The 114,789-nt window shown below is 72.4% G+C and carries 102 protein-coding genes, 3 rRNA genes and 1 pseudogene (2 of these 106 only partly in view); 50 read left to right on the forward strand and 56 right to left on the reverse strand.

Annotation, left to right across the window (positions count from 1 at the left end):
* The 3 genes from ACRAKJ_RS07910 to ACRAKJ_RS07920 all read left to right on the forward strand — a co-directional run.
* Positions 1–1,603, forward strand: partial view of a Xaa-Pro dipeptidyl-peptidase gene (locus ACRAKJ_RS07910; protein ID WP_438923451.1) — the 3' portion only. It extends 245 nt beyond the left edge of the window; the window shows 1,603 of its 1,848 coding nt (coding positions 246–1,848); its start codon lies beyond the left edge, outside the window; it ends in the stop codon at positions 1,601–1,603.
* Between the two features lie 91 nt (positions 1,604–1,694).
* Positions 1,695–2,465 (forward strand): peptidoglycan DD-metalloendopeptidase family protein, encoded by a 771-nt coding sequence (locus tag ACRAKJ_RS07915; protein WP_438923452.1) that lies wholly within the window; start codon positions 1,695–1,697, stop codon positions 2,463–2,465.
* Positions 2,466–2,579: 114 nt separating this feature from the next.
* Positions 2,580–3,641, forward strand: a complete 1,062-nt coding sequence (locus ACRAKJ_RS07920; RefSeq protein WP_438923453.1) for a DUF4192 domain-containing protein — start codon at positions 2,580–2,582, stop codon at positions 3,639–3,641.
* A gap of 103 nt (positions 3,642–3,744) precedes the next feature.
* On the opposite strand, the gene ACRAKJ_RS07925 is transcribed toward ACRAKJ_RS07920, so the two are convergent.
* From ACRAKJ_RS07925 to ACRAKJ_RS07940, 4 genes are all read right to left on the reverse strand, one after another.
* Positions 3,745–5,793 (reverse strand): prolyl oligopeptidase family serine peptidase, encoded by a 2,049-nt coding sequence (locus ACRAKJ_RS07925; RefSeq protein ID WP_438923454.1) that lies wholly within the window; start codon positions 5,791–5,793, stop codon positions 3,745–3,747.
* Positions 5,793–6,770, reverse strand: coding sequence for a UDP-glucose 4-epimerase GalE (gene galE, locus ACRAKJ_RS07930; RefSeq protein WP_438923455.1), 978 nt, complete (start codon positions 6,768–6,770; stop codon positions 5,793–5,795). Before galE ends, ACRAKJ_RS07925 begins: the two co-directional genes overlap by 1 nt.
* A gap of 197 nt (positions 6,771–6,967) precedes the next feature.
* On the reverse strand, positions 6,968–8,158 hold the full coding sequence (gene galK, locus ACRAKJ_RS07935) for a galactokinase (protein ID WP_438923456.1): 1,191 nt from the start codon (positions 8,156–8,158) through the stop codon (positions 6,968–6,970).
* Positions 8,155–8,847 carry an iron dependent repressor, metal binding and dimerization domain protein gene (locus ACRAKJ_RS07940; protein WP_438923457.1) on the reverse strand — a complete coding sequence of 231 codons (693 nt, stop codon included), beginning with the start codon at positions 8,845–8,847 and terminating at the stop codon, positions 8,155–8,157. Before ACRAKJ_RS07940 ends, galK begins: the two co-directional genes overlap by 4 nt.
* Positions 8,848–8,908: 61 nt before the next feature.
* Here ACRAKJ_RS07940 and ACRAKJ_RS07945 point away from each other — a divergent pair, with 61 nt between their 5' ends.
* Positions 8,909–9,754: a rhodanese-like domain-containing protein gene (locus tag ACRAKJ_RS07945; RefSeq protein WP_438923458.1), complete on the forward strand. Its 846-nt coding sequence runs from the start codon at positions 8,909–8,911 to the stop codon at positions 9,752–9,754.
* A gap of 91 nt (positions 9,755–9,845) precedes the next feature.
* Here ACRAKJ_RS07945 and ACRAKJ_RS07950 read toward each other — a convergent pair whose 3' ends face one another.
* On the reverse strand, positions 9,846–10,463 hold the full coding sequence (locus ACRAKJ_RS07950) for a hypothetical protein (RefSeq protein WP_438923459.1): 618 nt from the start codon (positions 10,461–10,463) through the stop codon (positions 9,846–9,848).
* A gap of 163 nt (positions 10,464–10,626) precedes the next feature.
* On the opposite strand from ACRAKJ_RS07950, the gene ACRAKJ_RS07955 reads away from it, so the two are divergent.
* The 5 genes from ACRAKJ_RS07955 to ACRAKJ_RS07975 all read left to right on the forward strand — a co-directional run bounded on the left by ACRAKJ_RS07955 (position 10,627) and on the right by ACRAKJ_RS07975 (position 16,906).
* Positions 10,627–11,829, forward strand: coding sequence for an acetoin utilization protein AcuC (locus ACRAKJ_RS07955; protein WP_438923460.1), 1,203 nt, complete (start codon positions 10,627–10,629; stop codon positions 11,827–11,829).
* Positions 11,830–11,832: 3 nt separating this feature from the next.
* Entirely contained in the window at positions 11,833–14,550 is a 2,718-nt protein-coding gene (locus ACRAKJ_RS07960; protein ID WP_438923461.1) for a GNAT family N-acetyltransferase, read from the forward strand.
* Between the two features lie 143 nt (positions 14,551–14,693).
* Positions 14,694–15,521: a glutamate ABC transporter substrate-binding protein gene (locus ACRAKJ_RS07965; RefSeq protein WP_438923462.1), complete on the forward strand. Its 828-nt coding sequence runs from the start codon at positions 14,694–14,696 to the stop codon at positions 15,519–15,521.
* 58 nt (positions 15,522–15,579) lie between these two features.
* On the forward strand, positions 15,580–16,353 hold the full coding sequence (locus ACRAKJ_RS07970; RefSeq protein WP_438923463.1) for a UTRA domain-containing protein: 774 nt from the start codon (positions 15,580–15,582) through the stop codon (positions 16,351–16,353).
* A gap of 214 nt (positions 16,354–16,567) precedes the next feature.
* Positions 16,568–16,906, forward strand: a complete 339-nt coding sequence (locus tag ACRAKJ_RS07975) for a hypothetical protein (protein ID WP_438923464.1) — start codon at positions 16,568–16,570, stop codon at positions 16,904–16,906.
* An 87-nt stretch (positions 16,907–16,993) separates the two neighbouring features.
* Here ACRAKJ_RS07975 and ACRAKJ_RS07980 read toward each other — a convergent pair whose 3' ends face one another.
* The 4 genes from ACRAKJ_RS07980 to ACRAKJ_RS07995 form a co-directional block, all read right to left on the reverse strand.
* The gene (locus tag ACRAKJ_RS07980; RefSeq protein ID WP_438923465.1) at positions 16,994–17,749 is read right to left on the reverse strand and encodes a hypothetical protein; all 756 of its coding nucleotides are present in this window, start codon (positions 17,747–17,749) and stop codon (positions 16,994–16,996) included.
* Positions 17,749–18,312 (reverse strand): hypothetical protein, encoded by a 564-nt coding sequence (locus tag ACRAKJ_RS07985; RefSeq protein ID WP_438923466.1) that lies wholly within the window; start codon positions 18,310–18,312, stop codon positions 17,749–17,751. Before ACRAKJ_RS07985 ends, ACRAKJ_RS07980 begins: the two co-directional genes overlap by 1 nt.
* 66 nt (positions 18,313–18,378) lie before the next feature.
* Positions 18,379–19,182 (reverse strand): ABC transporter permease, encoded by an 804-nt coding sequence (locus tag ACRAKJ_RS07990; protein WP_438923467.1) that lies wholly within the window; start codon positions 19,180–19,182, stop codon positions 18,379–18,381.
* Positions 19,179–20,162 (reverse strand): ATP-binding cassette domain-containing protein, encoded by a 984-nt coding sequence (locus ACRAKJ_RS07995; protein WP_438923468.1) that lies wholly within the window; start codon positions 20,160–20,162, stop codon positions 19,179–19,181. Before ACRAKJ_RS07995 ends, ACRAKJ_RS07990 begins: the two co-directional genes overlap by 4 nt.
* Positions 20,163–20,236: 74 nt before the next feature.
* Here ACRAKJ_RS07995 and ACRAKJ_RS08000 point away from each other — a divergent pair, with 74 nt between their 5' ends.
* Entirely contained in the window at positions 20,237–20,662 is a 426-nt protein-coding gene (locus tag ACRAKJ_RS08000; protein WP_438923469.1) for a GNAT family N-acetyltransferase, read from the forward strand.
* A gap of 89 nt (positions 20,663–20,751) precedes the next feature.
* Here the strand turns inward: ACRAKJ_RS08000 and ACRAKJ_RS08005 are convergent, their stop codons facing one another.
* Positions 20,752–21,153, reverse strand: a complete 402-nt coding sequence (locus ACRAKJ_RS08005) for a MerR family transcriptional regulator (protein WP_438923470.1) — start codon at positions 21,151–21,153, stop codon at positions 20,752–20,754.
* Positions 21,154–21,647: 494 nt separating this feature from the next.
* Between ACRAKJ_RS08005 and ACRAKJ_RS08010 the strand changes: the two genes are divergently transcribed.
* Together ACRAKJ_RS08010 and ACRAKJ_RS08015 are read left to right on the forward strand one after the other, a co-directional pair.
* Positions 21,648–22,502 carry a Scr1 family TA system antitoxin-like transcriptional regulator gene (locus ACRAKJ_RS08010; protein WP_438923471.1) on the forward strand — a complete coding sequence of 285 codons (855 nt, stop codon included), beginning with the start codon at positions 21,648–21,650 and terminating at the stop codon, positions 22,500–22,502.
* Positions 22,499–22,675 carry a DUF397 domain-containing protein gene (locus tag ACRAKJ_RS08015; RefSeq protein ID WP_438923472.1) on the forward strand — a complete coding sequence of 59 codons (177 nt, stop codon included), beginning with the start codon at positions 22,499–22,501 and terminating at the stop codon, positions 22,673–22,675. The genes ACRAKJ_RS08010 and ACRAKJ_RS08015 overlap by 4 nt, the downstream gene beginning before the upstream one ends.
* A 1,401-nt stretch (positions 22,676–24,076) precedes the next feature.
* On the opposite strand, the gene ACRAKJ_RS08020 is transcribed toward ACRAKJ_RS08015, so the two are convergent.
* Genes ACRAKJ_RS08020 through ACRAKJ_RS08030 form a run of 3 tightly spaced genes read right to left on the reverse strand, consistent with a single transcriptional unit; the run spans position 24,077 to position 27,354 of the window.
* Entirely contained in the window at positions 24,077–25,663 is a 1,587-nt protein-coding gene (locus tag ACRAKJ_RS08020; RefSeq protein WP_438927025.1) for an aldehyde dehydrogenase (NADP(+)), read from the reverse strand.
* A complete protein-coding gene (locus ACRAKJ_RS08025; protein WP_438927026.1) occupies positions 25,660–26,487 on the reverse strand; it encodes an NAD-dependent epimerase/dehydratase family protein in 828 nt (275 codons plus the stop codon). The genes ACRAKJ_RS08020 and ACRAKJ_RS08025 overlap by 4 nt, the downstream gene beginning before the upstream one ends.
* A 48-nt stretch (positions 26,488–26,535) precedes the next feature.
* A complete protein-coding gene (locus ACRAKJ_RS08030) occupies positions 26,536–27,354 on the reverse strand; it encodes an IclR family transcriptional regulator domain-containing protein (protein ID WP_438927027.1) in 819 nt (272 codons plus the stop codon).
* A 696-nt stretch (positions 27,355–28,050) separates the two neighbouring features.
* Here ACRAKJ_RS08030 and ACRAKJ_RS08035 point away from each other — a divergent pair.
* The 5 genes from ACRAKJ_RS08035 (at position 28,051) to ACRAKJ_RS08055 (ending at position 32,508) form a co-directional block, all read left to right on the forward strand.
* Entirely contained in the window at positions 28,051–28,953 is a 903-nt protein-coding gene (locus tag ACRAKJ_RS08035; protein WP_438923229.1) for a 5-dehydro-4-deoxyglucarate dehydratase, read from the forward strand.
* A complete protein-coding gene (locus ACRAKJ_RS08040) occupies positions 28,950–30,206 on the forward strand; it encodes a glucarate dehydratase family protein (protein ID WP_438923230.1) in 1,257 nt (418 codons plus the stop codon). The genes ACRAKJ_RS08035 and ACRAKJ_RS08040 overlap by 4 nt, the downstream gene beginning before the upstream one ends.
* Positions 30,200–31,348, forward strand: coding sequence for a hypothetical protein (locus ACRAKJ_RS08045; protein ID WP_438923231.1), 1,149 nt, complete (start codon positions 30,200–30,202; stop codon positions 31,346–31,348). Before ACRAKJ_RS08040 ends, ACRAKJ_RS08045 begins: the two co-directional genes overlap by 7 nt.
* Before the next feature lie 51 nt (positions 31,349–31,399).
* On the forward strand, positions 31,400–31,882 hold the full coding sequence (locus ACRAKJ_RS08050; protein WP_438923232.1) for a hypothetical protein: 483 nt from the start codon (positions 31,400–31,402) through the stop codon (positions 31,880–31,882).
* 92 nt (positions 31,883–31,974) lie between these two features.
* On the forward strand, positions 31,975–32,508 hold the full coding sequence (locus ACRAKJ_RS08055; RefSeq protein ID WP_438923233.1) for a hypothetical protein: 534 nt from the start codon (positions 31,975–31,977) through the stop codon (positions 32,506–32,508).
* A gap of 22 nt (positions 32,509–32,530) precedes the next feature.
* Here the strand turns inward: ACRAKJ_RS08055 and ACRAKJ_RS08060 are convergent, their stop codons facing one another.
* Complete coding sequence (locus ACRAKJ_RS08060) at positions 32,531–32,818, reverse strand: hypothetical protein (protein WP_438923234.1); 288 nt, start codon at positions 32,816–32,818, stop codon at positions 32,531–32,533.
* Between the two features lie 103 nt (positions 32,819–32,921).
* Here ACRAKJ_RS08060 and ACRAKJ_RS08065 point away from each other — a divergent pair, with 103 nt between their 5' ends.
* Entirely contained in the window at positions 32,922–33,767 is an 846-nt protein-coding gene (locus ACRAKJ_RS08065) for a Scr1 family TA system antitoxin-like transcriptional regulator (protein ID WP_438923235.1), read from the forward strand.
* Positions 33,767–33,955: a DUF397 domain-containing protein gene (locus ACRAKJ_RS08070; protein ID WP_438923236.1), complete on the forward strand. Its 189-nt coding sequence runs from the start codon at positions 33,767–33,769 to the stop codon at positions 33,953–33,955. Before ACRAKJ_RS08065 ends, ACRAKJ_RS08070 begins: the two co-directional genes overlap by 1 nt.
* A 6-nt stretch (positions 33,956–33,961) precedes the next feature.
* Here ACRAKJ_RS08070 and ACRAKJ_RS08075 read toward each other — a convergent pair whose 3' ends face one another.
* Entirely contained in the window at positions 33,962–35,629 is a 1,668-nt protein-coding gene (locus ACRAKJ_RS08075) for a FumA C-terminus/TtdB family hydratase beta subunit (protein ID WP_438923237.1), read from the reverse strand.
* Between the two features lie 88 nt (positions 35,630–35,717).
* Between ACRAKJ_RS08075 and ACRAKJ_RS08080 the strand changes: the two genes are divergently transcribed.
* Positions 35,718–36,632, forward strand: coding sequence for a phosphotransferase (locus tag ACRAKJ_RS08080; protein ID WP_438923238.1), 915 nt, complete (start codon positions 35,718–35,720; stop codon positions 36,630–36,632).
* Between the two features lie 264 nt (positions 36,633–36,896).
* Here ACRAKJ_RS08080 and ACRAKJ_RS08085 read toward each other — a convergent pair whose 3' ends face one another.
* The 4 genes from ACRAKJ_RS08085 to ACRAKJ_RS08100 form a co-directional block, all read right to left on the reverse strand.
* A complete protein-coding gene (locus tag ACRAKJ_RS08085; RefSeq protein ID WP_438923239.1) occupies positions 36,897–37,889 on the reverse strand; it encodes a sigma-70 family RNA polymerase sigma factor in 993 nt (330 codons plus the stop codon).
* A gap of 202 nt (positions 37,890–38,091) precedes the next feature.
* Positions 38,092–38,517: a D-aminoacyl-tRNA deacylase gene (gene dtd, locus ACRAKJ_RS08090; protein ID WP_438923240.1), complete on the reverse strand. Its 426-nt coding sequence runs from the start codon at positions 38,515–38,517 to the stop codon at positions 38,092–38,094.
* Complete coding sequence (locus ACRAKJ_RS08095) at positions 38,514–40,001, reverse strand: DUF7782 domain-containing protein (protein ID WP_438923241.1); 1,488 nt, start codon at positions 39,999–40,001, stop codon at positions 38,514–38,516. The genes dtd and ACRAKJ_RS08095 overlap by 4 nt, the downstream gene beginning before the upstream one ends.
* A 232-nt stretch (positions 40,002–40,233) precedes the next feature.
* On the reverse strand, positions 40,234–41,733 hold the full coding sequence (locus ACRAKJ_RS08100; protein WP_438923242.1) for a helix-turn-helix domain-containing protein: 1,500 nt from the start codon (positions 41,731–41,733) through the stop codon (positions 40,234–40,236).
* A gap of 114 nt (positions 41,734–41,847) precedes the next feature.
* Here ACRAKJ_RS08100 and ACRAKJ_RS08105 point away from each other — a divergent pair, with 114 nt between their 5' ends.
* Positions 41,848–42,162: a DUF3099 domain-containing protein gene (locus ACRAKJ_RS08105; RefSeq protein ID WP_438923243.1), complete on the forward strand. Its 315-nt coding sequence runs from the start codon at positions 41,848–41,850 to the stop codon at positions 42,160–42,162.
* Here the strand turns inward: ACRAKJ_RS08105 and ACRAKJ_RS08110 are convergent.
* The gene (locus ACRAKJ_RS08110; protein WP_438923244.1) at positions 42,144–43,052 is read right to left on the reverse strand and encodes a PfkB family carbohydrate kinase; all 909 of its coding nucleotides are present in this window, start codon (positions 43,050–43,052) and stop codon (positions 42,144–42,146) included. The two genes, ACRAKJ_RS08105 and ACRAKJ_RS08110, sit on opposite strands and share 19 nt — an antisense overlap.
* Positions 43,049–43,972: a pseudouridine-5'-phosphate glycosidase gene (locus ACRAKJ_RS08115; RefSeq protein ID WP_438923245.1), complete on the reverse strand. Its 924-nt coding sequence runs from the start codon at positions 43,970–43,972 to the stop codon at positions 43,049–43,051. Before ACRAKJ_RS08115 ends, ACRAKJ_RS08110 begins: the two co-directional genes overlap by 4 nt.
* A 31-nt stretch (positions 43,973–44,003) precedes the next feature.
* On the opposite strand from ACRAKJ_RS08115, the gene ACRAKJ_RS08120 reads away from it, so the two are divergent.
* Positions 44,004–44,252: a DUF3039 domain-containing protein gene (locus ACRAKJ_RS08120; protein WP_141978007.1), complete on the forward strand. Its 249-nt coding sequence runs from the start codon at positions 44,004–44,006 to the stop codon at positions 44,250–44,252.
* A gap of 127 nt (positions 44,253–44,379) precedes the next feature.
* Entirely contained in the window at positions 44,380–45,477 is a 1,098-nt protein-coding gene (locus ACRAKJ_RS08125) for a hypothetical protein (protein ID WP_438923246.1), read from the forward strand.
* Between the two features lie 18 nt (positions 45,478–45,495).
* Here ACRAKJ_RS08125 and ACRAKJ_RS08130 read toward each other — a convergent pair whose 3' ends face one another.
* Entirely contained in the window at positions 45,496–46,626 is a 1,131-nt protein-coding gene (locus ACRAKJ_RS08130; RefSeq protein ID WP_438923247.1) for a YhjD/YihY/BrkB family envelope integrity protein, read from the reverse strand.
* Between the two features lie 156 nt (positions 46,627–46,782).
* Between ACRAKJ_RS08130 and ACRAKJ_RS08135 the strand changes: the two genes are divergently transcribed.
* The 5 genes from ACRAKJ_RS08135 (at position 46,783) to ACRAKJ_RS08155 (ending at position 53,458) form a co-directional block, all read left to right on the forward strand.
* Positions 46,783–48,501 carry a DEAD/DEAH box helicase family protein gene (locus tag ACRAKJ_RS08135; RefSeq protein WP_438923248.1) on the forward strand — a complete coding sequence of 573 codons (1,719 nt, stop codon included), beginning with the start codon at positions 46,783–46,785 and terminating at the stop codon, positions 48,499–48,501.
* 315 nt (positions 48,502–48,816) lie between these two features.
* The gene (locus tag ACRAKJ_RS08140) at positions 48,817–49,956 is read left to right on the forward strand and encodes a substrate-binding domain-containing protein (protein WP_438923249.1); all 1,140 of its coding nucleotides are present in this window, start codon (positions 48,817–48,819) and stop codon (positions 49,954–49,956) included.
* Positions 49,957–50,042: 86 nt separating this feature from the next.
* On the forward strand, positions 50,043–50,816 hold the full coding sequence (locus ACRAKJ_RS08145; protein ID WP_438923250.1) for an ATP-binding cassette domain-containing protein: 774 nt from the start codon (positions 50,043–50,045) through the stop codon (positions 50,814–50,816).
* A gap of 43 nt (positions 50,817–50,859) precedes the next feature.
* Positions 50,860–52,284 (forward strand): ABC transporter permease subunit, encoded by a 1,425-nt coding sequence (locus ACRAKJ_RS08150; RefSeq protein WP_438923251.1) that lies wholly within the window; start codon positions 50,860–50,862, stop codon positions 52,282–52,284.
* 1 nt (position 52,285) lies between these two features.
* Positions 52,286–53,458 (forward strand): ROK family protein, encoded by a 1,173-nt coding sequence (locus ACRAKJ_RS08155; protein WP_438923252.1) that lies wholly within the window; start codon positions 52,286–52,288, stop codon positions 53,456–53,458.
* Positions 53,459–53,591: 133 nt separating this feature from the next.
* Here ACRAKJ_RS08155 and ACRAKJ_RS08160 read toward each other — a convergent pair whose 3' ends face one another.
* The 3 genes from ACRAKJ_RS08160 to ppgK all read right to left on the reverse strand — a co-directional run bounded on the left by ACRAKJ_RS08160 (position 53,592) and on the right by ppgK (position 56,534).
* Complete coding sequence (locus tag ACRAKJ_RS08160; protein ID WP_015800348.1) at positions 53,592–53,771, reverse strand: DUF7455 domain-containing protein; 180 nt, start codon at positions 53,769–53,771, stop codon at positions 53,592–53,594.
* 500 nt (positions 53,772–54,271) lie between these two features.
* Positions 54,272–55,576, reverse strand: coding sequence for an RNA polymerase sigma factor (locus ACRAKJ_RS08165; RefSeq protein WP_438923253.1), 1,305 nt, complete (start codon positions 55,574–55,576; stop codon positions 54,272–54,274).
* 196 nt (positions 55,577–55,772) lie between these two features.
* Entirely contained in the window at positions 55,773–56,534 is a 762-nt protein-coding gene (gene ppgK, locus ACRAKJ_RS08170; RefSeq protein ID WP_438923254.1) for a polyphosphate--glucose phosphotransferase, read from the reverse strand.
* A gap of 96 nt (positions 56,535–56,630) precedes the next feature.
* Here ppgK and ACRAKJ_RS08175 point away from each other — a divergent pair, with 96 nt between their 5' ends.
* On the forward strand, positions 56,631–57,431 hold the full coding sequence (locus ACRAKJ_RS08175; RefSeq protein ID WP_438923255.1) for an inositol monophosphatase family protein: 801 nt from the start codon (positions 56,631–56,633) through the stop codon (positions 57,429–57,431).
* Between the two features lie 417 nt (positions 57,432–57,848).
* Here ACRAKJ_RS08175 and cei read toward each other — a convergent pair whose 3' ends face one another.
* Positions 57,849–58,589: an envelope integrity protein Cei gene (cei, locus tag ACRAKJ_RS08180; protein ID WP_438923256.1), complete on the reverse strand. Its 741-nt coding sequence runs from the start codon at positions 58,587–58,589 to the stop codon at positions 57,849–57,851.
* Between the two features lie 413 nt (positions 58,590–59,002).
* Here cei and ACRAKJ_RS08185 point away from each other — a divergent pair, with 413 nt between their 5' ends.
* Positions 59,003–59,302 carry a DUF4193 domain-containing protein gene (locus ACRAKJ_RS08185; protein ID WP_053717171.1) on the forward strand — a complete coding sequence of 100 codons (300 nt, stop codon included), beginning with the start codon at positions 59,003–59,005 and terminating at the stop codon, positions 59,300–59,302.
* A gap of 142 nt (positions 59,303–59,444) precedes the next feature.
* On the opposite strand, the gene ACRAKJ_RS08190 is transcribed toward ACRAKJ_RS08185, so the two are convergent.
* Positions 59,445–59,909 (reverse strand): DUF3093 domain-containing protein, encoded by a 465-nt coding sequence (locus ACRAKJ_RS08190; RefSeq protein WP_438923257.1) that lies wholly within the window; start codon positions 59,907–59,909, stop codon positions 59,445–59,447.
* 24 nt (positions 59,910–59,933) lie between these two features.
* On the opposite strand from ACRAKJ_RS08190, the gene dut reads away from it, so the two are divergent.
* Together dut and ACRAKJ_RS08200 are read left to right on the forward strand one after the other, a co-directional pair.
* Positions 59,934–60,401: a dUTP diphosphatase gene (dut, locus tag ACRAKJ_RS08195; protein ID WP_438923258.1), complete on the forward strand. Its 468-nt coding sequence runs from the start codon at positions 59,934–59,936 to the stop codon at positions 60,399–60,401.
* Between the two features lie 5 nt (positions 60,402–60,406).
* Positions 60,407–61,036 (forward strand): DUF3710 domain-containing protein, encoded by a 630-nt coding sequence (locus ACRAKJ_RS08200; RefSeq protein WP_438923259.1) that lies wholly within the window; start codon positions 60,407–60,409, stop codon positions 61,034–61,036.
* A 66-nt stretch (positions 61,037–61,102) separates the two neighbouring features.
* Here the strand turns inward: ACRAKJ_RS08200 and ACRAKJ_RS08205 are convergent, their stop codons facing one another.
* Positions 61,103–61,777, reverse strand: a complete 675-nt coding sequence (locus ACRAKJ_RS08205) for an alpha/beta fold hydrolase (RefSeq protein WP_438923260.1) — start codon at positions 61,775–61,777, stop codon at positions 61,103–61,105.
* A 106-nt stretch (positions 61,778–61,883) separates the two neighbouring features.
* On the opposite strand from ACRAKJ_RS08205, the gene ACRAKJ_RS08210 reads away from it, so the two are divergent.
* Both ACRAKJ_RS08210 and ACRAKJ_RS08215 read left to right on the forward strand, forming a co-directional pair.
* Positions 61,884–62,261: an OB-fold nucleic acid binding domain-containing protein gene (locus ACRAKJ_RS08210; RefSeq protein WP_438923261.1), complete on the forward strand. Its 378-nt coding sequence runs from the start codon at positions 61,884–61,886 to the stop codon at positions 62,259–62,261.
* Positions 62,258–62,929, forward strand: a pseudogene (locus ACRAKJ_RS08215) (DUF3159 domain-containing protein); the annotation flags it as partial. The gene ACRAKJ_RS08210 and the pseudogene ACRAKJ_RS08215, both read left to right, overlap by 4 nt.
* Positions 62,930–63,290: 361 nt before the next feature.
* Here the strand turns inward: ACRAKJ_RS08215 and ACRAKJ_RS08220 are convergent.
* Positions 63,291–63,947 carry an NAD-binding protein gene (locus ACRAKJ_RS08220; protein WP_438923262.1) on the reverse strand — a complete coding sequence of 219 codons (657 nt, stop codon included), beginning with the start codon at positions 63,945–63,947 and terminating at the stop codon, positions 63,291–63,293.
* Complete coding sequence (locus tag ACRAKJ_RS08225) at positions 63,948–64,784, reverse strand: NAD-binding protein (protein WP_438923263.1); 837 nt, start codon at positions 64,782–64,784, stop codon at positions 63,948–63,950.
* Between ACRAKJ_RS08225 and ACRAKJ_RS08230 the strand changes: the two genes are divergently transcribed.
* From ACRAKJ_RS08230 to rrf, 9 genes are all read left to right on the forward strand, one after another.
* The gene (locus tag ACRAKJ_RS08230; RefSeq protein ID WP_438923264.1) at positions 64,693–66,705 is read left to right on the forward strand and encodes an amino acid permease; all 2,013 of its coding nucleotides are present in this window, start codon (positions 64,693–64,695) and stop codon (positions 66,703–66,705) included. The two genes, ACRAKJ_RS08225 and ACRAKJ_RS08230, sit on opposite strands and share 92 nt — an antisense overlap.
* Positions 66,702–67,931, forward strand: coding sequence for a TRAM domain-containing protein (locus tag ACRAKJ_RS08235; protein ID WP_438923265.1), 1,230 nt, complete (start codon positions 66,702–66,704; stop codon positions 67,929–67,931). Before ACRAKJ_RS08230 ends, ACRAKJ_RS08235 begins: the two co-directional genes overlap by 4 nt.
* A 72-nt stretch (positions 67,932–68,003) precedes the next feature.
* Positions 68,004–69,902: a 1-deoxy-D-xylulose-5-phosphate synthase gene (gene dxs / locus ACRAKJ_RS08240; RefSeq protein ID WP_438923266.1), complete on the forward strand. Its 1,899-nt coding sequence runs from the start codon at positions 68,004–68,006 to the stop codon at positions 69,900–69,902.
* A 430-nt stretch (positions 69,903–70,332) separates the two neighbouring features.
* Entirely contained in the window at positions 70,333–70,776 is a 444-nt protein-coding gene (locus tag ACRAKJ_RS08245) for a helix-turn-helix domain-containing protein (RefSeq protein ID WP_438923267.1), read from the forward strand.
* A gap of 245 nt (positions 70,777–71,021) precedes the next feature.
* Positions 71,022–71,708, forward strand: coding sequence for a response regulator (locus ACRAKJ_RS08250; RefSeq protein ID WP_438923268.1), 687 nt, complete (start codon positions 71,022–71,024; stop codon positions 71,706–71,708).
* Entirely contained in the window at positions 71,705–72,859 is a 1,155-nt protein-coding gene (locus ACRAKJ_RS08255) for an ATP-binding protein (protein WP_438923269.1), read from the forward strand. Before ACRAKJ_RS08250 ends, ACRAKJ_RS08255 begins: the two co-directional genes overlap by 4 nt.
* A gap of 518 nt (positions 72,860–73,377) precedes the next feature.
* A 16S ribosomal RNA gene (locus tag ACRAKJ_RS08260) occupies positions 73,378–74,894 on the forward strand.
* Positions 74,895–75,239: 345 nt separating this feature from the next.
* Positions 75,240–78,323, forward strand: a 23S ribosomal RNA gene (locus ACRAKJ_RS08265).
* 99 nt (positions 78,324–78,422) lie between these two features.
* A 5S ribosomal RNA gene (gene rrf, locus ACRAKJ_RS08270) occupies positions 78,423–78,539 on the forward strand.
* The 16S, 23S and 5S rRNA genes sit together here, the layout of an rRNA operon.
* Positions 78,540–78,608: 69 nt before the next feature.
* Here the strand turns inward: rrf and ACRAKJ_RS08275 are convergent.
* Positions 78,609–79,553 carry an FAD-dependent oxidoreductase gene (locus ACRAKJ_RS08275; protein WP_438921260.1) on the reverse strand — a complete coding sequence of 315 codons (945 nt, stop codon included), beginning with the start codon at positions 79,551–79,553 and terminating at the stop codon, positions 78,609–78,611.
* Between the two features lie 154 nt (positions 79,554–79,707).
* Here ACRAKJ_RS08275 and ACRAKJ_RS08280 point away from each other — a divergent pair, with 154 nt between their 5' ends.
* Complete coding sequence (locus ACRAKJ_RS08280) at positions 79,708–79,848, forward strand: hypothetical protein (protein ID WP_438921261.1); 141 nt, start codon at positions 79,708–79,710, stop codon at positions 79,846–79,848.
* A 1-nt stretch (position 79,849) separates the two neighbouring features.
* Here ACRAKJ_RS08280 and ACRAKJ_RS08285 read toward each other — a convergent pair whose 3' ends face one another.
* The 11 genes from ACRAKJ_RS08285 to ACRAKJ_RS08335 all read right to left on the reverse strand — a co-directional run bounded on the left by ACRAKJ_RS08285 (position 79,850) and on the right by ACRAKJ_RS08335 (position 88,353).
* Positions 79,850–80,194, reverse strand: a complete 345-nt coding sequence (locus ACRAKJ_RS08285) for a MazG-like family protein (RefSeq protein ID WP_438921262.1) — start codon at positions 80,192–80,194, stop codon at positions 79,850–79,852.
* A gap of 109 nt (positions 80,195–80,303) precedes the next feature.
* Entirely contained in the window at positions 80,304–81,275 is a 972-nt protein-coding gene (locus ACRAKJ_RS08290) for a helix-turn-helix domain-containing protein (RefSeq protein WP_438921263.1), read from the reverse strand.
* A 7-nt stretch (positions 81,276–81,282) separates the two neighbouring features.
* On the reverse strand, positions 81,283–81,918 hold the full coding sequence (locus tag ACRAKJ_RS08295) for a hypothetical protein (RefSeq protein WP_438921264.1): 636 nt from the start codon (positions 81,916–81,918) through the stop codon (positions 81,283–81,285).
* Between the two features lie 52 nt (positions 81,919–81,970).
* Complete coding sequence (locus ACRAKJ_RS08300) at positions 81,971–83,857, reverse strand: DNA/RNA helicase domain-containing protein (RefSeq protein ID WP_438921265.1); 1,887 nt, start codon at positions 83,855–83,857, stop codon at positions 81,971–81,973.
* A 165-nt stretch (positions 83,858–84,022) separates the two neighbouring features.
* Entirely contained in the window at positions 84,023–84,847 is an 825-nt protein-coding gene (locus ACRAKJ_RS08305) for a hypothetical protein (protein ID WP_438921266.1), read from the reverse strand.
* Between the two features lie 238 nt (positions 84,848–85,085).
* Positions 85,086–85,481, reverse strand: coding sequence for a hypothetical protein (locus ACRAKJ_RS08310; protein WP_447008907.1), 396 nt, complete (start codon positions 85,479–85,481; stop codon positions 85,086–85,088).
* 98 nt (positions 85,482–85,579) lie between these two features.
* The gene (locus ACRAKJ_RS08315) at positions 85,580–85,795 is read right to left on the reverse strand and encodes a hypothetical protein (RefSeq protein WP_438921268.1); all 216 of its coding nucleotides are present in this window, start codon (positions 85,793–85,795) and stop codon (positions 85,580–85,582) included.
* 375 nt (positions 85,796–86,170) lie between these two features.
* Positions 86,171–86,674 carry a hypothetical protein gene (locus tag ACRAKJ_RS08320; protein WP_438921269.1) on the reverse strand — a complete coding sequence of 168 codons (504 nt, stop codon included), beginning with the start codon at positions 86,672–86,674 and terminating at the stop codon, positions 86,171–86,173.
* Between the two features lie 88 nt (positions 86,675–86,762).
* Positions 86,763–87,113 carry a peptidase inhibitor family I36 protein gene (locus ACRAKJ_RS08325; protein WP_438921270.1) on the reverse strand — a complete coding sequence of 117 codons (351 nt, stop codon included), beginning with the start codon at positions 87,111–87,113 and terminating at the stop codon, positions 86,763–86,765.
* Positions 87,114–87,155: 42 nt separating this feature from the next.
* Positions 87,156–87,536 (reverse strand): HNH endonuclease, encoded by a 381-nt coding sequence (locus tag ACRAKJ_RS08330; protein WP_438921271.1) that lies wholly within the window; start codon positions 87,534–87,536, stop codon positions 87,156–87,158.
* Positions 87,529–88,353 (reverse strand): DUF72 domain-containing protein, encoded by an 825-nt coding sequence (locus ACRAKJ_RS08335; protein WP_438921272.1) that lies wholly within the window; start codon positions 88,351–88,353, stop codon positions 87,529–87,531. Before ACRAKJ_RS08335 ends, ACRAKJ_RS08330 begins: the two co-directional genes overlap by 8 nt.
* 57 nt (positions 88,354–88,410) lie before the next feature.
* Between ACRAKJ_RS08335 and ACRAKJ_RS08340 the strand changes: the two genes are divergently transcribed.
* Positions 88,411–89,157, forward strand: coding sequence for an arylamine N-acetyltransferase (locus tag ACRAKJ_RS08340; protein ID WP_438921273.1), 747 nt, complete (start codon positions 88,411–88,413; stop codon positions 89,155–89,157).
* Here ACRAKJ_RS08340 and ACRAKJ_RS08345 read toward each other — a convergent pair.
* From ACRAKJ_RS08345 to ACRAKJ_RS08370, 6 genes are all read right to left on the reverse strand, one after another.
* A complete protein-coding gene (locus tag ACRAKJ_RS08345) occupies positions 89,136–89,864 on the reverse strand; it encodes a DUF72 domain-containing protein (protein ID WP_438921274.1) in 729 nt (242 codons plus the stop codon). The two genes, ACRAKJ_RS08340 and ACRAKJ_RS08345, sit on opposite strands and share 22 nt — an antisense overlap.
* Before the next feature lie 35 nt (positions 89,865–89,899).
* Positions 89,900–90,352 carry a hypothetical protein gene (locus ACRAKJ_RS08350; RefSeq protein WP_438921275.1) on the reverse strand — a complete coding sequence of 151 codons (453 nt, stop codon included), beginning with the start codon at positions 90,350–90,352 and terminating at the stop codon, positions 89,900–89,902.
* A 237-nt stretch (positions 90,353–90,589) separates the two neighbouring features.
* Positions 90,590–92,701 (reverse strand): 3-hydroxyacyl-CoA dehydrogenase NAD-binding domain-containing protein, encoded by a 2,112-nt coding sequence (locus tag ACRAKJ_RS08355; RefSeq protein WP_438921276.1) that lies wholly within the window; start codon positions 92,699–92,701, stop codon positions 90,590–90,592.
* A complete protein-coding gene (locus ACRAKJ_RS08360) occupies positions 92,698–93,918 on the reverse strand; it encodes an acetyl-CoA C-acyltransferase (RefSeq protein ID WP_438921277.1) in 1,221 nt (406 codons plus the stop codon). Before ACRAKJ_RS08360 ends, ACRAKJ_RS08355 begins: the two co-directional genes overlap by 4 nt.
* A gap of 44 nt (positions 93,919–93,962) precedes the next feature.
* The gene (locus ACRAKJ_RS08365; RefSeq protein WP_438921278.1) at positions 93,963–94,412 is read right to left on the reverse strand and encodes an ABA4-like family protein; all 450 of its coding nucleotides are present in this window, start codon (positions 94,410–94,412) and stop codon (positions 93,963–93,965) included.
* Positions 94,409–95,326: a hypothetical protein gene (locus ACRAKJ_RS08370; protein ID WP_438921279.1), complete on the reverse strand. Its 918-nt coding sequence runs from the start codon at positions 95,324–95,326 to the stop codon at positions 94,409–94,411. The genes ACRAKJ_RS08365 and ACRAKJ_RS08370 overlap by 4 nt, the downstream gene beginning before the upstream one ends.
* A gap of 91 nt (positions 95,327–95,417) precedes the next feature.
* Here ACRAKJ_RS08370 and ACRAKJ_RS08375 point away from each other — a divergent pair, with 91 nt between their 5' ends.
* Positions 95,418–96,053 carry a MerR family transcriptional regulator gene (locus tag ACRAKJ_RS08375; RefSeq protein ID WP_438921280.1) on the forward strand — a complete coding sequence of 212 codons (636 nt, stop codon included), beginning with the start codon at positions 95,418–95,420 and terminating at the stop codon, positions 96,051–96,053.
* Between the two features lie 208 nt (positions 96,054–96,261).
* Here ACRAKJ_RS08375 and ACRAKJ_RS08380 read toward each other — a convergent pair whose 3' ends face one another.
* Both ACRAKJ_RS08380 and ACRAKJ_RS08385 read right to left on the reverse strand, forming a co-directional pair.
* Positions 96,262–97,512 (reverse strand): HRDC domain-containing protein, encoded by a 1,251-nt coding sequence (locus ACRAKJ_RS08380; protein WP_438921281.1) that lies wholly within the window; start codon positions 97,510–97,512, stop codon positions 96,262–96,264.
* Between the two features lie 68 nt (positions 97,513–97,580).
* Entirely contained in the window at positions 97,581–98,297 is a 717-nt protein-coding gene (locus tag ACRAKJ_RS08385; RefSeq protein WP_015099292.1) for a response regulator, read from the reverse strand.
* 254 nt (positions 98,298–98,551) lie between these two features.
* On the opposite strand from ACRAKJ_RS08385, the gene ACRAKJ_RS08390 reads away from it, so the two are divergent.
* Complete coding sequence (locus tag ACRAKJ_RS08390; RefSeq protein ID WP_438921282.1) at positions 98,552–99,709, forward strand: membrane dipeptidase; 1,158 nt, start codon at positions 98,552–98,554, stop codon at positions 99,707–99,709.
* A 170-nt stretch (positions 99,710–99,879) separates the two neighbouring features.
* Here the strand turns inward: ACRAKJ_RS08390 and ACRAKJ_RS08395 are convergent, their stop codons facing one another.
* Positions 99,880–100,416 (reverse strand): DUF3000 domain-containing protein, encoded by a 537-nt coding sequence (locus ACRAKJ_RS08395; RefSeq protein WP_438921283.1) that lies wholly within the window; start codon positions 100,414–100,416, stop codon positions 99,880–99,882.
* Between the two features lie 98 nt (positions 100,417–100,514).
* On the opposite strand from ACRAKJ_RS08395, the gene hemE reads away from it, so the two are divergent.
* The 3 genes from hemE to hemQ are packed head-to-tail and all read left to right on the forward strand — an operon-like array spanning position 100,515 to position 103,715.
* The gene (hemE, locus tag ACRAKJ_RS08400) at positions 100,515–101,567 is read left to right on the forward strand and encodes a uroporphyrinogen decarboxylase (protein ID WP_438921284.1); all 1,053 of its coding nucleotides are present in this window, start codon (positions 100,515–100,517) and stop codon (positions 101,565–101,567) included.
* A gap of 10 nt (positions 101,568–101,577) precedes the next feature.
* Positions 101,578–102,996 (forward strand): protoporphyrinogen oxidase, encoded by a 1,419-nt coding sequence (gene hemG, locus ACRAKJ_RS08405; protein ID WP_438921285.1) that lies wholly within the window; start codon positions 101,578–101,580, stop codon positions 102,994–102,996.
* A 26-nt stretch (positions 102,997–103,022) separates the two neighbouring features.
* On the forward strand, positions 103,023–103,715 hold the full coding sequence (gene hemQ / locus ACRAKJ_RS08410) for a hydrogen peroxide-dependent heme synthase (protein WP_438921286.1): 693 nt from the start codon (positions 103,023–103,025) through the stop codon (positions 103,713–103,715).
* 43 nt (positions 103,716–103,758) lie between these two features.
* On the opposite strand, the gene ACRAKJ_RS08415 is transcribed toward hemQ, so the two are convergent.
* From ACRAKJ_RS08415 to ACRAKJ_RS08435, 5 genes are all read right to left on the reverse strand, one after another.
* Entirely contained in the window at positions 103,759–107,058 is a 3,300-nt protein-coding gene (locus ACRAKJ_RS08415) for a S8 family serine peptidase (RefSeq protein WP_438921287.1), read from the reverse strand.
* Between the two features lie 256 nt (positions 107,059–107,314).
* On the reverse strand, positions 107,315–110,494 hold the full coding sequence (locus ACRAKJ_RS08420; protein WP_438921288.1) for a S8 family serine peptidase: 3,180 nt from the start codon (positions 110,492–110,494) through the stop codon (positions 107,315–107,317).
* A 166-nt stretch (positions 110,495–110,660) separates the two neighbouring features.
* Positions 110,661–113,936, reverse strand: coding sequence for a S8 family serine peptidase (locus ACRAKJ_RS08425; protein ID WP_438921289.1), 3,276 nt, complete (start codon positions 113,934–113,936; stop codon positions 110,661–110,663).
* A 437-nt stretch (positions 113,937–114,373) separates the two neighbouring features.
* Entirely contained in the window at positions 114,374–114,718 is a 345-nt protein-coding gene (locus ACRAKJ_RS08430; protein ID WP_438921290.1) for a hypothetical protein, read from the reverse strand.
* A protein-coding gene (locus ACRAKJ_RS08435; RefSeq protein ID WP_438921291.1) for a DUF692 domain-containing protein crosses the window boundary here: on the reverse strand, positions 114,715–114,789 show its final stretch. Its footprint extends 729 nt past the window's final position; only the last 75 of its 804 coding nucleotides appear in the window; its start codon lies off the right edge, out of view — the gene reads right to left on this strand; it ends in the stop codon at positions 114,715–114,717. The genes ACRAKJ_RS08430 and ACRAKJ_RS08435 overlap by 4 nt, the downstream gene beginning before the upstream one ends.

A 114,789-nucleotide genomic window follows, 5' to 3' on the forward strand; every position in this document is an offset into this window, starting at 1 on the left:
GGGGCTCGACGTCCCGGTCGTGTTCTTCAACAGCCCGTACTTCTCCGGCGGCAACGACGTGGCCAACCACGACGTGGACGTCGAGCTGCACGTGCCCGACCGGAAGGGCGGCCACGACAAGCGCGACGGGTCCCTGCTCAAGGCGCAGGCCGACGAGCGGATCGCGGCGGCAGTCGGCCCCAACGCCGGGCCCATCACGTCCGGTCGCTACGAGGCGTACTTCATCGCCCGCGGCTTCGCGGTGGTCTACGCCGAGTCGCTCGGCACCGGCAAGTCGACCGGCTGCCCCACCTCCGGCGGGCACAACGAGACCGTCGGCTCCAAGTCCGTGATCGACTGGCTGAACGGCCGCACCACCGCCCGCGACGCGGCGGGCGCGGACGTGAAGGCCACGTGGACCACCGGCAAGGTCGGCATGATGGGCGTGTCGTACAACGGCACCCTGCCCAACGCCGTCGCCGCCACCGGCGTGGAGGGGCTGGAGGCGATCGTGCCGATCGCGGCCATCTCCAGCTGGTACGACTACTACCGCGCGGACGGCGCGGTCGTCGCGCCCGGCACGTTCCAGGGCGAGGACCTCGACGTGCTCGCCGAGTACGTCTACACCCGCGCCGACCGGGAGGTCTGCAAGCCGGTCATCGCCGAGGTCGCCGCCCGGCAGGACCGCGTGACCGGCGACTACAGCGAGTTCTGGGACGAGCGGAACTACGTCAAGGACGCCGACGAGGTGCGTGCCGCGGTGCTCGCCGTGCACGGCCTGAGCGACTGGAACGTCAAGGTCAAGCACGTCTCGCAGTGGTACGAGGCGCTCAAGCGCAACGGCGTGGAGCACAAGATCTGGCTGCACCAGTCCGGGCACACCGACCCCGACACGCTGCGGTCCGCCGAGTGGCGGCGCACGATCAACCGCTGGTTCTCGCACTACCTCCACGGCGTCGACAACGGCATCGAGAAGGAGCCGAGGGCGACGATCCAGCGCGAGGACAAGGTGACGTGGACCGACGAGGCCGAGTGGCCCGCGCCGGGCACGTCCAAGGCCCGCCTCCACCCGTGGGCCGGCGGTGCGGCGAAGGGCGCGCTGCGGGCGCAGCAGGTCCCCGGCCGTCCCGTGGTCGAGTCCCTGCGCGACGACGCCTCCGTGCTCGCGGAGGACCTGGTCGACGCGCCCGCCTCGGTCAACCGCCTGTCGTACGCTACCCGGCCCGCCTCGGAGGCCCTGCGGTTCTCCGGCACGGCCCGCGTCGACCTGGCGATCTCGTTCGACCGGCCGGCGGCCAACGTGACCGCGCTGCTGGTCGACCGCGCGCCGGACGGCACGTCGCACGTCATCACGCGGGGCTGGACCGACCCGCAGAACCGCACGTCGCCGTCGAGGACCAAGGCGATCGAGCCCGGCAGGCAGTACCGGGTCGAGGTCGAGCTGGAGCCGAACGACTACGTCGTGCCGGCCGGGCACAGCGTCGAGTTCGTGCTGATCTCCTCGGACTACGACTACACGCTGCGCCCGGCGCCGGGCGCGGGCCTGTCGATCGACCTGACCTCGACGACCGTGGAACTCCCCGTGGTCGGCGGGACGCAGGCGTTGCGCCGTTCGGTTGGTTAGGAAGTAATTCACGAAGCGAACACTTGGTAAGTCTTCCACTTCGGCGGCCGGTCTGATCGGATCACCGCACCAGTCGTCAAGGAGGTGGCAGATGAGCCGAGCCAGGCGTGCGTTCGTCACGGCCCTGGTGGCGCCGCTGGTCGGCCTCGCCCTCGTGCAGGGCGAGGCCGCAGCGGCCCCGAACTTCCAGTTGCCGTTCCCGTGCAACCAGGTGTGGGAGGGGCAGACCCGCACCAACCACAGCCCCGCCAACTCGGTGGACTTCAACCGGGCCAACGACGACGGCGACCCCGTGGTCGCCTCGGCGGGCGGCACCGTGACGCGGGTGGCGAACGAGGGCAGCACCAGCTACGGCCGCTGGGTCGAGATCGACCACGGCGCCGGCTGGCGCACCCGCTACGCGCACCTGTCCGTGCAGCGGGTCAGCGTCGGGCAGGCCGTGCGGATCGGCCAGCGCATCGGCGACGTCGGCACGACGGGCGGTTCCAGCGGTCCCCACCTGCACTACGAACAGCGGCTCAACGGCGTCGACCAGAAGATCCGGTTCAACGGGACGCAGATCCTGTACTGGGGCACGCGCAGCTACACGAGCCGGAACTCGTGCGGCACCAGCGGCGTGACCGGCACCATCGGCACCGACAGCGGCGCCTCGGTGACCGTCCGCTCCGGTCCCGGCACGTCGTACGCGGCGGTCGGGTCGGTCGCCGACGGCGCGACCGTGACCATCAGCTGCCAGACCACCGGCACCACGGTCACCGGCAAGTACGGCACCACCAACCTGTGGGACAGGATCGGCTCGGGTTACGTCTCCGACGCCTACGTGTACACAGGTTCGGACGGTCGGGTCGCCCCCGACTGCTGAGTTCCCGCAGGTCGCCGGCCGCTCCCGCCCCGCGCGGGAGCGGCCTTTTCCGAGTTGTCCACAGGTCGGCCCTCCCGCCCGCCGCCGACCGGCCGCTTGCCCCACAGTCGTGGCATGACCAACGACCTGCTCCCCACGCCCCGCGTCCAGGACCCGGGCGACCTGATCGCCGCCCTCCCGCACCTGCTGGGCTTCCACCCGGTCGACTCGCTGGTGCTGCTGGCCCTGGAGGGCCCCTCCGTGGCCGTGACGCTGCGCACCGACCTGCCCCCGCCGGACCGCGTGCGCGCCGTGGTCGGCCAACTGATGACCCCGCTCGCGCGCTGCCACCGCGCCACCGCGGTGGCCGTCGTGGTCGGCGGCGGCTCGGGCGACCCGCCGGGGGACCTGCCGCACGACCGCCTCGTCGACGAGCTGGACGACGGCCTGCACGCGGTGGGCGTGCCGCTGGTGCTCGCGGTGTGGACCGCCGCGACCGCGGCCGGCGAGCCGTGGTTCGACTACCACGACGCGGGCACCCGCGGCACCGTCCCGGACCCGACCGCCACCACCCTGGCCGCCACCTCGGCCGCCCAGGGCTTCGTGACGTTCGCCAGCCGTGCCGCGATGGCCGAACTGCTGACCCCCGACCCGCCGGAGGTCCTGGCCCGCCGGGCGCGGCTGCTCGACCGCCGCGCCACCGACACCGCCCCGCCCACCGACGAGGCCCTCCAGTCCCGCCACCGCGAGCTGGTGCGGGCCGAGGTCGTGCGGGCGGCGACCAGGAAGCGCCCCCTGACCGACGAGGAGGTGGCCGACCTGGCCCACGCCCTGTCCAACCCGTGGGTGCGCGACGCGAGCCTGGCCCACTGCACGGGCGAGCACGCCCGCGGCGCCGAGGACCTCTGGCTGGAGCTGACCCGCGCCTGCCCGGCCCCGGAACGCGCGGAACCCGCGACCCTCCTCGCCTTCTCCGCCTACCTGAGGGGGTTGGGCACCCTGGCGGCGCTGGCCCTGGACCGGGCCGAACAGGCCCACCCGGGCCACCGCCTCGCCGAGCTCCTGAGAGCGGCCCTGGACACCGCCCTGCCCCCGGACACCCTCCGCGGGCTGGCCGACCAGGCCGCCGCCGACCACCCGCCCCCGCCGGCCCCGCTCACCTCGGCCACCCCGCCGTCCCCGCCGGAGGTGACCTGACCCCTCACCGCCCGGTGCGTGACCGACCAGGCCGCGACGGCCTCCGGTGCGGACCGGTCGATCACCGACCCGCACCGGGGAGCCCCGTCGGGGGGCGTACGACCTAGACCAGGTCCGGGCGCACCCACTCCTCGCCGAGCACGTGCTCGGCGAGGAACGCGAAGATCGTCTCGTACCAGACCTTCGAGTTGCCCGGCGTCAGGATCCAGTGGTTCTCGCTCGGGAAGTACAGGAACTTCGCGGGCACGCCGTGCCGCACCAGGTCGAAGTACAGCCGCTGCCCCTCGCCGATCGGGACGCGGTAGTCCTTGTCGCCGTGGATCACCAGCATGGGCGTCCTGATGTCCGCGACGCGCAGGTGCGGCGAGTTGGCGCGCACCCGCTCGTCCTGCACGAGCGGGTCGCCCATCTCGCGGATCCAGTAGTACGAGTCGTCCGTGGTGCCGGTGAACGCGTCCAGGTGCCACAGCGACGCGTGCGTCACGATCGCCTTGAACCGGTCGGTCTGGGTGGCGATCCAGTTCGCCATGTACCCGCCGAACGACCCGCCCATGGCGGCCGTGCGCGTCTCGTCGACGTCGTCGCGCCGCACGACGACATCGGTGATCTCCATCAGGTCCGTGTACGGCTTCGCGCCCCACGACGCCCAGCCGGCGCGCACGAAGTCGTGCCCGTAGCCGGTGGACAGCGCCGGGTCCGGCAGCAGCACGGCGTACCCGCGCGCCGCCATCAGCCACGGGTTCCAGCGCCAGCTCCACCCGCTCCAGCTCATCACCGGGCCGCCGTGCACCCACAGCAGCAGCGGCGCGGGCCGCTCGGCGGAGGCGCCGGTCGGCAGCACCAGCCACGCCCGCACGGTCCGCCCGTCGGCCGCGGTGGTCTCGACCTCGGTCAGCGTGCCGGGCAGCGACTCGACCTCGCCGGGCGCGGGCAGCGGCACCGGCTCCTGGTCCGCGCCCGACGCCGACAACCGCACCGGCCGCGGCGGGTGGTCCCACGCGCTGCGCAGCGCGTAGACGGAGCCGCCGTCGGGGCTGACCCGCACGTCGGTGTACGCGCCGGACGCGGTCAGCTTCACGACCTCGCCGGACGCCAGGTCCAGCCGCCAGATCGGCTGGTGCCCCCGGTGGCTGCTGGTGAAGTACACCGCCGACCCGTTCGGGCTCACCACCGGGTGCTCGGGCTCCTCCGGGAAGTCCGCCGCGAGGTCGACCGCGTCGCCGTCGAGCGGGATGCGGACCAGGGTGTTGGTCCACGGCTCGTCCGGCGTCGAGTCGAACGCGCGCACCGCGACCACGCCCGACGAGTCGGGCAGGAAGACCGGCTGGAGGAACGAGTGGCCCTCGCGCTCGGCCAGCACGCGGGTCGACGAGCCGTCCGCCGCCGACAGCCGCAGCCGCACGCGCCTGCCGTAGGCCGGGCTCACCTCGACGCTCTCGGTGTGCACGACCCACCGGCCGTCCGGGCTGATCGCCGGCGAGTCGTCCAGCCGCGCCGACGCGTTCGGCGTCAGGTCGACCAGGCCGGCCGCCGGGTCGAGGCGCGGGCTGTCCACGCCGACCGGGGCCGAGGTGGTCAGCAGCCGGGGGAAGCAGGGGCCGAGGTCGGCGTCCCAGTGCCTGACCGGGTAGGACTCGTGCAGGATCGCCGTCACGCCGGCGTCCTCGCGGGCCTTGCGCAGCTCCTCGTCCTGCTCGCCGAACCCGACGCCGGGGTGCGCGCCCGACGCCAGCAGCACGGTGCCCGCCTGCCGCGCCACCGCGAACTCGGCCACGCCGCCGGCGGGCCGGAACAGCTCACGGGCCTCGCCGGTCGGCGGCAGCAGCCACAGCGCCGCCTTGTCCTTGGCCTTGCCCTCGTTCGGCTTCGCCTCCTGGTCGGGCCGCGACGACACGAACAGCAGCCCGCCGTCGGGCGTGAACGCGGGCGCGCCCTCGCCCTTCGCGCCGCGGGTCAGCCGCCGCGCCGGCCGTTCGCCGGTCGGGTCGACCTCCCACAGCGCGCCCTGCCACGCCTTGCCGTCCGGTGACGGCGAGGACACCACCGCGACGAGCCGCGCGCCGTCCGGCGACAGCGCCAGCGACGACACCCGCGGCATCCCGTTGTACGAGGTCAGGTCCCCGAACCCGGCCTCGGTGATCTTGCCTGTCATCACGCCCCCTGTAGTGACCGGGTGAACTCCCACGCGTCGTTCACGATGCCGGCCAGGTCAACGCGCTCGGGCTTCCACCCCAGTTCGGTGCGCGCCCGCTCGCTGGAGGCCACCAGCACGGCGGGGTCGCCCGCGCGCCGGGGCGCCACGGCCGCCGGGATCGGGTGGCCGGTCACCTCCCGGCACGCCTCGACGACCTGCTTGACCGAGAAGCCCAACCCGTTGCCCAGGTTGTAGATGCGGTGCTCGCCCGCCGCCGCGTGCTCCAGCGCCAGCAGGTGCGCGTCGGCGAGGTCCACGACGTGGATGTAGTCGCGCACGCAGGTGCCGTCCTCGGTGGGCCAGTCCTCGCCGTACACCTGGATCCGCTCGCGCTGCCCGAGGGCGACCTGGAGCACCAGCGGGATCAGGTGGGTCTCCACGCCGTGCCGCTCGCCGAAGCGGCCGTAGGCGCCCGCGACGTTGAAGTAGCGCAGGCTGACCGCGGCCAGGCCGTGCGCGGCGGCGTAGGAGGTGATGGCGTGGTCGATGGCCAGCTTGGTCGCGCCGTAGGTGTTGGTGGGGCGGGTCGGCGCGGTCTCGGCGATCGGCACCTGCTCCGGCTCGCCGTAGGTGGCGGCGGTGGAGGAGAACACCAGGCGGGGCGTGCCGTGCTCGCGCATGGCGTCCAGCAGCCGCAGCGAGGTGACCACGTTGCCGTGCCAGTACTTCGCGGGGTCCTGCATGGACTCGCCGACCAGCGACTTGGCGGCGAAGTGCAGCACGCCGTCGAAGCCCGCGCCGCCCACGCCTGCGGCGAGCACCTCGCCGATCGCCTCGTCGATGCCCGCCTCGACCAGCCGGGCCCCGTCCGGCACCGCGTCCGCGTGCCCGGTGGACAGGTCGTCCAGCACGACCACCTCGTGCCCGGCCTCCACCAGCCTGGCCGCGCAGACGCTGCCCACGTACCCGGCGCCGCCCGTGACGAGCAACTTCACCCTTCCAACCCCACCTTCGCCTCGATGATCAGTACGTCCGCGCGCGGGTCGCGTTCGACGCCCCCGCGCGCGGTAGCGGTCCGTGCCCCGGTACCGGCGGTCCCGCTTCGTCCGGCCCGCGTCAGCGGTCCTGTCCCGCGTCAGTGGTCTCGCCCCACGTCAGCGGTCCTGTCCCGCGTCAGCGGTCCTGTCCCGCGTCAGCGGTCCCGGCCCGCGCCCGCCGAGGGCACGGCGGTGAACGTCCTCGGCGCGGTCCAGCCGTGCTCGGCGAACGCCGACCGCACCCGGGCCACGACCTCGTCGTGCCGGTCGACGGGCACCAGCGCGATGGCCGACCCGCCGAACCCGCCGCCCACCATGCGCGCGCCCAGCGCGCCCGCCGCCTTCGCCGCGTCCACGGCCGCGTCCAGCTCCGGCACGGACACCTTGTAGTCGTCGCGCAGCGACGCGTGCGACGCGTCCAGCAGCGGACCCAGCTCGGCGAGCCGGCCGGTGCGCAGCAGCTCCACCGCCGCCAGCACCCGCTCGTTCTCGGTCACGACGTGCCGCACGAGCGGTCGCAGCCGGTCGGGCAGCCGGTCCAGCGCGCCGTCCAGCTCGGCGACGTGCACGTCGCGCAGCGCGGGCACGCCCAGCAGCCCGGCCGCCTCCTCGCAGCCCGCCCGGCGCGCGCCGTAGCCGCCGTCGGTGTGCGAGTGGTTGGCCCGGGTGTCCACGACCAGGACCTCCAGGCCGTGCGCGGCGGCGTCGAACGGCACCTGCTCGGCCTTGAAGGAGCGCACGTCGAGGAACAGCACGTGCGCCTCGGTGCAGCACAGCGACGCGGTCTGGTCGAGCAGGCCGGTGGGCGCGCCGACGAAGTCGTTCTCGGCGCGCTGCACCCAGCGCGCCACCCGCGGCAGGTCGTCGGCCGGGCGGCCGGCCAGGTCCAGCAGCGCGAGCGCCACCGCGCACTCCAGCGCGTGCGACGAGGACAGGCCCGCGCCGGCGGGCACGTCGCCCGCGATCACCAGGTCGGCGCCGCCCGTCACGCCCTGCTCGCGCAGCGCCCACGCCACCCCGGCCGGGTAGGCGGCCCAGCCGGGCACCCCGCCGGGCTCCAGGTCGGCGACCGCGACGGGCTCGGCCCGCTGCACGCCGCCGTCGTCACCGAGCGTGGCCACGTGCAGCATCCCGTCGTCGCGCGGGGACGCGGCGACCGCGGTCCGGTGGGGCAGCGCGAACGGCAGCACGAAACCGTCGTTGTAGTCCGTGTGCTCCCCGATCAAGTTCACCCGACCGGGCGCGGACCACACGCCGGCCGGGGCGTCGCCGCGCAGCCGCTCGAACGCGCCGGACGCGCGGTCCGCGGGCTCCTGCCGGCCGCGCGACGTCGCGTCGGGCGTCACCGGGCCTGCACCAGCACGGCGTGCGCCACCGCGGGGTCCAGCTCGGCGACCGTGCCGTTGCCGCGCACCTGCACGACCCGGGCACCGCCCATCGAGTCGACCTCGACCGTGCCGCCCGGCACCACGCCCGCGGCCTTCAGCTCGGCCATCAGGTCGGGGTCGAGCTGCACGTGCTCGGCGATGCGGCGCACCTCGACGTGGCCGCCGCCGCGGCGGGCCACCTCGTCGATGCGCACCAGGTCGGCCTCGGCGGGGGGCGCGGGCTCGCCGTCGCCCAACTTGTCCAGACCGGGGATGGGGTTGCCGTAGGGCGAGGTGGTGGGGTTGCCGAGCAGCTTCACCAGCTTGCGCTCGACCGCCTCGCTCATGACGTGCTCCCAGCGGCACGCCTCGCTGTGCACGTGCTCCCACTCCAGGCCGATCACGTCGACCAGGAGGCGTTCGGCGAGCCGGTGCTTGCGCATGACCGCGACGGCGAGGTTGCGACCCTGTTCGGTGAGCTCCAGGTGGCGGTCGTCGGCGACGACCACGAGGCCGTCGCGCTCCATGCGCCCGACGGTCTGGCTCACCGTCGGGCCGCTCTGGCCCAACCGCTCGGCGATGCGGGCGCGCAGGGGCACCACACCTTCTTCTTCGAGCTCGTAGATAGTGCGGAGGTACATCTCCGTCGTGTCGATGAGGTCGTTCACACCCGCTCCCCTTCGTATGGCGTCAATGCTAGTCGGCCGGTCACGGGTGCAGGATGGTGCCGTGCATCCACTGATCAGCACCGAAGCCCTGGCCTCCGCGCTGGACGGCGCGCGAGTCCCGGTCGTGCTCGACGTCCGCTGGCGGTTGGGCGGACCCCCGGGACGTCAAGACTACGAGGTCGGGCACGTTCCCGGCGCCGTCTACCTGGACCTGGACACCGAGCTGGCCGCGCCCCCCGGCGCCGGGGGGCGCCACCCGCTGCCCGAACCGGCCGTCCTCCAGGCCGCGCTGCGGTCGGCCGGCGTCCGCGAAGGTCACCCGGTCGTGGTGTACGACGCCGCCGACGGGTCGGTCGCCGCGCGCGCCTGGTGGCTGCTGCGCTGGTCAGGTCACCCGGAAGTGGCGGTCCTGGACGGCGGGTTCGCGGCGTGGACCGCGGCCGGCCTGCCGGTCGCGACGGACACCCCGTCACCCGAACCGGGCGACATCACCGTGCGCCCCGGCGCGATGCCGACCCTGACCGCGGACGAGGCCGCCGACTTCGCGCGGAGCGGGGCGCTGCTCGACGCCCGCGCGCCCGAGCGCTACCGCGGCGAGACCGAGCCGGTGGACCCGCGCGCCGGGCACATCCCGGGTGCGCTGAACGCGCCCACCTCGGGGCACACGTCCGGGGGTCGCTGGCTCGCGCCGGACGCGCTGGCGGAGCGCTTCGCGGGGCTCGGGGTGACCGGGGGCACGCCGGTCGCGGCCTACTGCGGCTCGGGCGTGACGGCCAGTTCGGTGGTGCTGGCCCTGGAGGTGGCGGGCGTGACCACCGCGGACGCCCCCGCGCCGCTGTACCCGGGCTCGTGGTCGGAGTGGTCGAACGACCCCGCCCGCCCCGCCGCGACGGGCGACACCCCGTAACCGGCCCCGAGAGTCCAACGTCCAGCCCCCGAGAGTCCAACGCCCGGGTCCCCTGAGTTCTGCGCTCAGGACCCGGGCGCCGGACCGACCGTCAGGCGTTGGGGATCTTCTCGAAGCCCTTCGTGGCCAGCTTGAGGGCGATGGCGCACGGGTCGATCTCGTCGATCGGCGTCACGCTCGCCAGGAACGCCGGGGTGATCTCGTCCGGGTCGTCGGTCAGCATCACGATCACCGAGCAGTCGCCGCCGCTCTCCTTCACCTCGTACGCGGTGTTGCCGCCGACCTCGATGGTCCGCGCCTCGCCCTCGTACTCGGCGAACGTCACCATGAACAGCACCACCGCGAACGGGTCCTCGGTGCTCTGCACGCAGCCCTTCTCGCCACCCTTGGCGGCGCCGACGGCCGCGGCGACGTCCTCGGGCGTGAGGATGTCGCAGTCCTCGTAGCCCTCGGTCTTCTTCTTGGTGGCGATCTTCACGTCACCGCTCGGCTTCTGCCCGCCCGTCCCCGGCGCGCTCGGCTCGACCTTGCTCGGCTTGGTCGCGGACGGCTTGCCGGGGACGCTCTTGTCCGTGCTCTTCTCCGCGGCCGAGCCGCCGCCGGCCGCGGCCAACGGCTTGCCCGCGACCGTGGTGGCGCACGCGGACAGGCCGAGCGTGAGCGCCAGGGCCAACGCGGCCGTCAGGGCGGGAACTCGTCGCAGGTGCATGTCGTCTATGACCTCGTTCCGACGTGCGGGGTTCCATCCTCGATGGTCGCAATCCTGCCCGCGTCGTCACGCGAGACTCTAAGTGCACCGGGCACACCCCCACGGCCAGGGCGACCAACCTGTGATCACACGCCGCCGCGCCCCCTGGGCTAGGTTTCGTCGCATGGGCGCGGACAAGGGCAGGGTGGGCGGGACGGGGACGGCCGCGGTCGTCTGGGACGAGTCCTTCCTGGCGTACGACCTGGGCGGCGACCACCCGCTCAACCCCGTGCGGCTGGACCTGACCATCCGGCTCGCCGCGTCGCTCGGCGTGCTGGACGGCGTGGACCTCATCTCGCCGGCCCCGGCCACCGAGGCCGACATCGAACGCGTCCACGAGCCGTCCTACCTCAACGCCGTGCGGGCCGCGCCGATGGCGGGCTGGGACGTCGGGCACGGCCTGGGCACCGCCGACAACCCGGTGTTCGCCCGCATGCACGAGGCATCGGCGCTGGTCGTGGGCGGTTCGCTGGCCGCCGCGCGGAAGATCGCCTCCGGCGAGGTGGACCGGGCGGTGAACATCGCGGGCGGCCTGCACCACGCCATGCGCGACCACGCGGCCGGGTTCTGCGTCTACAACGACTGCGCGGTGGCCATCTCGTGGCTGCTCGACCAGGGCTTCGAGCGGATCGCCTACGTCGACACCGACGTGCACCACGGCGACGGCGTGCAGGCCGCGTTCTACGACGACCCGCGCGTGCTCACCGTCTCGCTGCACCAGAACCCGCTGAGCCTGTGGCCCGGCACCGGCCGGCCCTCCGAACTGGGCGGCGCCGGCGCGGAGGGCACGAGCGTCAACCTGGCCCTGCCGCCCGGCACCGGCGACGCGGCGTGGCTGCGGGCGTTCGAGGCGACCGTGCCCGCCCTGCTGCGGGCGTTCCGGCCGCAGCTGCTGGTCACCCAGTGCGGCGTGGACACCCACCGCGAGGACCCGCTGGCCGACCTGGCGCTCACCGTGGACGGCCACCGCGCCGCGTACCGGCGGCTGCGCGAGCTGGCCGAGGAGGTCGCGGGCGGCAAGTGGCTCGCGCTGGGCGGCGGCGGGTACGAGCTGCTGCGCGTCGTGCCCCGCAGCTGGACGCACCTGCTGGCCACCGTGCTGGACCGGGACGTCGACCCGAACGCGCCGCTGCCCGCCGACTGGGTCGCGCACGCCGCCGGGCTCGCCCCGGACCGGCCCCTGCCGACGTCGATGACGGACGGCTCCGAGACCGGCTTCACGCCGTGGGGCGGCGAGGTGGACACCCCCGTGGACGTCGCGGTCCGCGACACCCGGCGGGCGTTGTTCCCGCTGCACGGCCTGGACCCCGAAGACCCCAGGGACTGACCCGTGGACGAGACCGACGCGAACGCACCGGACCCGTACGACTACCCCCGGCACTGGGAGGCCGACGTCGTGCTCAGCGACGGCGGCACCGTCCACCTGCGCCCGATCACCCCCGACGACGCCGAGAAGCTCCTCGCGTTCCACGGCAGGCTGTCCGAGCGGACCCGCTACTTCCGCTACTTCGGCCCCTACCCGCGGATGCCGAAGCGGGACCTCGACCGGTTCAGCACCGTGGACCACGTCGACCGCGTCGCGTTCACCGCGCTGCTGGGCGACGACATCGTCGCCGTCGGCCGCTACGACCGGCTCGGCGGCGGCGGTTCGGCCGAGGTGGCGTTCGTCGTGGAGGACGTCCACCAGGGCCGCGGGCTCGGCTCGATCCTGCTGGAGCACCTGGCCGCCGCCGCGCGCGAACGCGGGCTGAGCCGGTTCACCGCCGAGGTGCTGGCCGAGAACGGCCAGATGGTGCGGGTCTTCCGGGACGCGGGCTACAAGGTCAGCCGCGCCTTCGAGGAGGGCGCGCTGCACCTGGAGTTCGACATCGACCCCACCGAGGCGTCGGTGGAGGTGGCCCGCGCCCGCGAGCAGGCCGCCGAGGCGCGCAGCGTGCACAACCTGCTGCACCCGCGGTCGGTGGCGGTGATCGGCGCGTCGACCGACCAGACCAAGATCGGCCACGCCGTGCTGGCGAACCTGCTGACCGGCGACTTCAGCGGCCCGGTGTACCCGGTGAACGCCGAGCACCGGTCCGTGCGGGGCGTGCGCGCCTACCCGTCGGTGCTGGAGATCCCCGACGACGTGGACCTGGCCGTGGTCGCCGTGCCCGCCGCGCGCGTGGACGACGTCATGGACGCCTGCCTCGCCAAGGGGGTGAAGGCGCTGGTCGTGGTCACGTCGGGGTTCGGCGAGACGGGAGGCTCGGGGCTGAGCGCCGAGCGCAGGCTCACCGCCGAGGCCCGCGCCCACGGGATGCGGGTCGTCGGCCCGAACGCCCTGGGCGTGCTCAACACCGACCCGGCCGTGCGGCTGAACGCCACGCTGGCGCCGAGGCTGCCCGTCCCCGGCCGCACCGGGTTCTTCTGCCAGTCCGGTGCGCTGGGCACCGCGATCCTGGCGACCGCCGCCGAGCGCGGCCTCGGCCTGTCCACGTTCGTCTCCGCGGGCAACCGCGCCGACGTGTCCGGCAACGACCTGCTCCAGTACTGGGAGACCGACCCGGCGACCGACGTGGTGCTGCTGTACCTGGAGTCGTTCGGCAACCCGCGCAAGTTCGCCAGGCTGGCCCGCCGGCTGGGCCGCACCAAGCCGATCGTGGCGGTGAAGTCCGGCCGGCACGCCGTCACGCCCGCGCTCGCCGCCACCTCCGTGCCGGTGGACGAGGCGAGCGTGCAGGCGCTGTTCGAGCAGGCGGGCGTGATCCGGGTGGAGTCGCTGGCCCAGCTGTTCGACACCGCCCTGCTGCTCGCGCACCAGCCGCTGCCCGCCGGGCCCCGGGTGGCCGTGGTCGGCAACTCGACCGCGATCGGCCTGCTGGCCGCCGACACCGCCCTCGCGCAGGGCCTGGAGCTGGCGGGCGACCCGGTGGACGTGGGCTCGCAGGCCGGGCCCGAGGCGTTCGCCGCCGCCGTGAAGACCGCCCTGGACGACCCCGGCGCGGACGCCCTCGTCGTGGTGTTCGTGCCGCCGCTGGCGGTGCCCGGCGCCGCGTTCGCCCGCGCGCTGCGCGACGTGGTGCGGGGCAACACCGCCAAGCCGATCGCGTCCACGTTCCTCGCCGTGGAGGGCGTGCCCGCCGAACTGGCCGTGCCCGGTCCCGGCGGCGCGCCCGGCCGCGGCTCCGTGCCGTCCTACCCGAGCCCGGAACGGGCGGTGCTCGCGCTGGCCAGGGTCACCCGGTACGCGCGCTGGCGGTCCGCGCCCCAGGGCCGCTTCACCCGCCCCGACGGCATCGACCCCGAGGCGGCCCACGCCCTGGTCGACGCGCTGGTCGACACCCTGGGACCGGACGGGACCGGACCGGACGGGGCGGGCGAGGTCCGGCTCGACGACGACACCGCCGTGCGCCTGCTGGCCTGCTACGGCGTCGAGGTCGTGCCGTTCCGGGTGGTCGGCTCCGCCGACGACGCGGTGCGCGCCGCCGGGGAGCTGGGCTACCCGGTGGCCCTCAAGTCGACCGACGACCGGCTGCGGCACCGCACCGACCTGGTGGGCGTGCGGCTGGACCTGTCCGCCGAGGAGGCCGTGCGCAGCGCGTACGCGATGCTCGCCGAGGTGTCCGATCGGCGGGACGTCTACGTGCAGCGGATGGCGCCCAAGGGCATCTCCTGCGTGCTGGGCCTCCAGGACGACCCGTCGTTCGGCACGCTCGTCTCGTTCGGGTTGTCCGGGCTGGTCAGCGACCTGCTGGGGGACCGCGCGTACCGCGCCGTGCCGCTGACCGACGCCGACGCGGCGGCGCTCGTGCGCGCACCCAAGGCCGCGCCGCTGCTCGCGGGCTACCGCGGTGACGAGGCGGCGGACCTGCCCGCGCTGGAGGACCTCGTGCTCCGGCTCGCCGCGCTCGCCGAGGACCTCCCCGAGGTGCGCGAGCTGGCCCTGGAACCGGTGCTCGCCAGCGCCGCCGGCGCCTACGTCAGCAGCGCCCGCGTCACGCTCGGCCCGCCGCCGTCGAGGCACGACACCGGTCCGCGCCGGCTGCGCCCACCCGGTGGCGCGCGCTGACCGCGTTACCGGGAACGCGATCTTGTTGCGCAACCGTCACGCTTGACCGATCCAATGCCGCCCGCCGTCCTGCGCCTATGGACGGAACCCCTTTCCGCGCCTAGGTTCCGTCCATCCCGAGGAACCGCATGACAAGGGGAAGAATGGCACTGGCACCGTTGCGCGCCCTCGTGGCGACGTGTTCCGCCGCGCTCGTTTTCGCCTCGTGCTCCTCCGGTGACGGCACCACCGTCGCCGGCCGGGCGAGCGGCTCCGAGAAGTTGACCATCGCCGTGGCCTACGACCAGCCAAGACTCGGCATCCGCCGGCTCGACGGCACGTTCCGGGGCTTCGACGTCGACGTGGCCCGTTACGTGGCCAAGGAACTCGGTGTGGAGGAATCGGGAATAACGTTCACCGAAGCACTTCCGTCGGAGCGCGAGAAACTCCTCACGGAGGGCAAGGTCGACCTCGTCGTCTCCAGCTACTCCATCACCGAGAAGCGCGAGGAGGTCATCGACTTCGTGGGTCCGTACTTCATCGCGGGGCAGGACCTCCTGGTGCGGTCGACCGATGTCCGGATCACCGGACCGGAGTCGCTCGACGGGCTCAGGCTGTGCTCGGTCGCCAACACCACCTCGGCCCAGTTCGTGCGCGACCGGTTCGCGCAGTCCGTGGAACTGGTCGAGTACCCCAACTTCAGCGACTGCGTGACCGCCCTGCTCGCCGAGCAGGTCGACACCATGACGACCGACGACGTGATCCTCGCCGGGTACGCCGCGCAGAACCCCGAGCTGCTGAGGGTGGTCGGCAAGCCGTTCAGCGAGGAGCGCTACGGAATCGGGATGCGGCGCGGCGACCCCACCAGCAAGGCGAAGGTCGCGGCGGCCGTCCGGAAGATGATGGACAGCGGCGAGTGGCGCAAGTCCCTGGAGGCCAACGTGGGCGACTCGGGCTACGCCATCCCGGACCCGCCGGAGCCGGTCGGGTGATCTGGGACCCACTCCGATAGCGGTCTGACCGGCGCGGACACCTGCGTAGGCTCGCTGCGTGCCCGCATCGCATTTCGCGCCCCACTACCGCGCGGACGGTCCCGTCCGCGCCGGTATCCCCGAGCACGGTCGGATACCGCGGTACTACGCGGTCAAGACCGAGCTGCTCTGGCTCGTCGACGCGCTGGGGGAGGGGGCGGCGCTGCCGTCGGAGCGGGAGCTGGCCGAGCGCTTCTCCGTGTCGCGCGTGACGCTGCGCCAGGCGGTCGGCGAACTCGTGCTGGAGGGCAAGTTGCAACGCCGCCAGGGCAGCGGCACGTTCGTCGCGCCGCCCAAGCTGGTGCAGCCGTTGTCGCTGGTCAGCTACACCGACGGGATGCGGCGGCAGGGCGTGGCCCCGGCGCGCAGCGTGATCACCGTGGAGCACCTGCCCGCCGACGAGGTGCTGGCCCGCGACCTGCGGGTGGAGCGCGGCGACGCGGTGGTGCACCTGGAGCGGGTGCTGCTGGCCGACGACGAGCGGGTGGGCCTGGAGTCGACCTACCTGTCGGCGGCGCGGTTCCCGACGCTGCTCGACGTGTTCGACCCGACCACGTCGCTGTACGCGTGCCTGCGCGACCGCCTCGGCGTGGTGTTCGCCGAGGCGGAGGAGCGGGTGGAGACGGTGCTGGCGACGCCGCGCGAGGCGTTGCTGATCGGCACCAACCCGGCGCTGCCGATGCTGCTGCTGCACCGCGTGTCCCATGACGACGACGGCAACCCGATCGAGCGGGTCCGCTCGCTCTACCGGGGCGACCGGTTCAGCTTCATGGCGAGCCTGCGCGCCGAGTGACCCGTCGATCGTCCACTGTGGATGATCCACGGCGGTTCGGCGGTCCGGTATTCCCCCTCGCGGGGGTCGACGGGGCGGGTGGCGCCGAACACCGCCCGCGAACCGCCCGTTGGCAGGAATTTGCTTCCGCCCCCGCGGAGGTACCGTTGACTGCCACAGGGACGTGAGTCCTCCTCAGCCCCGCAGCGGCGCGGGACGGACCGGGGGTGGCACCGTGACGTTCAAGGAAGAGTTCCTGTCGGAGCTCGAGGACTGCCTGCGCGGGTACGGTGCCGTGCCGGTGCTGAACCCCAACGCGCTCGCCCGCTTCATCGACTACGTGCGGCGGCTGTCGGACGACGACCCGAGGCTGCGCTGCCTGGGCGGCGTCGACCAGGGGTCGGGCTCGTTCTGGAACAACCCCGCCGTGTGGTGGGAGCTGGTGCCCCGGTTCGGGGTGGCCTCGGCGGACTGCCGCGAGCTGCTCGACCGGATGCTCGACGAGGCGGTCAGCGACGAGGTCGAGGTGCTGGAGATGGAGATCCGGGAGCTGCCCAGGGGCGGGGAGCTGTAGGCGGACCCGGAACACCCGGAACACCCGGTGGAAATGAAACACCCGTTGTGCACCTGGGTCGCCAGATGCACAACGGGGAGACCGTCGTCAGACCGACAGCAGCCGGTCGAAGAACGAGCGGTAGCGCTTCAGGGCCTGGCGCAGTTCCTCGGTCTCGACCTGCTCACCCTGCTGCCACTGCCCCTCCAGGGAGCGCTTGTGCTCGGCGAACGTGGTGGCCAGCGACTGGATGACCTGCGCGACGAGTTCGTCGGCGCGCTGCACCGCCTCGCGCGGGTCGTCGACGAAGTCCGCCTGCAACGCCCGCCACTCGTCCCGGTAGTTCGTGGCGTCGTCGGTGGTGAACAGCGGCGCGTCGGAGGCGGTCACGGCCACCGGCGAGTGCTCCACCGGGGCCGCGCCGACCTCGCCGGCCGCGGTCTCGTCGATGAACTCGTCGTCGGTCGTCCTGTCATCGGTCGTGCCGTCGTCGGTCGTCCTGTCGGCGGTGGTCCCGTCGGCGGCGACCGGCTCGGCGTCGTACCGCTCCTGGTCGGTCAGGTGCGGCTCGGCCACGTCGCGGTCGGACGGCGTCTGCTCGACCGGCTCGCGCCCGTCGTACCCGCCCGTGGCGTCCTGCTCGCGCCACTCGCGGCTCGTGTCCGCGTCGTGGCCGGCGGTGCCGTACCCGGCCGTGTCGTGGCCTGCCGTGTCGTGCCCGGCCCTGTCGTGCCCCGGGAGGTCGTGGCCGGCGGCGTCGTCCCGCGTGCCGCCGTGCCCCTCCGCCGTGCTGTCGGTGTGGGTGCTGTCGGTGTGCTTGTGCGGGGACGCGAAGTCCTCCGTGGTGAGGCGCTGCTCGGCCATCACCGCGCTCCTTCCCGGCGTTCGCCGTCCTTGCGGTTGCCCAGCAGGTCCTCGAACAGGGTCCGGTAGTGGACCATCGCGGTGCGGAGGTCCTCGGTCGACGCCTCACCGCGGTCCTGGCGCCGGCGGATCTCGTGCGCGTCGCGGTAGTGGCCCAACGTGTTCGCGTGCTCGACCGACAGCAGCGACACCCGCTTCTCGTACTCCTCGGTGGGGTAGCCGCGCTCGGCCATCAGGTCGGTGACCAAGCGGTCCGCCTGGCCCACCGCCGCCGACGGCTCGTCCACGAACTGCTCCTGGATGGTGGTCCAGTTGCGCGCGTAGGCCTCGCGCGTCCCCGGGTCGAGGGGGCGCAGTTCGAGCTTGGCGTGCTCGCGCTCCCGCTCGGCCAGTTCGCGTTCGGCGGCCGTCCGGTCGCCCTTGCCCTCCAGCGCCCGGTCGTACTCGGGCCCGAACTTCGAGCGCAACCTCTTGCGCTGCAAGGCGGACCGGACCAGGAAGGCGCCCACGCCCACTACGACCAACACTATGAGGATCACGCCGATGACGACGCCGGTGGACATCTCTGCCTCCTCGGGGCTTGATGTCCCCGGACTACCCATCGCGCCTCTCGCTCGAAACCTGAACGGCTATCGGGAAACCGCCTTGCGGTACTGGCGGATCGCCAGCGGCACGAAGACGGCGAGGAACACCACGACCCAGATCAGCGTCGCCGCCACCGGGTGCCGCAACGGCCACGCCTGCGCCACCGGCATCAACTCGTTGGTGTTGCCGAACAGCTCGCGCGCCGCGGCGGTCACCGCCGACACCGGGTTCCACTCGGCGAACACCCGCAGCGGACCGGGCAGGTTGCTCTCCTGCACGAAGGTGTTCGCGATGAACGTCAGCGGGAAGATCACGATGAACGAGGCGTTGTTGAACACCTCCGGGCTGCGCACCATCAACCCGACGATCGCCATGCCCCACGACAGCGCGTAGGCGAACAGCAGCAGCACCGCGAACCCGGCCAGCGCCTCCAGCGGCGACGAGTGGATGCGCCACCCGACGGCCAGGCCGGTCAACGACATCACCACGATGACGAGCACGTTGTTCAGCAGGTCCGACGTGGTCCGCCCGATCAGCACCGCCGACCGCGCCATGGGCAGCGACCGGAACCGGTCGATCACGCCCTTCTGGATGTCCTCCGCCAGGCCCGAGCCGGTGATCGTCGCGCCGAACACCACGGTCTGCGCGAAGATCCCCGCCATCAGGAACTCGCGGTAGTCCATGCCCGGCACGTCGATCGACCCGCCGAACACGTAGGCGAACAGCAGCACGAACATGATCGGCTGCAACGTCGAGAACACCAGCAGGTCCGGGACCCGCTTGATCTTGATGAGGTTGCGCTTGGCGACGACCGCGCCGTCGCCCAGGGCCTCCGTGAACGCGCTCATGCCCCTTGCTCCCCCTGCTCCTTCTCGGTGTTCGCGACGTTCTCGGTGGCGTGCCCGGTCAGCGAGAGGAACACGTCGTCCAGCGTCGGCCTGCGCAGACCGACGTCGAGCACCTTCACCGCCTCCGCGTCCAGCCGCCGGATGCCGTCCACCAGCACGTCCGCCCCGCCCGACACCGGCACCGTCAGCCGGTGCCCGCGCTCGTCCACCACGATCTCGCCCACCGCCAGCGGGGCCAGCGCGGACTTCGCCGTCAACGCGTCCTGCGCGCCGGCCACGGTCAGCTCCAGCCGTTCACCGCCCACCTGGGCCTTCAGCTCGTCGGCCGTGCCCAGCGCGATGACCCGGCCGTGGTCGATGACCGCGATCCGGTCCGCCAGCCGGTCGGCCTCCTCCAGGTACTGCGTGGTCAGCAGCAGCGTGGTGCCGCCCGCCACCAGCGCGGAGATCACGTCCCACATGCCGAGCCGGCTGCGCGGGTCCAGGCCCGTGGTCGGCTCGTCGAGGAACAGCACCGCCGGTTCCGCCACCAGCGCGCCCGCCAGGTCGAGCCTGCGCCGCATGCCGCCCGAGTAGCCCTTCACCGGCCGGTCGCCCGCCTCCACGAGGTCGAACACCTCCAGCAGCTCGCGCGCCCGCTCCCGGCTGCGCCGCTTGCCCAGGTGGTACAGCCTGCCCACCATGTCGAGGTTCTCGAACCCCGTCAGGTTCTCGTCGACCGCCGCGTACTGGCCGGACAGCCCGATCCGGCGGCGCAGCTCCTTCGCGTCCGCGACGACGTCCAACCCGGTCACCGTCGCCCGGCCCTCGTCCTGCTCCAGCAACGTCGTCAACACCCGCACCGTCGTGGTCTTGCCCGCGCCGTTCGGCCCGAGCAGGCCCATGACGGTGCCCTCCGGCACCACGAGGTCGAGACCGTCGAGGGCCACCACCGACCCGTAGCGCTTGACCAGTCCCTCGGCCACTATCGCGTCTGCCATCGGGCCATCATGGACCGGGGGTCCGACGATTTCAGGTGGATTGCCGGATGTTCCCGGCGGGCTAACCTCATCGGGTGCCCGATCTGATCCGCCGTGCCGACCCGACCGACCTGCCCGCGCTGCTGCCCCTGGTGCGGGAGTTCTACGAGGTGGACGAGCACGCGTACGACGAAGGCGTCGTCACCGCCGCCCTGGGACCGCTGCTGCGCGACGACGCGCACGGGCAGGTGTGGCTGTTCGACACCGGCTACGCGGTGCTCACCTGGGGCTACTCGCTGGAGTCCGGCGGGCGGGACGCGCTGCTCGACGAGTTCTACGTGCGCAACCGCGGCGACGGCGTGGGCGGCGCGGTGATCGCCGAGCTGGTCGAGCGGGCACGCGGAGCCGGTGCCCGCAAGGTGTTCCTGGAGACCGAGGACCGCAACGAGGCCGCGCGCCGGTTCTACCGGCGGCACGGGTTCGCGGACGAGGCGTCGACCTGGCTCAGCCGCGAGCTGTAGCGGGTCGGCGGGCGCCTCGCCGACCGCGTGGGGCCGCTCAGGTCAGCAGCAGCCCGTACCGCAGCACTCGCACTCGCAGTCCACCCCGTTCACCCCCTCTCCTCGGCCGGCGGGCACCACGTGCCCGGCCGGATGTCCGGGCAGCGCCCGGCGGGCAGGTCCCGCACCATCCCCGCCAGCTCGGCGCGCAGCGCGGTGAGCCGCGCCAGTTCCGCGTCCAGCTCGGCGATGTGGCGGTGCAGGAGTTCCTCGGCGGGCTCGCACGGGCACACGCCCGTGTCGCGCACCGCCAGCAGGCCGGCGATCTCGCGCAGGGTCAGCCCGAGGTGCTGGCACCCCCGCACGAACCGGATGCGCTCGACCGCGTCGCGCGGGTAGGCCCGGTACCCCGAGGCCGTCCGCGGCGGCGGGTTCAGCAGCCCCGCCCGTTCGTAGTACCGGACGGTGTCCGGTCGGACCCCCACCGCCTCGGCCAGTTCCGCAACGCGCATGGCCCGACGGTAGACCTTGGAGCGCACTCCAAGGTCAAGCCGCGGGCGGGCGGCCGTCCACCTCGCGCGGCGGGGCCGCGCACATGTGGCCGAACCGTAGTCCGAGCCGATCACGCCCCTCGACGCCCGGAACGCGCGCCCCCGGCCGCCGGCTACGTCCCCCGCCACCGCCGGTCGCCCCCTCTTGCTCCCGGGCCCGATCACCCCCGTGCAGCCGTCGTCACGGACGCCCCGCTGCCGGCGGTAACCGACCGTCAGGGCTGTTCACCGCAGGTCCGGGAGTTGCGGTGGTGCGCCGCCACCGGGAGCGGGCCGGTGGGGTCGCGCGGCGTGGCGCACGTCGCGAGCGCCCATCCCGCGATCGCGCGCACCCCGCCGGCAGGAGGCATTTTATGGGGATGAATATGCACCATATAGCGCTTGATCACGCGAACCGGCGGCGACGGGCGGGGCACTAGGGTGTTCGCAGTTCTTTTCAGCGAGGAGTGTCCCGCATGGCAGCCGTCCAAACCCGACGCAAGCGCAAGCTCGGCCAGTTCCTGAACGCCCTGCGCAAACGTGCCGGCAAGACCGAGGTCGACTACCACGCGCTCACGCGCAAGACGCAGTCCACGCTGTCCCGGATGGAGAACGGCTACATCAGTCCGAGTTGGACCGAACTGGGCGCGCTCCTGGGCCTGTACGGCGCCACCGACGCCGAGCGCCGCGAGGCCGAGGCCCTCTGGGAGGACGCCAAGCAGGACGGGACCCGGCTGGTGTACGCGGCGGCGTACACACCGGAGGCGCGCACCTACGCGCGGCAGGAGGCCGACGCCACGGAGGTGCGCACGATCGAGATGATCGTCATCCCCGGGCTGCTCCAGACGCCCGCGTACGCCGCCGCCATCCGGCTCGCCGGGCAGCGGTTCATGGACGCCGCCGTGTCGGCGGAGCAGGTCGCCGCGGCGCTCGCGAACAGGCAGCGCCGACTGCCCGGCCTGCGCCTGCACGCCGTGATCGACGAGGCCGCCCTGCACCGCGTCGTGGGCAGCCGCGACGTCATGCGCGAGCAGTTGTCGCATTTGCTCGAGATGGGGAAGCAGGACAACATCACCATCCAAGTGGTCCCGTTCGGCGCCGGTGCCCACGGGACCATGTCCGGAGGCGGCGCGACTGCCCTCCGCTTCGAGGACAGCGACCCTTCAGCCGTGTACCTGGAGTACGCGGGCGGTGGTAAGTGGGTGGACAATCGCGCCGATGTGCAAAAGTACCTGCTGCACTTCGAGGAAATGGTGAACGAGGTCGCCCTGTCGCCCAAGGACTCGGCCTCGTTGATCAGAAAAATGGCAACGGCACTGAAGGACACATGATCAACGACAAGACGTGGCGCAAGAGCACCCACTCCGGCGCGGGCAACAACTGCGTGGAGCTGTCCGTGGCCCGGACGTCCACGAGCGTCCGGGACAGCAAGCGGCCCGAACCGCAGCTGACCTTTGCGGACCGTCCTTTCCGGGCGTTCCTCACACTCCTCCGACAAACCTGACCGTCACCGCCGAGCCGCCGTCCGCTCCCGGTGTTCGCGGTCACCGCGGCGCCGTGAGCGGCGGCGATGGCGCGACCCGGCCCGCGGAACGGTCCCTCCACCCCGGGTGGTCCGCCCCCGACCCCCGTCGCCCCGACCGCCTCGGTGGCCGCACCCGCCCGCCGCCACCCGCCGCCATCCGCCGCCGCCCGCCGGAGCACGTGCCCAGTCGTGCCGGACGGCGGAGCAGGGGTCCGGTCAACCACCTCGTTCTCGCCACCGGCCAATGCGAGCAGTCCGCGATGAGCCATTCGTGTGGCGCGTTCACAGAAGTTCCACTCCCAGTTGTTTCGCATCCCCCGGTGCGTCCGGTCGGGTGACGAAAACTTCGATGAGTGCTCGTTTCACTGCTAAGGGTGTCCGCATTTCACGCGAAGCGCCCGCGACGAACCCCGCTGCCCGCCGAAAGCGCGGTCGAACCGGTGGAGCGCCGCGTTGAAAGTGTCGGTGGGTCCCACCCACCGAGAACCACCCGAATGCCGGCCCGACCACACCCGCGAGGAGCAACCCCACAACCCCGGGAGTGAGCGACAGTTCCCCATCTCCGCCCAGCGGGCCCCGTGGTCCGCCGGTGGGTTTCCCCGTCCACACAGGACCGGCCCCGTCCCGACGACCTCGTGCACCCGGTCGGCACCGCCTCGTCGGGTGCTGACGGACCCGACGAGGCGGCGGGACGGCGACGACGGCGAGCGCCAGTGTGCCCCACCCGAACTCCGAACCACACCGTCGTGGACGCACGACCCGTCGGGAGCACCGGCGACTCGTACGTCCGCACCGCGAGAGTCGTACGTTCAGGACCCCTGAGTTCCGCGTTCAGGTCAGAGGCGGGTGGCGCGGGTGGCGCGGAGGGGGCGGGCGGTCGCGGTTCGCTCCTCGGCGTCGTCGCTCCGTAACCAGTTCGGGTGTACTGCCGGCTGACCGCCGGCAGTACACCCGAACCAGGACTAACCTTGATCTCCCAAGACGATCTTGCCTAGCTGGATCGGGTGAACATGGAGGGGAACATGTACGAAAACGGGGTTTCGCCACTCGGTTGAAACATGAGGAAACCCCGAGCGACCACAGCCGTCCACCCACCGCCCCCCACCCGCGCACCCGCCCCCGTTCATCCTCACCTGCCCCACACGCCCCACCAGCCACGCCCTCCCGGCCGACCACGCCCACCAGCCGGCCGCCGAGCCCCCGGCCGACCGCATCCGTCCGGCTGGCCGCCGAGCGCCCGCCCGGCCGCACCCAGCCGGCCGCATCAAGCCGGCCGACCGCATCCAACCGGCCGACCGCATCCAACCGGCCGACCGCACCCAGCCGGCCGACCGCATCCAACTGGCCGCACCCAGCTGCCCGCCCGGCCGCCGGTCGTCCTCAGTGGACCCCGAGCACCCCGTCGACCCGCCGCGGAATCCCCATCGGGTTCCCGTCCCGCAGCTCCGGCGGCAGCAGCTCGTCCGGCCAGGACTGGTAGGTGACCGGCCCGACCCACCGCCGGATCGCGGTCGCACCGACCGACGTGTGCAGCGCGTTCGTGGTGGACGGCCAAGGCCCGCCGTGGTGCATGCCCCACGCCACGGCCACCCCGGTCGGCCAGCCGTTGAAGATCAACCTTCCCACGACCGGCCGCAGCGCCTCGGCGACCCGCCCGGCGTCGGCCAGCTCCGCGTCGGCCGCGTGCACCGTGCCGGTGAGCGTGCCGGGCAGCTTCGGCAGCACGTCGAGCAGCTCGTCGAGCGAGGAGTAGGTCACCACGACCGCCGCCGGGCCGAAGTGCTCCTCGGTGAGCGTCGCCAGGTTGTCCGCGAACCCGGACAGCGGCACCTCGTACAGCCGCGGCTCGACGCTCCAGCCCTCGGCGGGGGCCGTGCCGTGGGCGACCAGCTTGGCCAGGCCCGACGCGGCCAGGCCCTCGGTGCCCGAGCGGTAGGCGTCGCACATGCGCTCGTTGAGCATCGGCCCGCCCGCCGCGCCCGACACCGCCGCGGCGAGCGCGGGCACCAGGGACCCCGGCGCGAACAGCAGGCCCGGGTTGGTGCAGAACTGGCCGACGCCCAGCGTGAGCGAGCCGACGAACTCGGCCGCGAACCCCTCGGGGCGCGCGTCGGCGGCGGCGGGGAGGACGACGGCCGGGTTGATGCTGCCCAGCTCGCCGTAGAACGGGATCGGCTCGGGCCTGGACGACGCCAGGTCGAACAGGGCCCGGCCGCCGGCGGTGGAGCCGGTGAAGCCGACCGCCTTGACGGCCGGGTGCCGGACCAGCGCGACGCCCGCCCCCTGGCCGTGCACGACGCCGAACACGCCGGCCGGCAGGGCGGCTTCGACGACGCGCGCCGTCGCCGCGGAGGTGCCGGGGTGCGACGGGTGCGCCTTCACGACCACCGGGCAGCCCGCGGCCAGGGCGGACGCGGTGTCGCCGCCGGCGATCGAGAACGCGAACGGGAAGTTCGACGCCGCGAACACGCCGACCGTCCCGAGTGGACGGAGCATGCGCCGCAGCACGGGGCGCGGCGGGATGATGCCGGGGTCCGCCGTGTCGAGCGTGGCCTCGACCCAGCTGCCCTCGCGCAGCACCTCGGCGAACAGTCGCAGCTGGTTCGTCGTGCGCTTCAGCTCGGTGGTCAGCCGGGGGCGGCCGAGGGCGGTCTCGCCGTCGGCCAGGGTGACCAGCTCCTCGGACGCGGCGTCGAGCGCGTCGGCCACCGACTCCAGGGCCGTCGCGCGCTCCGCGGCGGGGAGCGACGACCACGCGGGGAAGGCCGCCGCGGCGGCCGTGACCACGCGGTCCACGTCGGTGTCGCTCGACTCGGGGACCGGAGGGCCGAAAGGTTCACCGGTTCGCGGGTCGTAGCCCTGGACGCCGGCCCCGGTCACGTCGTCGGTCCCCGAGGTGCCCGAGGTGCCCGAGGTGCCCGAGGTGCCAGAGGTCCCCGAGGTCCCGGTGCCCACCGTGCCCGTCATCGGCCGGCCTCCTTCACGGCGGTGTCGAACTCCGGACCGCACCACATGCCGCCCAGGTGGGTGTAGGCGGGCGAGTCCGGGTCGAGTTCGCCCTTCTCCGCCAGCACCTCCTCCGCGAACACCTCGGAGTCGTCCTCCGACTTGTAGCCCAGCGCCTCGGCCTCGGCCAGCGAGAACCACCGCCGCGTGTTGTCCGACACGCCCCACACCACCCGGAACCCGGGCGACGGCGCCGACAGGCACGCCTCGAACAGCCGCGCGCCGTCGTCCGGCGACAGCCACGTGGACAGCATCCGGGCGTCGCGCGGCTTCTCGAAGCACGACCCGATGCGCACCGCGATCACGTCCATCCCGTACCGCGACGCGTACAGGCTGCCCAGCGCCTCCAGCGCCACCTTGCTCACGCCGTAGTACGTGTCCGGCTGCGGGAACAGGTAGTCGCCCGCCTCGCCGGAGGACCGCTGGTAGTAGCCGACGGCGTGGTTGGAGCTGGCCAGCACGACCCGGCGCACCCCGGCCCGCCGCGCCGCCTCCAGCACCACGTGCGTGCCGTTGATGTTCACGTCGAGGATGTCCGCCCACGGCCGCTCCAGGCTGTGGCCGCCGAGGTGGATCACGGCGTCGACGTCCGCGCAGGCCGCCTCCATCGCCGCCTCGTCGGTGACCGAGGCCGTCACCAACTCCACCCGTTCGCCGGCGTCCGCCGGGGGGAGGGGGGCGATGTCGAGCAGGCGGAGGGTCCGGTCCGGAGCGGCCAGCCGGCTGCGCATCAGCGTGCCGACGATGCCGGCCGCCCCGGTGATCAGGATTCGTTCGGTCACCATTCGACCTTTCGGAGGAGCGGGAAGTGGGGAAATCGGGGGGGCGCCGCGTCAGCGGCCGAACTGGCGGAGCAGTTCGGTGATGGTGCGGGCGCCGTGCAGGAGCGCTTCGATGACCTGGCGCTCGTGGTCCTGGTCGAGCCGGCCCAGCGGGACGGAGCAGCTCATCGCGTCGAGCACGGGGTTGCGGTAGGGCAGGGCGACGGCGAAGCAGCCCAGGCCGGGGGTGTTCTCCTCGCGCTCGTGGGCGTAGCCGACGGCGCGGAAACCGGCGAGCTGCGCGTGCAGCGCGGGCCGTTCCACGATCGTGTTCTGGGTGAGGGGGACCAGCCGCGCGGGCAGGATCGAGTCGACCTCGGCGGGCGTGCGGGCGGCCAGCAGGGCCTTGCCCAGCGAGGTGGAGTGCGCGGGCAGGCGGCGGCCGACGCGGGACACGACGCGCAGGTGGTGCTCGGACTCGCGGCTGGCCAGGTAGACCACGTCGGCGCCGTCGAGGCGGGCGAGGTGCACCGTCTCGTTGATCTCGCGCCGCACCTGCTCCATCACCCGGATGGCGACCTGCACCACCGGGTCGTGGTCGAGGTAGGAGGTGCCGACGAGCAGGGCGCGCACGCCGATGCCGTAGGTGCCGCGGGTCTGGTCGAGCTCGACCCAGCCGCGCGCGACGAGCGTCTGGAGCAGCATGTACAGGCTCGACTTCGGGTAGCTCAGCTCGCGGTGCAGTTCGGTCAACGTCAGGGGCCGGTCCGACGACGAGAGGACTTCGAGCAGTTCCACAGTCCGATCGGCGGACTTGACCGCGTTCGGCCGAGCGGGTGACGCGGGTCCAGTCACGAAGTCCTCCACGGGAAACGTTCCGGCAACACGCACTTGACACGTCGATGCGCCGATTCTTACAGTCCGGCCAATACGTTCACAAGTACGATCCCGCTTCACATATATGAAAAGTATGGCCGTGAACAGGAGTCAGGGTCAATGAGAACTTCCGACCGGTGCGTCGAGGCTGCCGCTGCGCCGACCGCGTTGGGGTTCGGCGTGCCCGGTGCGCTCACACCGGACGCGCACGACCCGTGCTCCCGGGGGACGGCCCGGTGACGGCGGACGACACCGCCCGAGACGTGGGGGCGGCGGCCAGTGGCGGCGGTGCCGCCGCCACCCACCCCGTGAGGCGGCCCCACCGGGGTCGCCTCACGGGAACCACCCACCGCCGCCGACCTGATCGCCTTTCGCCACAACGGGACCGGCCCCGCTCCGGCCGACCCGACCACCTCCGGCCCGCACGCCCGCGCCCCGTCCACCGCCGCCCCCACCACCGCCCACCGGCGGTACGGTCGGGCGGGGGGAACGGTGCGGCCGTCGTGGGGAGGTCCGCCAGCGCGTTCGCCGCCTGCGCACTGGCTCGCGAGGAGTTCCGCGGTCGTCACCGCCGACCGCAGCACCGCCGGGGCCGGTGCCCGACCCGCCCGCGCGGAACCCTCCGCGCGCGACCGGTCCGGGCAGCCGCCGCCGCAAAGTCCTTCCTGCGTGGGATCACCACCGGAGCGATCAAGGGATGAAGGTCTGGGTATGCAACTGGATGGGGTGCTGTTCTTCCCGGTGACGCCGTTCGACGCGGACGGCGGGCTCGCGGAGGACGTGCTGGCGGAGCACGTCAAGCGCGGGGTTGCGGCGGGCGCCGGCGGCGTGTTCGTCGCGTGCGGCACCGGCGAGTTCCACGCGCTGGAGCCGTCGGAGGTCGAACGGGCGGTCGCCGTCGCGGTCGAGGCGACGGCCGGTCGCGCGCCGGTGTTCGCGGGCACGGGCGGCCCGCTGCCGGTCGCGCGCGAACTCGCCCGGGCCGCGAAGCGGTCGGGCGCGGACGGCTTGCTGCTGCTGCCGCCGTACCTGGTGACCAACCCGGCCAAGGGCCTGGTCCGCTACGTCACGGAGGTGGCAAGCGCGACGGACCTGTCGCTGATCGTCTACCAGCGCAACAACGCGGTGTTCACGCCGGCGACGGCGGTCGAGGTCGCGTGCCTGCCCACCGTCGTGGGCTTCAAGGACGGCCTGGGCGACCTCGACCTGCTCCAGCGGATCGTGCTGGAGGTCAGGGCGAACGTGGGCAAGCCGTTCCAGTTCTTCAACGGCCTGCCCACCGCCGAGATGACCGTGCCCGCCTACCGCGGCATCGGCGTCGACCTGTACTCGTCGGCGGTGTTCTGCTTCGCGCCGGAGGTCTCGCTCGGCTTCTACAAGGCGGTGCAGGCGGGGGACACCGCGCTGGTGAACCGCTACCTCGCCGAGTTCTACAAGCCCCTGGTCGAGCTGCGCGACAAGGTGCCCGGCTACGCGGTGGCGCTGGTCAAGGCCGCGGTGCGGGCCACCGGACTGGACGTCGGCGGCGTGCGACCGCCGCTGCTCGACCCGGCGCCGGAGCACCTGGCGGAGCTGGAGCGGGTCGTCGCGGCGGGGCGGAGCCTGGCCTCGTGAAGATCACCGACATCACGGTCACCCCGGTCGCCTTCCGGGACCCGCCGCTGCTGAACTCGGTGGGCGTGCACGAGCCGTGGGCGCTGCGCACGATCGTCGAGGTCCACACCGACGAGGGGATCTCCGGCCTCGGCGAGACCTACGGCGACATCGGCCACCTCGACCGGGTGCGCTCCAGCGCGCCCACCCTGGTGGGCCTGGACGTGCACGACCTCAACGGCCTGCACGCCCGGGTCGCCACCGCCCTGGGCGGCGAGGCGGGCTCCGACCGGCACGGCCTGACCGGGCCGCTCACCGCCGAGTCCACCGTCGACCGGGTGTTCGCCTCCTTCGAGGTGGCCACCTGGGACATCCGCGGCAAGGCCCTGGGCCGCCCGGTGAGCGACCTGCTCGGCGGGGCGGTGCGCGACACCGTGCCGTACAGCGCCTACCTGTTCTACAAGTGGGCCGGGCACCCCGGCGCCGAGCCCGACGGGTTCGGCGAGGCGCTCGACCCCGCCGGGATCGTCGAGCAGGCCCGGGCGCTGATCGACGCGCACGGGTTCGGCTCGATCAAGCTCAAGGGCGGCGTGTTCGCGCCGCGGCAGGAGGTGGAGGCGGTCCTCGCGCTGCGCGAGGCGTTCCCCGACCACCCGCTGCGGCTCGACCCGAACGCGGCGTGGACGCCGGAGACGTCGCTGGAGGTCGCCGCCGCGCTCGACGGCGTCGTCGAGTACCTGGAGGACCCGGCCCCGGGCATCGAGGGCATGGCGCGGGTCGCCGCCGAGGCGCCCATGCCGCTGGCGACGAACATGTGCGTCATCGCCTTCGAGCACCTCGCCCCCGCCGTCGAGCGGGGCGCGGTGCAGGTCGTCCTGTCCGACCACCACTACTGGGGCGGCCTGTCGCGCTCCAAGGAGCTGGCCGCGATCTGCCGGACCTTCGGCATCGGCCTGTCCATGCACTCCAACTCCCACCTCGGGATCAGCCTCGCGGCCATGACCCACCTGGCCGCGGCCACGCCGAACCTGGGCTACGCCTGCGACACCCACTACCCGTGGAACGCCGCGGACGACGTGGTCACCACGCCGTTCACCTTCGTCGACGGCGCGGTGCGGGTGCCCACCGCTCCCGGCCTGGGCGTCGAGCTCGACCGCGACGCCCTCGCCCGCGCCGCCGAGGCGTACCGCTCCTGCGGCATCGTCCAGCGCGACGACACGGGGTACATGCAGCAGCACGACCCGTCCTACGAGAGGAAGCGCCCCCGGTGGTGAGGACCGTCGCCCACGTCTACCCGTGGGACGTCATCGGCGACCCGGACGCGGTGTCGCGCGTGGCGTCGCTCGGCGTGGACGCCGTGGCCCTGGCCGCGTCGTACCACACCGTGCGCGCCGCGACGCCGTTCCACCCGCTGCGGCGGCTGGTGGACGCGCGGCACGCCGCGTTCTACCTGCCCGTGCGGGAGGAAGCCTGGCGGGGCAAGCGCTTGCGCCCCGCCGAACCGTCCTGGGTGGACGGTGACGACTCCTACGGCGAGGCTTCCGCGCTGCTGCGCGGGGCCGGCCTGCCCGTGTACGCCTGGACGGTGCTGACCCACAGCAGCCGGCTGGGCGAGGCCAACCCCGACCTGGTGGTGCGCAACGCGTTCGGGGACGCCTACCCGTACGCGCTGTGCCCCTCCCACGACGACGTCGCCGAGTACGCCTCGACGCTGGTGTCCGAGGTGCTGGCGCTCGGCCGGCCGGACGGGGTCGTGCTGGAGGCGTGCGGCCCGCTCGGGTTCTTCCACGGCGGCCACCACGAGAAGACCGACGGCGCCGACTGGACGCCGGTGCAGCAGAAACTGCTGTCCCTGTGCTTCTGCGCGGCCTGCGCCACCCGCTACAACGACCCGGAGGGCCTGCGGAAAGCGGTCCGCGCGGGGATCGACGGCGGGGCGGACGGCGTCGAGGAGGCGTTGGGCGAACGGGCGGCGCACGTGCGCGAGGTGCGCACGGACGTCTCCCGCGCCCTGCGCCGCCGCCTGGTCGGGGAGATCCGCGCCGCCGCGCCGGACGTGCGCATCGCCGCGCACGCCACCGCCGACCCGTGGGGCACCGGGCCGTTCGCCACGGTCGCCGGCGGCGTCGACGCCGACGTCGACGTGCTCACCGCGACCTGCTGGCCGGGCGTCGACGCGTCCGTGCCCGCCCTCCGCGCCCTGCGCGCGGAGGCACCGGACGTGCGCACCGCCGCGTACGTGCTGGCCCTGCCGCCCAAACCGGTCGACGGGGACGCGCTGCTCCGGGAGTGGGTCGCCTACGCCGACGCGGGCGTCGAGGAGTTCCACCTCTACCACGCGGGGCTGGCCTCCGAGCAGCGCCTGGACGCGCTGCGGCACGCCGTCGCGGGGATCAAGGATCACCTGAACGGGTAACTGTGAAAAGGGCGGGGCAACCCGGGGGACCGGGGGCTCCGTCCTTTCCACATGAGGAGCACAGGAACGCTGGGAACCGCGCTCGGTGCGGGCGCGCTGCTGATCGCACTCGTCGGCTGCTCGTCGACCGCGCCCGTCGGCGCGCAGAGCGGTCCGACGCTGACCACGGCGCCGTCGTCGAGCGCGCCCGCCTCGCCGGAGGCCGGGTTCGACAGCCCCGTGCCGCCGGAGGGCCGGGAGGTGCCCGAGGAGCGGATCACCGCCTCCGTCCCCGAGGGCAGCCCCTCGACCGTGTGGACCGAGGAGGACGGCACCGTCCTCGGCGCCATCGGCCAGGAGGGCGGGTGCAGCAAGGCCGGCCTGGAGATCGCCGAGCAGACCGCGCAGGTCGTGAAGGTCGTCCTCGTCGAGACCACCCCCGCCGACCAGCAGGTCTGCACCATGGACATCCGGTACCCGCCGCTGACCGCGAAGCTCGACGCGCCGCTGGGGGACCGCCGGGTGGAGCTGACCACGCGGCAGGACACCGAGTAGACCGCTCCACCCCGGTGCCCGGTCGACCAGCCCTCGGTCGGCCGGGCACCGCCCTGTGCAACCCGTTCGGGCGCGACTACCGTCTCCTGACCATGAGGAACGCCAAGGTTGCCGTCCCCGCGCTCGTCCTGCTCGCCCTCGCGGGCTGCACCGGCACGGGGTCCTCCGGTCCGTCGGGCTCGCTGTCCTCCTCCGCCACGAGCGCCCCCACGGCCACGTCACAGCCCTCGACAACGTTGTCACCGTCCGGTCCGGCCCAGTCGCGGCCCACCGAGGTGCCGCCGCCGGCCAGCGCCGAGCCGCTGCCGGGCGGCTCCACCGAGGTCCCGGACCAGCAGGTGGACGGCACGACGCTGCCCGACACCTACAAGCGCGACGCGTGGGCGTCCGCCGACGGCCGCACCGTGCGGGTCGTCGGCCTGGCCGGCGGCTGCAAGACCGCGTCGGCCGAGGTCGCCGCCCAGTCCGCCGACCAGGTGCAGATCACCCTGGTCACCACCTACACCCCGCCCGCCGGCGGCGGGGTGTGCGCGCAGGAGCTGCGCGACGTGCCGCTGAACGTGGTGCTCGACGCGCCCCTGGGCGACCGGCGGATCGTGCTGGAGGCGCGCGAGCAGACCGGCTGAGCCCGGCCCGCCGCCGCTGCGCTCACTCCTCCACGGGGAACGGGAACGCGCCGTCCCACGCCACCCAGACGTTGGTCTCCACGTCCTCCTCGCCGGTGCCCGCCTCGCCCACGTAGAGCCCGAGCGGGCACCGGTGCGCGGACAGCCGGCGCAGCGTCCACGCCTTCAGGTCGCCCTCCCCGCCACCGCCCTCCCCGCCACCGCCCCCGCCGGGCATGTCGTGCCCGTCGTCGTGCCGGTCGATCCTCCTGAACCGCGCCCTCCCGCCGCTCGACTCGATCACGCTCAACTGCCGGAACCGCGACCCCATGCGATCACTCCCCGTCAACATCCAGTACGCTCCGAATGCGGTGAAAGCTATGCTGTTTGCACAACTTGTGTAAATGTCTCGATCGGGTGATTCGGGGAAGACGATGAGCAGTCCGCACCGCAGTGCCGCGCGCATCCAGATCGGCACCACCCTGCGCCGGATGCGGGAGGAACTGGACCTGCCCCGCGAGCACGCCGCCGAGGTGCTGGACTGCACCGTCACCAAGATCGGCAACATCGAGACCGCCGCCAGCGGCATCCGGTACGCGGAGCTGGAGAAGCTGCTCGACCTCTACCGCGCCGACGAGGCGACCCGCGACGACCTGCTCGGCCTCAACGTCGACGCCAACCGCCGCCGTCGCCGGAGCAAGCGCGGCGGGGTCATCGCGCCGTGGCTGCGCCGCATCCTCGACGTCGAGGCGAGCGCCACCGAGGTCCTGTACTCGTCGTTCGAGCTGGTCCCGGCCGTGCTCCAGACCGAGGCGTACGCCCGCGCGCTGATGACCGCGGTCGGCCTCGCCGAGGAGGTGCTGGAGAAGAACCTCGAACTGCGCCTGGGACGGCGGCTGCTGCTGACCGACCGGCGACCGCCGCTGAACCTGTGGGCGGTGATCGCCGAACCCGCGCTGCGGTCCAACACCGGCGGCCCGGACGTCATGCGCGAGCAGCTCCGGCACCTGCTGGACATGACCGAGCGGGAGAACGTGGTGGTGCAGGTGATGCCCCTGGGCTCTGGGGCGCACGCCCTCACCGGCACTACGCTGACCCTGTTCCGGCTGCCCGAGGGCCTGCCGTCGTTGGTCAGCGTCGACATGCCGTACGGGGACAGCTTCGTCGACAACCAGGCCCAGGTGGAGAAGACCGCACGCTGGTTCGACTTCACCAGGGCCAAGGCGCTGGGCCCGGAGGAGAGCCGCGAACTCCTGACCCGAATCGCGGAGGAGACCTGATGAGCCTTCAGCCCGGCGTGTGGACGAAGTTCAGCGGTGGCGGCTCGAACTGCGTCGAAGTGATGCGCACGACCGACGAGGTGCTGGTCCGCAACTCGAACCGCCCGGAAGAAGCCCCACAGCGGTTCACCCTCACCGAGTGGGACTTCTTCACGCGCGGCGCGAAGCTGGGTGTGTTCGACCTCTGACCGGCACTACTTCCGGAAGCTGATCTGGAGGGTCGGGGCGGAGGTCTCGGCGAAGAAGTCGTTGCCCTTGTCGTCGACCACGACGAACGCGGGGAAGTCCTCCACCTCGATCTTCCAGACCGCCTCCATGCCCAGCTCGGGGTACTCCAGCACCTCGACCTTGCGGATGCAGTCCTGCGCCAGCCGGGCCGCCGGGCCGCCGATCGACCCCAGGTAGAAGCCGCCGTGGGTCTGGCAGGCGTTCGTGACCTGCTTGGACCGGTTGCCCTTGGCCAGCATGACCATGGACCCGCCCGCCGCCTGGAACTGCTCGACGTAGGAGTCCATGCGCCCGGCCGTCGTCGGGCCGAACGAGCCGGACGCGTAGCCCTCGGGCGTCTTGGCCGGGCCGGCGTAGTACACCGGGTGGTCCTTCAGGTACTGCGGCATCGGCTCGCCCGCGTCCAGCCGCTCCTTGATCTTGGCGTGCGCGATGTCGCGCGCCACGACCAGCGGACCGGTCAGCGACACCCGCGTCTTCACCGGCAGCTTCGACAGGGTCTCGCGGATCTCGGCCATCGGGCGGGTCAGGTCGATCTTCACGACCTCGTCCGACAGCTCCTCGCCGTGCACCTCGGGCAGGAAGTGCGCCGGGTCGCGCTCCAGCTGCTCCAGGAAGATGCCCTCGGGGGTGATCTTCGCCTTGGCCTGCCGGTCCGCCGAGCACGACACGGCGATGCCGACCGGGCAGGACGCGCCGTGCCGGGGCAGCCGGATGACGCGCACGTCGTGGCAGAAGTACTTGCCGCCGAACTGGGCCCCGATGCCGAAGTTGCGGGTCAGCTCCAGCACCTGCTGCTCCAGGTCCACGTCCCGGAACGCGTGCCCGAGCGCCGAGCCCTCGGTGGGCAGGCCGTCGAGGTAGCGGGCGGACGCGAGCTTGGCGACCTTCAGGTTCTGCTCCGCCGACAGGCCGCCGACGACCACCGCGAGGTGGTACGGCGGGCACGCGGCCGTGCCCAGCGAGCGCAGCTTCTCGTCCAGGAACCTCGCCAGCCGCGTCGGGTTCAGCAGCGCCTTGGTCTCCTGGTACAGGAACGTCTTGTTCGCCGAGCCGCCGCCCTTGGCCATGAACAGGAACTCGTACTTCGGCTCCACGCCCGGCGCGGTGAACAGGTCGATCTGCGCGGGCAGGTTCGTGCCGGTGTTCCGCTCGTCCCAGAACGTCGTCGGCGCCATCTGCGAGTAGCGCAGGTTCAGGGTCTGGTACGCCTCGAAGATGCCCCTCGACAGGGCCTCCTCGTCGGTGCCGCCGGTCAGCACGGACTCGGTGCGCTTGCCCATCACGATCGCGGTGCCGGTGTCCTGGCACATGGGCAGCACGCCGCCCGCGGAGATGCAGGCGTTGCGCAGCAGGTCCATGGCGACGAACCGGTCGTTGCCGCTGGCCTCCGGGTCGTCCACGATCGCGCGCAGCTGCGCGAGGTGCGAGGGGCGCAGCAGGTGCTGGATGTCGCGGATCGCCTCCCGGGCGAGCAGCGTCAACGCCTCCGGCTCGACCTGGAGGAACGTGCGGCCGGCCGCCTCGACGACCGACACGCCGTCCGGGGTCACCAGCCGGTAGTCGGTGTGGTTGTCCTTCGCCAGCGGCAGGACGTCGGTGTACTGGAACGTGGTGGTGGGCACAGCGGGCACGTCGCGGGCTCCCTTGCGCGCTTCGGGTTCCGCCGAACCTATACCGCCCGCGCCGCCGCGTCCGCGTCCCCGTGGTGTGATTCGCGTCGTGGTCCACAGCCTCACCAAGCGGCAGCTGTCCGCGGACGAGCTCGACACCCTGCTCCGCCGCGCCGCGGGCGTCCCGCTGGCCTCGCACGACGAGCTGACCGAGGGCATGTTCAACACCGCCTACCGGCTCACCGCCGCCGACGGCCGCGGCTTCGTGGTGAAGGTCGCGCCGCCGCCGGGCGTGCCGCTGCTCACCTACGAGCGGGACCTGATGCGCACCGAGGCGCTGGTGTTCGGCCTGATGGCCGAGCGCGGCCTGCCCGTGCCGGACGTGCTGCTGCACGAGGACGGCGTGCTGCTCATGACCGCGCTGACCGGCGTGCCGTGGAACGCGGCGGAGCTGCCCGACGCCGACCGGGCCGCGCTGCGCCACGAGCTGGGGACGATCGTCCGGCGGCTGCACGGCATCACGGGGGAGCGGTTCGGCTACCTCCAGGGGCCGGGCGGGGAGACGTGGCGCGAGGCGTTCGGGGCGATGGTCGAGGCGGTGCTCGACGACGCCGACCGGTTCGGCGTGGAGCTGCCCGACGTGCGGCCCGCGTTCGCGGCGCGGGCGCACCTGCTGGACGAGGTGACCTCGCCGGTGCTGGTGCACGGCGACCTGTGGGAGGGCAACGTCTTCGTCACCGGCGGGCGCGTGGAGGGCCTGATCGACCCGGAACGGGCGTTCTTCGGCGACCCGCTGGCCGAGCTGGCGTCGGTGTCGCTGTTCCGCGAGCCCGACGCCGACTACCTCGCCGGGTACGGCGTCACCGGGTTCACCGCGGCCGAGGGGACGCGCGTCGCGCTCTACCGGGCCTACCTGTGCCTGGTGATGATCGTGGAGGGCGTGCCGCGCGGCTACGCCGGCGAGGAGCGCGAGCGGCACGTGGCGTTCTTCCGCGCGAAGCTCACCGAGTACCTGGACATGTAGGGCCGGGCACCCCGACGTGCGGGCACACCCGCGGCAGCTCCTCGCGGGAACCCCTGTGGCAACTCGTGCGGAAATTCCTGCGGAAACGCGGAAGGCCGGGCCGGCCCCCGACCGCCCCGACCTTCCTCAGCGTGCGACAGCCCCCGCGTGATGGGGCGGGGGTGTCGCATGGCTCGTGTAACGCACGACCGTGCCGTGACCCGCGTCACAAGTCAATCTGCCGAACGGGTGTCGATCCCGTCCGCCCGCCGCGACCCGGTTGGGTCAGCTGGCGTAAGCGCGCAGCTTGGCGGCCCGATCGCCCTGCCGCAGCTTCGACATGACCTCCCGCTCGATCTGCCGCACCCGCTCGCGCGACAGGCCGAACTGCTTGCCGATCTGGTCCAGCGTGCGCGGCTGGCCGTCCTCCAGGCCGTACCGCAGCCTGATCACGGCCTGCTCGCGCGGCTCCAGCGTGGCCAGCACCCGGCGCAGGTCGTCCTGGAGCAGGCCGGAGATGACCGCGCTCTCCGCGTCCGTGGCGTCGGAGTCCTCGATGAAGTCGCCCAGCGGGGCGTCCTCCTCGGTGCCGACGGGCATGTCCAGGCTCACCGGGTCCCGCGCGTGGTCGAGCAGGTCCGAGACCTTCTCCGGGGTCAGGCCCGACTCCTTGGCCAGCTCCTCGCGAGTCGCCTCGCGCCCCAGTTGCTGGTGCAGGTCGCGCTTGATCCGGGCGAGCTTGTTGACCTGCTCGACGAGGTGGACGGGCAGCCGGATCGTGCGACCCTGGTCCGCCATTCCCCGCGTGATCGCCTGCCTGATCCACCAGGTGGCGTAGGTCGAGAACTTGAATCCCTTGGTGTAGTCGAACTTCTCCACCGCGCGGATCAAACCCAGGTTGCCTTCCTGGATGAGATCGAGCAGCGGCATTCCGCGACCGGTGTAACGCTTCGCGAGCGACACGACGAGTCGCAGATTCGCTTCGAGCAGGTGGTTCTTCGCCACGTGACCGTCCCGGATCAACGCGCGCAGTTCCCGCTGACGCAGATCGGGCAGATCGGGCGCGGTCTCCAGCTTGTGCTGGGCGAAGACGCCGGCCTCGATCCGCTTGGCGAGTTCCACTTCGTCGGCCGCGGTCAGCAGCGCTGTCTTGCCGATGCCGTTCAGGTACACCCGAACCAGGTCGGCGGCCGGTCCCTGGGCGTCGAGGTCCAACTCGGCGCTCGTGGTGGTCGTGTCGTTCCCGACCTGTCGGTCGAGGACCTTCGGGACGGTCATGGAGCTCCCTCCCCCTTGTCGCGGGCTGGCAGTGCGGTCGTGTCGCGCACTCCGCGCTGCGCTGCGCGGCTCACCTTTCGGTGCCTGACACTGAGGAGAACGCAAACCGGCCCGAAATGGTTCCCGCTCCCCATGCCCTTCAAGACGTCACTGCCGTCACAGCGGTTGCGCCGCGAATCCTGAGGATTGCCTGAGAGCGGACCTAGAGTTCGACCAACACGGTGAACGGACCGTCGTTCACACTCCGCACCGACATCATCGCCCCGAACCGTCCTGTTTGTACGCGAGCACCCTTCCGGCGCAGTTCCGACACCACCGCCTCGACCAACGGCGCGGCGTGCTCCGGCCGGGCGGCGGCCGTCCAGGACGGCCGCCGACCCTTGCGCGTATCCCCGTAAAGGGTGAACTGGCTGACGACGAGGAGCGGCGCGCCGGTGGTGGCGCACGACTCCTCGTCCCGCAGCACCCGCAGCTCGTGCAGCTTGCGGGCCATCACCGCGGCCTTGTCCGCCGTGTCGTCCACGTGGATGCCCAGCAGCACCAACAGGCCCGGCTCGTCGATCGCGCCGACGACCTCGTCGCCGACCACGACGGACGCCTCTGTGACACGTGCCACAACCGCTCTCACGCGGGCACGACCATCCCGTGCCGCACCAGCTCCCGGACCACCGGCACCGCGGCCTCGGCCAGCGCGCCCTCGTCCAGGTCCTGCGCGTAGGCGAGCAGCGTGACCAGGTCCGCCAGCGGCAGCGCGCCCCGGAACCCGGCGACCAGCCGCGCGGCGACCTCGTCCAGCTCGTGCTGCCAGCCCGGGCCGTCCGTGCGGTGCAGCCGGCGCACCACCGACGACCAGCCGTCCTCGACCGGCGCGGAGACCTCCTCCAGCAGCACCGTCCCGGGCACGGTGAACCGGGTGGCCAGCAGGTCGGCGTCCGACCGGCCGCGCAGCCACGCGACGCGGTCCAGCCAGGCCGCCGACTCGGGGCCCAGCGGGTCGTCGTAGGCGTGGCGCAGGTCCTCGCACACGACCTCGGCGTGCGCCTCCTCGGTGCGGCGCAGCGTGACGAAGCCGAAGCCGATGCCCTCCACGTCGTTCTCGGCGAACCAGTCCAGCCACCGCGCGGCCTTGGCGCGCCCCTCGTCACTGCGCGGGTCGACGCCCGCGTCGCGCAGCCACGTGCCGACGTACAGCGCCGGGTCGGCCACGTCGCGCTGCACGAACCACGCGTCCACGCCGCCGCGCGGCAGCCAGCCGCTCACCCGGTCGGCCCAGTCCTCGCCCCGGCGGTGCACCCAGGAGGCCAGCAGCTGACCGACCCCGCCCTCGGCGAGGAACGCGGGCAGCTGGCGCACGACGAGCGCGCTCGCGTCGTCGCCGGCCAGGCCGGAGTCGCGGTAGACGTAGTCGACGCGCGGCGGCCCCACCACGAACGGCGGGTTGCACACGACCTGGTCGAACCGGCGACCGCGCAGCGGGCCGAACCACTCGCCCTGCCGCAGCTCCACGTCCACCTCGTTGAGCCGGAACGTGCCCCGCGCGAGCGCCAGCGCCCGTTCCGACAGGTCGGTGGCCGTGATCCGTTGTGCGTGCCGGCTCGCGTGCAGCGCCTGCACGCCGCACCCCGTGCCCAGGTCCAGCAGGGTCTCCACCGGCCGCCGCGACGTGGCGCGGGCCAGGCTGATCGAGGCGTGCCCGACACCCAGCACGTGGTCGACGGGCACCGGCCCGCCGCGCTGGTCGGAGTCCAGGTCGGCGACCACCCACCAGGAGCCCTCGTCGTCGCCGTAGGGCCGGATGTCCAGCCCGGCGCGCAGCCGGTCGCCGTCCCCGCGCAGCACCTCGGCCTTGATCGCGTCGTCGAGGTCCACCCCGCCCAGCGCGCTCCTGACCCGCCCCTCCTCCTCGGCGTCGCCGAGCAGGAACAGCCGGATCAGCGTGCCGAGCGCCCCGGCGTCCTCGGTGGCCCGCCGGGCGGCCTCGGGCTCGCCCCGGCCGAGCGCGGCGTGCGCCTGCGGCCCGAGGGCGTCGACCACCCCGTCCGCGTCGTAGTCGGCGGCCCGGAACGCCTCGCGCAGCCTGCTGGTCAGTTCGACAGAGAGATCGGGAAGCACCCCCCAATCCTCCCGCCCACCCCACCACCCCGCCCGCCCACCCCGCGAGTCCAACGCCCAGGCCCCGAGAGTCCAACGCTCAAGCCCCGAGAGTCCAACGCTCAGGACCCCTGAGTTCTGCGTTCGAGCCGACCGGTCGGTATGCGAAATGGAGAACTCAGAGGGCCCGGACGTTGGACTCTCGGGTCCTGGAGGTTGGACTCTCGGGGCCTGGGCGTTGGACTCTCGCGGGTCAGGGGAGGGGGAGGACGGCCAGGGCCACGGCGAGGGCCAGGCGCTGGTCCGGGTCGTCCAGCGGCAGCGCGGTCACCTCGCACATCCGCTGCACGCGGTAGCGCAGGGTGTTCGGGTGCACGGACAGCGCCCGCGCCGCCTCCCGCGCGTCCCCCTGCGCCGCCAACCACGCCCGCAACGTCACCGCGTACCGCGTGCCGTGCTCGGCGTCGTGCCTGATCAGATCCGCCACCGGCCCCCGCGTCGGCACGCGCCCCGCCTCGGCGACACCCGCCAACCTGCGCAGCAGCACCCGCGACCACGCCTCGTCGTAGGCCACCGGCTCCCCGGTGGACAGGGCCAGGCACTCGTCGGCCTCCGACCGCGACGACGCCAGCGACCCGGCGTCCGCCCGACCCCCGATCCCGGCCCGCACGGTCACCCCCTCCGGCAGCTCGCGCCCCAGCTCCCGCACCCACCCCACCGCCGCCGCCGGGTCGTCGCCGCACGGCAGCACGGTGTAGAGCACGTTGCCGAACAGCGCCGACCGGCCGGGCCGCGACCAGCCGAACCCCGCCGTCGCCCGGGAGAACGCGAGCAGCGCCGCCCCGTGCTCGCCGTCGCCCGCGCGCGCCAGCACGGCGATCACCCGCAGGTCCGCGGCCGGCAGCCCCAGCCGCGCCAGGGAACCGGGCGGGCCCGCGTCCAGCGCCTCGATCACCAGCTCCGCCTCGGCCTGCCGCTCCAGGTCCGCCGACGCCCGCGCCCGCAGCAGGTGCAGCGCCGCCGTGCGCGCCCCGTCCACCAGCGCCGCCCGCCGCACGGGGTCCGCGTCGACGTCCACCTCCACCCACACCGAGCCCAGCAGCTCGCGCCCGGCCCGCACCGCCACCACCAGCCGCCCGCCGAGCTGCTCGGTCAGCTTCGGCACGAACAGCGGCTCGTCCGACCTGGCCAGGTGCGCGAACACGCCGTACGAGTCCAGCGCCCGCCACGCCTCCTCCGGCACCCGCCGGCCCAGGATCGTCTGCACCCGCACCGGGTCCACGTCCTGCTGCCGGTAGGAGTAGGCCAGCACCCGCGACCGCGGGTCCTCGATCGTCACCGGCCCGCCGACGACCGCCGCGATGGCGTCGGCCACCGCGAACAGGTCACCCGCGCCCTGACCGCCCAGCACGAGGGTCTGCGCGACGTTCGCCAGCTGCCCCCACGGCACCGACGGGTCCACCAGCAGCACCGCCGCCCCCGACCGGCGCGCGGCGGCGTGCACCCGGTCGTCCAGCGGCGGCGACCCGTGCAGCACGACGGCCGCCGCGGCCGTGCCCGCCACCAGCCGCGCCGCCGCGGCCGGCGACGGCACGCCCAGCCCGAGCAGCACGTCGTCCGGCGCGGCCGGGGTGTGCTCGGCCGGGTCGTGCAGCGCCACGCCCCGCAGTTCCACGTCCCGGCCGCGCGGCGCGCAGCTCAGGTGCGTGCCCAGGCTCCCGAGCACGTCCACCAACCGATCGAGCGCCACCACGTGCGGATCGTCCGGCACGGGGCCGAACCGCCGCAACCGCGTCGCGAATCACGCCGCACCCGTTGTGTCGACCCCGGTGCGTGGTGGGACCATGGGTGCATTGGAGGTGATGTCGTGACCAACCCCGAGCGCGACAGCACACCTGTGCTCATCACCGAGGCGGCCCCCTCCTACGAGGACCAGATCGCCGCCCGCAAGCGCAAGTACGCGATCATGATGGGCGCCCGGATCCCCTGCCTGCTGCTGGCCATGGTCTTCTACCAGACCTGGTGGCTGGCACTGGCGCTGATCGCGCTCTCCGTGCCCCTGCCCTGGATGGCCGTGCTCATCGCGAACGACCGACCGCCCCGCAAGGCGGAGAAGGCCAACAAGTTCGTCAAGGAGCACCGCGCCATCGAGGCCCGACCGCATCAGGTCATCGAGGGCTGAACCCCCGCCGGCCAGGTCCGCGGCCTGGCCGGTTGGGCGCCCACCGACGACACGGCCCGCGCCGCCGCGGTCACGCCGCCCACCAGGGCGTCGTGCCGCGACGCGCCGGTCAACCACGCCGCCAGCAGGCCCGCGTCGAACGCGTCGCCCGCGCCCGTCGAGTCCACGCACTCCACGTCCAGGGCGGGCACCGACCGCACGCCGTCGGCGTCCACCCAGCTCGCGCCGCCCGCGCCGGACGTCAGCGCCACCGCGCCCACCACGCCCAGCAGGTCCGTCGCCGACGCCGGGTCGGCCGACCCGGTCAGCGCCACCAGCTCCTCGGTGTTGGGCAGCAGCAGGTCCACGCCCCGCAGGTCGTCCAGGAACCCGTCGTAGACGAGGGCCGCCGACTGCGGGTCGACCGACGTGGTCAGGCCCGCCTCCCGCGCCGCCCGCAGCGCCGCCACCCCGGCGGCCCGCGACGACGCGTCCAGCAGCACGTACCCGGACAGGTGCAGGTGGGACGCGCCCTCCAGCAGGCCCGGGTCCACGTCGCCCGGCGCGAACCGGGCGTTGGCACCCCGGTCGGGCAGCATCGTGCGCTGGCCCGTCTCGTCCACCAAGACCACGACGCAGCACGTCGCCGCCTCCGGGTCCACCGCGAACGCGCACCGCACGCCCGCCCCGGTCAGCTCGGCGTGCACCTGCCGGCCCGCCGGGTCCGCGCCGACCCGGGTGACCAGCACGGGCGACGCGCCGCACGCGGCCAGCCACACCGCCGTGTTCGCGCCCGCGCCGCCCGGTTCGATCGTCACCCTGGCCCGGCTGTCGCCGCCGTGCACGATGGGCCCGGAGTGCCGGGCCACCACGTCCAGCCCGGCGTCCCCGACGACCACGACCCGCGTCACGCCCGGTCCGCCCGCGCGGCCAGCTCCACGGCGACCCGCGCGGCCAGCCCCGCGTTGCCCACCACCAGCTCCTCGTTGGCGTCCAGGCTCACGCCGCCGCTGGCGGTGTGGAAGTGCTCCAGCAGCGCCGGCGTGACCTCCTTGCCCGTCACACCGCGTTCCACGAGCAGCCGCAGACCCTCCTCCAACAGCCGTTCGTGCAGCTCGGAGGGCATCTCGAACTCCTGCGGGACCGGGTTGGCGAGCAGCACGCCCGCGTCACCCGGCACGGTCCGGTGCGCGGCGACCACGGCCGCCGCCTCCGCCGGGTCCTCCACCCGCCACGGCACGCCGTACACCGACTCGCGCCGGTAGAACGCGGGGAACCGGTCCGTGCGGTAGCCCAGCACCGGCACCGAGCGGGTCTCCAGCAGCTCCAGCGTCGCGCCCACGTCCAGGATCGACTTCACGCCCGAGCACACGACCAGCACCGGCGTGGTGGCCAGCACGTCCAGGTCGGCGGACACGTCCCAGGTGTCCCGCGCGCCCCGGTGCACCCCGCCCAGGCCGCCGGTCGCGAACACCCCGACACCCGCGGCGTGCGCCAGCGCGGCCGTGCTCGCCACCGTCGTCGCCCCGTCGCGGCCCAGCGCCATGGCCGCGCCCAGGTCGCGGCGCGACAGCTTGACCAGGTCACGGGCCGGGTCGCAGACGACGTCCAGCTCGTCGGCGCTCAACCCGACCTTCGGCACCCCGCCCAGCACGGCGATCGTGGCGGGCACCGCGCCCGCGTCGCGGACCACGCGTTCGAGGCGTTCGGCGACCTCGCGGTTGCGGCCGGGCGGCAGCCCGTGGGACAGGATCGTGCTCTCCAGCGCGACCACCGGCCGGTTCTCGGCCAGGGCGGTTCGGACCTCTTCGGTGATGCTCGGCGTACTCACGAGGGGCCATCATCCCAGGTAAGCTGGTGGCGTGAGCACGCAGACTCTGCCCGAGGTGGAGACCCGGCCGGAAGGCACGGACCACACCGGGGACGACACGCCGAAGATGTTCCACTACGTGCGCAAGGCCAAGATCGCGGAGAGCGCGGTCATGGGCACGCACGTCGTGGCGCTGTGCGGCGAGGTCTTCCCGGTGACGAAGTCGCCGAAGCCCGGCTCCCCGGTGTGCCCGGAGTGCAAGAAGATCTACGACGGCCTCCCCAAGGGCGGCGGCGAGTAACCACCGGCCGACCGGGCGCCCCCGTGCCCGCACGGCCGGGGGCGCCTTCGCGTGCACCCGTCGTCGCCCTCGTGGCCGTCCTCGCGGACGTTCAGCGGCGCACGGCGGCACGGGCACCGTGGGGTGCGTGGACCACGTGCACGCCGAGCGACCGCGCGACCCCGTTCCGCCGCCCCGGCGGGCGCCCGCCCCACCGCGGCACACCCTGCTGCGCCTCCAGGCGACCTGCGGCAACGCCGCGGTCCAGCGCTTCCTCGGTGAACAGGGGTTCACGGAGCCGCCGATGGCGTCGTTCGGCAGGACCCGCGGAGTCCTGGCGCGGGACTACGAGACGACCCGGGGCGGTGACCTCGCCAACAGCCGCGTCGCCAACCTGGCCGCCGGGGCCGTCGTGCACGCCGGGCAGGCCACCCCCGACGGCCCGGTCACCGTCGCTCCCACCGTCGTGGTCGACGCCGTGGTCAGCGGGAACCCCCGCCCCAAGGACGACTCCCGCGAGCGCCTGTACCCGTCGCCGCAGGGCAGGAAGCTCACCAAGCGCCCGGACGACCGGAGAGACTGCGCCGAACCGAAGGTCATCGCCAGGCTCAGGCGCGTCCTCGACGGGCTGCACGACGTCCCCGGCGCCTCCCCGCGCCCGGTCGTCTACCTCGACACCGAGAACGGGCCGTGCGTGGATTGCCGGGAGGCGATCACGACCTTCGCCGGCCTGTACCCCTGGGCGGACGTGGTCGTGCGCTGGACCACCTGGTTCGCGAAGGACCGGCGCGCGGCCCCGCCCGACTGGACGGCCGGCACCTCCTTCACCATCCCGCACACCAGGGACCGCGGTGCCCTGCCGTGGCCGAGGGCCAGGCCCGTGGCAGAGCCCGCGGCGGCGGTGGGCCGGCCGACCAACCCCTTCGCGGCGCTGATGGACCTGGCGGCGGAGGAGCGGCCCGCGGCGGCGGTCCGCGTGGCCCCGGCGAAGGCGAAGCGGGCGGCCGACGCGGTGCGGGAGCGCACCAGGAAGATCAAGAACGCCGGGGAGGGCGACAAGGGCAAGGAAGGCGGGAAGGGCAAGCGGACCGGACGGGGCGGGAAGTCCGACCGGGTCGACGCGCTCGTCCTCGCGACCCTCACGCCCGACGCCGCGGTGCGGACCGGGGCGTTCGTCGCGGTCGCCGTCGTGGTGGGCGTCGCCGCGGCGGTCGTGGCACTCCTGCGCGTCCTCGGCCACCTCTGATCCGTCACCCCCGACCGGTCACTCCCGCGGCTCCCGCCCGCGCCGCACGGGCGGGGGTTCACCCTTCCGCTCCACCGGCAGGCGCTCGGTCCCGTTGGTGTCCATCGGCGACGGCGCGGAACCCGGAGCGGGATCGGGGACCGGCGGGTGGTCGGGTGGCACGGGGCCGCCCTGCCAGGCGCGCCTGCCCTCGTCGTTGCGGATGCGCTCGGCGGCCCGCTCGATCTCCAGCCGCTGCCAGCGCCGCCGCTGCCGCCGCGTCATCCTCGCCGGCCACAGCTCCTGCAACGCGCTGTTGAAGTACGCGCCCAGGTTGATCGCCAGCCCGATGAAGTACGCGAACAGCAGGAACGCGATCGGCGTGGCCAGCGCGCCGTAGGTGTAGCCCGTCGTGGTGATCCACTTGATGTAGAGCCGCAGCCCGATCGACGACAGCAGGAACACCGCCATCGCCAGCACCGCGCCCGGCAGCAGCCGGTGCCACGGCAGCTTGTTGGGCAGCGCCAGCTTGTAGAGCGTGGCCAGCGCCAGCACGAGCAGCACGCCGATGCCCGGGTAGTAGGTCGCGCCCAGCCACCCGCCGAGCGTCGGCTCCCACGCGTCGGGGAAGAGCTGGATCAGGATCTCCGGGCCCAGCGCGAGCACCGGCAGGCCGACGATCAGCAGCACGAGGCTCGCCATGTAGAGCAGCAGCGCGAAGATCCGCTGCCACACCTCGTTGCGCACCCCGTACTGGTCGTGGGCCGCGGTGATCGCGTCGACGAACGACGACATCGCCGACGAGCCCGCCCACAGCGAGATCAGGAAGCCGATCGAGACGATCTCGCCCTTGCCGGTGGTGAGGATCTGGTCGACGGTGGGCGCGATCACGTCGTTGACGACGTCCTGGCTGAAGATCGTCCGGCAGAACGAGATGATCCGGTCCTTGACCGCGCTGACCACGTCGGGGCCGAGCCAGACGCCGATCCAGCCCATGCTGCCCAGCAGGCCCAGCAGCAGCGGCGGGAACGACAGGGTCTGCCAGAACGCGGCCTCGGCCGACTCGGAGAAGATGCTCTTCTCCCACGCCTTGGCCCACGTGCGCGCCAACAGGCGCAGGGGGCCCTTGCGACCCGCGCTGCGTGCCCTGTCGTCCCTCGGCGATCCCATCGCGAGGTCAAGCATGGTGCATCGGGAGCGTTTTCGCGGCATCGGAGAACGTGGCGCCCCCGGGCAGCGGGTAGGCTGTCGGTGCCCTCGACGGTCACCCGCACCGAGGGCATTCGCATGCTTGCCGTCGCTGATCAGCGCAGGAGGGGTCCGAGGTTGTCGCAGCCGCAGGTCGTCGCGACCCGTCCCCTCCGGGCCTGGCAGCGCCGCGCGCTCACGAAGTACCTGGCCGCGAAGCCCAAGGACTTCCTGGCCGTCGCGACCCCCGGCGCGGGCAAGACCACGTTCGGGCTGCGCGTCGCCGCCGAGCTGCTCGCCGACCGCACGATCGAGGCCGTCACGATCGTCACGCCCACCGAGCACCTCAAGCACCAGTGGGCCAAGGCGGCGGCCGAGGCGGGCATCGCGATCGATTCGAACTTCCGCAACACGATGGCCGTCACCTCCCGCGACTACCACGGCGTGGCGCTCACCTACGCGCAGGTCGCGGCGCACCCGATGCTGCACCGGGTGCGCACGGAGAACCGCAAGACGCTCGTGCTGCTCGACGAGATCCACCACGGCGGCGACGCCAAGTCGTGGGGTGACGCGATCCGCGAGGCGTTCACGCCGGCCGTGCGGCGGATGTGCCTGACCGGCACCCCGTTCCGGTCGGACGACTCGCCGATCCCGTTCGTCAACTACGAGCCCGGCCCGGACGGCGCGATGCGCAGCCGGGCCGACCACTCCTACGGCTACTCCGACGCGCTGCGCGACGGCGTGGTCCGGCCGGTGATCTTCCTGGCCTACTCGGGCGAGGCGGCGTGGCGCACCAGCGCGGGCGAGGAGTTCTCCGCGCGCCTGGGCGAGCCGCTGACGCAGGAGCAGACCGCGCGGGCGTGGCGGGTGGCGCTGGACCCCAGCGGCGAGTGGATGCCGTCGGTGCTCAAGGCGGCCGACGTGCGGCTCACCCAGCTGCGCAACGGCGGGATGCCCGACGCGGGCGGTCTGGTGATCGCCACCGACCAGACCGTCGCCAAGGCGTACGCCGAGGTGCTCAAGCGCACCACCGGCCACGACGCGACCCTCGTGCTCTCCGACGACCCGAAGGCGTCGGGCCGCATCGCCGAGTTCGCCGCCTCGCAGGAGCGCTGGCTGATCGCGGTGCGCATGGTGTCGGAGGGCGTCGACGTGCCGCGCCTGGCGGTGGGCGTCTACGCCACCAGCGCCTCGACCCCGCTGTTCTTCGCGCAGGCCGTCGGCCGGTTCGTGCGCGCCCGCGCCAGGGGCGAGACGGCCAGCGTGTTCCTGCCCAGCGTCCCGGTGCTGCTCGGCCTGGCCAGCGAGCTGGAGGCGCAGCGCGACCACGTCCTGGGCAAGCCGCACCGGGAGAAGGACGGCTGGGACGACGAGCTGATGTCGGCCGCCAACCAGGTGCGGGACGAGCCGGGCGAGGAGGAGCGGGCGTTCACGTCGCTGGGCGCCTCCGCCGAGCTGGACCAGGTGATCTACGACGGTTCGTCGTTCGGCACGGCGGCGTTCGCGGGCAGCGACGAGGAGCAGGAGTACCTGGGGCTGCCGGGCCTGCTGGAGCCCGACCAGGTGCGCGCCCTGCTGCGGCAGCGCCAGGAGAAGCAGCTGGTCGAGGCGAGCAAGCGCACCGCGACGGCGGCCCCGGCCGCGCCGGCGCCCGCAGCGCGCCCGGCGAGCGTGCAGGAGCGCCTCGCGCAGCTGCGCAAGGAGCTGAACACGCTGGTCGCGATGCACCACCACCGCACCCGCAAGCCGCACGGCAAGATCCACAACCAGCTGCGCGAGTACTGCGGCGGCCCGCCCACGGCGATGGCCAGCATCGAGCAGCTCGAAGAGCGCATCGCCACCCTGCGCTCCTGGTAGGCGCGCGCCCGCCCGTTCGCGCGGCCCCGCCTTCACCCCCACTTCACGCCCGGCTACAGTGACCCGGGTCACTCCGTCGCGCAGGGTGAAGATCGTCGGGCGGTCACCCGGTTGTCCGTCGCAACAAACTCGTGTTGCGGTGAATGTGACCCCAGGTAACGGACTACGACATTCGACGTAGTCAGATGTCCGTTCGGTTACCTGCCCGTTAGCGCATCGTGCCCTCTTTATCGGTCAAGTGTGCTTCCGGTCACCGCACCCGGGGGCATACGTTGTGCGCCACAACATTTACGCACCTGCGTGAAAGGATGGCGGATGCGCAGCAAGAGCCTCGCTCTCATCGCCGCAAGCACGGGCCTTGCCTTGGCCATGACGGCATGTGGCGCCAACACGTCCACCGGTGGCACTGACACCTCGGGCACCAACACGGACAGCGCTTCGGGCGGTGGCGAGAAGGTCGGCGTCATCCTCCCGGAGACCAAGTCCTCCGCCCGCTGGGAGGGCTTCGACAAGCCCCTCCTGGAGGCGGCGCTCAAGGCCGAGGGCCTCGACGCCGACATCCAGAACGCCCAGGGCGACGTGCAGAAGTTCTCGACCCTCGCCGACGGCATGATCAACGCCGGCGTCAAGGTCCTGATCATCGCCACGCCCAACAGCGAGGTCGGCGCCTCGGTCGCGCAGAAGGCGCAGTCGCAGGGCATCGCGGTCATCGACTACGACCGCCTCAACCTGGGCGGCTCCTCCGACTACTACGTCTCGTTCGACAACGAGAAGGTCGGCGAGCTCCAGGGCCAGGGCCTCGTCGAGGGCCTCGCGGCGCTGGCGCCGGGCAAGAAGCCCGCCGAGGTCATCGAGATCGAGGGCGCCCCGACCGACAACAACGCCACCCTGTTCTACAACGGCCAGCAGAAGGTGCTGAAGCCCAAGTACGACTCGGGTGACCTCAAGCTCGTGCAGTCGCAGCCCATCCCCGAGTGGGACAACCAGCAGGGCGGCGTGACCTTCGAGCAGATCCTCACCGGCAACGGCCAGAAGGTCGACGGCGTCGTGGCCGCCAACGACGGCCTCGCCGGCGCGATCATCACCGTGCTGAAGAAGTACGGCCTGAACGGCAAGGTGCCGGTCACCGGCCAGGACGCCACCCCCGAGGGCCTCCAGGCCGTCATGCGCGGCGACCAGTTCATGACCGTCTTCAAGCCGATCGCCGAGGAGGCCAAGGCCGCCGCGAAGCTCGCCGGCGCCCTCGCCAAGGGCGACACCGCCGCCGCCGACAAGCTGGCCACCGGTTCGGTCAAGGACGACAAGGCCAACCGCACCGTCAAGTCGGTCCTGCTCGAGGCGCAGCTCATCACCAAGGACAAGGTGAAGACCGTCGTGGACGCGGGCTTCGTCAAGGCCGGCGAGATCTGCGGCGGCGACCTGGCCGCCGCCTGCACCGAGCTCGGCATCAAGTAGTCAAGGCTCGCGCCGGGGCGGGGTGCCAGCGCAAGCGCACCCCGTTCCGGCGCACCCACGCGTGTGGGCACAAACGGAGGAAACCAGTGAGCGAGCCGATCCTCGAGCTGCGCGGCGTCAACAAGAGCTTCGGACCCGTGCACGTCCTGCACGACATCGACTTCGCCGTGCACCCGGGACAGGTCACCGCGCTCGTCGGCGACAACGGCGCCGGCAAGTCGACGTTGGTCAAGAGCATCGCGGGCATCCACCCGATCGACTCGGGCCAGGTGCTGTTCAACGGCCAAGAGGTGCACATCCACGGCCCGCGCGAGGCCGCCGACCTGGGCATCGAGGTCGTCTACCAGGACCTCGCGCTGTGCGACAACCTCGACATCGTGCAGAACATGTTCCTCGGCCGCGAGCGCGGCCGGGCGGGCATGCTCGACGAGGCCGACATGGAGCAGGCCGCCCGCAAGACGCTGACGTCGCTGTCCGTGCGCACCGTCAAGTCGGTCCGCACCCAGGTGTCGTCGCTGTCCGGCGGCCAGCGGCAGACCGTCGCCATCGCCAAGGCCGTGCTGTGGAACAGCAAGGTCGTGCTGCTCGACGAGCCCACCGCCGCCCTCGGCGTCGCGCAGACCCGCCAGGTCCTCGACCTGGTGCGCCGCCTCGCCGAACAGGGCCTCGGCGTCGTGCTGATCAGCCACAACATGAACGACGTCTTCGAGGTCGCCGACCGCATCGCGTGCCTCTACCTGGGCCGCATGGCCGCCGAGGTCAACACCAAGGACGTCACGCACGGCCAGGTGGTCGAGCTGATCACCGCCGGCCGCTCCGGGGACCTGGGCATCGCCCGCCCCGAATCCGCCACCATCTGATGCCGGCGCACCGGGCTCACCAGCCGCAGAACGAGGAACGAGCATGACCAACACCACGAGCGAGACGTCACCCAAGGACCAGGGCGCGATCTCCGACTTCGGCATCGACACGACCTCCCAGTCGACCGGCGAGGCCGTCCGCGACTACTTCGCCCGCGTCAAGGGCGGCGAGCTGGGCTCCCTGCCCGCACTGCTGGGCCTGGTCGTCCTGCTGATCGCCTTCAGCTCCATGGCCGACACCTTCCTGACCCTGGGCAACATCGCGAACCTCCTCGCCCAGGGCGCGAGCATCGTCATCATCGCCATGGGCCTGGTCTTCGTGCTGCTCCTGGGCGAGATCGACCTGTCCGCGGGCACCGCGTCCGGCGTGACCGCCTCGGTCATGGCGCTGCACCTGGTCAACGGCGGCAACCTCCTCGGCGGCATGGGCGACACGGTCTTCTACGTGTTCTGCGCCTTCCTCGCGCTCGCCGTCGTGCTGGCCTCGATCATGAAGATCTGGCCCGGCGCCGCGCTGGCCGCCGTCGCGCTCGTCATCTCGCTGGTCGGCGTCCCCGCCAACCCGTGGGTCGAGATCCTGCTCGCCATCTGCGTCGGCACCGCCATCGGCTCCATCACCGGCTTCCTCGTCGCGAAGGTCGGCATCCCGTCGTTCGTGGTGACCCTGGCGCTGTTCCTCGCCTGGGGCGGCGTGGTCCTCCAGTTCATCGGCGAGGGCGGCACGCTCGGCCTGCGCAACGACGTGCTGTTCAACGTCGCCAACGGCAACCTCGACACCCTCGGCTCCTGGGTGCTGTTCGTCGTCGCCGTCGGCGGCTACGCCGCGATCGTCCTCGGCCGCCACTTCAGCCGGCTGCGCAAGGGCCTGGTCGCCCAGCCCACCCCGATGGTGCTGGTCAAGGTCGGCGCGGTCGTGGTCCTCGCCGCCGCCGCCACCTACGCGCTCACCCTCAACCGGTCCGTGAGCCCCCGCGTCGTCATCGCCGGCGTCCCGTACGTGGTGCCGATCGTGCTGCTCCTGCTGGTCATCGGCACGTTCGTGCTGGAGCGCACCCGCTACGGCCGCCACGTCTACGCCGTCGGCGGCAACAAGGAAGCCGCCCGCCGCGCGGGCATCAACGTCGCCCAGATCCGGATGAGCGTGTTCGTCATCGCCTCCTCCCTGGCCGCGGTCGGCGCGATCGTCTACTCCTCCAAGGTCGGCTCGGTCGACCCGAACGCCGGTGGCGGCAACACGCTGCTCCTGGCGGTCGGCGCGGCCGTCATCGGCGGCACGTCGCTGTTCGGCGGCAAGGGCCGGCTGCGCGACGCCGTCATCGGCGGCGCGGTCCTGGCGATCATCCAGAACGGCATGGGCCTGCTCCGGCAGCCCGCCGCCGTGGTGTTCATCGTGACCGGCCTCGTGCTGCTGCTGGCGGCGAGCGTCGACGCGCTGTCCCGTCGCCGGGCGGCCACCGCCGCCCGCTGACGTGAGCACACCGACCGCGGGAGCACGACCGGACGAGGTCCGCAGGCACAACCGCACGGCGCTGCTGCGCCGGCTGCACGTGGACGGACCGTCCACCAGGGCGTCGCTCGCGGCTGAGCTCGGGCTCAACCGCAGCACCATCAAGGCCCTGGTGGACGGCCTGGCCGAGTCGGGCGTCGTCGCCGAACGGGTGCCCGCGCAGCGCTCCGGCGCGGGCCGCCCGTCCCTGCTGGTCCTCCCGCAGCCGCAGGCCGCCGTCGTCATGGCCATCGACATCCGCGTCGAGCAGGTGGCGATGGCCATGGTGGGCCTCGGCGGCGACATCCTCGGCCGGGACTCGTGGAACCTGCACCACCGCTCCCGCGACCCCGGCGAGGTCATCACGCACGTCGCCGACTCGGCGAAGCTGCTCGCCGACGAGCTGGACGTCCGGGCGGTCGGCGTCGGCGTCTCCGTGCCCGGCGTCGTGCGCCGCCACGACGGCCTCGTCCACGAGGCGCCCAACCTGCACTGGACCGACGTGGCCCTCGGCCAGCGCCTCTCCTCGGTGCTCAAGGTGCCCGTCCAGGTCGGCAACGACGCCGAGCTGGGCGCGCTGGCCGAACACGTCCGCGGGGCCGCCCGCGACTCCTCCGACGTGGTCTACATCTCCGCCGACGTCGGCATCGGCGGCGGCGTCATCTCCAGCGGCCAACCGCTGCGCGGCACCGGCGGCTACGTCGGCGAGCTCGGCCACATGGTCGTGCGGCCCGGCGGCAGGCGCTGCTACTGCGGCTGCCAGGGCTGCTGGGAGACCGAGGTGGGGGAGGCCGCGCTGTGCCGGGCGCTGGCCCTGCCCGAGGACGCCCCGCGCGGCGCCGTGGTGGCCGAGCTGAGGTCCCTGGCGGGCTCGCCGGACACCGTCGCCCACCGGCTGGGCGAGTTCACCGAGTGGCTCGCCATGGGCCTGGTGACCGTCGTCAACATGCTCGGCCCCGAACTGGTGGTGCTGGGCGACCTGTTCACCGCCCTGCCCGAGTCGCTCGTCGACCAGCTGCGCCGCACCGTGCAGCAGCGGTCCCTGGTGTCCCGCGCGGTCGGGGGCACCCGCATCGTGTCCTCGCCGCTCGGCCGGGACGCCAAGCTCGTGGGTGCCGCCGAACTGGCCTTCGAGCCCGTGCTGGGCGAGGTCTGAGCCCGTCCTCCCCGAGCGGGTACCCGGACGGCCCGTGGAAAAGCCCCTGGACGTGCAGGGGGGCGGGAACCCCGTGGAGGGTCCCCGCCCCGGACGGCCAGGGTGCTACGGGCCCCGAGGGGGCCCGTGCTGTTCAGCCCTGCTGCAACTCGGCAGCGAGCTCACGCAGCTTCGTGCTGTGCTCGCGGGCGTGGTGCCCGCAGAACAGCAGCTCGCCCCCGGAGGGGAGCACGGCGCGAACCTGGGCAGCAGCCCCGCAGCGGTCGCAGCGGTCGGCAGCGGTCAACGCGGGGCGGGTGAGCGTGGTAGTCATGGAAATCTCCCTCCGTCCCGGCACCGGGGATCGGTGCCCTCACACCTAGCTGCGACCACTTCGCATCTGGCTGATGTGCCGTGTTCGCTGCTTCCACTCTTGCAGACGCACGGGAGTAAGTCAGTGTTCCCGGGGCCGTGGCGACCCGCGTCACTTCCGATTTACCCGCCGCACGGGTAGTTCGAACCTCGCAGGACCACCGGTTCGATTGGTTTTCGCTCACGTTCCGTTGTGCCGGCAACGGTTTCATGACCTGCGGATACGTCGTTGGACGCACGTTCGCTGCTCCGAACGGTGGGCGGTCACCGACGGTCCGTGTGATCGGTAACACTTTGGTCAGCCCAGAGCGAACACGCCCCCGCGTTCCACGATCCGGACGCTCCACGTCCGGTTCACGGACCCGCAACCGGGGGTCGACGGGCGCCGGCGGAAGCCCGACCGGGTCCGAACGCGACGGTGCCCCGACCTGGAACAGGCCGGGGCACCGTCGGTGGGACCGCCTAGTCGAGGTAGTCCCGCAGGACCTGCGACCGCGACGGGTGGCGCAGCTTCGACATCGTCTTCGACTCGATCTGCCGGATGCGCTCGCGCGTCACGCCGTAGACCTGACCGATCTCGTCCAGCGTCCGCGGCTGGCCGTCGGTGAGGCCGAACCGCAGCCGCACCACACCCGCCTCGCGCTCGGACAGCGTCGCCAGCACCGACTGGAGCTGGTCCTGGAGCAGCGTGAACGACACCGCGTCCACCGCCACCACGGCCTCGGAGTCCTCGATGAAGTCACCGAGCTGGCTGTCGCCCTCGTCACCGATCGTCTGGTCCAGCGAGATGGGCTCCCGGGCGTACTGCTGGATCTCCAGCACCTTCTCCGGGGTGATGTCCATCTCCTTGGCCAGCTCCTCCGGCGTGGGCTCGCGGCCCAGGTCCTGGAGCAGCTCGCGCTGGATGCGACCGAGCTTGTTGATGACCTCGACCATGTGCACCGGGATGCGGATGGTGCGGGCCTGGTCGGCCATGGCGCGCGTGATCGCCTGGCGGATCCACCACGTGGCGTACGTGGAGAACTTGTAGCCCTTGGTGTAGTCGAACTTCTCCACCGCGCGGATCAGGCCCAGGTTGCCCTCCTGGATCAGGTCCAGGAACGCCATGCCGCGACCGGTGTAGCGCTTGGCCAGCGACACCACCAGGCGGAGGTTGGCCTCCAGCAGGTGGTTCTTGGCGCGCTCGCCGTCCCGCACGATCCACCGCAGGTCGCGGCGCAGCTGCGGGGTCAGCTTCTCCTGCTCGTCCTCGGCGCGGCGCACCCGCTCCGCGGCGTAGAGGCCGGCCTCGATGCGCTTGGCGAGCTCGACCTCCTCCTCCGCGTTGAGCAGGGCGACCTTGCCGATCTGCTTCAGGTAGGCGCGGACCGAGTCGGCCGAGGCGGTCAGCTCCGCGTCCTTGCGGGCCTGCCGCAGCGCCTCCGACTCCTCCTCGTCCCAGACGAAGTCACCCTCGCCGGGCTTGGCCTCCTCCTCGGCGGGCTCCTCCTCGACCGGCTCGTCGATCAGCTCGACGTCGTCGACGAGGTCCTCGCCGTCGGGACCGCCTTCGAGGTCCTCGGGCTCGTCGCCCTCGGTGGCCTTCTTCACCTTGCCCGGGGCGGCGGCGGCCTTGGCGGCCGTCTTGCGCGGTGCCCGCGTGGCCGTCTTGCCCGCCGCGGCGGTCTTCGCCACCGGCTTCTTCGCCGGGGCCTTCCTCGCCGAGGTGGCCTTGGGCGTGTCCTCGGCGTCAGCCTTAGCTGCCTGGGTCGTCTTCGCGGCTGCCACGTACGCCCTTTCGCGACTGTCGATCAAGGCAAACCGAAGGGCGCGAACCTCGGTCGCCGGAGTACGGGGGACCCCCGCCGGATCGTTCGTCAGCGGGGCACCGTTCCATTGTAACGACGAGAATCGCGTGCCGGTGCGCCCCGGCGTCCCCCGAAGTGGTCCGGCACGCGTTCTCGCAGCTAGAACGACCGCGAAATCAGTGGACCAGGCCGTGCGCGGCGGCCAGGGCCGCCCCGACGATGCCCGCGTCGTTCTTCAGCGCCGCCGCCACCACCTCGGTGCGGACCTCCAGCAGCGGCAGCCACTTCTCCGCCTTCTTGCTGACCCCGCCGCCCGCGATCACCAGGTCCGGCCAGATCAGGTTCTCCAGGACGTTGACGTAGCGCGAGACCCGCGGCGCCCACTCGGCCCAGCTCAGGTCCTTGTCCTCCTTGACCGACGCCGCCGCGCGCTTCTCCGCGTCGTGGCCGTCGACCTCCAGGTGACCGAACTCGGTGTTCGGGACGAGCTTGCCGTCCAGGAACAGCGCGCTGCCGATACCGGTGCCGAACGTCAGCAGCACCACGAGGCCGTCCCGGTCGAGACCGGAACCGAAGCGCATCTCGGCGATGCCCGCGGCGTCCGCGTCGTTCATGACGACGACCTGCTCCTTCGGGCGGCCGAGGCGCTCGGCGAACAGCTGCGCCGCGTCCGTGCCGATCCACTTCTTGTCGACGTTCGCGGCGGTGTGCGCGACGCCGTGCTTGACCACGCAGGGCAGCGTGACGCCCACCGGCCCGTCCCAGCCGAACTTCTCGACGATCTCGGCGACCACGTCGGCGACCGCGTCCGGCGTCGACGGCTGCGGCGTGGTCACGCGCAGGCGTTCCCCGTCCAGCGCACCCGCCTCCAGGTCCACGAGGCCGCCCTTGATGCCCGAACCGCCGATGTCCACGCCGAACCCGCGGGTCATGCCCATCCCCGTGGTCCCTTCCTACTCGATTCAGTAACCGTGGCCGCAGACACTAGCCTGCAGTTCTCCGATAGTCCCGTGAGAGTGACGCAGGAGGAACAGTTGCGTTTCGATCCGCGCTCATTGGTCGATGTCGCCGCGCTCGTGGCACGTGAGGCGGGCTCGCTCGCCCTGACGACGCGCGAGGCCGCCGTCGCCGACGTCGACACCAAGTCCACGATCACCGACGTGGTCACCGCGGCGGACCGCGCGGCCGAGCGGCTCGTGCGCGGACGCCTCGCGGAACTCCGCCCCGGCGAGCCCGTGATCGGCGAGGAAGAAGGTGGTCAGGCCGCCGTCGACGGTCTGACGTGGGTAGTGGACCCCATCGACGGCACTGTCAACTACCTCTACGGGATCCCCCACTACGCGGTCTCGGTCGCCGCGCAGGTCGACGGCGAGTCCGTCGCCGGCGCGGTGTTCGAACCGGCGAGCGGACGCCTCTGGACCGCGGCCAGGGGAGAAGGCGCCCAGCTCGACGGCCGGCAACTCCGGGTCAACGACGTCACCCGGTTGGACGTCTCACTCCTGGGCTACGGCTTCGCCTACCGGGCGGACCGGCGGCAGCGGCAGGCGGAGACCTGGGCCAGGCTCGCCACGAAGGTGCGGGACATCCGCCGGGCCGGAGCCGCCTCCCTGGACCTGTGCGCCGTCGCCGCGGGCCGCCTGGACGCCTACGCCGAACACGCCCTGGGCCGCTGGGACTGGGCGGCGGGCGCCCTGCTGGCCCGCGAGGCCGGCGCGGTCGTGAAGGTGCCGGGCGAGGCGCCGGAGCTGGGGGCGGACGCGACGTTCGCGGCGGCGCCGGGCATCGCGGACGCGCTGTACGAGGCCCTGGTGGACGCCGACTTCGCCAAGGTCTGAGCCGCGCTGGTCCGAGCCGCTCTCCCGCCCTGCCCGCTTCGGTCCGCCTCGGTCCGTCCTGGCCCGGCGGCCCGGGGCAGTGCCACCCGTCCGGAAGGTCCCCGGGGGCGAGGCCGCCGTGTTCCGGGTCTCCCGCGTTCGAGACCGCCACGCCCAGGTTCTCCGCACCCGAGGCCGCCGCGCCACAAGTCCCCGTATTCGAGGTCGGTAGCACCCGAGGCCGGCACGCCCGGGTTCTGCGCTTCAGCTCAGCGCGTCCGAGATCCCTGCGCCCGAGATCCCTGCGCCCGAGATCCCTGCGCCCAAGATCAGTGCGTCAGAGGTCCCCCGGCCAGGGGGTCCCCCTGATATCCATTCAACCCGAAAACGCCACAGCCCGGCCGCTCGCGCGACCGGGCTGTGGACAACTCCGGAAGATCAGCAGTGCACGTCGCGCGCGCCCCGCAGGTTGTCGGCGTTCAGCTCCGGCGCCGCCGAGTCCTGCGCCGCCTGGCCGCCCTGCTGCTGCGGCTGCTGCTCGGCCCACGCCGCCAGCTGGTCCAGGACCTTGCGGGCGGCGCTGTTCGGCTTCACCTCGCTGAACTTCTTGCCGACCGCCACGTCGACCGTCGCGTCCTGGCGCTCGTCGCGCACCAGCTCCATGCACGGCTCGATGAGGCTCAGCGTCCGCGCCGCCCCCGCGCCCGGCGCGCCGAACCGGATCTGACCGCGGCACGTCATGTCCTGCGCCGGGTACAGCGGGTCGTTGCCCGGCTCCGCCGCCTGCTTCAAGCCCAGGTCCACCAGCGACGTCGCCACGAACCGGGCCTGGTTGCGCTGCGTGCTCGCGTTGAACGCGCGGAACTGCACCTCGCCCACCGGCACCGGGTCGGTGCGGTCCAGGGCGTCGTGCCCGAGCACGGTGCCCCGAGCCGCCGGCCCGCCGGGTGCCGCGCCCGGGTCCTGCGCCGCGGCGCTCGACGCCGGCACCGGGCCGGGCGCGTTGCACTGGATGGCCGCGTCCACGTCGCCCGCGTCGGCGAGCACCCGGTTCCAGACGACCACCGCTGTCACGGCGAGCACCACGAACAGGACGAGGGCCGGCCACGGCCGCCTCTTCCGGTACCGCGACGACCCGCTTCCTCCCCTACCGGGTCCCACGTCCGCCGACCTCCCCATGGCGCAGTGTTGATGGTGATCAGGCTATGCCGCGGCCCGCGGTGGCGCGTTCCGGGCAGGCTTGTCGCGGCCCGTTATCACCCGGTCGCGGACGGTCAACGCCCCGGAGGGGTGTTCCGAGCCGGGCTCGACGGGCGGGCGGGCCCGCCCAGAGCCTATCGGGCCAGCGTGCGAAGGTCGTGTCACCCGTCTGCTCAATTAGGGGGAACCCGCTGCGCGACCCCCTGATCCATGAGCTACCCTCTCGGCGCTCCGCGCACCGCCGGACACCGGGAAGCGTCGACTTGCAGGGGGTTGGCGCCCGGCAGCGCGAGCGAGACCTCCGTCACTGACGACGGGGGCACAAAAAGGGGCGCTGGTGCGTTAACCAGCGACACGAACAGTCTCCGTTGACCGCAGGGGTGTGAAAGAAGATGGCGACCGACTACGACGCGCCGCGTCGCAGCGAGGCGGACGAACTCGCTGAGGACTCCCTCGAGGAGCTCAAGGCGCGGCGCAACGAAACGCAGTCCGGGGTCGTCGACATCGACGAGGACGCGACCGCCGAGAACTTCGAGCTGCCGGGTGCCGACCTGTCCGGCGAGGAGCTCACGTTCAAGGTCCTGCCCAAGCAGGCGGACGAGTTCACGTGCTCGAAGTGCTTCCTGGTGCACCACCGCAGCAGGCTGGCCGAAGAGGTGAACGGCCAGTACATCTGCCGCGACTGCGCCTGAGCAGCCGCCCGAGGACCATTCGTCGGGGAACGACACCGGACCCACAGGCTCCACACAGAGGCACCACCCACAGGTAGCTACGAACAGTTCTGGGCGCTCACCCCTCCGCCGGGGTGGCGCCCAGTCGCTGTTGCGGTGCAGGTCACCGCCCGCGCAGCACCGCCGCCAGCTCCTCCGCCGACCGCACGCTGAACAGCCAGTACGGCGTCGGGTCCTGCGGGTCGCGCAGCTCCACCTTCACCACCGGACCCACCCACCCGCGGTGCGCGACGTACGCCATCGGGTCGAGGTCGGGGCCCATCGCCTTGCGCTTGGCCTTCGAGTCGAACACCTCGACGTCGCCCAGCAGCTCCAGCGGCACGTGCGCCTGGCCCACGCGCAGCTCGCCGCGGGACACCTCGACCTTCGTCGACCCCATGCGGGCCAGCAGCAGCACCGTCAGCGGCACGAGGACCGCGTAGGGCAGCCACGACCGCACGCCGGGGAAGCCCATGTGGATCTCGGCGGCCAGCAGCACGGCCGCGGCCAGCGGCAACGGCCAACCCCACCAGGGCACGGACAACCGCTCGCGGAACGCGGTCGGGGCGGTCACAGCACTCTCGCTCACACCACCAGGGTAGTCTCGCGCGCCGTGCCCAGCGTCGAGGTCCTGCTGTCCCGTCTCGATCCCGCCGTGCCGCCGCCGGCCTACGCCCGACCGGGTGATGCCGGCGCTGACCTGGTGACGACCACCGACGTGGTGATCGAACCGGGGGAGCGCGCGGTGGTCGGCACGGGCGTGGCGATCGCGCTGCCCGAGGGCTACGCGGGGTTCGTGCACCCGCGCAGCGGCCTCGCCGCCCGCGTCGGCTTGAGCGTGATCAACACGCCGGGCACGATCGACGCGGGCTACCGGGGGGAGATCAAGGTCTGCCTGGTCAACCACGACCCGCGGGAGCCGGTGAAGCTCACGCGCGGCGACCGGATCGCCCAGCTGGTGGTGCAGAAGGTGGAGCACGCCGTGTTCCGCGAGGTCGACGAGCTGCCCGGGTCCGAACGCGGTGCCGGCGGCTACGGCTCTACTGGCGGGCACGACGTGCTCGCCCGGACGGAGGGGTGAAGGCGATGTTCGGACGGCGCCGCAAGCGCGGTAGGCACTCCGCGAACCGGGGGACGGCGCACACCGAGGCCGAGCTCGACGGCCTGGAGGAGGGTGGCGACGGCCCGTTCGACGAGTCGCAGGCCCCCAACGACGGGCTCAACCGCCTCGACCTCGGCTCGATCCGGCTCCCGGTGCCCGAGGGCGCCCAGCTCCAGGTGGAGATGGACCCGGCGGGCGCGGTGCGCGCCGTGCACCTCCTGACCACCGTCGGCCAGCTCACCGTCAGCGCGTTCGCCGCGCCGAAGACCGACCGGCTGTGGCCGGAGGTCAGCGGCGAGATGATCGGCCAGTTCAAGTCGGACGGCTTCCGCATCCTGCGCGAGAACGGCGAGTGGGGCGAGGAGATCTCCGCCCGCAACAACGAGGTGCACCTGCGCGTCGTGGGCGTGGACGGGCCGCGCTGGATGCTGCGGGGCATCGCGGCCGCGCCGACCGAGGAGCAGGCCGTGCGGGCCGCCGAGGCCCTCTACGAGCTGGTCCGCGACACGGTCGTGGTGCGGGGCGCGCAGCCGATGCCGGTGCGCACGCCGCTGCCGATCGAGCTGCCCGAGGCCATCGCCCGCCACATCCAGCAACAGCAGCAGCCCGGCTGACCCGGTCGGCCGCACCTGGTCGGCCACCACCCGGTCGGTCGCTAGCTGACCGGCCCCGTGAGCAGGTCAGCGTTCCGCCGCCGCGCGGAGCGCGTCGAGCGCGGCGCGGCCCAGGACCTCCCGGTCCGCGCCGAGCTCGGCCAACGTCGTCGTGCGCAGAACGCCCCGAGGCAGCGCACCCACCCACGTACGAGCGATCTCGACCGGGTGAACGGGGTCGTCGGTGCACGCGGCGATCCCCACCGGTACGTCCAGCCGCCCCAGCTCGGCCACCGTCGGCGCGGCCGACCCGGCGGCCTCCCGCAGCACGCCGGGCAACCGCCGCCCGTACCGCGGCCACGCCCGCCGCAGCTCGTCGCCCAACCACCCGTCCACGCCGGTCAGCGCCCCGTCCAGGCCCACCGCCTCGACGGCCGCCGCGCTCGCCGAGGCCGCCAGCGCCGCCGGGGCGTCCCCGGCGGGCCCGTTCCACGCGGGCAGCGCCACCAGCACCCCCGCGCACCGCTCGGGGTGCCGCACCGCCCACGCCGCCGCCACGTGCGCGCCCAGCGAGACCCCGCCGACCACCAACGGCGTACCGGACCACGCCGCGTCCAGCGCCCCGACGTGCTCCGCGACCCCCCTCGACGGGGGTGCCACCAGCGAGAACCCGGCCTCGGCCAGGGGGCGGGCGAACACCGAGGCGACGAACACCTCGTCGGAGGCGGTGCCGGGCAGGAGAACGGCGAGTGACGAACCCATGGCGTCACATCCTCCCCCAGTCGGATACCCGGTCGGGTGTACCCGGTTACGCTGGTTTGTGGACGGGCTTCGTCGACGAGGCCCCACGCACTCCCAGGAGTCGGGGATGACTGGTACTGGGGGCGGCTACTGGCGCCGCCTCGTGCGTCGGCTGACCACCGACGTCAGCGAGTTGGACGCCGACGACCTGTCGCGAAAAGCCGTGGCCATCGGGGCCGTACGGGCGTGCGACTGCAAATCCGGTGAGGAGGTGACGGTGCTGGGGCGGCTGCGCAGCGTCGAGTTGTGCCCCCGCGACGCCGCCGCCACGCTGGAGGCGGAGCTGTACGACGGCACCGAGGGCGTGACGCTCGTGTGGCTGGGCCGTCGCCGCATCGCCGGCATCGAGCCGGGTCGCACCATCAAGGCCAGGGGCCGCATCGCGGTCCGGGACGGACGCAAGGTGCTCTACAACCCCTACTACGAGCTGCAGAACGCTTCATGACCCCGGCGAACGAGACCGAGAAGCAGCCCACGATGCTGGAGCAGATGGGCGGCGTCACCGGCCTCGCCCTGTCCTCCCTGCCCGTCGTGGTGTTCGTGCTGGTCAACGCCCTGGCAGGGCTCATGCCGGCGATCTGGTCCGCGCTGGGCGCGGCCGTGCTGATCGGCATCGCGCTCGCCCTGCGCAAGGGCTCGGTGCAACCGGCCGTGTCGGCGGTCTTCGGCGTCGGCATCGCCGCGTTCATCGCCTACCGCACGGGCGACGCCAAGGGCTTCTTCCTGTTCGGCATCTGGCAGAGCCTCGTCTACGGCGGCGCGTTCATCCTGTCGATCCTGGTCCGCTGGCCCCTCGCGGGCGTGGTGTGGTCGTTCCTCAACGGCCAGGGCACCGCGTGGCGGCAGGACAAGGCCAGCGTGCGCGACTACGACATCGCGACGCTCGTGTGGGCCCTCGTGTTCTGCGCCAGGTTCGTGGTGCAGCGGTGGCTGTACGACGAGGCGTCGGTCGGCTGGCTGGCCGTCGCCAGGCTCGCCATGGGCTACCCGCTGATGGCGGTGGCCCTGGTCGCGACCGTCTGGGCGGTGCGCCGCTCCGACAAGCGCCTCAAGGCGGCCCTCGCCACCGAGGAGGAGGAGAACCGGGAGGCGGAGGAACGCCTGCGCGCCCAGGCCGCCGGCAACAACACCGCCGGCAACAACACCGCCGGCAACAACACCGCCGGCAACCAGGCCACCGGCAACCAGGTCACCGGCAACCAGGTCACCGGACCCCGTGCCGCCGGCGCCCAGGCCGAGCCGAACCGCGCCCAGGCCGGGCCGAACATCTACGACCAGGTGCTCGACGCCTCGACCGACCAGCGCCCCGAACCCGCCAGGGCCGACGAGCGGTAGCCGCGCCACCGCGCCGGCAACGCTTCGCAGGGGTCCCCGCCAAGGGGACCCCTGCTTTTATCCTTCCAGCCGGCACCGACGATTCCGAGCGCGTTGAGCCGCCCTGTGGACAACCCCGCCGCCGTTCCCCGACCGGGGGTCAGTACCCCAACGACGACCGGATCTCGCGCTCCACGTCCGCCGCCGCCACGAACAGCAGCTCGTCGCCGCCCTCCAGGGTGTCGTCCGGTGTCGGCACGATCACCCGCCCGCCGCGCAGGATCGTGACCAGCGCCGCGTCCCGGGGCAGGGCCAGCGAGTTCACCGGCGAACCGGCCAGCGGCGTGTCCCCGGGCAGGGTGATCTCCACCAGGTTCGCCTGACCCTGGCGCAGCGTCATCAGCCGCACCACGTCGCCGACCGTCACGGCCTCCTCGACCAGCGCGGACAGGATGCGCGGCGTCGACACGGCCACGTCCACGCCCCACGACTCGGTGAACAGCCACTCGTTGGCCGGGTCGTTCACCCGGGCCACGACGCGCCGCACCGCGAACTCCGTCTTCGCCAGCAGCGACACCACCAGGTTGACCTTGTCGTCACCGGTGGCGGCGATCACCACGTCGCACAGCTGCATGCCCGCGTCCTCCAGCGAGGACAGCTCGCACGCGTCCGCCTGCACCCACTCGGCCTGCTCCACGGTGTGCGGCTCGAACTGGGTGCGGTCGCGCTCGATCAGCATCACCTGGTGCCCGTCGGCCACCAACTCGGCCGCGATGGACCGGCCCACCGCGCCGGCCCCAGCGATAGCGATGCGCACTCAGCTCTCCTCGGGTGCGTGAGCCGCGGCGGCGGCCACATCGGTCACGGTGCCGGACAGGGCAGCCACGTACACCTGGTCGTCGGCCTGGAGCACGGTCTTCGAGTCGGGCAGCACACCCGTCCCGAACCGCATGATGAACGCGACCCGGCAGCCGGTGACCTCCTGGAGGTCGCGGACGGTGCGGCCCACCCAGTCCTCGTGCAGCTCCAGCGGCAGCACGGCCACCGACCCCGACGGGTCGCGCCACGCCGTCGCGCTGCCCTCGGGCAGCAGCATCCGCAGGAACCGGTCGGTCGACCACGGCACGGTCGCCACGGTCGGGATGCCCAGCCGCTCGTACACGGCGGCGCGCTTCTCGTCGTAGATGCGGGCGACCACCGCCTCCACGCCGAACGTCTCGCGCGCCACCCGCGCCGAGATGATGTTCGAGTTGTCGCCGCTGGACACCGCCGCGAACGCACCCGCCCGCTCGATGCCCGCCTCGATGAGAACGCGCTGGTCGAAGCCGTTGCCGACGACCTGCTGCCCGTGGAAGTCGGACCCGAGCCTGCGGAAGGACTGGGCGTCCTTGTCGATCACCGCGACCTGGTGGTCCAGGCGCTCCAGGGCCTTGGCCAGGGACGATCCCACCCGGCCGCACCCCATGATCACCACGTGCACGAATGCCTCCTGAACGACGCCTACGGAGAACCTACCCACGATTACTCCGACCAGGGGACCTGACCCCTTACGCTTTCGACCCGTGTCCAAGCTCGCAACCGCGGCCAAGCGCCTCGTGGTCGGCAGGCCGTTCCGCAGCGACCGGTTGGCCCACACCCTGCTGCCCAAGCGCATCGCCTTGCCGGTCTTCGCCTCGGACGCGATGTCCAGTGTCGCGTACGCACCCGAAGAGATCTTCCTGGTGCTGTCCGTGGCCGGACTCTCGGCCTACGCCCTGGCCCCCTGGGTCGGCGTGGTCGTCGTGGTCGTGATGCTCACGGTCGTCGCGAGCTACCGGCAGAACGTGCACGCCTACCCCTCCGGCGGAGGCGACTACGAGGTCGCCACCGTCAACCTGGGCCGCCGGGCCGGTCTCACCGTCGCCAGTGCCCTGCTGGTCGACTACATCCTCACCGTCGCGGTCTCCATCTCCTCGGCCGCGGCCAACATCGGGTCGGCTATCCCGTTCGTCGCCACCCACAAGGCCGAGTTCGCGGTCGCCGCGATCATCCTGCTCACCGCCGTCAACCTGCGCGGCATCCGCGAGTCGGGCAGCGCCTTCGCCATCCCGACCTACGCGTTCATGGTCGGCGTCGTCCTCATGATCGGCTACGGCCTGTACCGCGGCCTCGTCCTGGGCGACGAGATGCGCGCCGAGAGCGCCGGCCTGGAACTGCGCGCCGAGGACGACCACCTCGTCGGCCTCGCGTTCCTGTTCCTCGTGCTCCGGGCGTTCTCCTCCGGCTGCGCCGCCCTGACCGGCGTGGAGGCCATCAGCAACGGCGTGCCCGCGTTCCGCAAGCCGAAGTCGCGCAACGCGGCGACCACGCTGCTGATGATGGGCCTCATCGCCGTCGTGATGCTGATCGGCCTGATCGTGCTGGCCCAGCTCACCAGGGTGAAGATGGCCGAGGACCCGGCCCACCAGCTGGTCAACGCGCCCCCCGGCTACGAGCAGAAGACGATGGTCGCCCAGATCGCGGGCGCCGTGTTCGACGGCTTCCCGCCCGGCTTCTTCTTCATCACCGTCGTCACCGCCCTCATCCTCGTGCTCGCCGCCAACACCGCGTTCAACGGCTTCCCCGTCCTCGGTTCGATCCTCGCCCAGGACCGCTACCTGCCCCGTCAGCTGCACACCCGCGGCGACCGGCTCGCGTTCAGCAACGGCATCGTGTTCCTCGCGGGCGGCGCGATCATCCTGGTCATCGCGTTCGACGCCGAGGTCACCAAGCTCCTCCAGCTCTACATCGTGGGCGTGTTCGTGTCGTTCACCCTCAGCCAGGCGGGCATGATCCGGCACTGGAACCGGATGCTCGCCTCCGAGACCGACACCGAGGCGCGCCGCCGCATGCGCCGCTCCCAGCTGATCAACACCTTCGGCCTGGCCATGACCGCCTCGGTGCTGGTCGTCGTGCTGATCACCAAGTTCACCAAGGGCGCGTGGATCGCCATCGCCGCCATGGGCGCCATCTACGCCCTGATGACCGCGATCCGCCGGCACTACGACCGGGTCGCCGAAGAGCTGCGCCAGCAGGAGCGGCAGAAGCTCCTGCCCGCCCGCAACCACGCCATGGTGCTGGTCTCCAAGCTCCACATGCCCACCCTGAGGGCCCTGGCGTACGCCAAGGCGACCCGGCCGGACATCCTTGAGGCCGTGACGGTGAACGTGGACGACGCGGACACCCGACGTCTCGTGCGGGAATGGGAGAAGGAGAACTTCAAGGTGCCGCTCAAGGTGATCGAATCGCCCTACCGGGAGATCACCAGACCAGTCCTCGACTACGTGAAGCGCGTGCGCACCACCAACCCGCGCGACGTGGTCACCGTGTTCATCCCCGAGTACGTGGTCGGCCACTGGTGGGAGCAGTTCCTGCACAACCAGAGCGCCCTGCGGCTCAAGAGCAGGTTGCTGTTCCAACCGGGCGTGATGGTGACGAGCGTGCCGTGGCAGCTCGCCTCCTCCTCGAAGGTGACCGACAACGACGACGTGGTCGCGCCGGGAGCCATCCGGCGCGGTCTGGACAAGCGCGCACGAGAAGATCGGAAGGGCAAGTGACGGCGACCTGGAAGCAGCGCCTCATCGAGGTCGAGGTCGGCGCGGTCGCCCACGGCGGCCACTGCGTCGCCCGGCACGAGGGGCGCGTCGTGTTCGTCCGGCACGCCCTGCCCGGCGAACGGGTGGTGGTGCGCGTCACCGAGGACACCGGCGGCTCGTTCTGCCGCGGCGACGCCGTCGAGGTGCTGGAACCCTCGGCCGACCGCGTCGAACCCCCGTGCCCGTTCAGCGGGCCCGGCCTGTGCGGCGGGTGCGACTGGCAGCACGCGTCGTGGCAGTACCAGCGCGAGCTGAAGGCCGCCGTGGTCAGCGAGCAGCTGCACCGGCTGGCCCGGCTCGACTGGGAGGTCATCGTCGAGGACCTGCCCGGCGGCCCCGAGGACTGGCGCACCCGGATGCGGATGGCCGTGGGCCCCGACGGCCGAGCCGGGTTCCGCAAGCACCGCAGCCACGACGTCGTGGCCGTCGACCACTGCGTCATCGCCGCTCCCGGAGCCCTCGACGGCGTCGTCGACCGCACGTGGCCGCCGAAGTCCGAGCTGGTCGTCACCCGCGACGCGGGCGGCAAGGTGCACCTGACCGAGATCGGCCCGCCGGTCGTGCGCCGAGGCCGCCCCGTGCCCGGCCCGTCCCGGCTCCGCGAGGGCAGCGGCACCGCCACCGAACTCGCCGCGGGCCGCGCCTGGAACCTGCGCGCCGACGGCTTCTGGCAGGTCCACCCCGCCGCCGCCGACACGTTCGCGCAGGTCGTCGCAGACTGGGCGGACTGCCAGCCCGGCGAACGCGCCTGGGACCTCTACGGCGGCGTCGGCCTGTTCGCCGCCGTGCTCGCCGAGCAGGTCGGCGAGACCGGCTCGGTGTGCGTCGTGGAGTCCTCGGTCCGCGCGGTCGAGGACGGCAGGCTCAACCTGTCCGACAAACCACAGGTCAGCTGGTACCCGGGCCGCACCGAGGCCGTCCTGGAGTCGCCGGAGTTCACCGACGCGCCCCCGGACGTCGTCGTCCTCGACCCGCCCCGCAAGGGCGCGGGCAAGGTCGTCGTCACCGCCATCGCCCGCAGCCGGCCGGCCCGTGTGGTCTACGTCGCGTGCGACCCGGCCGCCCTGGCCCGCGACATCGCCGCCTTCGCCCAGCACGGCTACGAGTTGGCGCAGCTCAGGGCGTTCGACGCGTTCCCGATGACGCACCACGTCGAATGCGTCGCCCTCCTGCGGCCCGCTCGCTGACGGGCGTCTCAGCCAGTGGTCCGTAGACTGACCAGACGAAAAGGGTCGAACCACTAGGGCGAGGTGGCACGAGTGACGCTGCTGGAATCCGTGCACGGACCGGCGGACCTGAAGCGCCTGGATCACGACGAGCTGGTGCGGCTCGCCGACGAGATCCGGCGCTTCCTGGTCGAGAAGGTCTCCCGGACCGGCGGGCACCTCGGCCCCAACCTGGGGGTCGTCGAGCTGACCATGGCCGTGCACCGGGTCTTCGACTCGCCGCACGACCCGGTCGTGTTCGACACCGGTCACCAGAGCTACGTGCACAAGATCCTCACCGGCCGCGCCGACCGGTTCGACGCGCTGCGCCAGAAGGGCGGCCTGTCCGGCTACCCGTCGCGGTCGGAGAGCGAGCACGACGTCGAGGAGAACAGCCACGCCTCGACCGCCCTGTCCTACGCAGACGGCCTGGCCAAGGCGTTCCAGATCACCGGGCAGCGGCGGCACGTCGTCGCGGTCGTCGGCGACGGCGCCCTGACCGGCGGCATGTGCTGGGAGGCGCTGAACAACATCGCCGCCGGCGCGGACCGGCCCGTCGTGATCGTCGTCAACGACAACGGCCGCTCCTATTCGCCCACCATCGGCGGCCTCGCCGACCACCTGTCGTCGCTGCGCCTCCAGCCCGGCTACGAGCGCGCCCTGGAACGCGGCAAGACCGCCATCCAGTCCGCCCCCATCTTCGGCCAGGCCCTCTACGCCGCCCTGCACGCCGCCAAGCGCGGTATCAAGGACGCGATCAGCCCGCAGGCCCTGTTCGAGGACCTCGGCCTCAAGTACATCGGCCCCGTCGACGGGCACGACCACGCCGCGCTGGAGTCCGCGCTGCGCCGCGCCAAGTCCTTCGGCGGACCGGTCATCGTGCACACCGTCACCCGCAAGGGCAACGGCTTCGCGCCCGCCGAGAACCACGAGGCCGACCAGATGCACGCCACCGGCGTCATCGACCCCATCACCGGCGAGAACGTCGGCCCGTCCAAGCGCACGTGGACCCACGTGTTCGCCGACGAACTCGCCACCCTCGGCGGGGAGCGGCCCGACCTGGTCGCCATCACCGCGGCCATGCGCGGCCCGACGGGCCTGGACAAGTTCGCGGGCCTCCACCCCGACCGGTGCTTCGACGTCGGCATCGCCGAGCAGCACGCCATGACCTCCGCCGCCGGCCTCGCCATGGGCGGCCTGCACCCGGTCGTCGCGATCTACGCGACGTTCCTCAACCGGGCGTTCGACCAGCTCCTCATGGACGTCGCCATGCACAAGCAGGGCGTCACCGTCGTGCTCGACCGCGCCGGCGTCACCGGCCCCGACGGCGCCTCCCACCACGGCATGTGGGACCTGTCGATCTGCGGCCTGATCCCCGGCATCCACGTCGCCGCGCCCCGCGACGCCGCCTCGCTGCGCGAGGAGCTGCGGGAGGCCGTGCGGATCGCCGACGCGCCGTCCGTCATCCGCTACCCGAAGGCGTCCGTCGGCCCCGACCTGCCCGCCGTCGAGCGCGTCGGCACCGTCGACGTCCTGCACCGCTCCGGCGAGGACGTGCTGCTGGTCACCGTCGGCGCGTTCGGCGAACTCGGCCTGGCCGCCGCGCAGCGGCTCGCCGACCAGGGCATCGGCGTCACCGTCGTCGACCCGCGCTGGGTGTTCCCCGTGCCGACCGACCTCGTCGGGATGGCCGCGCGGCACCGCCTCGTGGTGACCGTCGAGGACGGCGGCCGGCACGGCGGCTTCGGCTGGGCGCTGGCCGCCGCGCTGCGCGACGCCGACGTGGACGTGCCGCTGCGCGACCTGGCCATCCCCCAGGAGTTCCAGGAGCACGGCGAGCGCGGCGAGGTGCTCGCCGACCTCGGCCTCACCGCGCAGGACGTCGCCCGCCGGATCACCGAGTGGGTCGTCGCCGCCGAGCCCGCCGAGGTGGGCGCGACCGTCGAGAAGTAGCCCGACCACCTTCCCGCCGCCGCTACCGGCGGCACCGGTGAGCGCCGCCCGCACGGGAGACGCGCACCCCGCCTCCGCCGCGACCCCGGTCGACCACCGGGGCGCCGGGTCCCGGGAGCCCCGCGCTCCCGCCCGCCGCCCCGCGACCGGGGTCGCTGCGCGCGACGGGAAGGGAACGCGAGGCGCACGGTCGTGCCGCGGCGGCGCGCCGCCGTGCTCGGACCCGGTCGGCCGGTCACGCCCCCGTCCGACGTGGCGCCACCCCGCCACACCCGTCAACACCGAAACCACCGACACGAGCACACGCGCAATCCCGTTCATCGAAATCCCCTCCTCGGAATCCAGTTGTACCCCGATCAGGTTGTTCACGGTGTATTCCTCGACCGCGAACGACAACGCCTGAACACTGGACGACAAAGGAGGTGTGGAGATGCCACGCGAAGAACGCCCGCTCGACGCGGGTGACGACGAATTGCTGCGGTTCGCCGCCGACCTCAGGCGCCTGCGCGCCGAGGCCGGCGGCCCGCCCTACCGGGAACTCGGCAGGCGGGTCCACTTCTCGGCCGCCGCCCTGTGCGACGCCGCCGGTGGCCGCAGGCTGCCCAGCCTGGCCGTGACCACGGCCTACGTGCGGGCCTGCGGCGGCCCGGTCGCCGAGTGGGAACGCCGCTGGCACGACCTGGTCGCCACCCGGCGCGACCCACCGCCCGCCACCGCGCCGCCGGTGGCGCAGCCCGAGGTGCCCACCCAACGCCGCCCACCAGGTGTGCGCACCTGGTGCACCACGTTCGTCGGCACCCTCCTGGTGCGCGCCGGAACGGCAATGGTGAATTCCGCCCACAGCGAATCGGAGGACCCGCCCGCGCATTCCTGAGCGCCCATTCGCCACAGTTGTCCACAGGCGCACCCCGTGCGGCCGCGAATTGTCGGTCCCCTGTGGTTGGCTGTGCGCGAGGGGATCCCCGAGCGGGGGCACCCCTGCGTCAGCGCGTCGTCCACGGACCGGCCGGTGATCGACAACCTGCCGAGGACCGACAGCCGATCGGCTGTCCACCGCCTGGCGGTCCGCCGCCGGCTCGCGCTAAGCAGCTTCTCAGGCAGTTGTGGCACCGTTGAGGGGTGCGAATCCTGGTTGTCGAGGACGAGGTGCCGCTGGCCGACGCGATCGCCCGGGGCCTGCGGCGAGAGGGCATGGCGGTCGACGTCGCCTACGACGGCGAGACCGGCCACGAGAAGTCGACCGTCACCCGGTACGACGTGGTCGTGCTCGACCGCGACCTGCCCGGCATGTCCGGCGACGAGCTGTGCAAGGAGATCCTCAGCTCCGGCGCCCTCACCAGGGTCATGATGCTCACCGCCAGCGCCGGCGTGGACGACCGCGTCGCCGGCCTGTCCCTCGGCGCCGACGACTACCTCGCCAAGCCCTTCGCGTTCCCCGAGCTCGTCGCCCGCGTCCGCGCGCTGGCCCGCCGCGCCACCCCCGCCACGCCGCCGCTGCTCACCGCGCAGGACGTCGAACTCGACCCCGCCCGCCGCACCGTGCGCCGCGCCGGCCACCCCGTCGAGCTGACCCGCAAGGAGTTCGGCGTCCTGGAGGTCCTGCTCGCCGCCAAGGGCTCCGTCGTCTCCAGCGAGGAACTCCTCGAACGCGTGTGGGACGAGAACGCCGACCCGTTCACCACGACCGTCCGGGTCACCGTCATGACGCTGCGCAAGAAGCTCGGCGAACCCGGCATCATCGACACCGTGGTCGGCTCCGGCTACCGCGTGCCCACGGCGGGCACCCCCGAAGAAGGCCCGCGCTGAACTCCGAACTGGCCCGCCGGCGCGGACCAGGACTGCGGACGCGGATCACGTTGCTCGCGACCGGCCTGGTCGCGTTCGTCAGCGGCCTGCTCCTGCTGCTCGGCTGGCTCCTCGTCGGACGCGTCATCGCCTCCTCACCGCGCTTCGCCGACGGCAGCACCGTGTTCGTCGACGGGCGCGAGGTCGACGCCGGCGTGCTCATGGACGTCCTCGGCCGGCAGGCCCGCGACGACGTGCTGAGTTCCGGCTCCATCGCGTTCCTCTGCGTCGTCGCCGCGGCGGCCCTGCTCGCCTGGACCATCACCGGCCGAGTCCTGCAACCCGTGCACGACGTCACCGACGCCGCCCGGCGGCTGTCCGCCGAGTCGCTGGGGGAGAGGCTCCGGCTCGCCGGGCCGCGTGACGAGGTCGCCGAACTGGCCGACACGTTCGACGAGATGCTCGACCGCCTCCAGGCCGCGTTCGAGTCGCAGCGCCGGTTCGTCGCCAACGCCTCCCACGAACTGCGCACCCCCCTCTCGGTCATCCGCACCGAGCTGGACGTGACGCTCGCCGACCCGGACGCCGACACCGACGAGCTGCGCCGCATGGCGGGCGTCGTGCGCGCCGCCACCGAACGCGCCGAGCAGTTGGTCAGCGCGCTGCTCCTGCTCGCCCGCACCGACGGCCTCGGCCTCGCGGTGCGGGAACCCGTCGACCTGAACGCCGTCGTCGAGTCCGCGTGGAAGGCCGTGCGTACGGAGGCGGAGGACCGGCAGGTGCGCGCCTCGTTCCTGTCCGCGCCCGCCCCGGCAGTCGGCGACCCGGCGCTGCTGGAACGGATCGCCGGGAACCTGCTGGAGAACGCCGTCCGCCACAACGTGCCCGGCGGGTGGATCGAGGTGCGCACCGAGGGCGGACCCGACTGGACCCTGCTGCGCGTGTCCTCCTCGGGGCAGCTCATCGCCCCGAACCGGGTGGAGGAGCTGTTCGAGCCGTTCCGCCGGGGAGGCACCGACCGGACCGCCCGCACCGGGACCGGCCTGGGGCTGTCCATCGTCCGGGCCGCCGTCGCAGCTCACGAGGGTCGCGTGCACGCCTCGGCTGTGCCCGGGGGAGGGCTGTCGGTGGCCGTCCAGCTGCCTTCCGCGCCGCACGGGAAACTGGTGTGAGTGGCTCCGGTCACAGGTGGCCGGGTTTGAGGACCTGGGCACGGGGTACTACCTGCGAAGACAGGGCTCCGCACCCCCGATTTGTCTCCGCGTTGGGCGGGGTGTAACTTTCTCTCTGCCAGCGCGGAACGGGCCGGGACAGACCGGAACGGAGCGCGGCGAAACCCCCGGAGCAAGAACAAGCGGCACAGTGTGCCGCCTCGGGCGCGGGGGAGTAGGATAAAAACTGAATGCGAAGCGGGTTGTGACGCGGAGCGAAGAAGCCGAAACGGCCGATTTGACACCGCGAAAACGAACGAGCTAAGCTTCAGACACAAGCGAAACACCGGAAACACAAAGCCCCGGAATGAACCGCGGTAAGACGCGGGACACGATGGTGAGCGCGTGTTCTTTGAGAACTCAACAGCGTGCCGAATAGCCAGTAAATTTATGATCCTCGTCAAGAGGATTCCTTTGAGATTGTTACTGGACAACTGACATTACTTGTCAGTGTTGTTCGGAGCGATCGAACTCATTCCTTATTGGAGAGTTTGATCCTGGCTCAGGACGAACGCTGGCGGCGTGCTTAACACATGCAAGTCGAGCGGTAAGGCCCTTCGGGGTACACGAGCGGCGAACGGGTGAGTAACACGTGGGTAACCTGCCCTGTACTCCGGGATAAGCCTGGGAAACTAGGTCTAATACCGGATACGACCTGCCACTGCATGGTGGTGGGTGGAAAGTTCCGGCGGTATGGGATGGACCCGCGGCCTATCAGCTTGTTGGTGGGGTAATGGCCTACCAAGGCGACGACGGGTAGCCGGCCTGAGAGGGTGACCGGCCACACTGGGACTGAGACACGGCCCAGACTCCTACGGGAGGCAGCAGTGGGGAATATTGCACAATGGGCGAAAGCCTGATGCAGCGACGCCGCGTGAGGGATGACGGCCTTCGGGTTGTAAACCTCTTTCAGCGGGGACGAAGGGCAACTGACGGTACCCGCAGAAGAAGCACCGGCTAACTACGTGCCAGCAGCCGCGGTAATACGTAGGGTGCGAGCGTTGTCCGGAATTATTGGGCGTAAAGAGCTCGTAGGCGGTTTGTTGCGTCGGCTGTGAAAACTTCACGCTTAACGTGGAGCCTGCAGTCGATACGGGCAGACTTGAGTTCGGCAGGGGAGACTGGAATTCCTGGTGTAGCGGTGAAATGCGCAGATATCAGGAGGAACACCGGTGGCGAAGGCGGGTCTCTGGGCCGATACTGACGCTGAGGAGCGAAAGCGTGGGGAGCGAACAGGATTAGATACCCTGGTAGTCCACGCCGTAAACGGTGGGTGCTAGGTGTGGGGGACTTCCACGTCCTCCGTGCCGCAGCTAACGCATTAAGCACCCCGCCTGGGGAGTACGGCCGCAAGGCTAAAACTCAAAGGAATTGACGGGGGCCCGCACAAGCGGCGGAGCATGTGGATTAATTCGATGCAACGCGAAGAACCTTACCTGGGCTTGACATGCACTGGAAACCAGTAGAGATATTGGCCCCCTTGTGGCCGGTGTACAGGTGGTGCATGGCTGTCGTCAGCTCGTGTCGTGAGATGTTGGGTTAAGTCCCGCAACGAGCGCAACCCTCGTTCCATGTTGCCAGCGCGTTATGGCGGGGACTCATGGGAGACTGCCGGGGTCAACTCGGAGGAAGGTGGGGATGACGTCAAGTCATCATGCCCCTTATGTCCAGGGCTTCACACATGCTACAATGGCCGGTACAGAGGGCTGCGAAGCCGTGAGGTGGAGCGAATCCCACAAAGCCGGTCTCAGTTCGGATCGGGGTCTGCAACTCGACCCCGTGAAGTCGGAGTCGCTAGTAATCGCAGATCAGCAACGCTGCGGTGAATACGTTCCCGGGCCTTGTACACACCGCCCGTCACGTCACGAAAGTCGGTAACACCCGAAGCCCGTGGCCCAACCCGCAAGGGGGGGAGCGGTCGAAGGTGGGACTGGCGATTGGGACGAAGTCGTAACAAGGTAGCCGTACCGGAAGGTGCGGCTGGATCACCTCCTTTCTAAGGAGCATCTGCACTGCGGTCTTCGGACCATGGTGGAGGCCACGCCGACGGCGAATGATCGTCGGGTGGAGCTCATATATGTGGATGCTGGCTAATGCAGAATCACTGATTGCCTGCGAAGTTAGTACTGTCCGTCAGGGCGTGGAAGGGTTCGCAGGGGGTTTGAGACTTCTGTTCGGTACGCTGTTGGGTCCTGAGAGAACACGCGAGTGTTTTCCTCAGCGAGAAACGACAGGGCTCCGCCCGTCTCCGAACCGCCAGGGTGAACTTGGCAGGCGTTGACAGTGTGGCGGGGTGTCTGGTTGTTCTTTGAGAACTGCACAGTGGATGCGAGCATCTTTGTGGCAAGTTATTAAGGGCATACGGTGGATGCCTTGGCACCAGGAGCCGATGAAGGACGTAGGAGACTGCGAAAAGCCTTGGGGAGCTGTCAACCGAGCTGAGATCCAAGGGTGTCCGAATGGGGAAACCCGGCCCCAGTCATGTGGGGTCACCCATACCTGAACACATAGGGTATGTGGAGGGAACGCGGGGAAGTGAAACATCTCAGTACCCGCAGGAAGAGAAAACAACCGTGATTCCGTGAGTAGTGGCGAGCGAAAGCGGACTAGGCTAAACCGTACTCGTGTGATACCCGGCAGGGGTTGCGTGTGCGGGGTCGTGGGACCTGTTCGTCAGTTCTGCCGGACTGACAAGAAGTCATAAAACGGTGTCGTTAGCGGAACGTGTCTGGAAAGCGCGGCCGTAGAGGGTGAAAGTCCCGTACGCGAAAACTCACCGTCTTCTTACAGTGTTCCCAAGTAGCAGCGTACTCGTGAAATTCGCTGTGAATCTGGCGGGACCACCCGCTAAGCCTAAATACTACCTGGTGACCGATAGCGGACTAGTACCGTGAGGGAAAGGTGAAAAGTACCCCGGGAGGGGAGTGAAATAGTACCTGAAACCGTGTGCCTACAATCCGTCGGAGCCTTTAGGGGTGACGGCGTGCCTTTTGAAGAATGAGCCTGCGAGTTAGTGCTGCGTGGCGAGGTTAACCCGTGTGGGGTAGCCGTAGCGAAAGCGAGTCCGAATAGGGCGTTCATAGTCGCGTGGTCTAGACCCGAAGCGGAGTGATCTAGCCATGGCCAGGGTGAAGCGTGGGTAAGACCGCGTGGAGGCCCGAACCCACCAGGGTTGAAAACCTGGGGGATGAGCTGTGGTTAGGGGTGAAAGGCCAATCAAACTCCGTGATAGCTGGTTCTCCCCGAAATGCATTTAGGTGCAGCGTCGTGTGTTTCGTGCCGGAGGTAGAGCACTGGATGGTCTAGGGGGCCCACAAGCTTACCGAAATCAACCAAACTCCGAATGCCGGTACGTGAGAGCGCGGCAGTGAGACTGCGGGGGATAAGCTTCGTAGTCGAGAGGGAAACAGCCCAGAACGCCGGCTAAGGCCCCTAAGTGTGTGCTAAGTGGGAAAGGATGTGGGGTCGCCCAGACAACCAGGAGGTTGGCTTAGAAGCAGCCACCCTTTAAAGAGTGCGTAATAGCTCACTGGTCAAGTGGTCCTGCGCCGACAATGTAGCGGGGCTCAAGCACACCGCCGAAGCCGTGTCATTCAGAACTAGTGTCTGGATGGGTAGGGGAGCGTCGTTCAGCCATTGAAGCGCCGGAGTGATCCAGGTGTGGAGGCTGGACGAGTGAGAATGCAGGCATGAGTAGCGAAAGCAGAGTGAGAAACTCTGCCGCCGGATGACCAAGGGTTCCTGGGCCAGGCTAATCCGCCCAGGGTAAGTCGGGACCTAAGGCGAGGCCGACAGGCGTAGTCGATGGACAACGGGTTGATATTCCCGTACCCGTGTGAACGCGCCCATGGCGAGGCTTGTGATACTAACCGCCCGAAGCCCGGGTCTGATTCTTCGGATGAGGACCCGACGTGGAGCGCGGGACCTGAACTTGTAGTAGTCAAGCGATGGGGTGACGCAGGAGGGTAGCTCCGCCAGTGAGTGGTAGTACTGGTGTAAGCGTGTAGGCCGTCTGGTAGGCAAATCCGCCAGGCATATAGGCTGAGACGTGATGCATAGCCGATTGAGGCGAAGTAGAGTGATCCCATGCTGCCGAGAAAAGCCTCTAGTGAGTGTTCATGCGGCCCGTACCCCAAACCGACACAGGTGGTCAGGTAGAGAATACCGAGGCGATCGGGCGAACTGTGGTTAAGGAACTCGGCAAAATGCCCCCGTAACTTCGGGAGAAGGGGGGCCGAGGGATTTGAAGCCCCTTGCGGGCTAGGATTTTTCGGCCGCAGAGACCAGCGAGAAGCGACTGTTTACTAAAAACACAGGTCCGTGCGAAGTCGCAAGACGATGTATACGGACTGACGCCTGCCCGGTGCTGGAACGTTAAGGGGACCGGTTAGCTCTTCGGGGCGAAGCTGAGAACTTAAGCGCCAGTAAACGGCGGTGGTAACTATAACCATCCTAAGGTAGCGAAATTCCTTGTCGGGTAAGTTCCGACCTGCACGAATGGCGTAACGACTTCTCGACTGTCTCAACCACAGGCCCGGCGAAATTGCACTACGAGTAAAGATGCTCGTTACGCGCGGCAGGACGGAAAGACCCCGGGACCTTTACTATAGCTTGGTATTGGTGTTCGGTTCGGCTTGTGTAGGATAGGTGGGAGACTGTGAAGCGCTGACGCCAGTCAGTGTGGAGTCATCGTTGAAATACCACTCTGGTCGTACTGGATGTCTAACCTCGGTCCGTGATCCGGATCAGGGACAGTGCCTGGTGGGTAGTTTAACTGGGGCGGTTGCCTCCCAAAGAGTAACGGAGGCGCTCAAAGGTTCCCTCAGCCTGGTTGGCAATCAGGTGTCGAGTGCAAGTGCACAAGGGGGCTTGACTGTGAGACCGACAGGTCGAGCAGGGACGAAAGTCGGAACTAGTGATCCGGCCATGGCTTGTGGAAGCGTGGTCGCTCAACGGATAAAAGGTACCCCGGGGATAACAGGCTGATCTTGCCCAAGAGTCCATATCGACGGCATGGTTTGGCACCTCGATGTCGGCTCGTCGCATCCTGGGGCTGGAGTAGGTCCCAAGGGTTGGGCTGTTCGCCCATTAAAGCGGTACGCGAGCTGGGTTTAGAACGTCGTGAGACAGTTCGGTCCCTATCCGCCGCGCGCGTAGGATACTTGCGGAAGGCTGTCCCTAGTACGAGAGGACCGGGACGGACGGACCTCTGGTGTGCCAGTTGTCCTGCCAAGGGCATTGCTGGTTGGCTACGTTCGGAAGGGATAACCGCTGAAAGCATCTAAGCGGGAAGCTCGTTCCTAGATGAGGTATCCCACCCTTCGTGGGTTAAGGCCCCCAAGAGACCATTGGGTTGATAGGCCGGAGATGGAAGGTCGGTAACGGCTGGAGTTGACCGGTACTAATAGGCCGAGGACTTGCTCACAAACATGCTACGCATCCACTGTGCGGTTCTGAAAGAACCGAACCGGACCATCATGCCCGATCTGGGTGTGGTGCCTACGGGTTGGTAATTTCATAGTGTTTCGGTGGTCATTGCGGTTGGGGAACACCCGGTCCCATTCCGAACCCGGTAGTTAAGCCTTCCAGCGCCGATGGTACTGCACTCGTGAGGGTGTGGGAGAGTAGGACGCCGCCGAACATTCTTTCCCCGAGGGGACGCTTCATGCGAAGCGTCCCCTCGGGGCTTTTTTGCGTTGTCGTGGCTGCTTTACCGCCCGAGCCGGGCCGCGAGGGCCTCGCCGAGCAGGGTGCCGGACAGCCAGGCGGTCTCGACCTTCGGTGAGCCCCACGCGTCACCGGCGATGCCGACCAGGTCGTCGTCGAGGTGGAACGGGGCCGTGCCGGGGGCGGCGGGACGGGCGAACGTCCACCGGTGCACGTGGACGTTCACGGCGGCTTCCGGCAGGGAGAGCAGTTCGCGGACGGCGACCTCGACCTCGTCGGCCGCGGCGGGCGCGTCGGCCACGTACTGCCCGGCGAACGCGTCGTCGGTGTGCGCGACGAGCACGGGCGCGTCGTCGCCCCGGCGGCTGCCGTCGTCGAACAGCGTGGTGAGGACGGGGTGGTCGTTGACGAACGCCCCGTGGAACGGCGCCCAGCTCCGCGTCGGGTACTCCAGGGTCGCGACGAGGGACGGCAGCCAGTCTTGTACCCCGGCGGCGGTCCGGGTGCCGGCCAGGCGCGGGTCGAGCAGGCGCAGCGCCTGCGGTCCGGGCAGGGCCAGGACGACGGCGTCGGCGGGTTCGCCGTCGACGCGGGGGCCGGGTTCGACCCACTCGACGGTGTGCCCGGTCGTGACGTCCAGTCCGGACGCCACGTCCTCCACGAGGGACCGCAGTCCGCCGGGTGCGGCCCAGCGCATCGGGCCGGTGGTGTGCGAGACGCCGTCGGCGGAGTGCACGGCGAGCGTGTCCGTCCACTCGCGGGCCAGGCCGGCCCCCTGCCAGCGCGTCACGACGGCGGCGAAGCGGGCGTCCGACACGGTGAAGTACCCGGCGCCGATGTCCGCCCGCCGACCGTCGTAGCGCTTGCTCGCCATCCGGCCCCCGACGACCGGTGAGCGTTCGAGGACGCGCGTGTCGATCCCGGCGTCGGTCAGCGCTCGGGCGCAGGCCACCCCGGCGATGCCCGCACCGACCACGAGGACACCCACGGCGATCACATCCTTGACGAATCGTCACGTTCCGGCGAACGAGAGGGCTGACCGGGGGATGCCCCTGGCGCGTGCGGGTGACGCTGGGTCGGGTGCTTGTGGTCCTCCCTACGGTAGCGGCATGAACGGCGGCTAGCGGGGTGGGGAGGCAGCGGTGCCGTGGCGGTCGCGCAGGGGCAGACGCAGGGGCAGGCACGCCCGTGCCCGCCCGCCCACCGACCCGACGTGGGCCGCGGCGCTGTTCGCCCTGATCCTGCTGCTGTCCCTGTTCCTGCTGCTGCTGACCTACCTGTAGGTCATTCGACGGGTTCCAACGAGCTCGTGGGGAAGCGCCGCTCGTTGCGCTCGATCTTGGCGAACGCGGCCTCGACGAGGTCCACGTCGAGCTTGTCGGCCAGCCGCACGAGGTAGTGGACGACGTCGGCCAGTTCGTCGCGGACGTTCCAGGCCAGCTCGGGGTCCTCCATGGCGCGGGCGGCCTCCTCGGGGGTGAGCCACTGGAACAGGTCGGTCAGCTCGCCGACCTCGCCGGACAACGCCATGACGAGGTTCTTCGGCGTGTGGTACTGGTCCCAGTCGCGGGCGGCGGCGAAGCGGCGCAGCGCGTCACGCAGGGCGTCGAGGTTGTTCACGTTGTTCATGCCGCAGGGCTACCACACGGGAGCGGACAGGCCGAACACGCGTCGCGGGCGTTGAACGGGGCCGCGCACCGTCGTTCGAGGACTGCGTGACAGGTGGCTGTTCGCGGTGTCAGCGGCGGGGGACGGCGGTGAGGTGGCGCCCGCCCGGGAGGGCGGTGAGGACGAGGCCGAACAGCAGGCCGTTCAGCTCCTCCACGTCGAGGTGGAGGTGTCGTGCGACGTGGTGCGGGGTGGTGCCGCGGGCGCGCAGGGCGCCGAAGACCTTGGCGAGCAGCTGGGACGTCTCGTGCCGCCCGGGGTGGTGGTCGCGGGCCAGGTTGGCGCAGACCGTCGTGTGCTGGGTGGGGGTGAGCAGGCCGAGGTCGTGCAGGCGGTGGGCGAGGACGAGGGGGGTGACGCGCCAGGTGGCGGCGTGGGCGCGGACCTGCTCGGTGACCGGGTTGCGGGGTACCGCGGCGAGGAGCGCTGTTCTCGGCAGGAGGAAGGCGCGCGCGAACGCTTGCGGGTCACCGCTGCCGGTGAGGCGGCCGAGTTCGCGGGCGGCGTCGTCGCGGGCGTTCGCCGGGTCGAGGAACGCGAACGGCGTGCCGGCGTGGCGGAAGGAGAACGAGCCCGCGCCGGCGCAGTCGGGCGGCAGGGAGAAGACCCGCACGCCGTGCGCCTCCAGCAGGTGGACCATGGTGGGGGCCGGTCGGTGCGGCATGCCCCAGCGGGCGCGGAGCATCGTGGCCGCGGTCTCCGGGTCGGGGCGCTCCCAGGTCGGCACGTCCGGTTCGGGGAGCGCGAACTCCGCGTCGAGCCAGTCGGCGAAGCCGAGCGCGAGGCGTGCGGCGGCGGTGGCCCTCGTGCGGTCGGTCCGGGGGCCGGTGAAAGCCGGTTCGACGTGCGGGACGTCGTCTCCGCCGAGGAACGAGGGCGGGAACCCGAGCGCGGCGGCGAGCTTCAGCGTCGTCGCGGGCCTCGGGACCCGGCGGCCCCGCTCGTAGTCGGCGACGCCCGCCACGCCCGCCTTGCGCGCCAGCTCCGCCGCGGTGAGGCCGCGCCGGGTGCGGGCGAGGACGAGGCGGGAGGGCGTGAGCATGATCGGGTCATTCTCGCACCCTCACCGGGACGTCGACGTCGTGCGCCGTGTGGTCGGCCCTGGGTGTCGGCAGGGAGCCGAACTCCAGCGGCGGCAACGTGATCCGGTGGGCCCAGCGGTCGACGACCTGCCCCTGCGGGGTGGGTTCGGGCTGGGACACCTCGCGCAGGACGGTCGTCCGCTCGTCCTCCTGCACGACGTAGGTGACGAGGAACCACAGCTTCCACTCGTGCGCGTGGAACGAGTCGAACAGCGACAGCTGGTCGTGGTCGTTGCCGCGCATCATGGCCGCGATGGCCGGGCCCTTGGCGTAGTCGCTGCGCAGCGGGGCGTTGGCGTTGCCGGTGTTGCGGTTGCCCTGGAGCGTGCCCAGCACGACCGGCTTGGACGGGTGCTGCACGAGCCCCGCGTTCCACTTGTCGACCTTCGTCCACCCCTCGGCCACCAGCACCTCGCGCAGCCTGCCGACCCGGTGGACCCAGTCGAGCAGGCCGGCCCCGTTGGTGGGCCCGAGGGGCGGCGCGCTCAGCCTCGCGTCGACCCCGGCCCAGATCGCCTCGTCCAGGTGGTCGACGCGCAACCCCAACTCGGCGAGCCGCGCGTGGTGGTCCGCGGTGAGCTCCGTGGCGTTCGACATCGTCATACGTGCAGGTTAATCCCGGGCACCGACAATCCCGGCGGCCGTCGAGGGCGGCTCAGCGCGCGAGCTCCTCCAGGTACTCCTGGGTCTCGGCGTCGGTCGAGTAGACGCATACGCCGCGCATCCCGCGGGTCAGCAGCACCTTGTAGGTGTTCCTGATCAGGTTGTGGAAGTGCGCGCCCTCGGCCTTTTTCACCGCGGGGTCGTGGGAGTGCCCGGGGTGGGCCTCCCACCGGTCGCCCCGGCGGACGAAGTCGGGACCGAAGATCACTCCGGCCCAGTCGTACTCGAAGCCCTGCGCCGTGTAGACGCAGCCGACCTGGCCGAAGCCGCGCTCGTCGCTGGCCCAGTAGTGGGACTCGGGCGCGTCGGGCACCCGTTTGCCCGGCTTCGCGTTCCAGGGGCGCTGCCAGTCGCCGACGCGGACGTCCGGCACGAGCACCTTCGTGCCGTCCCGGGTGGTGGGGTCGCTCCACTTCCAGCAGTACCCGGCGGCGAGCCGGGCCGTCCCGCCGAACCGCGCCCGCTGCGCCAGGACCCATTCCTCGACCTCCGCCGGGGTGGCGGCGGCCCGGACGACGAAGTCCTTGTCGGCGCGGGTCACCAGGTCCGACCACGCGGTGGCGGGGCGTCGGCCGATGTCGAGCAGACCGGCGACCCAGGCGTCGAAGAACTCCGACCCGCCGCACCGGTACTGACCCGCCAGGTGCACGACTTCGACCTCGCACCCCAGTGCTCTGGCCGCGGCCTCGATTTCGCGCGTCGAGCCCATCTCGCCGGGCCGCACCACCTGGTGCTCGTCCAACAGGAAGACGGGAACCCAGGCCGCGTCGATCAACTCGGTCACCTGCCGCCGCGCCCGCTGCCGCGCTTCGGCCTTGGTGTAGCGGTTGACGCTGGTCTCCCGGATGCGGTGTGCCTCGTCGCAGATCAACACGTCCAGGCCGCGGGCCTCGGCGTCCATGAAGCTGTTGAAGTACTTGAACATGCTCTGTACGCGCGGTGCGCGTTTACCCGCCAGCTTGCGCAGCGTGCTGGTGAACGCGCTGGAGCCGGTGGCGTGGTAGGCGCGCCGGCCCAGCCGGGCCAGTTCGCCGAGCAGACTCAGCGCGATGACGCTCTTGCCCGAGCCCGGTCCGCCGAGCACGATCACCACAGTCTGCGTGCGGCTGGTGCGGGCGCGTTCGACGGCCTGCATGACAGCGCTGTAGGCCACCTGCTGCTCGTCGAGCAGCACGAACTGCTCCCGGTCCTGGATTTCGCGTGCCGCCAGGTCGAGCAGCGGCTTGGACGGCGCGTGTCGTGCGTTCAGCAGGTCCTCGGCGGCCCGCCCGGCCGCTTCTCTCGTCGCGGGGTCGGGGTCGAGCAGCGCCTTCAGGCGGTCGGTCATCAGCGACCGGGTGTCCATCGTGTACAGGCGGCCGTAGTCGTCCATCTCGTACCGGGACAGGCGCCAGACACCCGACTCCAGCGCGTTGTGCAGGTAGGCGAGGCCGTGGACCGCGCCAGGCTGCTCGGCCAGGGACGGGGTGGAGTCGACGAGGTACTCGCAGTACCGGCGCACCTGCTCCACGGGGTGCAGCACCGGCTCCGGGTAGTGCGGGACCTGTACCAGGTCGTCGCCCACCGGTTCGGCGCTGGACCACTGCTTCAACTCCACCAGCACGTAGGACGGGGTGCCGCGTCGGGGGTGGGTGCCGCACAGGACGACGTCGACCCGCTTGGGGTTGTGGGGCAGCTTGTGCTCCAGCAGCACTTCGACGTGCCCGAGGCCCGCGTCGACGACGTCGGTGAGGAACGCGGGCAGGCTGTTCCGCCACGACCGGACCTCGGCCTTGCCCACGCCCGAATCGAACTGGATGCGGGCCTGTTCTTCGAGCACGGTGTGCAGTCGGTCGGCCATGTCGAGCAGGTCCTGAGCGCTGCGGCGCACGAGAGCCACCGGTTGATCCCCCACCTGGGCACGCGGAATACACGTGCGGGTGGGGGCAACGACGAGCGTGCGCTCGGTGCCCGGCGGGCCGCAGGGGAGAGGTTAGCGCGCCCCGGTACGGCTACGTCACATCACCGCGATCGGGGTGACCGGGGCTTCACCGGGCGAGGGGTGTCAGCGGCCGCGCCAGACCGGGTGCATGTACCGACGGCGTTCGTCGGGGGCGGGTTCCGTGGTGAACAGGTTGTCGGCGTTCCGGTGGACGCAGTCGATGCCGAGTCGGTGCAGCAGGGCGACACCGTCGGCGCCGGGACGTTCCGGGAAGAGGGCCATCAGGCGGGTGACCGCGTCCGGGCTGTCCGCCGCGTAGTCGAGCAGTTGGGCGACCGCTTCCCGTACCTTGCTGTGCGTGGCCAGGCTCTTCGCCTCGATGACCACGACATCCGCGTCGTCGCGGTAGTACAGGTCGGCTCGCTTGCCACTCGGCGTGACGAAGCTGTGCATCTCGACGTCGGAGCGGAAATCCCGGTAGTGGGCGACCAGACGGGCTTCAACCCGTTCGTACGCGGTCTGCCGTTCCGCGATCCGGTGCCAGACGACGTCCACGTGGGTTCGTTCGACGGGGATCACGCGGGTGTCCAGCCCGATCCGGTCGGCGGTGGCGTTCAGCTTGGCGCTCAACTCCGCTTCCACGGTGCTTGGGGTGATGTCGAAAGCCGTGATCAGGCGGGACGACCTGGGCTCTTCGACGAGGCGTTGCCCGTACACGTAGTCGCCGGCGGTGAATCCTTCGATGCCCCAGAGATCGGTGATCGGGTAGTCGGTGAGCCGGACGTCGAGGACGCTGTACACGTTGGTGAAGCTCGAATCGTTGGCGTGCTGGTTCCAGAGCAGGTCGGCCAAGGGCTCGTTGCGGAACAGGTGTCCGATCTCGCCGGTGGCTTTGATTTTCTTCTCGCCGACGAACAGCACGACGCCGCCGGAGCGCAGCCGTTCCATGGGTTTGTCGTGCCGGGGGATCGCGCCCCAGAAGTGCGCCTCGCCGGAAGGGTACAACTCCTCCAATGGAACCCTCGATCGTGTCGTGGAAGCGCTTCCTCGTGTCGGGGTTGCCGTAGCAGAGGGCGAGAAGAGCGAGCGTCATGGACGGTCCCCACCGGTTGTCACCTGATCGTGTGGGGGTTGACCTTAGGTCCCGACGTGCTCTTCCGGTCGGCGGGAATCCGTCATGCGCGGATCAGCGGGAGAAAAGCGCACGTCCGGCGAAGAACAGGACACCGGCCAGGCCCGCCGGTGCGGTCACCAGCACCAGGTAGGCCCACGCGCCGACGGTGGAACCGGTCGGTATCAGGTCCTTGCTCACCCCGGCCACCAGTGCGGCCCAGGACAGCAGGGAGAACAAGGTCGAATTCAGCCAGCACACCGCCGATGCGGCCCTGGCCCGACGCGCGCCGGCGAGGTCGAGCTGCTCACCCCGGACGAAGGACCGTGACGAGATCAGGCTCAGGCAGGACAGCAGCAACCCCGACACCGAGCCGCACCCCGGGATCCACAGGACGGTCTCGAACGGGGGGTAGGTCGCGGGCAGGATCCCGCCGACGACCACGATCGCCAGTGCGAGGACCGCGCACACGGCCACACCCCCGACGCCAAGGCCGACGCACAGCCCGCGCACCTCCCGCACGCGCGTGGCCGGCATCCAGGCGTGGAGCGGTGGGGGTCCGACGGGCCTCACGGGCTGGGCCGCCGGTCCGAGCCGGCACCGTCCGCCGTGCTCGCGTCGGCCATGTCCCCGTTGTTCGGCATCGCCCACGTCGAGCCCAGGTCGCGGACCTTCTGCCGGATCGCGGCCTGTTCGACCTCGATCGTGTTGATGTGCGATTCCATCGCCACGATGGTCGCGCTGATGAGGCTGATCGTCACTCCCGCCGCGCCGATCAGCGCCACAACCGCCGCCGGGATACCCACGATCGTGACGGCGTGCCCACCGCGGTGAGGATGCGACCACGAACGTGGTCAGCGCGACCCCCATCGCGATCCAGAACGTGTCGGAGGTCCCGCAGCTTCTTGTGGAGCAGCGCCATGGCGCGTGCGATCGGGTCGACCAGGTGCTGCAACGGTGCGGGCGTCCAATTCATCGCGCTGTCGACCTCCCGCGTCCACTGGTCGGCCTCGCGGATGAGGGGGTTCACCGCTCACCGTCCCGCGCGTGGACGCCGTTCATGGCGCGCCGGCGCGCCGTCGGCTGCGAGGGAGGCGCGGAGGCCCACGAGGGTGGCTCCGGCATCCGGCTCATCGTGCCGCGGCCGGTGCGGCGGTCCGCTACACGGGGAACAGGCGCCTGCCGGTGACGACCGCCGCGGAGGTGGGGAGGATCGGGAGGACGTAGAGGGGGAGCAGGAGCCAGGCCGCGCCGGTGTCGCCGGTGGTCCTGACCAGGGCGTAGGTCTGGGCGAAGACGGCCAGCAGTGAGCCCAGGAGGCCGAACGCCCAGGAGAGGCCGATGGCGCTGCGGAGTTGGCGTGTTCGGCGCAGGACGAGGTGCGTGCCGTCCAGGGCTCGTCTGCCCAGCAGCACGGTGAGGCCGGCTGTCAGGACCGTGGCGACGGCGACGCCGTTCGACGTCCGGGCGAACTCGGCCAGGGGGCGGTAACCGCCCGCCAGCAGGGGGGACAGGGCCGTGGTGACCGCGCCGAGGACCAGGGCGGACGCTAAGAGGAGCCTGCCGCGGTTCAGGGAGCCGGTGGTGATCGCCTCGGCCTGCTCCTCGGTGACGGGGAGGTGCGTGGTCGGTTCGGGGGTGCGCGCGGTGGAGCGGGTGGTCACCGGGGATCGGTCCCTTTCACGTGCGGGTGGGAGGTCGATTCTGGACGAAGACGGCCCGCGAGTGGCCGTCTTCGCCCAGAATCGGGTCCTACGGCTCCCAGACCTGCACCGCCCGCACGACGAACGGGGCGTCGGGCACGTAGGTGCCCCGGCCCGGGTAGGTGGTGAAGTCGGACTCGGTCGAGCACGTCGCGCTCTGGAACACCGACGTGTCGCGGTTGAGGAGGTTGGCGAAGGAACGCGCCGTGAAGCCGTCCGGCAGGGGTATGCACTCGCGCGGGTTCGCGGTCTCCAGGTCCAGGCGGTGCGCCGTGCCGGTGTAGTCCTTCGCGGACCAGGCGCAGAACTCGCCGCGGTCGCAGGTCGGGCTGGCGGGCGCGGCGGCGGCGGTGCCGGTGGCGAGCAGGGACAGGGCGGCGGTGAGGGTGATGATCTTCATGTCACCCAGGTTGCACGCGGCTGGGCCGGTTGTCCCGGGCCGTCACCTGTTGGTGTGGTTCAACCGGCGCTGTTGGCCCGCCAGGTAGGGGCGGGCACGGCGTTGGCCGCCCCGGTCGGCGATGGCCTCGGCGAGGGAGTCGAGGACGCGCGCCACGCGGTCGGCGTCGGGGTGCCAGCCGCGGCGCTCGCACTCGGCCAGCCAGTCCACGGGGGACAGGTGGCCGCGTTCGCGGTTGCAGCGGCGGCAGGCGGCGACCTCGTTCTCCAGCCACGACGGGCCGCCCTTGACCTTGGGCACGAGGTGGTCGGTGGTGGGCGTGACGTGGCCGGTGAACGCCCGGCGGCACCACGTGCAGTCCGGGCCGTCGCGGGCGATGGCCAGGGCGAGGCGGGCGGCGCGGTCGAGGGCGGCGTCAGGCATGGGCCAGGCGGGCGGCGAGGCGGACCGCGTCGTGCGGGGCCGCCGCGTCGGTGTCGTTGTCGAAGTACGCGTACACGTCGTGGGTCGCCGACCACTCGCGGACGCGGTCCGCCCAGTGGTCGAGTTCGGCGTCGGTGTAGCTGCCCACGTAGAGGGCCTGGCTGCCGTGCAGGCGGAGGTAGGCGAAGTCGGCGGTGACGTCGTCGAGGTACGGGAACCGGCCGGCGCTGTGGGAGACGACCAGGGCGATGCCGTGCGCCCGCAGGAGGTCGTGGAACTCGTCGGTCAGGAACGTCTCGTGGCGGACCTCCAGGGCGTGCCGCAGGGGCAGGTCGACCTCGGTGGTCACGAGGGCGCGTTCGTCGGGCAGGCGTGCGTCGTGGTTCTCCGCGAGCTTGGCGGCTTCCCCGGTGGTGCGGGGGAGCAGGTCGAAGAACGTGGCCAGCCGGTCGGGGTCGTAGGTCATCCGCGGTGGCAGCTGCCACAGGAACGGGCCGAGCTTGTGCTCCAGCGCCAGCACGCCGGAGGCGAAGAAGTTCGCGAGCGGCACCTCCACGTCGCGCAGCTGCTTGAGGTGCGTGATGAACCGGCCGCCCTTGACCGCGAACACGAAGTCGTCGGGCGTCTGCTCGCCCCACGCCCGGTAGCTGGAGGGGCGTTGCAGCGAGTAGAACGAGCCGTTCAGCTCGACGGAGGTGGTCAGGCGCGAGATGTGCTCCAGCTCGCGGCGCTGCACGAGCCCCTCGGGGTAGAACGCGCCGCGCCGCCACGTCGGGTACACCCAGCCCGACGTGCCGATCCGCACCTGTCCCGCCATGGCCCCGGGGTACCCCTTCTTGACCTCCAGCGCACCTGAGGGTGGAAGGTGTCGACCATGGACGACCGCACGCTCGACGCCTACCTCGACCGCATCGGCGCGACCCGCGCCGATGGCGTCGTCGAACTGCACGAACGCCACCTGGCGACGGTGCCCTTCGAGAACCTGTCCATCCACCTCGGCGAGGAGATCAGCCTCGACGAGGACGCGCTGGTGGACAAGGTCGTGCACCGGCGGCGCGGCGGGTTCTGCTACGAGTTGAACGGGGCGTTCGCCGCGCTGCTCCGCGCGCTCGGGCACGACGTGGAGCTGCTGTCGGCGAAGGTGTTCACCGACGGCGCGTACGGTCCGCCGTTCGACCACCTGGCGCTGCGCGTCGGGAACCTGCTGGTCGACGTGGGGTTCGGCCGGTTCGCGCTGCGACCGCTGGACATCACGAGCCGGGAGGACCAGCACGACCCGACCGGGGTGTTCCGGCTCGTCGACACCCCCGAGGGCGACGTGGACGTGCTGTTCGACGGGGTGCCGCAGTACCGGTTCGAGCGGCGGCCCCGGGAGCTGGCGGAGTTCCGGGCCACGTGCTGGTACCAGCAGACGTGGCCGGGGTCGCCGTTCCGGCGCGGCGCGACCTGCTCGCTGCCCACCGCCGAGGGGCGGGTGACCGTCGCCGGCTCGAAGCTGATCACCACCAAGGGCGACGAGAGGCTCGTGGAGGACCTGGGCGACGACGCGCTGCTCGCCGCCTACGCGAAGCACTTCGGGATCGTGCTGGACCGGGTGCCTCAGTCGATCGCCAGCCGCTGAGCCAGGACCACGGCGTCGTGCGGCGCGGCGTTGTCCATGGTGTTGTCGAAGTAGACGTAGACGTCGCGGGTCTTCGACCACTCGCGGACGCGGGACGCCCACTTGTCCAGCGCCTCGTCGGAGTAGGCGCTCTTGTACAGCTCGCGGTCGCCGTGCAGGCGCACGTAGGCGAAGTCGGCGGTCGGCTCGACCGGTTCGGGGAAGCGGCCCGCCGACTCCGCCGCGCACAGCGCCACCCCGCGCTCGGTCAGCATCTCGACCAGCTCGGGGTTGTCCCAGGTGGGGTGGCGGATCTCCAGGGCGTGCCGGACGGGCGGGAGCTGGTCGAGGAACGCGGCCAGCCGCTCGGGCCGCCACGGCAGCATCGGCGGCAGCTGCCACAGCACGGGGCCGAGCTTGGGCCCCAGGTCCAGCACGCCGGAGTCGTAGAACTCGCGCAGCGCGTCCCCGACGTCGCGCAGGCGCTTGTGGTGGGTGACCTCGCGGTGGCCCTTCACGGCGAACACGAAGTCGTCGGGCGTGCGCTCGGACCACGACCGGTAGTCGGTCGGCTTGCGCAGGCCGTAGAACGAGCCGTTGACCTCCACGGTGCCGAACCGCCGGGACAGGAACTGGAGCTCCAGGCGCTGTTGCAGGCCGCGCGGGTAGAAGTCCCCGCGCCACTGCGGGTAGTGCCAGCCCGACGTGCCTATCCGGATCTCACCCACGGTGACCGAGTTGCCGCGAACCACACGCGTGAAACTCAGAACCCGGCGCCGTCGAGCGCCCCCCTGACGACGTGGTCCACGCGCGCCTGCTGCGGGTCGCGGGCCAGGGCCTCGGTGCACGGGCAGTGCGCCAGGTCGCTGCCGCACAGGTACACGCCGAGCACGCGCAGGCTGCGGGCGGTCTGGCGCAGGCGGGCGGCGCCGCGCAGCCTCACCTGGCCGTACACGGCCTTCGCGAGCTGGTAGGGGGCGCCGGGGCCGAGGTCGACGCACGCCTGGCTGTCGAGCTGCTCGGCGACGTGCGCGATGGGGCGGCACCCGCACGCGCGCACCGACCGCACGAGCCGCTGGTCGAGCCTGGCGACGAGGCGGCGGGCCACCTCGTCGCGCCAGCCCCGGTCGGACCGCAGGAACGCGACCAGCTCCTCCACCCGCACGGGGTCGGGGTGCGGTCGGCGGGCGCGGGCTCTTCGGCGTTGAGGGGTCATGCCACCAAGATCGGGTGCGGCGGCGGGTTCCGGCGCCCGCTCACCCGGCTGCGCGCCGGCGGTAACCGGGCGCAGCAACCGGCGACCACTCGGTGTCAGAGGCAGGTGGCCGGGGAGTCGCCGACCGGGCGTCGCGCGGTGACCGCCCACGCGACAGCGCACCCCCGCCACCCGGGAGGGCGACGGGGGTGCGCTGTGGTCAGGACCAGCCGGCCGGGACCAGGGCCGGGACCGGGGCTAGGCGGGGACGGAGGCGATGCCGGGGGCGAGGAAGCGCTTGCCCGTCACCTTCTCCGAGATGCCCGAGCGGTCCAGGTACGGGGTGATGCCGCCCAGCCAGAACGGCCAGCCCGCGCCCAGGACCATGCACAGGTCGATGTCCTGCGCCTCGGCCACCACGCCCTCGTCGAGCATGATGCGGATTTCCTCGGCCAGGGCCTCCAGGGCCCGGTTGAAGACCTCGTCGCCGGTGAGCGGCTTGTCGCCGAACTCCCACAGCGCCTGCACCTCGGGGTCCACGGTCTGCTTGCCGGTGGCGTCCCACTGCCAGACCGCGGTCTTGCCGGCCTCGACGAAGCGCTTCATGTTCTCCGACACGCCGAAGCGGTCGGGGAACGCGCCGTGCATCGTGCCGGCCACGTGCAGCGCCACGGCGGGGCCGACGAGCTGGAGCAGCACCAGCGGCGACATGGGCAGGCCCAGCGGCTCGGTGGCCTTGTCCGCCACCTCGAACGGGGTGCCCTCGTCGATGGACTTCACGACCTCGCCCATGAAGCGGGTCAGCAGCCGGTTCACCACGAACGCCGGGGCGTCCTTGACCAGCACCGACGACTTCTTCAGCTGCTTGCCCACGGCGAACGCGGTGGCCAGCGTCGCGTCGTCGGTGCGCTCGGCGCGCACGATCTCCAGCAGCGGCATGACCGCGACCGGGTTGAAGAAGTGGAAGCCGACGACCCGCTCGGGGTGCTTCAGGTCGGCCGCCATGTCGGTGATCGACAGCGACGACGTGTTGGTCGCCAGCACCGCCTCCGCCGAGACGTGCTCCTCGACCTCGGCGAACACCTTCTTCTTCACGCCGAGGTCCTCGAACACGGCCTCGATGACGAAGTCCGCGTCGGCGAACGCGGCCTTGTCCAGCGAGCCGGTGACCAGGGCCTTGAGCCGGTTCGCCTTGTCCGGCGACACGCGCTTCTTGCCGAGCAGCTTGTCGACCTCGGCGTGCACGTAGCCGACGCCCTTGTCCACGCGCGCCTGGTCGACGTCCGTCAGCACGACGGGCACCTCCAGCCGGCGGGCGAACAGCAGCGCCATCTGGGAGGCCATCAGGCCCGCGCCGACGATGCCGACCTTGGTGACCTTGCGCGCCAGGGACTTGTCCGGCGCGCCCGCCGGCCGCTTGGCCCGCTTCTGCACCAGGTTGAACGAGTACAGGCCGGCGCGCAGCTCGTCGCTCATCACGACGTCGGCCAGCGCCTCGGTCTCGGCCGCGTACCCGGCGTCGAGGTCGTTGGCGCGGGCCAGTTCCAGCAGCTCCAGCGCCTTGAGCGCACCGGGCGCCGCGCCCTTGGTCCTGCCCTCGACGATGGCGCGGGCCCGGGCGACGGCCGCGTCCCACGCCTCGCCGCGGTCGATCTCCCCGCGGTGGGGGACGACGTCGCCGCGCACCACGGACGCCAGCCACAGCAGCGACTGCTCCAGGTAGTCGGCCGAGTCGAACAGCACGTCGGCGATGCCCAGGTCGAGAGCCTGCTTGGGGTTGAGCATCTTGTTCTGGTTCAGCGCGTTCTCGAAGATCACGGTGACCGCGTCGTTCGCGCCGATCAGGTTCGGCAGCAGCTGCGTGCCGCCCCAGCCCGGGAACAGGCCGAGGAACACCTCGGGCAGCGCGATGGCCGCCGCGTTGGACGCCAGCGTCCGGTAGTGGCAGGACAGCGCCAGCTCCAGGCCGCCGCCCATGACCGCGCCGTTGACGAACGCGAAGGTCGGGACGGTCGACTCGGTGAACTTGCGGAACACGTCGTGCCCGAGCTGCCCGATGGTCACGGCCTGCTCGCGCCGCGACGCGCCCTCCACGGCGGTCAGGTCGGCGCCGACGGCGAACACGAACGGCTTGCCGGTGACCGCGATGGCCACCGGGTTCGCGGCCGCGGCCTCGTCGAACGCCGTGCCCAGGCTGACCAGCGACTGCGGGCCGAACGTGGACGGCCGGGTGTGGTCGTGGCCGTTGTCGATGGTGATCAGGGCGACCTGGCCGTCCACGCCGGGCACCTGGACGAACCGGGTGCGGGCGGTGGTGACGACCTCGTCGGGGAACAGGGCCTTCGCCTCGTCGGCGGTCAAAGCGGTCACTTGCTCTCCCCGTTCCAGTGCGGGTTCTCCCAGATGACGGTCCCGCCCATGCCGATGCCGATGCACATGGTGGTGATGCCGTAGCGCACGTCGGGGCGCTCGGCGAACTGCCGCGACAGCTGCGTCATCAGCCGCACGCCCGACGAGGCGAGCGGGTGGCCGGTGGCGATCGCGCCGCCCCACTGGTTGACGCGCGGGTCGTCGTCGGCGATGCCGAAGTGGTCGAGGAAGGCGAGCACCTGCACGGCGAACGCCTCGTTGATCTCGAACAGGCCGATGTCCTCGATGGACAGGCCGGCGCGCTTGAGGGCCTTCTCCGTCGCCGGGACCGGGCCGATGCCCATGACGTCGGGCTCGACGCCCAGGAACGAGTAGCCCACCATGCGCATGCCGACGGGCAGGCCCAGCTCGCGGGCGGTCTCCTCCTCGGCGAGGATGCAGCCGGTCGCGCCGTCGTTCAGGCCGGCCGCGTTGCCCGCGGTGACCCGGCCGTGCGGGCGGAACGGCGTCTTGAGCTTCGCCAGGTCCTCGACGGTGGTGCCGGGGCGGGGCGGCTCGTCGGCCGTGGCCAGGCCCCAGCCGTGCTCGGCGGAGCGGGTGGCGACCGGGACCAGCTCGGGGCCGATCTTGCCGTTCTTCACCGCGTCGGCGTACTTGGCCTGCGAGGCGGCCGCGTAGGCGTCGGTGCGCTCCTTGGTGATGTGCGGGAACCGGTCGTGCAGGTTCTCCGCCGTCGAGCCCATGACGAGCGCGGACGGGTCCACGATCCTGTCGGACAGGAACCGCGGGTTCGGGTCGACGCCCTCGCCCATCGGGTGACGGCCCATGTGCTCGACGCCGCCCGCGATGACCACGTCGTACGCGCCGAACGCGATGCCGCTGGCCGAGGTCGTCACGGCCGTCATGGCGCCCGCGCACATGCGGTCCACGGCGTAGCCGGGCACGGACTTCGGCAGGCCCGCGAGCAGCGCCGCGGTCCGGCCGATGGTCAGGCCCTGGTCGCCGATCTGCGTGGTGGCCGCGATGGCCACCTCGTCGACGCGCTCCGGGGGCAGCTCGGGGTGACGGCGCAGCAGCTCGCGGATGACCTTGACGACCAGGTCGTCGGCACGGGTCTCCGCGAAGATTCCCTTGGGGCCGGCCTTGCCGAACGGCGTGCGCACACCGTCCACGAAGACCACGTTGCGAACGCGTGCCGGCGCTACTGGTGCGGCCACGGCGTCTCCTCTCCTACCGATCGGTAACACAACTCTAGCCCCTGTTACTGACCGGTAACCACAGTGGTGCCCCTGTCGGCTCGGTCACAGGCGTACCTGATGGCGAGGAAGATCGCGAACCCGAAGGGGGAGAGGATGATCGTGAACACCAGCAGGGGGCCCATGAGCAGCGGGTGCAGGCCCAGTCGACGGCCCTCCCGGAACATCCACACCCCGACCAGCAGGTCCCACGCGAGGACCTGGGCCCAGATCGCCGCCGCACCCCACGACGAGCCGGCGAACTCGCGCAGCGAGCCCAGCTCGGGGCTGCTCATCGTGGCCCACAGCTCGGGCAGGTGCCCGGCGACCAGGGCCGTGTAGACCACCAGGGCCGGTACGGCGATCAGCGGCGATGACACGATCCGGTGAGTCCACGACCACTTCGGGGCGAACACCATCAACGCCCAGAACGGCGCGACCAACCAGAACGTGATCCCGAACAGGAACCCGGTCATGCCGGCACCGCCTCGCGCTCGGGCGTGGTCGGCACGGACTGGGCCGGCCGCCGGCGCAGGGCCCACGCCGTCGCGGCGCCCGTCCACACCAGCACGGCCAGCGTGCCCGCCAGCGTCGCCGCGTCCGGCCGCAGCAGCGGCTGACCGCGCAGCGCCTGCCACGTGACGAGGACCATCAACCCCGCGTAGCCGATCGCCGCGGCCCACACGAGGGCCGTGTTCGCGCGCCGGCGGAACAGCAGCACCACCAGCGGCAGCACCTGGAGGGCGTGGATGCCCACGAAGTGCGGCACGCGCAGGTCGCCGCCCGTCGTGCTCCAGCCCGTGGCCGCCATGTACGGGCCGCCGTCGGGCACGCCGACGCTGTGCGCGCCCACCACCCCGGCCGCCGGGTCCTGGCCGGGGGCCGGGCGCGTCATCAGGAAGCCCAGCGCGAGGCCGACCAGCGCCAGGCCCAGGCCGAGGCGGATCGCCAGGCCCGCGACGCGGTCCTCGAAGCGGGTGAGCAGCAGGGCGACCGCGATGACCGCGTGCAGCGCCCAGAGCGTCACGATCGTGCCGGCCATGATCGAGAACAGCGTCGCGTCCAGCGCCGTGGCGACGTTGAAGTGGCTCCGCCTGCCGCGCAGGACCTGTGTGACGATGATCGTCATCTCGACGCCGCCGGCGACGGCGATCGCGGTGCCCGCCCACCACGCGACCCGGCGGAAGCGGGTGACGAAGGTGAGCATCCAGGCCAGCGTCACGCCGTACAGGGCGAGCGAGACGGCGAACTTGAACGGCTTGAACCAGATGGGTGATCCGGTCAGGATGCGGTCGTCCAGGACCAGACCGCCCACCGAGACCAGCGTCAAGGCGGTCATGAGCAGGGAGAACAGCATCAGCGGTGGGTGCGGGCGCAGTAAGCGGGACATGGTCGGCTCCTCATATGGATAGTGGCGCTGTCTGCTATCGGATAGCGGTAGTATCCATACTTGGGGCCGTGTTGGGAAGGGGTGTCGAGACGTGCGCGTCGCCGAGTTGAGCAACCGCAGTGGTGTGCCGGTGCCGACGATCAAGTACTACCTGCGGGAAGGGCTGCTCCCGGCCGGCGAGCTGACCAGCCCGAACCAGGCCCGCTACGCGGAGGAGCACCTGCACCGGCTGCGGCTCGTGCGGGCGCTCGTGGAGGTGGGAGGGCTGTCGATCGCGGCCGTGCGGGACGTGCTGGGCGCGTTGGACGACCCGGAGAAGTCGCTCTACAAGGCCATGGGGACGGTCGAGAAGGCCGTCGGGGGGGTGGAGAGCGAACCGTCGCCCGACGAGGAGGCCCACGCGCGGGTGCGCGAGCTGGTCGAGCGGCGGGGCTGGGAGTGCGACGAGCGTTCGGACGCCTACCAGGCGCTCGTCACCGTGCTCACCAGGGCGCGCGAGGTCGGGCAGGGCGCGTTCGTCGAGCTGTTCGACGACTACGCGCGGGCGGGTGCCGAGCTGGCCGAGCGGGACCTGGACTGGGTCATGGCGGCGACGTCCGTGGACGCCGCCCTGGAGAGGGTGGCCGTGGGCACCGTGCTGGGTGACGCGGCCCTGGCGGCCGTGCGCAGGCTGGCCCGCCGGCACGCCTCCCACCGCCGCGCCGCCACCCCGCCCGACAAGACCTGACCGCAGGACTCACCGGCCGCGAACGCAGGACTCGCGGGTCGTGAGCGCATGACTCACCCGCCGCGAGCGCTGGACTCGCGGGTCGCGAGCGCAGGACTCGCGCGAGTCGTGCGTTCGTGTTGGGCGAGTCCAGCGCTCGTCGCCGGCGAGTCATGCGCTCGCGACCCTTGTGTCCTGCGTTCGCGGCCGGAGTGGGGGTGGGGGTGGGTCAGGTGGTGGGGGGTTGGGTCGCCAGCGCTTCGGCCAGGGCCGTCGCGGTCAGGTCGACCTGCCACGACCGGGCGCCGCCCTCGCGGAGGGTGGCCGCCACGCCGGTGGGGGAGAGGTCGGCCGGCGGCTGCCAGCAGGTGCGGCGCACCAGGTCCGGCAGCAGCAGGTTCTCCACCGGCAGGGTGTTGGCCTCGGCGATGGCGGTGAGCGCGGTGCGCGCGGCGGCGAGCCGGACGGCGGCGGCCGGGTCCTTGTCGGACCAGCGGTTGGCCGGCGGCGGGCCGTCGTGCTGCTGCGAGGGCTCGGGCAGTTCGGCGCGCGGCAGGGCCGCGGCCTTCTGGAGCGCGCCGAGCCACACCGACACCAGGCGCCGCTGCGCCCGACCCCGGAACACGGGGAGCGCGAGCAGCGCGGCCTCGTCGGCCGGACCGCGCACGGAAGCCTCGACGAGCGCGGTGTCGGGCAGCACCCGACCCGGCGCGATGTCGCGTTCCCGGGCCAGCGCGTCACGCGCCTCCCACAGCGCCCGCACCGCGGCGAGCTGCCGCGGGCTGCGGATGCGGTGGATGCCCGAGGTGCGGCGCCACGGCTCCGCGCGCGGACGCGGCAGGGGCGCCGTGCGGGCTGCCTCGAACTCCTCGAGGGCCCACTCCAGCTTCCCCTGCCGCTTCAGTTCCTGTTCGAGCACGTCGCGCAGCTCGACCAGCAGTTCCACGTCGAGCGCCGCGTAGTTGAGCCAGTCCGCGGGAAGGGGCCGGCGCGACCAGTCGGCCGCACCGTGCCCCTTCTCCAGCCGGTAGCCCAACAAGCGCTCGACGAGCGTGCCCAGCGCCACCCGCTCGAAACCGGCCAGCCTGCCCGCCAGCTCGGTGTCGAACAACGTGCTCGGCCGGAGCCCGAGTTCGGCGAGGCACGGCAGGTCTTGCGACGCTGCGTGCAGCACCCACTCGGTTCCGTCCAGCGCCTCGACCAGCGGGTCGAGCCGACCGCCCAGGGCGATCGGGTCGACCAGCACGGTCCCGGCACCTGCCCGGCGCAGTTGCACCAGGTAGGCCCGTTGCGAGTAGCGGTAGCCCGAGGCGCGCTCGGTGTCCACCGCGACCGGACCCGTCGCCCCGGCGAGCGCGTCAGCGGCACGCCGGAGCGACGGAGCGTCGGCGACGACGGGTGGAACCCCGTCAGCGGGTTCCACCAGCGGCACCGGATCAGCTCCGGTTGGTTCGGTTGGCTCGTCGGAGGGTACGTCCACGGCGGATGACCCTACGACGAACGCACCACTCGCGGGTGTGTTCGGTCGGTTCAGTGTGGCAACCGCCCTCAGCGGATCACGCCGGCACGCATGGCCAGCGCGACCATCTGAGCCCGATCCCCGGTGCCCAGCTTGCGCCCGATCCGCGACAGGTGGGACTTCACCGTCAGCGCGGAAAGGCTGAGCGCTTCGCCGATCTCCTTGTTGCTCTGGCCATCGGCGACCAGCTGGAGGACCTCGACCTCACGCGCGGAGAGCTCCCGCGGCGTGTTGTCGGTGCCCGGCACCCTCGTGCCCGCGGCGAGCACGGGCGCGACGCTCGGGTCTGCGTAGACGCCGCCGTCGAGGACCCTGCGCACCCCGTCGGTGACCACCATCGGCGAGGCGGACTTCAGGAGGTACGCCTGGGCGCCCGCCTGGAAGGCCGACCTGACCGCGTAGGGGTCGTCGGAGGACGCGAGGACCACGATGCGGGGCCAGCCCTGGGCACGGAGTTCCGTGACCAGGTCGATGCCGGTACCGTCCGGCAGACCCAGATCGAGGATCGCGAGGTCGCACGGTCCGGTCGCGAGTGCCCGCGCCCGAGCCTCCGCAACCGATGCCGCTTCATGCACTGTCCCGGCTCCCATCTGGGTGAGCCGAGCCGATATCGCCTCCCTCAGCAGTGGGTGGTCGTCGACCACCAGCACTGAAAAAAGCTCCTCCCGCGGGTGCGGGACCATGTTCGCCGGCAACGAGCCGGCTGGCGTGGTACGAACGGCCTGACCTAAGCCGACGGCAGCCACGTCACTACCTCCCTGGAGTCGGTCGTGCCCCCCGACCGGCACCGGGACTTTCGTCCAATCAGCCGCGCCACTGATCGACCGAAAGTGGTGTCGTCTGGGGCAGCGTAGCCGCCCAAGCGGGTCTACGGGACGATCAATCGGGTATCTATCGCGAACGAGTTGTCACTGATGGCCCCCGTTGTCACACGATCGGTGGACAACTGCGGAGGTCGTGTAACGCGAACCGTTCTCACGACGACATCTAGGAGTTGCCCGTGTCGAGCACCACGAGTCGGGGTCGGGCCGAGGAACTGCTGGCCCGCGTGCCACTGGTCGACGGCCACAACGACCTGCCGTGGGCCCTGCGCGATCTGGCCGACGGCGGGCAATTCGGTGAAAAGTCAACGGCGGGTCACCCCGCGGACAGCGTCGCGGTCGTCGACCTGACGACGCGCCAGCCCGCCCTCCAGACCGACCTGGTCCGCGCCCGCGAGGGCCGGTTGGGCGTGCAGTTCTGGTCCGTCTGGGTCCCGTGCCGGCTGGCGGGTGACGCAGCGGTGACCACCGTCCTGGAGCAGGTGGAGCTGGTCCACGAGCTGGCGGCCCGCTACCCCCGGCACCTGAGGATCGCCCGGACGGCCGACGAGGCCGAACGGGCGTTCGAGGACGGGCGGTTGGCCTCGCTGATCGGCGCGGAGGGCGGGCACTCCATCGGCGGGTCGCTGGGCGTCCTGCGGGCCCTGCGGCGGCTCGGCGTGCGCTACATGACCCTCACCCACAACGAGAACACGCCGTGGGCCGACTCGGCCACCGACGAGGCCGTGCACGGCGGGCTGACGGAGTTCGGGCGCGAGGTCGTGCGCGAGATGAACCGCATCGGCATGCTCGTCGACCTGTCGCACGTCGCCGCCACCACCATGCGCGACGCGCTGGACGTCACCACCAAACCGGTCCTGTTCAGCCACTCGTCGTGCCGCGCGGTCGCCGACCACCCGCGCAACGTGCCCGACGACGTGCTCGAACGCCTCGCCGGCAACGGCGGGGTGTGCATGGTGACGTTCGTGCCGCACTTCGTGTCGCAGCCCTACGTCGAGTGGGACGAGCGACTCAAGGAGGCCATGACGGCCGCCGGCGAGAACCACAACGACCTCGACGCCCGCCACCGCTTCGTCGACACGTGGCCCGAGCCGACGCCGCGCGTGACGATGGACGACGTGCTGGCGCACCTGGACCACGCCCGCGAGGTCGCCGGCGTCGACCACATCGGGTTGGGCGGCGACTACGACGGCACGCGGCACCTGCCGGAGGGCATGGAGGACGTCTCCTGCTACCCGGACCTGTTCGCCGCCCTGCTCGACCGCGGGTGGAGCGAGGACGACTGCGCCAAGCTCGCCGGCCGCAACGCCCTGCGCGTGCTCCGCGACAACGACTGACCGAGAGTCGTACGCCCAGGCCCCGAGAGTCGTACCCCCGGGTCGCGAGAGTCGTACGTCCGGGACCCCTGAGTTCTTCGTTCGCGGATGAAGAACTCACCGGGCCTGAGCGTACGACTCTCGGGACCCGGGCGTTGGACTCTCGGGGCCTGGGCGTTGGACTCTCGCGGTCAGCGGAGGGTGGTCACGCCTACGGGGGGGAGGCCCACGGCGGTGGCCATCAGGTCGTAGAACGCGGTGCCGTGGGCGGAGAGGTCGGCGTCGCGGGCCGTCCAGGAGGCGCGCAGCTCCAGGTCGTCGGTGCGGGCCGGGCCGGCGATGTCGCCGAAGCGGGCCGACGACGTCTGGGTCACGGTGCCGCCCAGCGCCAGGTAGGGGGCGCCGGCGACGTCGAGGGCCTCGGCGAGCCACGACCAGCCGACCTCGGGCAGCAGGGGGTCCGCCGCCAGCTCCGCGTCCAGCTCGACGCGCACGTAGGCGACCAGGCGGAACACGCCCGACCAGGCGTCGACGCCGTCGGGGTCGTGCAGCAGCACCAGGCGGCCGGTGGACAGCTCGTCGGCGGGCCCGGTCACCTCCGCGGTCAACGCGAAGGCCCAAGGCGCGAGCCGCTGCGGCGGCCGCACCTCGGTCAACTCCAGCTCCGGCCGGGTGCGCACCGACCGCAGCGTCGCCACCGCCCGCTGGAAGAGTTCGGGCTCCGTCACACCTCGGACCTTAGGCCCACGAACGCCCGGGAGCGCGTGCGGCACGCCGGACCCGCCGGCGCCGGCCGACCGACCGCCGCCGACCACCACGTGGGACGATGGAGCGCGAGATGAACGACATCACCGAAGCCCCGCTGCTCGTCGCCGCACGCGGCGGCCGGCCGTCCCGCACGCCGGTCTGGTTCATGCGCCAGGCGGGCCGCTCGCTGCCCGAGTACCGCAAGCTGCGCGAAGGCACCGCGATGCTGGACGCGTGCCTGGACCCGGAGATGGTCTGCGAGATCACGCTCCAGCCGGTCCGGCGCCACGACGTCGACGGCGCGATCCTGTTCTCCGACATCGTCGTGCCGCTCAAGGCCGCGGGCATCGACCTGGACATCGTGCCGGGCACCGGTCCGGTCGTCGCGAAGCCGGTCCGGACCAGGCAGGACGTGGACGCGCTCCCCGAGCTGCACGAGGAGCAGGTGCGCCCGGTGGCGCAGGCCGTCGGGCTGCTCAACGACGCCCTGGGCGACGTCCCGCTGATCGGGTTCGCGGGCGCGCCGTTCACGCTCGCCTCCTACCTGGTCGAGGGCGGCCCCAGCAAGAACCACGAGCGCACCAAGGCGCTCATGCACGGCGACCCCGACCTGTGGCACGCCCTGCTGGACAAGCTCGTGGGCATCACGGCCGAGTTCCTGCGCGTGCAGGTGGCGGCCGGCGTGAAGGCCGTGCAGCTGTTCGACTCGTGGGCGGGCGCGCTGTCCGAGCGGGACTACCGCGAGTTCGTGCTGCCCCACTCGACGCGGGTCCTGGGCGGCGTCACGTCGGTGCCGCGCATCCACTTCGGCGTCGGCACCTCCGAGCTGCTGCCCGCCATGCGCGAGGCCGGTGCGGACGTGGTGGGCGTCGACTGGCGCACCCCGCTGGACGTGGCCGTGCGCCGGCTCGAACGGGCCGCCCCGCACCTGCCCAAGCCGGTCGTGCAGGGCAACCTGGACCCGGCGCTGCTGTTCGCCGGCCTGCCCGCCCTGGAGCGCGAGGTCGAGCGGGTCAAGCGGGAGGGCGAGGCCGCCGCCGGGCACATCTTCAACCTGGGCCACGGCGTGCTGCCCGACACCGACCCGGACGTCATCACCCGGGCCGTCGAGATGGTGCACCGCGAGCGATGAGGGCACGCGGGTGAGGGCGCCGCGGGTGGCGGTGGTCGGCGGCGGGATCTCCGGCCTGGCCGCCGCGCACCGCCTGCGCCACCTGCTCGGCCCGACCGCCGAGATCACCGTCGTCGAGCAGGCGGACCGGCTGGGCGGCAAGCTGCGCACCGCCGAGGTCGCCGGCCGCGCCTACGACGTGGGCGCGGAGGCGTTCCTGCACCGCCGGCCCGAGGCGACCGGGCTGGTCGCCGAGCTGGGGCTCGCCGACCGGCTCGTGCACCCCACGGGCGCGCCCTCGGCCATCCACGCCGCCGGCCGCACCCGCCCGATCCCCGCGCGCACCCTGATGGGTGTCCCCGCGTCGGTGGAGGCGGTGCGGGAGGTGCTGTCCGAGGAGGGCGTGCGCCGGGTCGCCGCCGAACCGGACCTGCCGCCGGTCCGCCTCGACGGCGCGGACGTCGCGGTGGGCGCGCTGCTGGCCGAGCGGTTCGGCCCCGAGGTGGGCGACCGCCTGGTCGGGCCGCTGCTGGGCGGGGTGTACGCGGGCCGCGCCGACTCGCTGGGGCTGCGCGCGACCATGCCGCAGCTGGCCACCGCGCTCGACTCGGGCATCGGCTCGCTGCTGGCCGCCGCCGCGACGACGATGCCCGCCCCGCCACTGCCGGGTGTCCCCCGACCGCCGGTCTTCGGCACGCTCGGCGACGGCCTGGCGAGCCTGGTGCACCGCCTGGCCGAGGTGGCGGGCGTCCGCACGAGGCTCGGCCTGCCCGTCCGCGCGCTGCTGCGCCGCGAGCACGGCTGGCGCCTGGAGATCGGCACGCCCGCCGCGCCCGCGGTGCTCGACGTGGACGGCGTGGTGCTCGCCGTGCCCGCCCCCTCGGCCCGCAAGCTGCTCGCCGACGTCGTGCCCGCCGCGTCGCGCCGCTACGCCGAGGTGGAACTGGCGTCGATGGCCGTGGTGGCGCTGGCGCTGCCGCCGGGCACGGTGCTGCCCGAGCGGTCCGGCGTGCTGCTGGCCGAGGGCGAGCGCGGCCCGGACGGCGTCCCGTACGCGGCGAAGGCGTTCACCTTCTCCAGCCGCAAGTGGGCGCACCTGGCCGGCGAGCCGGTGCTCGTGCGCGGCAGCGTCGGCCGGCACGGCGAGGAGCACCTGCTCCGGCGCGACGACGAGGACCTGGTCGCCGCGGTCCGGCACGACCTGGCCCGGTTGACCGGCGTCACGGCCGAGCCCGTCGACACCCTCGTCACCCGGTGGGGTGGTGGTCTGCCGCAGTACGGCGTGGGCCACCTCGACCTGGTGCGGGACGTCGAGGACGCCGTGGCGGGGGTGCCCGGCCTGGCCGTGGCCGGTGCCGCGCTGCACGGCGTGGGCATCCCGGCGTGCGTCGCCACCGCCGGCGCCGCGGCGGCCCGTGTCGCCGCTCACGTGCTCGGCCGGGTTCGCTGACCACCCGCAGTGAGAGGATTGACGGCATGTCCCGCTTGAACTACGCCGAGCTCAACGACACCATCCGCTACACCATGTGGTCGGTCTTCCGGGTGGAGCCCGGTCGCCTGCCCGACGACCGCGGTCCGGCCGCGGCGGAGGCCCAGGAGTACCTGGACGGCCTGGAGGCCAAGGGCGTCGTGGTGCGCGGTGTGTACGACGTGGCCGGTCTGCGCGCGGACGCCGACTACCTGATCTGGTGGCACGCCGAGGAGATCGAGCAGGTCCAGCAGGCGTACACCGGGTTCCGCCGCACCGCGGTGGGCCGCGTCTCGACGCCGGTGTGGAGCCAGGTGGCGCTGCACCGGCCCGCCGAGTTCAACCGCAGCCACATCCCGGCGTTCCTGGCCGGCGAGGACCCCCGCAAGTACGTCTGCGTGTACCCGTTCGTGCGGTCCTACGAGTGGTACCTGCTGCCCGACGAGGACCGGCGCCGCATGCTCGCCGACCACGGCAAGGAGGCCCGGGACTACCCGGACGTGCGGGCGAACACGGTCGCGTCGTTCGCGCTGGGCGACTACGAGTGGATCCTGGCGTTCGAGGCGGACGAGCTGCACCGCATCGTGGACCTGATGCGGCACCTGCGCGGCACCGAGGCACGCCGCCACGTGCGCGAGGAGGTGCCGTTCTACACCGGTACCCGGGTGCCGGCGGCGGAGCTGGTCGCGAACCTGCCGTGACGGGCGGGGGAGGGGCGGCCGTGCGCGACGCCCCTCCCCGTGCTCAGCCGGTGACCCGGTAGGCACGCAGCACGGTCTGCTCGAACCCGTTGCCCCTGCTGTCGGAGCCCTTGGCGCGCAGCGACGCGAACCCCGCCGCGCCGGGGTTGCGCACGAACGCGGCGTTCCCGACGACGGGGACCGCCGCCCACGACTTCCCGTCGTCGAACGACACCTCGACCCCGACCCGGCGGACGCGGCCGTTGTCGGCCCCCCGCTGCTGCTCGACGGTCAGCGGGACGCGCAGCACCCGCCCGGCGGGCGTGCCGCCGGTGGCGTCCAGCGCCGGCGTGAACCGCACCACCGACAGCGGCAGCGGTCGCGCCCGCTCGCCCGGCACGGTGCCCGAGCGGAACGTCCACCGGCCGGCGACCGACGTGCTGGACCCCGAGACGCCCGGCGCGCGGGTGGCGTCGACCTCGACCCGGTAGTCCGCCCGGCCCGCCGGCACGGTGAACCGGGCGTCGGGCCGGGCGACCGAGCCGACCTCGACGCCGTCGCGGAACAGCGCGGTCCGCGCGGAGGCGAGGAGGGAGCCGCCGAGGTTGCCGGCGCCGTCGTCGAACAGCGGCACGTCGAACCGGACCTCGTCGCCGAGGCGGCTGAGGTGGGGGTAGCCGGTGTCGGGCGCGCCGGGGCCGAACACGGGGAACAGGAACCGCTCCCGGTGGGTGCGGCCCGGCCGGTAGGTCTTGGCGGCGGGGGACCGGTGGTCGGCCTCGACGTCGAACCCGCCCCCGTCCTGGAGCACCAGCCACGTCCAGTCGAAGTCGCGGGTGGTGACGTGGTCGACCACCTCGCCGCCGGGCCGCACCGGCATCAGGGCGGCCCAGCCGCCGCCGCTGTCGTCGTTGAGCCCGATGCCGCCGTGCAGCACGCGCTTGCCCTCGGGCACGGGCCCGAACGAGGTGCGCACCTCGGCCAGCTCGCGCCCGGCGGGGGAGCGGACGAATCCGGTGGGCACCTTCCCGTGCTCGATCCAGGCGAACCGGTAGTGCACCGGCGTGGCGCCGACCGGGGTGCCCCGGTACTGCGCGCCGATCGTCGTGTTCAGCTGGTCGGCGGGCAGCCCGGGACCGGTGTGGGCGAGGGTGAGCGAGTCCGGGAAGCCGCCCGTGAACGCCGAGCCGACGCTGATCCTGCGGTCGCCGAGGCTGCGGGTGACGCCGATGTCGGCGATGGCCGGGGTGGCGCCGGGGTCGGGCGTGGTGATCCTGACGGGTCTCGCGTCGCGCGCGTCGAACACCAGGGTCTCCGCCCGGGTGACGGACAGGGCCGGGCGCGGCATCAGCGCGTACGCCGGGTCGTCGGCGTCGCCGCTGACCACGGTGGCCTGCACGGTGTACTCGCCCCGGGGCAGGCGGGTGGTGACGGTGCCGCTGTCGCCGTCCAGGAACGTGAACACGTCGTTGTCGAGGCCGATGACGACGCCGGAGTGGGCGAACGGCGTGCCGCCCGCCGCGTCGAGGAACGTCGCGGTGACGTCGTGGCTCTCGGCTTCGAGGTCGACGCCGACCGGCACCCGCGTCGCGTCGCCGACGACGACCGCGCCCGAGTGCGCGCCGTCGAGCGCGCCCGCGCGGGTGTCGGCGGTGACGGTGACGGTGGCCTCGCCGCCCGCGGGGACGGTGACGTCGGCGGGTGCGGCGGTGAACAGGCCGGCCGGTGCGGGCGCGCCGTCGGGGCCGGTGGCCCGGACGGTGACGGGCGCGGTGACCGCCTCGTCGCCGCTGTTGCGCAGCGTCAGCCGCCGGGTGACGGGGGTGTCGTCGTCGTGCGGCCACGCCTGGGAGCCGAACGCCAGCGACGGCGGGTCGGCGGTGATCGTCGCGCCGATGGCCCGGGTCAGGTCGACGCGGCCGGCGCCCTGGTCGAAGGCGGTGAGCGCCGGGTTGGGCTTCGCGGTCGCCATGAGCGCGGCTTTGATGCGTTCGCCGTCCCAGTCGGGGTGTTGCTGGGCGATCAGCGCCGCCGCGCCGGCGACGTGCGGGGTGGCCATGGACGTGCCGGACAGGGCGACGTGGCCGTCGCCGACCGGGGTGCCGATGGTGCCCCGCGCGGCCTTGGCCGCGACGATGTCCACGCCGGGCGCGGTGATGTCGGGCTTGACGCCGCCGTCGCCGACCCGCGGGCCCCGGCTGGAGAACGGCGCGATGCCGTCGTCGCGGTCGACCGCCCCCACGGTGAGGGCGGCGTCCGCGCTGCCGGGCGAGCCGATCGTGCCCGGCCCGCCGGAGTTGCCGGCGGCGACCACGAAGAGGGTGCCGCTGCTCGCGGACAGCGCGTCGACGGCCTCCTCCAACGGGTCGGGCCCGGGGGTGTCGGTGCCGCCGAGGCTGAGGTTGACGACGTCGGCGCCCTGGTCGACGGCCCACTGCAGGCCGGCGAGTATCCAGGACTCGGCGCAGCCGCCCCGCGAGCACACCTTGCCGTCGAGGACCCGCGCGTCCGGCGCGACGCCCCGGTACCCGGTGCCGGAACCGGCGACGGTGGCGGCGACGTGCGTGCCGTGGCCGTCGAGGTCGGTGGCGTCGGGGTCGGTGGTGAAGTTCCGCTCGGCGACCTCGCTGCCGGCCAGGTCGGGGTGGTCGCCGTCGACGCCGCCGTCGAGCACGGCGACCTCGACGCCCGCGCCGGTGTACCCGGCGGCCCACGCGGTGGGCGCGCCGACCTGCGCGGTGGAGCGGTCGAGGTCCCGGGTGCGCAGGCCGTCGAGCCAGACCGCGCGCACGGTCGGGTCGTCGACGAGGGCCCGGTGGGCGGTGGCGGCCTCGGCCTTGACGGCGTGGGCGGCGACCGCGCCGGCGGCGGGCAGGTCGAGGGTCACCCGGACGCCGGCCGCGGCGAGCGGTCGTGCGCCGCCCGTGCGGGTGACGACGAGGGGCAGGGTGTCGCGCCGGGCGTCGTCGTAGCCGGCGTCGCGCAGGCCGGTGACGTCGAACAGGCGCGGGTCGAGCCGGCCCGAGGCCAGGGCGCGCTGGGCGTCGGCGGGCACGACGTGCAGGTGCCCGTCGCGTTCGAAGGTGGTGAACGCGGTGCCCGCGCGGCCGGGTCCGGCCTCGACCGCGCGGCTGCCGTCGCCGTTCACCACGACCCGGTCGCCGGTGAGGAGCGTGACGGCGAACGCGGTGTCCCGCCGGTCGCGCGCCGGCTGCTGCGGCTGGGTCGGCTGCTGGGCCTGCTCTCGGCCCGGCTGCCGCGGTGGCGCCGCGCCGGCCGCCCCCGCGGCCGGGACCGCGACGAGCCCGGCGGCCAGGACCGCGACGGCCCCCCGGGCCATGCCCCGCGTACGTGTTCTCGGCACGGATACCTCCCTGTCCGGTCGTGCGCGTCGTGGGACGCGCAGCCGGAAGGCGGCGTTGACCTGCGGCCGTGGCGTGAACCGGAAGTGACGAAGCCCCCCAACCCACTCGACGCTATCCACCCGTCAGGGTGAGGTCAGCATCTCTTCGAGGGGTGTTCGTCCCCTCAACGAGTCCTTCTGGTGGTTACTTACCGTTTGTCGTTGGTACGGAAGAGGCACCCACCGCCGGGTGGGTGCCTCTCCGCCCGGTGTGCGCCTAGGAGATCTTGTAGGCGCGGACGAGGGTGTGCTCGAACCCGTTGCCCGCCCGGTCCGCGCCGCGGACGCGCAGCGAGGCGAAGCCGGCCGCGCCGGGGTTGCGCACGAGCGCCGTGCGGCCCGCGACGGGCACCTTCGACCACGACCCGCCGTCGTCGAACGACACCTCGACGGTCAGCCGGCCCACCCCGGCCGCGGCCTGCTGCTCGACCACGAGCGGCACCCGCAGCAGGCGACCGCGCGGCGCGGAGCCGGTGGCGTCGTCGAGGTTGGGGGCGAACCGCACGACGGTCAGCGGCAGCGCCTCCGGCTCGTCGCCGGGCACGGTGCCGGAGCGGAACGTCCACGACGAGCGCAGCGACGTGGTGAACTCCGAGACGCCCGGCGCGCGCTCGGCCTCGGTGTCGACGCGGTACCGGGCGGTGCCCGGCGGCACGGTGAACAACCCGCCGCCCGCGTACGGCACCTCGCCGACGAGCACCCCGTCGCGGTGCAGGGTGGTGCGGGCCGAGGCGGTGAGCGCGTCGCCGCTGTGCCCCTCGCCGTCGCCGAACACCGGCACCGAGAAGCCGATCTCGTCGCCGAGGCGGGACAGGTGCCCCCCGTCCGGCGACGGCAGCGCGGGCCCGAACACCGCGTGGTTGAACCGCTCGCGGTGCACGCGGCCGGCGCGCAGCTCCAGCGGCTCCGAGTACTGCACGGCCACGCCCGCCCCGTCGCGCACCTCGTAGGGCGTGAACACCCAGCGCAGGCCGTCGCCGGTGGTGGTGTAGTCGATCGACCGGGTGTCGACGTCGGCGTCCCACAGGAGGCCGCCGATGCCCTCGGGGAGCGTCGGGACCGCCCCGAACACCAGGTCCGCGCCCGCCGGCACGGGCCCGAACGAGGTGCGCACCTCGGCCAGCTCGCGCCGGGCGGGGGAGCGGACGAGGCCGGTGGGCGCCTTGCCGCGCTCGCGCCAGGAGAACCGGTAGTTCACCGGTGTCCCGCCGACGGGCGTGCCGCTCGCCTGCTCCCCGACGAGCACGTCCACCTCGTCGGCGGGCAGCTCCGGGCCGAGGTGCCCGATGGCGGTGTCGCCGAACCCGCCCGGGAAGGCGGTGCCGACGCCGTTGAGGACGCCGCCGTACCGGCGGACGACGAGCAGGTCGCCGACCCGCGGCGTCGCACCGGCGTCGGGGTAGCCGACCCGGACGGGCCGCGCGACCCGCGCGTCGGCGGTGACGGTGGTGTCGGCGGTGACGCCGAGGGACGGTTGCGGCAGCACGGCCCGCCGGGTGCCGGTCAGCACGTCGGTGACCACCAGGTACTCGCCCTTGGGCAGCCGCACGGACCGCCCGCCCGGCTGGCCGCCGATGATCGTGACGACGTCGAGGTCCAGGCCGATGACGAACGCGGCGTAGTCGGCGGCGGGCGCGCCGTCGGCGTCGACCACGTCGAACCGGACCTCGTAGCTCTCCACCTCGCGGTCCACGCCGAGCGGCACGCGCAGCTCCGCGCCGCCGCCGCGCGCGACGAGCGTGCCGCTGTAGGCGCCGTCGGCGGTGGCGACCCGCGTGTCGGCGGTGACGGTGACGGTGGCCTCGCCGCCCGCGGGCACGGTGATGTTCGCCGGCGTGGCGGTGAACAGCGCCGCGGGCGCGGAGCCGTCCGGGTCGACGGCCAGGTCGAGGGTGACCGGCGCGGCGCCCGGGTTGCGCACCGACACCTCGCGGGTGACGGGGGTGTCGTCGTCGTGCGGCCACGCCTGGGAGCCGAACGCCAGCGACGGCGGGTCGGCGGTGATCGTCGCGCCGATGGCCCGGGTCAGGTCGACGCGGCCCGCGCCCTGGTCGAACGCGGTGAGCGCCGGGTTGGGCTTGGCGGTCGCCATGAGCGCGGCCTTGATGCGCTCGCCGTCCCAGTCGGGGTGCTGCTGGGCGATCAGCGCCGCCGCGCCGGCGACGTGCGGGCTGGACATGGACGTGCCGGACGCGGCGAAGTGGTCGCCGCCGCTGTTCGCCTCGGCGGCCACGATGCCCACGCCGGGCGCGGTGACGTCCGGTTTGGGCGCGCCGTCGCCGACCCGCGGGCCCCGGCTGGAGAACGGCGCGATGGTGTCGTCGCGGTCGACCGCACCCACGGTGAGGGCGGCGTCCGCGCTGCCCGGCGAGCCGATCGTGCCGGGCCGGCCGGAGTTGCCCGCCGAGATGACGAAGAGGGCGCCGCTGCTCGCGGACAGCGCGTCGACGGCCTCCTCCAACGGGTCCAGGCCGGGGGAGTCCGTGCCGCCGAGGCTCATGTTGACCACGTCGGCGCCCTGCTCGACCGCCCACGCCATGCCCTCGGCGATCCACGACTCCCGGCAGTCCGACACCGAGCACACCTTGGCGTCGATGATCCCCGCGTCGGGGGCGACGCCCCGGTACGGCGCGCGACCGCTCGCGATGGTCGAGGCGACGTGCGTGCCGTGGCCCACGAGGTCGGTCACGTCGGGGTCCTCGGTGAAGTTCCGCTCGGCGACCTGCTTCCCCGCCAGGTCCGGGTGGTCCTGGTCGACGCCGCTGTCCACCACGGCGACCCTGGTGCCCGCGCCGGTGTACCCGGCGGCCCACGCGGTGGGCGCGCCGACCTGCGCGGTGGAGCGGTCCAGCGACGTCCGCCGCTTGCCGTCCAGCCACACCTTGACGACGCCGGGGTCGGCGAGCAGCGCGGGCAGCGCGGCCGCGGACTTGGGCGCCTCGGCGGCCACCGCGCCCAGCGCGGCCAGCGGGCGGGTGACCCGCGCGCCGGGCGCGGAGGACCCGGTGACGATCAGCGGCACGGTGTCGCGCCGCGCGTCGTCGTAGCCCGCCGCCACGAGGCCGGTCACGTCGAACAGGCGCGGGTCGAGCCGGTCCGCGGCGAGCGGCGCGGCGGCGTCGCGCGGCACCACGTGCAGGTGCCCGTCGCGCCGGAACCGGTGGAACGACAGGTGTTCCCGGCCCGGGCCGGGGGTCACCGACAGGACCCGGTCGCCCGCGACGACGACCCGGTCGCCGGTGACGAGGGTGACGGCGTGCGTGCGGTGGTCCGACGGGGCGTCCCCCGCGAGCGGTGGCGGTAACGGCGGCGGCGCGGCGGTGGCGGTCGACGCGCCCCCCGCCACGAGCGCCACGACGGCCAGTGCGGCCCCCCAGCGCGTGCGTGCTCCGGACATCAACACAGATACCTCCCTGATCTGGTTGCGTGGGTCCGACGCTAACCAGGTGGGAGGACCGGTTCAGCCGCTGGAACGCGGCGGGGCCCGCCGCCGTGCGGCCCAGCCGGCGTTGCTTCGCCCCACGTGGGGGCACCCACTGCGGCGGGCGCCCCCACGTGCCGCGTCAGGCGACCTTGAAGGCCCGGACCACGGTGTGCTCCACCGCGTTCCCGGCGCTGTCGACGGCCTTGACCCGCACCGAGCCGAACCCGGCGGCGGCGGGCGTGGTGACGGTGGCCGCCCCGCCGGACACCGGGGCCGCGGTCCACGTCGCGCCGTCGTCGAACGACACCTCGACGTCGATCCGCTCCACCCGGCCGTTGGCCGCGCCCTCCTGCTGCTGCACGGTCAGCGGCACCCGCAGCGCCCGCCCGCGCGGCGCGGACCCGGAGGCGTCCAGCTCCGGCGTGAACCGCACCACCGACAGCGGCAGCGGCGCGTACCCGTCACCGGAGGTGGTGCCCGACCGGAACGTCCACGCCGAGGCCACCCGCGTCGCGAAGTCCGACGACCCCGCCGCGCGCACCGCCTCGGTCTCCACCCGGAAGCCCGCCTCGCCCGCCGGCACCGGGAACAGCCCGTTGCCCGCGTACGGCGTCTCGCCGACCTCGACCCCGTCGCGCAGCAACGTGGTGCGCGCCGACGACACCGCCGCCGTGCCGCCGTTGCCGGAGGCGTCGGTGAACAGCGGCACCGCGAACGCCACGTCGTCGCCCATGCGCCCCAGGTACGGCGACCGCGACGGCGGCAGCGCGGGGGAGAACACCGGGTCGTTGGCCTCCTCGGCGGCCCGCGCGCCCCTCGTGTAGGCGCGTTCCGGCGAGGTCAGCGTGGCCTCCACACCGCCGTCCGGGCCGAACTGGAGGAAACCCCACGACCACGCCAGGTCGGTGGTGACCCGGTTGACGGCCTGGCCGGGGGAGGTGACGTCCGGCAGCCACGCCCAGCCGCCCACGCCGCCCGGCGTCATCGGGTTGCCGCCGTGGCCGAACGCGCGACCCGCCGGACCCGGCCCGAACGTCGTGCGCACCTCGGCGAGGTCGGCGGCGGCCGGGGCCTTCACGAACCCGGTGGGCAGCACGCCCCGTTGGCTCCAGGCGAACCGGTACGTCACCGGCGTGCCGCCCTCCGGCGTGCCGCGCAGCTGCGACCCGATCAGCGACACCACCCCGTCGCCGGGCAGCTCCGGGCCGGCGTGCGCGATCGACACGTCCGCGCCGAACCCGCCCAGGAACGCGGTGCTGGTGCTGGCCTGCCGGTCGCCGTGCCGGCGCACCACCGTGATGTCGCCCAGCGCCTCCTGCGCGGCCGCGTCCGGCGCGGTGATCCTCAACGGCCGGGCGGTGCGCGCGTCGGACACCACCCGCTGGTCCCGGTCCACGGTGAGGGACGGCCGGGGCAGCAGCGCGAGCTTCCCGCCCTCGCTCTGCACGTCGGTGCCGGTGAAGTACTCGCCCCGGGGCAGCCGCAGCGCGAACGACCCGTCCGCGTCGTAGGGGAACGCGAACGTGTCGGTGTCCAGGCCGATGACCGACGAGTAGTAGTCGACCGCGGGCGCGCCCGCCGCGTCCACGAACTCGAACTCCACGTCGTAGCTCTCCACCTCGCGGTTCACGCTCACCGCGGTCCGCAGCGGTGCCGGGCCGCCGGTGGCCACCACGGAGCCGACGTACAGGCCGTCCACCGACCCGAGCCGGGTGTCCGCGGTGACCGTCGCGGTCGCCTCGCCGCCCGCCGGGACGGTCAGCTTCGCGGGCGCGACGCCCAGCAGGCCGCCGGGCGCGGCCGACCCGTCCGGCCCCCGCACGTCCACCGACAGGGCCAGCGTCACCGGGGCCGTGCCGGTGTTGCGGTAGGCGACGGTCCGGCCGACCGGCGCGTCGTCGTCGTGCGGCCACCTTTGGAGGCCCATCGCGAGGCTCGCCGGTTCGGCGGTGACCGTCGTCGTGATCGCCTTCGCCAGGTCGAGGCGGCCCGCGCCCTGGTCGAACGCGGTCAGCTCCGGGTTGTTCCGCGCCGACGCCACCAGCGCCGCCTTGACCTGCGCGCCCGTCCAGTCCGGGTGCTGCTGCGCGAGCAGCGCCGCCGCGCCCGCCACGTGCGGCGTCGCCATCGACGTGCCGGACATGGCCACGTGGCCCTCGCCCACCGGGGTGCCGACCGTGCCGCGGGCGGCCCTCGCGGCCACGACGTCCACGCCCGGCGCGGTCAGGTCCGGTTTCACGCCGCCGTCACCGGTGCGCGGCCCTCGGCTGGAGAACGGCGCGATGCCGTCCAGCCGGTCCACCGCGCCCACGGTCAGCGCGGCGTCGGCGCTGCCCGGCGAGCTGATCGTCCCCGGTCGCGCGTTGTTGCCCGCCGCCACCACGAACAGCGTCCCGGTCCGCTCCGACAGCCGTTGCACGGCCTCCTCCAGCGGGTCCAGCTCCGCCGTGTCGTCGCCGCCCAGGCTGAGGTTCACCACGTCCGCGCCCCGCGCCGCCGCCCACTCCATGCCGGCCACGATCGCCGACTCCTGGCAGCCCGCCGCCACGCACACCTTGCCGTCCAGCAGGTCCGCCTCCGGCGCGACGCCCCGGTACGGCGCGACGCCACCCGCGATCGTGGCGGCGACGTGCGTGCCGTGGCCGACGCCGTCGGTGCCGTCCGGGTCCTCGGTGAAGTTCTCCGCCTCGACGACGTGCCCGGCCAGGTCCGGGTGGGCGGCGTCCACGCCGGTGTCCAGCACGGCCACCTTCACGCCCTTGCCGGTGTACCCGGCGGCCCACGCGGCGGGCGCGCCGACCTGCGCCGTCGAGCGGTCCAGGCTCAGCTCGCGCAGCCCGTCCAGCCACACCTTGCGCACGCTCGCCCTCGACACGAGCGTTCGCCAGGTCTCGGCGGCCTGCGACTTCACGACCCGCGCGGAGTACGAGCCGACCACCGGCAGCGACCGGGTGACGTGCAGGCCCGCCGCCGCGGGCTCCTCGTCGCCGGCCACGATCAGCGGCACGGTGTCGCGCCGTGCGTCGTCGTACCCGGACTCGACGAGCCCCGTGACGTCGAACAGCCGCGGGTCGAGCCGGCCCTGGGAGATCAGCCTCGCCGCGTCGCGCGGCACCACGTGCAGGTGCCCGTCCCTCTCGTAGGTGTGGAAGACGGTGCGCTCGCGGCCGGGGGCGGCGACGAACGCGCGCACCCCGTCACCGGCCAGCACGACCCGGTCGCCGGTGACGAGGGTGACCGCGTGGTGCTCCGCGCCGATGCCTGTGTCCGTGTTCGCGATCCGGTCCTGCTGGGTGCCGTCCTGTTGGGTGCCGGCCCGCGCGGGCCCGGTGCCCGGCGCCAGGCCGCTCGCCGCCAGGGTCGCCGCGACCAGCGCGGCCCCCCACGTCGTGCCGCGCCAACGTGTGCTCTTCACTCGCCGTACCTCCCGATGGGGTGCCGCGCGCCGCGGGGCGCGTGGCCGGAAGGGCGGTGTTACCCGCGGTCGCGGCAGTTGTACCGGGAGTGACGTCGCCCTTGACCTCACCGACGGTAAAGGGCTCGGCAGACGGGGGCAGCCGCTGATTGGTCGGTATGTTCTTCACCGGTTCAGCGGAGTAAACGGTTACCTACTTGTCGGTAACTGAGCCGTCGGCACCAATCGAGATACCTGCGTGCGGCCCACCCACTGGGCGGTCCGGACTGTTCGGGTAGGCCGTTTCGGGGCTGACGTCGAGTGCGCGGTCGACCAGCGCAGATCCGGATTGGTCCAGCAGGCGCATGTCGTCCCCGCGACCAGGCTCGCCGGGTGCGGCTCCACCACCGGGGTTGCACGGGGACCGCTGCGGCAAACCTCGGCCCGCGCGACGCGCCTCAGGTCGCCCGCCGCCACCACCGGCGCCTCGGCGGCGGGGCCAGCTCGCCCCGTTCGGCGGCCCACGCGGCGAACGCGGCGGCGTCGTCCCGGAACCGGCTGCCCGCCCGCCGGGGGTTGCCCGCCGCGTACTCGTCGAACAGCGGCCGGAACCGCTCGCCCAGCTCCGCGGCGACGTCCGGGCGCAGCGACCCCACGATCCCGCGCCGCTTGTCCAGCAGCGCCCGCCGCTCCACCCGCACCATCCGCTCGTCGAACCCCGCCGGGGGCGTGCCGCCCGCGAGCAGGGCGTCGAGCAGCTCGGCCTGCGCCGCCCCCAACCGCTCCCGCTGCGGCCCCGTCACCCCGGCACCCCCACCACCGCGCGGATCGCGGCCAGCTCGGCGCGCAGCTCGTCGTCGGACGGGTAGTCGTC

The sequence above is a fragment of the Saccharothrix sp. DSM 118769 genome (assembly GCF_052936295.1).

Coding starts and splice junctions, on each gene's coding strand:
- ACRAKJ_RS07915 (WP_438923452.1), top strand. CDS start 1,695: ATGAGCCGAGCCAGGCGTGCGTTCGTCACGGCCCTGGTGGCGCCGCTG.
- ACRAKJ_RS07920 (WP_438923453.1), top strand. CDS start 2,580: ATGACCAACGACCTGCTCCCCACGCCCCGCGTCCAGGACCCGGGCGAC.
- ACRAKJ_RS07925 (WP_438923454.1), bottom strand. CDS start 5,793: ATGACAGGCAAGATCACCGAGGCCGGGTTCGGGGACCTGACCTCGTAC.
- ACRAKJ_RS07950 (WP_438923459.1), bottom strand. CDS start 10,463: ATGCACCTGCGACGAGTTCCCGCCCTGACGGCCGCGTTGGCCCTGGCG.
- ACRAKJ_RS07955 (WP_438923460.1), top strand. CDS start 10,627: ATGGGCGCGGACAAGGGCAGGGTGGGCGGGACGGGGACGGCCGCGGTC.
- ACRAKJ_RS07965 (WP_438923462.1), top strand. CDS start 14,694: ATGGCACTGGCACCGTTGCGCGCCCTCGTGGCGACGTGTTCCGCCGCG.
- ACRAKJ_RS07980 (WP_438923465.1), bottom strand. CDS start 17,749: ATGGCCGAGCAGCGCCTCACCACGGAGGACTTCGCGTCCCCGCACAAG.
- ACRAKJ_RS07985 (WP_438923466.1), bottom strand. CDS start 18,312: ATGTCCACCGGCGTCGTCATCGGCGTGATCCTCATAGTGTTGGTCGTA.
- ACRAKJ_RS07990 (WP_438923467.1), bottom strand. CDS start 19,182: ATGAGCGCGTTCACGGAGGCCCTGGGCGACGGCGCGGTCGTCGCCAAG.
- ACRAKJ_RS07995 (WP_438923468.1), bottom strand. CDS start 20,162: ATGGCAGACGCGATAGTGGCCGAGGGACTGGTCAAGCGCTACGGGTCG.
- ACRAKJ_RS08005 (WP_438923470.1), bottom strand. CDS start 21,153: ATGCGCGTTGCGGAACTGGCCGAGGCGGTGGGGGTCCGACCGGACACC.
- ACRAKJ_RS08010 (WP_438923471.1), top strand. CDS start 21,648: ATGGCAGCCGTCCAAACCCGACGCAAGCGCAAGCTCGGCCAGTTCCTG.
- ACRAKJ_RS08015 (WP_438923472.1), top strand. CDS start 22,499: ATGATCAACGACAAGACGTGGCGCAAGAGCACCCACTCCGGCGCGGGC.
- ACRAKJ_RS08020 (WP_438927025.1), bottom strand. CDS start 25,663: ATGACGGGCACGGTGGGCACCGGGACCTCGGGGACCTCTGGCACCTCG.
- ACRAKJ_RS08025 (WP_438927026.1), bottom strand. CDS start 26,487: ATGGTGACCGAACGAATCCTGATCACCGGGGCGGCCGGCATCGTCGGC.
- ACRAKJ_RS08035 (WP_438923229.1), top strand. CDS start 28,051: ATGCAACTGGATGGGGTGCTGTTCTTCCCGGTGACGCCGTTCGACGCG.
- ACRAKJ_RS08050 (WP_438923232.1), top strand. CDS start 31,400: ATGAGGAGCACAGGAACGCTGGGAACCGCGCTCGGTGCGGGCGCGCTG.
- ACRAKJ_RS08055 (WP_438923233.1), top strand. CDS start 31,975: ATGAGGAACGCCAAGGTTGCCGTCCCCGCGCTCGTCCTGCTCGCCCTC.
- ACRAKJ_RS08060 (WP_438923234.1), bottom strand. CDS start 32,818: ATGGGGTCGCGGTTCCGGCAGTTGAGCGTGATCGAGTCGAGCGGCGGG.
- ACRAKJ_RS08065 (WP_438923235.1), top strand. CDS start 32,922: ATGAGCAGTCCGCACCGCAGTGCCGCGCGCATCCAGATCGGCACCACC.
- ACRAKJ_RS08070 (WP_438923236.1), top strand. CDS start 33,767: ATGAGCCTTCAGCCCGGCGTGTGGACGAAGTTCAGCGGTGGCGGCTCG.
- ACRAKJ_RS08085 (WP_438923239.1), bottom strand. CDS start 37,889: ATGACCGTCCCGAAGGTCCTCGACCGACAGGTCGGGAACGACACGACC.
- ACRAKJ_RS08130 (WP_438923247.1), bottom strand. CDS start 46,626: ATGGGATCGCCGAGGGACGACAGGGCACGCAGCGCGGGTCGCAAGGGC.
- ACRAKJ_RS08140 (WP_438923249.1), top strand. CDS start 48,817: ATGCGCAGCAAGAGCCTCGCTCTCATCGCCGCAAGCACGGGCCTTGCC.
- ACRAKJ_RS08150 (WP_438923251.1), top strand. CDS start 50,860: ATGACCAACACCACGAGCGAGACGTCACCCAAGGACCAGGGCGCGATC.
- ACRAKJ_RS08160 (WP_015800348.1), bottom strand. CDS start 53,771: ATGACTACCACGCTCACCCGCCCCGCGTTGACCGCTGCCGACCGCTGC.
- ppgK (WP_438923254.1), bottom strand. CDS start 56,534: ATGGGCATGACCCGCGGGTTCGGCGTGGACATCGGCGGTTCGGGCATC.
- cei (WP_438923256.1), bottom strand. CDS start 58,589: ATGGGGAGGTCGGCGGACGTGGGACCCGGTAGGGGAGGAAGCGGGTCG.
- ACRAKJ_RS08185 (WP_053717171.1), top strand. CDS start 59,003: ATGGCGACCGACTACGACGCGCCGCGTCGCAGCGAGGCGGACGAACTC.
- ACRAKJ_RS08200 (WP_438923259.1), top strand. CDS start 60,407: ATGTTCGGACGGCGCCGCAAGCGCGGTAGGCACTCCGCGAACCGGGGG.
- ACRAKJ_RS08205 (WP_438923260.1), bottom strand. CDS start 61,777: ATGGGTTCGTCACTCGCCGTTCTCCTGCCCGGCACCGCCTCCGACGAG.
- ACRAKJ_RS08210 (WP_438923261.1), top strand. CDS start 61,884: ATGACTGGTACTGGGGGCGGCTACTGGCGCCGCCTCGTGCGTCGGCTG.
- ACRAKJ_RS08225 (WP_438923263.1), bottom strand. CDS start 64,784: ATGCGCTTGGGCAGCAGGGTGTGGGCCAACCGGTCGCTGCGGAACGGC.
- ACRAKJ_RS08245 (WP_438923267.1), top strand. CDS start 70,333: ATGCCACGCGAAGAACGCCCGCTCGACGCGGGTGACGACGAATTGCTG.
- ACRAKJ_RS08285 (WP_438921262.1), bottom strand. CDS start 80,194: ATGAACAACGTGAACAACCTCGACGCCCTGCGTGACGCGCTGCGCCGC.
- ACRAKJ_RS08290 (WP_438921263.1), bottom strand. CDS start 81,275: ATGCTCACGCCCTCCCGCCTCGTCCTCGCCCGCACCCGGCGCGGCCTC.
- ACRAKJ_RS08295 (WP_438921264.1), bottom strand. CDS start 81,918: ATGACGATGTCGAACGCCACGGAGCTCACCGCGGACCACCACGCGCGG.
- ACRAKJ_RS08305 (WP_438921266.1), bottom strand. CDS start 84,847: ATGGAACGGCTGCGCTCCGGCGGCGTCGTGCTGTTCGTCGGCGAGAAG.
- ACRAKJ_RS08325 (WP_438921270.1), bottom strand. CDS start 87,113: ATGAAGATCATCACCCTCACCGCCGCCCTGTCCCTGCTCGCCACCGGC.
- ACRAKJ_RS08330 (WP_438921271.1), bottom strand. CDS start 87,536: ATGCCTGACGCCGCCCTCGACCGCGCCGCCCGCCTCGCCCTGGCCATC.
- ACRAKJ_RS08335 (WP_438921272.1), bottom strand. CDS start 88,353: ATGGCGGGACAGGTGCGGATCGGCACGTCGGGCTGGGTGTACCCGACG.
- ACRAKJ_RS08340 (WP_438921273.1), top strand. CDS start 88,411: ATGGACGACCGCACGCTCGACGCCTACCTCGACCGCATCGGCGCGACC.
- ACRAKJ_RS08350 (WP_438921275.1), bottom strand. CDS start 90,352: ATGACCCCTCAACGCCGAAGAGCCCGCGCCCGCCGACCGCACCCCGAC.
- ACRAKJ_RS08365 (WP_438921278.1), bottom strand. CDS start 94,412: ATGACCGGGTTCCTGTTCGGGATCACGTTCTGGTTGGTCGCGCCGTTC.
- ACRAKJ_RS08370 (WP_438921279.1), bottom strand. CDS start 95,326: ATGTCCCGCTTACTGCGCCCGCACCCACCGCTGATGCTGTTCTCCCTG.
- hemE (WP_438921284.1), top strand. CDS start 100,515: ATGGAGCGCGAGATGAACGACATCACCGAAGCCCCGCTGCTCGTCGCC.
- hemQ (WP_438921286.1), top strand. CDS start 103,023: ATGTCCCGCTTGAACTACGCCGAGCTCAACGACACCATCCGCTACACC.
- ACRAKJ_RS08420 (WP_438921288.1), bottom strand. CDS start 110,494: ATGTCCGGAGCACGCACGCGCTGGGGGGCCGCACTGGCCGTCGTGGCG.